We start from the raw sequence: 115,343 nt of genomic DNA, 5'->3' as shown, positions 1-115,343 counted from the left end.
GCGATCACCACCGCATCGCTGACACCTTCACAATTTGCCAGTTGGGCTTCAATTTCACCCAGTTCAATGCGGAAACCGCGGATCTTGACCTGAAAATCGTTGCGGCCCAGATATTCAATCATGCCATTGGGCAACCAGCGGCCCAAATCGCCGGTTTTATACAGACGGGCATCAGGTTTTTCGCTGAATGGATCGGCAACAAATTTCTCTGCGGTTAAATCAGGCTGGTTCAGGTAACCCCGCGCAACACCCGCGCCACCAATGTGAATCTCGCCGCTTACACCAGGGGGAACAGGTTGCCCGAGCGTATCCAGAATATAAATGCGGGTATTGGGCAACGGGTAGCCAATTGGTATGTTATCAACGATATCAGGCGATTGTTTGCCATCTGATTTCAGTGTCGTCGCAATAACGGTGGTTTCAGTCGGGCCATAGGAGTTTATCCAACGGCAGGACTGGGTTTCCGGCATAGATTGCCAGCTGATTAAATACCGCAGTTCTGCTTTCTCGCCGCCGACAATCACCGTGCGCAGAGATTGACCAAAGCCACAACGTCCTGCTGTGATTTCTTGTACCCACAGATGCCAGAAGGCCGTCGGTAGATCAATGACAGTGATTTTCTGGTCATTCAGCAGGGTGACAAATTCTTCATCCGGCACACGAATATGGGGCGGTCGCAGAACCAGCGTAGCACCGGAGGCCAGGGTCGGGAAAATATCCGATACCGAAGTATCAAACGCCACGGTGGCAAATTGCAGGATACGATCCCCCGGTTGGGGTTCACTGGTCTGGTGTTGCGCGTGGATAAAGTTCACCACATTGCGGTGTTCCAGCATCACCCCTTTAGGCTGACCGGTTGAACCGGAGGTATAAATAATATAGGCCAGATGGTGCGGCTGCAGCCCCAGTTGCCCGCTATCCGGGTTATGGTCGGGTTGCTTCGCCACACTATCACGGTAAGTTTCATCATCCAGCAACCAGACGGTCATGCCCTGCGTTGGCAGACGTTCCTGCAAATGTTGCTGAGTCAGCAATAACATCGGTTGGCTGTCTGATAACTGATAGGCCAACCGTTCAGCCGGGTAGTCCGGATCGAGCGGAATATAGCCGGCTCCCGCCTTGAGAATGCCATACATACCGATAATCATATCCAGACTGCGTTCAACACAAATCGCCACGCGATCATCAGGACGTACGCCCGCTGCAATCAGGTGATGTGCCAGTTGGTTGGCATGGCGGTTAAGTTCAACGTAACTCAGCTGGCTATCGCCAAATACCAGCGCGATGGCATCCGGCGTGCGTTCCACCTGCTGTTCGAACAATGGATGGATCAACATATCCTGCGGATAATCCAGATCGGTATCGTTAAAATCCTCCAATACCTGAATACGTTCTGCCGGCGGCAGAATGCTGATTGAGCGGATTGATTGTCCGGGGGAACGTTGCAGTGCCTCCACAAGGCCTTTCAGTGCTTCATTGACATAAGCATTGATGCGTACAGGGTTAACTTGCCGGTTGCACTGGGCTGTGATTTCGTAACCGTCATCAAAATCGTCCACATCCAGCGACAGCGGATAGTTACTGCGCTCTTCCACTTCCACGTGTTGAATGCCTTCCCAGGCGGTTGAACCGGATTGTTCATCATCACGCGGACTGTGGCGGAAATTGAGCAGGTTGTTAAACAGTGGCAAAGATGCCTGAACACCGCTGCAACGCTGGGCGATTGCCAGCGGTGTCTGTTCATGTTCCAGCAATTCACTTAAGTGTTGATAGGTTTCCTGTACCACTTGCACAACAGAGCGTCCCTGTAATTGAATACGGACAGGCAGGGTATTGATAAACATACCCAGAACCTGAGAAGCCCCCACGCCTCCTTGCAACCGTCCCAGTAAAACGGTACCGAAGACCACATCCTCACGGCCACAGCATTGCGCCAATACCTGCGCCCAGGCCACGTGGAACAGGACGGCTGAACTGATACCCTGGTGACGGGCACAATCACGGATTTGCTGTGCAAGTTCGCTGTCCAGCGTGAAGATATCTTCCACAATTTCATCACGCTCATCGCGGCTACCGCCCTGAACATCCAGTAATCCAAACGGCAGGGTCGGTTCTTCTACCTCCCCCAATAATTGCGCGAAATAGGCTTTATGGACTTCGATCGGCACCTTACGAATTTGGGCAATAAAATTGCGGTAAGGCAGGGGAGAGGGCAGTGTGTCTTCTTCGCCCAGGAGAATCGCTTGTATTTCACCAAAAATGATTTCCAGTGACAGATGGTCACAAACCAGATGGTGATGTAACAAACTCAGCCACCATTGTTCAGTGTCAGGATCTTTGGCGATATAAGCGGCCAATAGTGGCGCTTTGGTGATATCTAATCGTATCGTATCTGGGCTGGTCAGGCGCTGTAATTGCGTTGCAGCATTTTCACCTGATAGCAGCGTGAATTCAGTAACCGGCAGCGGAGCGTCACGGAGTACAACTTGCACGGGCATGGGCAGATTTTTCCAATGGAAAGCACTGCGCTGGATATCATGCCGATCAATAACCTGCTGAAGTGCGTGCAAGAAACTATCCAGCAGAGTCCGGCTGTTAAAGCCCATGAGAATGTTTTCGAGATAAGTATCGCCTTCTTCTTCCAGTAAATGGTGGAACAGAATACCTTCCTGCAATGGCCCGAGTGGATAGATATCCTGAACATTGGAGACACCATCCGGCACTTGGGCAATAATCTGGTCAATCTGTTCTGGTGTTAAATCCACTAAGGGCAGCATATCAGGTGTAATGATCTGGCTGTCTGCATGAATCAAATTAGGCGGAACAGCCAGAGCCAGTTCGTCAGTATCATGATCACTATTCTGGCTTAGGCGAGTGCTCATGGCAGCCAGGGTCGGGGCAGCGAATACGGCACTGACATCAATCGACAGCCCCTGTTGACGCAGCTGTTCAATCAGGCTGACCACCAGAAGGGAATGCCCGCCTAATTCAAAGAAGTTGTCATGGCGTCCGACCTGTTCTAATTCCAGCAGAAACTGCCAGACCGCCGCCAGTGTTTGCTCGGTTTCGCCTTGCGGTGCTTCAAATTCACGACTGACGGTTGCTGCACTGTCAGGGGCGGGCAGTGCCTTGCGATCCAGTTTTCCGTTGGCGGACAGCGGGAATGCCTCCAGCATCACAAATGCACTGGGCAGCATATAATCCATCAGGCGGGTACTGAGTTGTTCACGCAGATTTGCCGGTGTCAGCGTGATGCCGGTTTGTGGAATGACATAAGCTACCAGACGTTTGTCCCCCCTTTCTTCTTCGCGGGCGATCACCACCGCATCGCTGACACCTTCACAATTTGCCAGTTGGGCTTCAATTTCACCCAGTTCAATGCGGAAACCGCGGATCTTGACCTGAAAATCGTTGCGGCCCAGATATTCAATCATGCCATTGGGCAACCAGCGGCCCAAATCGCCGGTTTTATACAGACGGGCATCAGGTTTTTCGCTGAATGGATCGGCAACAAATTTCTCTGCGGTTAAATCAGGCTGGTTCAGGTAACCCCGCGCAACACCCGCGCCACCAATGTGAATCTCGCCGCTTACACCAGGGGGAACAGGTTGCCCGAGCGTATCCAGAATATAAATGCGGGTATTGGGCAACGGGTAGCCAATTGGTATGTTATCAACGATATCAGGCGATTGTTTGCCATCTGATTTCAGTGTCGTCGCAATAACGGTGGTTTCAGTCGGGCCATAGGAGTTTATCCAACGGCAGGACTGGGTTTCCGGCATAGATTGCCAGCTGATTAAATACCGCAGTTCTGCTTTCTCGCCGCCGACAATCACCGTGCGCAGAGATTGACCAAAGCCACAACGTCCTGCTGTGATTTCTTGTACCCACAGATGCCAGAAGGCCGTCGGTAGATCAATGACAGTGATTTTCTGGTCATTCAGCAGGGTGACAAATTCTTCATCCGGCACACGAATATGGGGCGGTCGCAGAACCAGCGTAGCACCGGAGGCCAGGGTCGGGAAAATATCCGATACCGAAGTATCAAACGCCACGGTGGCAAATTGCAGGATACGATCCCCCGGTTGGGGTTCACTGGTCTGGTGTTGCGCGTGGATAAAGTTCACCACATTGCGGTGTTCCAGCATCACCCCTTTAGGCTGACCGGTTGAACCGGAGGTATAAATAATATAGGCCAGATGGTGCGGCTGCAGCCCCAGTTGCCCGCTATCCGGGTTATGGTCGGGTTGCTTCGCCACACTATCACGGTAAGTTTCATCATCCAGCAACCAGACGGTCATGCCCTGCGTTGGCAGACGTTCCTGCAAATGTTGCTGAGTCAGCAATAACATCGGTTGGCTGTCTGATAACTGATAGGCCAACCGTTCAGCCGGGTAGTCCGGATCGAGCGGAATATAGCCGGCTCCCGCCTTGAGAATGCCATACATACCGATAATCATATCCAGACTGCGTTCAACACAAATCGCCACGCGATCATCAGGACGTACGCCCGCTGCAATCAGGTGATGTGCCAGTTGGTTGGCATGGCGGTTAAGTTCAACGTAACTCAGCTGGCTATCGCCAAATACCAGCGCGATGGCATCCGGCGTACGTTCCACCTGCTGTTCGAACAGTTGATGAATAAAGCTATTTTGCGGGAGAGCAACCGCCGTATCATTGAAGTTTTCCAGTAATTGACGGCGTTCTGCCTGTGACAGAATATCAATCGCTTCGATCGCGTGCTCAGGCGTATATTGCAGTGCGGCCACAATCCCTTTCATGGCAGCATTCATATAAGCATTGATACGAGCCGGGTTAATCTGCTGGCTGCATTGTGCGGTAAGGGCGAATCCGTCATCAAAATCATCCACATCCAGTGACAGTGGGTAGTTACTGCGTTCTTCACTTTTCAGCTCCTGAACCCCCTCCCATGCCTGTGATGCCAGTGCTTGATTTTCACGCGGGCTATGACGGAAGTTGAGCAGGCTGTTAAATAGCGGTAATGGCGCCTGAATACCACTGCAACGCTGGGCAACCGCCAGTGGCGCTTGTTCATGTTCCAAGAGTGAACTGAGTTGCTGATAAGTTTCCTGAACGGTTTGCCTGACGGAACGTGCCTGTAACTTAACGCGGATAGGCAAGGTATTGATAAACATACCAAGCACTTCGGAAGCACCGATCCCACCTTGTAAGCGTCCCAGAAGCACCGTACCGAATATCACATCATTCTGTCCGCTGCATCGGGCCAGTACCTGCGCCCATGCCACATGGAACAGCACCGCAGAACTCATGCCCAATTGTCGTGCGCACTCGCGCAGATTGTGAGCCAGTTCGTTATCCAGAGTGAAAATATCTTCCCCGATTGTATTGAGACTGCCGCCCTGAACATCCAGTAATCCAAAGGGTAAAGTGGGTTCTTCCACATCACCCAACAATTCGCGGAAATAAGTCTGGTGAGTTTCCAGCGGTACTTTGCTGATCTGGGCGATAAAATTGCGATAAGGCAAAGGCTGCGGCAGCTTTTCACGCTCTCCCAATAGCAGCGATTGTATTTCACTGAATATCATATCCAGCGAGATATGGTCACACACTAAATGGTGATATAGCAAAGCAAGCATCCATTGTCCGGATGCGGGATCTTGAGCAATATGCGCCGCCAGTAATGGCGCTTTGGTGATATCTACCCGTACAGCACGGGAATCGGTGAGACGGCGCAACTGCGCTTCGGCACTTTCTTCTGCTGATAGTGTGTGTTCAATAATCGGCAGTGGTGCATGACGATAGACAATCTGCACGGGTTTAAGCAGTTCTTTCCAGTGGACAGCACTGCGCAATATATCATGCCGGTCAATGACGAACTGGAGCGCTTGTAAGAAGCGATCCAAGCGTGCCCGACTGTCAAAAATCACCAAATGGTTATCCAGATAGAGGTCACCCTCCGTTTCCAGTAAATGCTGGAACAAAATACCTTCCTGCAATGGCCCGAGTGGATAGATATCCTGAATATTTGGAATGCCCCCGGTAACATGGGCAACAATCCGGTCAATCTGGCCTTGTTCTAATGCGACCAATGGCAGCATATCCGGGGTAATGACCTGACTTTCTTCAAGGATCAGATTAGGCGGAACATCCAGAGCGCTGGCAATCTGGTCGGTGTTCTGACGGATGAAAGCGCTCATGGCAACCAGCGTTGGTGCGGAAAATACGGCGCTGACATCAAGAGACAGGCCTTGCTGGCGTAACTGTTCGATCAGATTCACAACCAGCAATGAATGTCCGCCCAGTTCAAAGAAGTTATCCTGACGTCCTACTTGTTCTAAATTCAGCAGGGATTGCCAGATTGCCGCCAGTTTTTGCTCGGTTTCACCTTGCGGAGCTTCATATTCGCGGCTGACAATGGCAGTGCGATCAGGTGCCGGCAATGCCTTGCGATCCAGTTTTCCGTTGGCGGACAGCGGGAAAGCCTCCAGCATTACAAATGCGCTGGGAAGCATATGGTCCATCAATCGGGTACTCAATTGTTCACGCAGGTAATAGGGGCTGAGTACTGCACCAGACTGCGGGATCAGGTAAGCGACAAGGCGTTTATCTCCCGCTTCTTCTTCACGGGCAATGACGACCACATCTTTGACACCCTCACAGTGTGCCAGTTGAGTTTCAATTTCCCCTAGTTCAATGCGGAAACCGCGTATTTTGACCTGAAAGTCGTTGCGGCCCATATATTCAATCATGCCATTGGGCAGCCAGCGCCCCAAATCGCCGGTTTTATACAGACGGGCATCAGGTTTTTCGCTGAATGGATCGGCAACAAATTTCTCCGTGGTCAAATCGGGTCGGTTCAGATAACCACGGGCAACCCCTGTCCCGCCAATGTGGATTTCTCCGCTTACACCGACAGGAACAGGCTGACCGTGCGTATCCAGAATGTAAATGCGGGTATTGGGCAGTGGGTAACCAATCGGAATATCGTGAGCGATATACGGGGTATTTCTGTCTTCCAGTGTTAATGCTGTGGCAATAACGGTTGTTTCAGTCGGGCCATAGGAATTAATCCAGCGGCAGGATTGGGTTTCAGGACTGGATAACCAATTCATTAAATAACGGTGTTCCGCTTTTTCACCCCCAACAATCACGGTACGCAGGTGAGGACTGAAATGACTGCGACCAGCCACCATCTCCTGTACCCAGTGATGCCAGAATGCGGTCGGCATATCGATGAGAGTGATTTGCTGCTCGCACAAGAAATTCACAAAAGTGTTATCCGGTATTCTGATATGAGGCGGGCGCAAAACCAGCGTGGCACCGGAGGCCAGCGTCGGGAAAATATCAGATACCGAAGTATCAAACGCAATGGTGGCAAATTGCAGAATACGATCACCAGACCGGGGCTGACTGAGCTGAAGCTGAGCATGAATAAAGCTCACCACATTGCGGTGTTCCAGCATCACCCCTTTCGGCATTCCGGTGGAGCCGGAGGTATAAATGATATACGCCAGATGATGTGGCTGGAGTTCCAGTTGGCGGGCATCAGGATTGTGGTTTGGCTGTTGCGCCACGTTCTTCCGGTGGTTTTTATCATCCAGCAGCCAGACGTTCATGTTCTCTATAGGCAAACGGGTCTGCAAATGTTGCTGAGTCAGCAATAACACGGGTTGGCTGTCTGATAATTGATAGGCCAGCCGCTCAGCCGGGTATTCCGGATCGAGCGGAATATAACCCGCACCTGCTTTGAGGATCGCGTATATGCCAACGATCAGATCCGGACTGCGGTCGGCGCAGATAGCGATTCGATCATCAGGGCGAACACCAGAAGCTATCAGATGATGAGCCAATTGGTTGGCGTGTCGGTTCAGTTCCGCATAGCTCAGTTGGCTTTCACCAAAGACCAGCGCGGTAGCATCGGGTGTCCGTTCCACTTGTTGCTCAAACATTTGGTGGATTAGCAGGGTTTCTGGATATGGCAGGACGAAATTATTGAAATCCAGTAACACTTGTGCACGTTGTTGCGGTTGCAAGAGGGGTAAATCTTCTACTCGCAGTGAATCATCCTTGACCATCGCAGTCAGCAACGTTTGCAGGTAGCTGGCGATGCGCTCAACACTGGCGCCATCAAATAAGTCGCTTGAATATTCTAAATCCCCGACTAAACCCTCTTCGGTGTCGTTCATAGAGAGTGACAGGGCAAACTGCGAAATATTTTCTGTCGGATTGATGACACTGATGGTGGTTCCCGGTAATTCGATATCTTGCTGTCCCGGTGTATTGTCCACAGACATCATGACTTGGAAAATCGGGCTGTAGCTGAGACTGCGGGGTGGTTTCAGTGCTTCAACCAATTGCTCAAATGGCAGATCCTGATGAGCATAGGCTTCTAGGGCATGGCTTCTGACCTGTGCCAGCAACTCGCTGATAGTTGGATTGCCATCCAACTTAACCCGTAATGCTAATGTATTGACAAAGAAACCAATCAACGGCTCCAATTCGCGGTGCTGGCGATTGGCAACGGGGGTGCCTATTACAACATCTGTTTGTCCACTGAGTCGGGAAAGCAATGCGGCCCATCCTGCCAGCAGAGTCATAAATAAGGTTGTGCCGTGGCGCTGGCTGAGGGCTTTTAATCCGGTGCTTAATTCTGGTGACAGGGTGATATCAATATGCCCCCCTGCGTAACTGTGTTTTTCCGGTCGTGGCCTGTCAGTTGGTAATTCCAGAAGTGCAGGGGCATCCTGTAACGCATCACGCCAGAAATTCACCTGTTTTTCCAGAATTTCTCCCTGTAGCCATTGCCGTTGCCACAGGGCATAGTCAGCATACTGAAGAGTCAGAGGAGGCAGGGGATCATCCCGCCCTTCTCTGAATGCGTGATAAAGGGTGGAAAGCTCATTTAACAGAATATTCAGTGACCAGCCATCGGAAATAATATGATGCTGAGTTAACAGCAGGATATGATCTTCTTCAGCCAGTCGCAGTAACCGCCCCCTAATCAGGGGGCCTTGTACGAAGTCAAAAGGTTGGCTGGTTTCATGCTCAGATATTGCTTCAACAGCGGTGTGCTGTTCTGTTACTGGCAGATGGCTGATATCTTCGATAGTTAAAAAGAAACCGGAATCGGGTTCGCCGATGATTTGCCGGGCCTGGCCTTCCACCATATTGATGATAGTGCGCAAAATTTCATGACGGGCGACAACGCTGTCCAACGCGGCTTGCAGGGCATTCACATCCAAATGGCCTTGCAGACGCAGACCGCCGGGAATGTGATATGCCGTCTGTGCTGCCGGATCTAACTGTGCCAAGAGCCACAAGCGCTGCTGTGCCCAAGAAAGAGGGAGGATCTGTTGATCCGCACTTCTTGGCATAATCTGGTTTTTTTCCGCAACCTGACTATTCTGGATGCGTGCTTTAATTTTTTTCTGGAGTACTGCTTGTCTTAATTTAAGCAGGGTCTGTTCGTTGTTACTCATTTAATTAATTATCTCCGTTTAACAGGGCGCGCAGTTCATCTTCAGACAAGTTCTCCAATTCTTTTTGCAGCGATTCGATATCTTCTGGTGCGAAAAAGGTCTCAATTTGTCTTGATGCGATAAGTTCAGCGAGTTCAGAAAGGGTTGGGTGCGCAAAGATGTCCGGTATTGATATTTCGAGGTGAAATTCATCACGTAGTCTTGCCATTAACTGAATAATGGATAAGGAGTTTCCACCCAGATCAAAGAAGCTGTCATGGCGTCCCACCTGTTCTAATTTCAATAAGGTCTGGAGGATAACGGCAACCTGCTGCTCAATTTCCCCTTCTGGCGCTTCGTATGCATGACTGGCGATGGCGGTACGATCAGGTGCCGGCAGTGCTTTGCGATTGACTTTTCCACTTGCAGTCAGCGGGAAAGCGTCCAGAATGACAAATGCGTTGGGCATCATGTAGGCAACCAGATGGGTGTTAAGCTGTTCACGCAGGCTATTGACATCTGGTGTAACATCGGGTTGCGGAATAACATAGGCCACCAGTCGCTTATCACCGTTATCTTCTTCACGAGCCACAACCAGCGCTTCCCTAACACCGGGGCAGGCCAGCAATTGCGTTTCAATCTCTCCCAGTTCAATGCGAAAGCCACGGATTTTGACCTGAAAATCATTGCGTCCCAGATATTCAATGGTGCCATCAGGCAGCCAGCGCCCCAAATCACCCGTTTTATACATGCGGGCATCGGGATATTTGCTGAATGGATTGGAAACAAACTTCTCCGCAGTTAAATCTGGTTGGTTCAGATAACCACGGGCAACACCCGTACCGGCAATATAGATCTCTCCGCTCACACCGAAAGGAGCCGGATGACCAAGGGTGTCCAGAATATAGATTTGAGTATTGGCGTTTGGATAGCCAATCGGAATAACGTCGTTGATTAGATTGGAGCGGTTATCGATCAGGTGAGTGGCTATCACCGTTGTCTCAGTTGGGCCATAAGTATTTATCCAGCGGCAGTTCTGAACCTCTGGAAGCGACTGCCAATCCATCAAATGGTGGTATTCCGCCTTCTCTCCACCAACAATAAGTGCCCGTAAATGGGGGCTGAAACCAACACGACCCGCTTTCATTTCCTGTACCCAGTGATGCCAGAAAGCCGTCGGCAGATCGATAATTGTGATTTTTTGTTGATTCAGATAATCAACAAATGCCGTATCCGGTACACGAATATGCGCAGGACGCAGGACAAGTGTTACCCCTGCTGCCAGTGTCGGGAAAATATCCGAAACTGAAGTATCGAACGCCACAGTGGCAAATTGCAGGATGCGATCCCCGACCTGAGGCTGGCTGATATGATATTGAGCATGGATAAAGCCCACCACATTGCGGTGTTCAATCATCACGCCTTTTGGCTGCCCTGTTGAGCCGGAGGTATAAATGATATAGGCCAGATGGTGTGGTTTAATCCCCAATTGTTCGGCATCAGGATTATGCACCGGCTGTTGTGTCATGCTGTTCCGGTGGGTGGCTCCATCCAGTAACCAGAAGGACACGTTCTGTAGCGGTAAGCGAGCCTGCAAATGTTGCTGGGTCAGCAGTAATACCGGTTTGCTGTCAGATAACTGATAGGCCAGTCGATCAATCGGATATTCTGGATCGAGCGGAACATAGTTCGCACCGGCCTTGAGAATCCCCAGCATGGCAATGATCATATCCGGACTGCGTTCAACACACAGCGCCACGTGATCATCAGGGCGCACGCCGAAGGCAATCAGGCTATGTGCCAGTTGGTTGGCGTGGTAATTCAGCTCTGAGTAACTCAGTTCGGCATCACCAGACACCAGCGCAATAGTATCAGGTGTCCGAGCCGCTTGTTGCTCAACTAATTGGTGAATCAGCATATCCTGTGGATAGGTTTGCTCAGTGTCGTTAAAATCCGCCAATAGTTGATTGCGCTCTGCCAAAGGCAGAATTTCGATGGCTTCAATTGACTGACCCGGCGCATGTTGCAATGCGGATACAATCTCTTTCAGCGCAATTTCCATATAAGCATTCAGACGAGCCGGATCGATCTGCTGACTGCATTGTGCGGTGAGAGCGAATCCATCATCAAAATCATCCACGTCCAGCGACAGCGGATAGTTACTGCGCTCTTCCCCACTGAGAATTTCCATGCCTTCCCAGACCTGTGATGTTAATTCCGTTTCGTCACGCGGGCTATGGCGGAAATTGAGCAGGCTGTTAAATAATGGCAATGGTGCCTGAATACCGCTGCAACGCTGGGCAACTGCCAGTGGCGCTTGTTCGTGATCCAGTAATTCACTCAGTTGCTGATAGGTTTCCTGGACAACTTGCTGAACCGAACGCGCCTGTAAACGAACCCGGACAGGCAGGGTATTGATAAACATGCCGAGCACTTGTGAAGCACCGATCCCGCCTTGTAAACGTCCCAGCAGAACGGTCCCGAATACCACGTCATCCCGTCCACTGCATTTCGCCAGTACTTGTGCCCATGCAACATGGAACAATACCGCCACACTCATGCCCTGTTGCTGGGCGCACTCCCGCAGATTGTGAGCCAAGTCGTTATCAAGCGTGATGATCTCTTCCACTATTTCGTTATGTTGGCTTTCATCATGGTTGCTACTTTCATGACCACCATTTTGTACATCCAGCAATCCGAATGGCAGAGTGGGTTCGTCTACATCTCCCAGCAATTTTCGGAAATAGTCCTGATGTACTTCCGGCGGTACACTGCGGGTTTGGGCGATGAAATTACGATAAGGCAGCGGAGTCGGTAAGCTGTTTTCTTTTCCCAAAAACAGGGCTTTCATTTCATTGAAAATCATATCCAGTGAGACGTGATCGCAAACTAAATGGTGATGCAGTAAGGAGAGTAACCATTGTCCCGATTCAGGATCGTGAGCGATATGTGCTTTCAGAAGCGGCGCTTTGGTGATATCCATCCGTACTGTGCGCGGATCGGTGAGTCGGCGTAATTGTGTTTCAGCGCTTTCTTCGGTGGATAATGTGAGTTCTGTCATTGGCAGCGGCGCACGGCGATAGACCACTTGTACGGGTTCCGGCAACTCCTGCCAATGGACAGCACTGCGCAGGATATCGTGCCGGTCAATCACTTGCTGGAATACGTGTAAGAAATTATCCAGGCGTGTCCGGCTGTCAAAAGCCATAAGCTGGCTGTCCAGATAGATATCACCTTCTGTTTCCAGCAAATGGTGGAACAGGATGCCTGCCTGCAATGGTCCCAGAGGATAAATATCCTGAATATTTGTGATACCCTCCGGCACGAGGTTAACTAGGCTGTCAATCTGGTCTTGCTTCAATTCCACCAGTGGCAGCATGTCGGGTGTAATGGCCTGATTATTTTCGCGGATCAGATTCGGCGGAACAGTCAGTGAGGTGACACCTTGAACGATATTCTGATTTAAACGGGCACTCATGGCTGCCAGTGTTGGCGCAGAGAAGACTGCGCTGACTTCAAGGGACAGGTTAAGCTGACGCAGTTCTTCGATAAGATTGACTACTAGCAGCGAATGTCCGCCCAGCTCAAAGAAATTGTCATGACGTCCCACCTGTTCCAGCCCCAGCAGGGATTGCCAGACCACAGCCAGTTGTTGTTCGGTTTCACCTTGTGGCGCTTCATATTCACGGCTGACGATGGCTGAGTGATCCGGTGCCGGCAGTGCTTTGCGATCCAGTTTTCCGTTGGCGGACAGCGGGAAAGCATCCAGCATGACAAACGCACTGGGCAGCATATGTTCCATCAGGCTGGTGCTCAATTGCTCACGTAATTGAAATGGGCTAAGGGTCACGCCTGACTGTGGGATCAGGTAAGCAACCAGACGCTTATCTCCTGGGCCTTCTTCGCGGGCAATCACGACGGCGTCACTGACACCTTCACACGCTGCCAGTTGTGTTTCAATTTCGCCGAGTTCAATCCTGAAACCGCGTATCTTGACCTGAAAGTCATTGCGGCCCAGATATTCAATCGTGCCATTGGGCAGCCAGCGTCCCAGATCGCCGGTTTTGTACATGCGGGCATCAGGCTGTTTGCTGAATGGATCGGAAACGAATTTCTCTTCTGTTAAATCTGGTCGGTTCAGATAGCCACGGGCAACCCCTGCGCCGCCGATATGAATTTCTCCGCTGGTGCCAATAGGAACGGGCTGACCGTGTGTATCCAAAATATAAATACAGCTATTGGGCAACGGATAACCAATCGGAATGGAGTTTTCGAAAGCAACAGCGTCTTTGTTATCCAGTTTCAGTGTGGTGGCAATCACCGTGGTTTCGGTTGGGCCATAAGAGTTAATCCAGCGGCAGGATTGTGTTTCAGAACTGGACAACCAATTTATTAAATGGCGGTATTCTGCTTTCTCACCACCCACAATAATGGTGCGTAAGTCAGGGCTGAAACCACTGCGACCTGCCATCATCTCTTGTACCCAGTGATGCCAGAACGCGGTTGGCATATCTATGATAGTGATTTTCTGCTCGCGCAAGAATGAGACAAATGTCATATCCGGTATTCTGATATGCGCAGGACGCAGCACCAACGTGGCGCCGGATGCGAGAGTCGGGAAAATATCAGAGACTGATGTATCAAATGCCACGGTGGCAAATTGCAGGATACGATCCCCCGCTTTGGGTTCGCTGGTTTTGTGTTGCGCGTGGATAAAGTTCACCACATTGCGGTGTTCCAGCATTACCCCTTTGGGTTGTCCGGTTGAACCGGAGGTGTAAATAATATAAGCCAGATGATGCGGCTGAAGCCCCATTTGGCGGGCATCAGGGTTATGGCTGGGTTGTTGTGCGACTGCATTGCGGTGGTTTGCATCATCCAGCAGCAGGACGGGGATGTCTTGTACTGGTAAGTGGACCTGCAAATGTTGCTGAGTCAGCAATAATGCAGGTTTACTGTCTGACAACTGATAGGCCAGTCGTTCGCTCGGGTATTCCGGATCGAGAGGAATATAGCCCGCACCCGCCTTGAGTATACCGTACATGCCAATGATCATCTCCGCACTGCGGTCAACACAGATAGCAATACGGTCATCAGGGCGTACACCAGAAGCGATCAGATAATGTGCCAGTTGGTTGGCATGGTGGTTGAGTTCGGCATAACTCAGTTGGCTATCGCCAAATATCAGCGCAGTTGCATCGGGAGTCCGCGCTACTTGTTGTTCGAACAGTTGATGAATCAACTTATCTTGTGGATAACTCAGCACAGTATCGTTGAATTCCACCAACAATTGGTTGCGCTGTTGCGGTTGTAACAGCGGCAGATCTTCCACTCGCTGTGAATCATCCTCAACCATTGCCGCCAGCAGGGTTTGCAGATAACTGGCAAGGCGCTCAATGCTGGTACGATCAAACAGATCACTGGCATATTCCAGTTCGCCGACTAACCCATTTTCGGTATCATTCATGGAAAGTGACAGATCAAAATGGGTACTTTGGCGGGTAGAAGGTAGTTCATCCAGCGTTAAATCCGATAACTCAAGCGATTGCTGTATTGGCGTGTTATCCAGCGCGAGCATGACCTGAAAAATCGGACTATGGCTCAGGCTGCGTGGTGGTTGCAGGGTTTCAACCAGTTGCTCGAATGGCAGATCCTGATGGATATAGGCTTCCAGTGCATGGGCTTTCACTTGTGCCAGTAACGAGCTGACTGTGGGGTTATCTTCCAGTTTAACCCTGAGTGCCAGCGTATTGGCGAAGAAACCGATCAAGGGTTCTAATTCATTGTGCTGCCGGTTGGCGACGGGTGTCCCAATAACAATATCCTGTTGTCCGCTGATGCGGGAAAGCAGAATTGACCAGGCGGTCAGTAATGTCATAAATAGGGTGGAGCTATGGCGTTGGCTGAGTGCTTTCAGGCCTTCACTCAACACAGGGGAGAGGGTAAATGTCACATGATCCCCGCGATAGCTCTGCACCGCAGGGCGTGCTTTGTCTGTGGGCAGTTCCAATAACGCCGGCGCACCTTGTAGGGCATCACGCCAGAAATTCAGTTGTCTTTCCAGTACTTCGCCCTGTAGCCACTGACGTTGCCAAAGGGCGTAGTCTGCATATTGCACCATCAGTTCTGGCAGAGGATCGGGCTGTCCCTGATGAAAAGCACGGTAAAGGGTAGTCAGTTCATACATCAGGACATTCAGTGACCAGCCATCTGAAATCATATGGTGCTGAGTCAATAACACGACATGTTCGTCGTTTGCGAGTTTCAGCAGTTGACCACGTATCAATGGATCTGTTTCAAAGTCAAACGGGTGATGGCTTTCAAATTGGGCCGCTTCGTTAATAGCAGCGTGCTTTTCTGTTTCAGCTAACTGGCTGAGATCGCTGAATCTTAAATTAAAGCCACAGTCAGCATCGGCAATCACTTGTTGAGCGACCCCATCCACCATTTTGATCGTCGTGCGCAAAATCTCATGGCGGGCAATAATTCTGTCCAGCGTCGCTTGCAGCGCACTCTGACTCAGGTTGCCTTTCAGACGCAATCCGCCGGAAATGTGATAGGCGGTCTGAGCGGCAGAATCTAACTGAGCCAGAAACCACAGACGTTGTTGCGCCCAGGATAGTGGCAGCGCTTGCTGTCGGCTGGCAGGTAATATTGTTAATTGCTGTGCTGATTGTTGTGCTGTCTTATTGGCTGAGTGTAACGATTGCGCTAAATCGGCCAGAATGGGATGAGTGAACAGATCCTGCAAATCTAGCTGAATATTCAGTGACTGACGTAAACGCGAAGCCATTTGCACGGTCAGTAAAGAGTGCCCGCCCAATTCAAAGAAGTTGTCATGACGTCCTACCTGCTCCAGCCTCAGCAGAGATTGCCAGACTTCTGCTATTTTCTGTTCGGTTTCACCTTGGGGGGCTTCATATTCACGGCTGGCAATGGCAGTGCGATCAGGTTCAGGCAGGGCTTTGCGATCCAATTTACCGCTTCCGGTCAGCGGGAAAGCCTCCAGCATCACAAATGCGCTGGGGATCATGTACTCCGCCAAGTAGGTACTTAGTTGTTCACGTAGCTGCGCGGGTTTCAGTGTCACATCAGGCTGTGGTATCAGATAAGCCACCAGACGTTTATCGCCGCTTGTTTCTTCGCGGGCAACGACGACCGCATCCTTGACACCTGCGCAGGCGGCCAGTTGTGCTTCTATTTCGCCCAGTTCGATGCGGAAGCCGCGGATCTTGACCTGAAAATCATTGCGTCCCAGATATTCAATATTGCCGTCTGGCAGCCAACGCCCCAGATCGCCGGTTTTATACATGCGGGTCTCAGCGAGTTTGCTGAATGGATCGTGTACGAAACGTTCTGCGGTGAGTTCTGGCCGATTCAGATAACCCCGGGCAACACCGTCACCGCCAATGTGAATCTCTCCGCTGATGCCGACAGGGACAGGCTGACCAGAGGTGTCCAGAATATAAACTTTACTGTTGGCATTGGGATGACCAATCGGGATCATGCCTGTGGTGTGATAGAACTCCCCGCCATTCAGAATCAGGTGTGTTGCCGTAACGGTGGCTTCAGTCGGGCCATAGGTGTTGATCCAACGGCAGGCCTGAGTATCCGGTAAAGATTGCCAATCCGCCAAGTGGCGGTATTCTGCTTTCTCCCCGCCAACAATCACGGTATTCAGATAGAGGCTGAAACCAGTCCGGCCCGCTTTCATCTCTTGTACCCATTGATGCCAGAAAGCGGTCGGCACATCCATGATGGTAATTTTATGTTGATTCAATAAATCGATAAATTCTGCATCCGGTACACGAATATGAGCAGGGCGCAGAACCAAGGTTGCTCCTGCTGCCAGTGTCGGGAAAATATCCGAGACTGAAGTATCAAATGCCACAGTGGCAAATTGCAGGATGCGATCTTCTGGCCGGGGCTGGCTGATTTGATGTTGGGTATGGATGTAGCTGACGACATTGCGGTGTTCCAGCATCACTCCTTTAGGCAAACCGGTTGAGCCTGAGGTATAGATGATATAGGCCAGATGGTGTGGCAAAAGACCCAATTGGCGGACATCAGGATTGTGGTCTGGCTGTTGTGTCAGAGTAGCATGATGATTTTTATCGTCCAATAACCAGACCGGAACGTCCGCAACCGGTAAATTAGCTTGTAAGTGTTGTTGGGTCAGCAGTAACTTCGGTTTGCTGTCTGATAACTGATAAGCCAGTCGTTCGGCGGGGTATTCTGGATCTAATGGAACATAACCCGCTCCGGCTTTAAGAATGCCGAACATGCCAATTATCATATCCGGACTGCGATCAACACACAGGGCTATGCGATCGTCTGGTTGTATGCCAGATGCTATCAGGCTGTGAGCCAGTTGGTTGGCGTGTTGGTTCAGTTCCGAATAAGTCAGTTGGGTATCTTGATACACCAGTGCGATAGCGTCAGGTCTTGATTCTGCCTGTTGTTCAAACAGCTGGTGGATCAGTTTATCCTGAGCATAAACCAGTTCCGTGTTGTTAAAATCCACCAGTAATTGTTTGCGCTGTTGTGGTTCCATCAACGGTAGTTCAGCGACTCGTTGAGTGTCATTTTCTACCATTGCCGCCAGTAAGGTGTATAAGTGACCCGCCATGCGCTCAATCGTAGCATGGTCAAACAAATCACTGGCATATTCCAGATCACCCACTAAACCTTCTTCAGTCTCATCAAGGCTCAATGTCAGGTCAAAATAAGAGCTGTCCCTGATTAACGGCCGTTCATCCAGTACCAATCCGGGTAACTCAAAATGCCGTTGTCCCGGCGTATTATTTGTTGCCAACATAACCTGAAAGATTGGACTATGGCTCAAACTGCGTGATGGTTGCAGGGTTTCGACCAGTTGCTCGAAAGGCAGGTCTTGATGGGCATAAGCATTGATTGCCTGTTCTTTCACTTGTGCCAGCAGTTCACTGACGGTGGGGTTATTATGCAACTGCACCCGCAGGGCCAACGTATTGACAAACAAGCCGATTAAAGAGGCTAATTCCGGTTGCTGGCGATTGGCGACAGGAGTACCTATCACGATGTCGTCTTGACCGCTGATGCGAGATAACAAAGTGGCCCAGCCTGCCAATAACGTCATGAATAAAGTCGTACCGTGGCGTTGGCTGAGATCTTTTAATCCCGCCTGTAATGTGGGTGGCAGAGTCAGGTTTACTCGTCCGCCGATATAACTTTGTTTCGCCGGACGCGGCCGATCGGTCGGCAATTCCAAAAGAGTGGGAGCATCCTGTAAAGTGTTACGCCAGAAATCGACCTGTTTTTCCAGCTCTTTCCCTTGTGACCTGTCTTTTTGCCAAATAACATAATCTGCATATTGAATCGGCAGTGCAGGCAGGGGATCTGGCAATCCCTGACTGAATGCGTGATATAACGTGGACAGTTCCTGCATAAGCAGGTTGACTGACCAGCCATCAGATATGATGTGGTGCTGGGTTAACAGCAGTATATGCTGATCTTCTGCCAGTTTTAGCAACCGGCCTCTTGCCAACGGGCCATTGATAAAATCAAAGGGGCGGGTTGCCTCAAGATAGGCGGCTTTTTCAACCGCCGCTTGCCATGCTTCTGAAGCACCATTTTGTTCTGAAAATAATTGGCTGAGATCTTCTTGGATCAGAGAAAAACGGCAATCTGCACCATCAATGGATTGCTGTGCTTCATCTTCTACTATTGTGATAGTGGTACGCATAATTTCATGGCGCGCCACAATGCGATCCAACGCTGCCTGCAAGGCATCCAGATTTAGCTGGCCTTGTAGGTTCAAACCGGCTGACATATGGTATGCGGTCTGTGCTGCCGGATCTAACTGAGCGAGGAACCATAAGCGTTGCTGTGCCCAGGATAAGGGCACGCCATTACCACGAGCCTGAGTCATGATTTCTGTTTTTTGAACAGGCTGGCGGCTCAGTTTTGCTAATTTGGCTAACTCAAGCAGTCTTCTGCGTTCAGCTAATGGTAGAGATGAAAGCTCGTTATTATTCATTTGATTATCACCACTTAAAACAAAGTAAATTAAATGCTAATTAATTGATTTATAAATATCTTGCAGAGACTCTGGATCAAATTGCAGCAATAGAGAGTCGATGATACATTCTTCAAGTTGACAGAGAGTGGAGTGGTAAAACAGTTGATGGAGGGATAATTCAACATCAAATGTTTTTTTGATTTCTGATTGTAGCTGTAGCAGCAACAGAGAATGCCCGCCCAATTCGAAGAAGTTGTCATAGCGGCTTATCCGGTCTAGTCCCAGTAATGACTGCCAAATAGCTGCCAATTGCTCCTCGGTTTCGCCTTCCGGTGCCACATATTCCTGGGTTGACATGGCTGAATGATCAGGGGCAGGCAATGCCTTGCGATCGAGTTTGCCATTTGGCGTGAGAGGAAACGCTTCCATCATCACAAACGCACTTGGGATCATGTAATCGGCAAGTGTTTTGCTTAATTGCTCACGCAGTTGATTAATGCCCGGCAAACAATCTTGATGCGGGATGACATAGGCAACCAGACGTTTATCTCCGCTCCCGCTTTCACGGGCGACAACAACGGCTTCACGAATATCAGCACATTGGATCAGTCGGGCTTCAATCTCTCCCAGTTCAATGCGTAATCCGCGAATTTTTACCTGAAAATCATTGCGTCCCAGATAGGTGAGACTGCCATCCGGTAGCCAGCGTCCCAAATCCCCGGTTTTATACATACGGGCATCAGGGGACTGACTGAATGGATCAGAAATAAAGCGCTCTGTGGTCAGTTCCGGGCGATTGAAATAACCCCGGGCAACGCCGGCTCCGCCGATGTGAATTTCTCCGGTTCCCCCGATGGGAACAGGTTGGTTGTGTTTATCCAGTATGTAAATTTGGGTATTGGCTATCGGTCGGCCGATGGTTATCTGAGATTGAGGGTGCCCGTCCTGCTGGTTTATCAGAAGATTGGCGGATGCGGTTGACCAGATTGTGGTTTCTGTCGGCCCGTACAGATTCCACAGGCTACGGGTTTTTTCTTTTAAACGTTGGGCAAGTTCGTCAGGCAAGGCTTCTCCGCCACTGATTGCCTTAATGTTTGCGCCGGCCCAGCCGGAATCGAGTAACATTCGCCAGGCCGAGGGGGTTGCCTGCACGATGTTGATATTCTGGGTTGTGATTAACGTGGCGAGTTTCTGAGGGTCTCTGGCCGCCATTGGCGGTGCTAAAACGATGCGGTTGCCGCTGATCAAGGGCAGATAGAGTTCCAGACCGGCAATATCAAAGCCGATGGTTGTCGAGGCGAGCATCGTATCATCGGCAGTGATATGCAGTATGTCCTGCATTGAGAGAAGCAGATTCACTACATTGATATGTTCCACCATCACGCCTTTCGGCAGGCCTGTAGAGCCGGATGTATAGAGGACATAGGCTAAATGGCGGGAGGTGAGTCCCAAAAGTGCAGGCACAGGGTTTTCGCTGGACTGACGGTTTATATTGTCTTGTTCCGTTGAATTATCCAGAACCCAGACAGGAATGTCGGTGACAGGCAACTGATCCTGTAAACCGTGTTGAGTCAGCAGAACCACCGGACTGCTGTCTGAAAGAATATGGGCGAGTCTGTCTGTGGGATATTCAGGATCGAGTGGTACGTAGGCGGCACCGGCTTTCAGAATACCCAGCAGACTAATGACCATATCCGGGCTGCGCTCCATGCAGATGGCAACACGGTTATCGGGACGAACCCCAGCGTTGACAAGGGCATGGGCGAGTTGATTGGCACGTTGGTTCAATGCAGAGTAATTGAGTTGCTCATCGCCAAAACTCAGGGCAACTGCATCAGGCGTGCGTTCTGCCTGCTGCTCAATGTATTGGTGGATCAAAGCGTGTTGCGGGAAAGATTTACCGGTGTCATTGAAATCATAAAGCACTTGCCGGCGTTCTTGTTCATTCATCAATGGCAAACGATTAACCGACTGTTGTTCGTCATCCGCCATGTTTTCCAGCACAGTGGCAAGATTTTGCATGAGTCGGGAGATGAATTCATCGTCAAATACTGCGGTATCATAATAAAAGGCATAACCAACCTGATCACCGACTTCCAGAATATTGACCATTAACGGAACAGGTATATCGGCATAGAAAAGATAAGGAAAAGGCCGTAGTTCCGCATCACCCCACTGTACTGTGGCATCATGGTTTTCTGCCATCCAGAGAGCGGTAAGATCACCGACATATCTGGCTTTTTGGAAGATCATGACGGTTTGGAAAACAGGGTGGACTGCCGTATTGCGTTGTAATTGCAGTTGTTCCAGTACCTTAGTGAAGGGATATTTTTGATTCTCAATACCCTGACGGATAGTTTTTGCCGCTTGTAAGATATGCTGTTGTACTGTCATATCGCCGTCTATCTGGCTGCGTAAAGCGATTGGGTTGATAAACTCTCCGACCAGTTTTCCCCAGCGGGCACGGCCCCTGCCCGGCATAATAGAACCAATGATGATGTCGTCCTGTTCGGTGTAGTGGCTCAGGAGGATTTGGTATGCAGCAAGCAGGATAGCAAACAGGCTGTTATCATACTTAAGTGCCATCGTTTGCAGTTTATGTGACAGTGAGGGGTGCAGGATTTTGTTTAAAGCGATTTTCCCTGTGGCTGGCCGGACGTGGTTTTTAGGCGGCCATTGTGATACAGCTAAATTACCCGCTAATTTATCTTGCCAAAATTGTTGTTGTTTTTTAGCACTGGCGCTTGTTAGCCATTTTTGTTGCCATTCCACATAATCGTTAAAGTTATTTTCTGATTCAGGCTCCAGAGGTTTACCAGAAAGCAGTGCATCGAGTTCATCCAGTAGTATCCAATAAGACCAGCCATCAACGGCCATATGGTCAAAGGTCAGTACCATCACGCTTTCTTGTTGATTGCACTGGTACCAACTGGCATAAACCCGAAGGGGATGTTCTAAATTGAACAGATGCCAACAATCGTCCTGAACTCGTTGTTGAAGCGATTTTTCACTGAGATGTTGAGCATTATGTACGGTAAGTGTGATTTTACAATTATCGGCTATGCAATAACCCAGTTTGCCGTTATATAGACCAAAACTTGCTCGCAGTAGTGGGTGTCTTTGCACTAATTTATTGAGAGCTTCTTCTAATCGTTTGGCTGTTAGGCCTTTAATGCGAGCACAAAATGCACTATTATTTTGACCGCGTTTGTCAGGGTCAATTTGATATTGAAACCAGCGGCTACTTTGCGCTTCCGATAAAGGAAATGATTTCAATTTTTCAGGGTAATTCATTCTATAGCTCCCTTTTTATGGGTATATTAAAAATGAAAACATGAGAACTGATAAAACAAAAAATCACACTTGAAGTTAAACTAATAAAAATAACTCTCCGAAATAGATTGATAATCTATTTCTGTTAGTAAGAAGTTTTGGCACACCCAGAACAAACGACATAAAAATACCTGACCATTCTAATAAAAAAGAACAGTCTTATTTTAAATGTGTCACCTAATTCCTTTTCAGTTCCGAAAGGGATTAGGTTCTGTACGATATTAGATGATTCTACATTAAATTATTTTATTCCACATTTATAATAATGTTTTTCTAACGCATCTAATTTTATTATGGGTGTTATACACTTCGTCTTTCAAACTGCCTCTTTGTTGGCTGTGCTCGCTCACCCCGGTCACATAGTTATCTATGCTCCAGGGGATTCGTTCCTTGCCGTCGCGCTGCATCTTGAAATCCAATGGGTATATATGTATTAAGTTTTATTAGATTTGGTGATTTTTCCTTCATATTTTAACTCAAAATACATTGGATATAGAAAGTGAAATAAGAGCCTATATTATTAGGCTCTTTGTGATGAGCTTCACTTAATTTTGTTTTTAAATGGATTAATGGATTTTATTGCTTATTTCTTTAATATTACCATCTTCTAATTTTATAATACGGTCGGCAACATCAAAGTAAGCATCATCATGACTGATAATGATGACAGTTTTACCATTAGTTTTTAATTCAGGCAATAATTCAGTATAGAATAAACGTTTAAATACGGGATCTTGGTCTGCGGCCCATTCATCAAACAGATAAACAGGACGATCTTCCAAATAAGCCGAGACTAAAGCCAGCCGTTTCCGTTGACCTGCCGAAAGATTGGTTGTGGAAAAACCACCATCAACGATTTTAACTTTGTGCGCCATGTTTAATGCTTCAATATAATGTGTCGCTTTTTCGGTAACGTCCGAATCACTATTGAGCAATTGCTCGAATAAATGATAATCAGAAAAGACAGCGGAAAAGAATTGGCGGTAATGTTCATTATTGGCGGGTGTGACTTTTACCCCATTGAGTGAAATAGAGCCGGACTCTTGTTCAAACAAACCGATAAGTAACATCGCGAGTGTTGTTTTACCGCTACCATTACCACCGACAATAAAAACAATTTCACCTTGTGATATTTTCAGACTCAATGGGCCGAGTGCGAACTGTCGATCCTCTTTATCCGTCGTGTAATGGTGGACGACATCTTTCAGCTCAAGTTCCATTGAGTGTTGATTATAGAATGGATTAGAACCTTCAGCTTGCACGGACATAGCTTCTTCTAACTCATCGTCAAGACGGCGCATTTTATTCAATGAAACTTCTGCTTCTCTTAATTCAGGGATTGCCCCAATCACTTCGCTGATAGGACCTGATAAGAAGAGAACAAGTAATGAGACAGTAAATAGCGTTGATGGCTCTTGAGGAAGCCAAATAGGAACGACAAAAACGATGATGCCAATAGTGACATAGAAGGTGACGGAACTGGCATTTATGACCCATGCATAGTTGGAATTCGCTTTGATACAGATCTCTTGGAATACCTTGGCTGCTGGTGCGATAACTTTATCGATAAAAAGATTGCCTTTTTGTTTATTGAGTTGTAGTTCTTTGCTGCCATCAATCAGGCTTTGGAAATTAAGGTATATCTTATCCACTTGATCACGCATTAATGTCATCAGGTGTAATGGATATTTTTCCCATATATAAAACAGATACATTGAAATAAGGCTTAATATAGCCAAAATGACAAACAATTCCCAGGATATCCAGGCTAAATAACTAAAGCAGGCCAAGATTAAGGTGACATTACCAAAAACGCTGGGTGCCAGCATAAAGGAGTGTACAAATACATCGACATCTTTAGTTAAAACTGCCAATAAGCCGTGTCGCCCAAGTTTATGCAGTTTTTTTAGTGGAGCACGTAGAATTTTATTACTCAAACTCAGACGCAATGAATAAATTGTAGCTTGTGCTAAATGAGATAATGTGATTTCTGATACAGTTTTAGTAATAAAAAATATAAAGCATATACCAAAAAAGCCTAAAAGAAACATAGTCAGGTTGATCTGTTCTGTAACACCCTGGCTGATCATGCCAACTATAGAAGCACCGGCAAACCCACTAATTAATGCGCTTATTGTCGATACCAGCAGTAACACCCAAGATTGACGATATAAATAAGCTATCAGAGTCATAAAAAACAAGCCATTGTCAAAGGTTATAATTAATATGAAAATTCATATATCTGTTTACACAATCCACTATGGTTGTTTTTTTCTGATCAAACTGCAAGCGTGATTTATAGCATGGCAATATTAATAAATATAATTTAAATTAAAAATATTTTCTAATGTAAATGGTAACCTAATTTAATTAAGTAGATAAATTATCTTAGGTATATTTTTACACGTAAATAAAAATACTATCATAATCACAATGCTATATCATCAATTAGCTGTTTTTGTTCAATAAAGTGGCTTGGTAGCCACTTTATGTTTTAGTGTAAGATAATAAATATACACTTCGTCTTTTAGTTTCAACTTGAAATCCAATGGGTATACATTGGGTTTAATTAAATTGAATGACAGGAAGTACCCAATGAAAAAATTAAGTAATCAGTAATTGCAACCTGCCATAAAATAATATTTTTCATTACGAAACCCCCATTTTTCATTTTGATCAGGTTCTAATAACATATGGCCTTCTTTAAAACTAAAACCATATTCACGGTAAACATCTCTGGCATTAGGTGCTGGTGTCAATTTGATATTTCCATTTTTACCTAGTTCGTTTGATTTATTTACTGCATGCTCTATCAGTAATATACCACAGCGTCTTATACCGATATGCATAATGAAATCCTGAATTTTAGCCGGCTCTGTGATTCTTAGAAAATCATTGGTGAGCATCAATATACCAATTGGTGTTTCTTGATAAAACATAACATAAAAATAATGGTTTATTGTATTTGAAATGCCGTCAAAGTTACTGTATATAATATCATTCATATCACAAAGTAATCTGTAGGTCATTTTACCTCGTGAATACCAATTTTTCTGGTCTTTATTTAACTCTTCTGTTTGTTTCGGCTCTATAAGCCAATCACCATTAATGATATTCGTTCTTATTTTATTAACAAAATATATAGCATCTTGATGTCCAACTTCTCTGATAGTGATGTAATCTTTAACATTAAATGTGCCTGACGCTACCTCTGGGCTTGATCCATAGCAAGCGAGCCGGGTCAATGGCTCTTCTATTCTTGAGTCTAATATACTGAAAAATTTTGATTTAAGTATCATTATGAACCTTCCAATAATAATGTAAACTACATTAATGTAATTTTTTTAAATAAAATTTAATAAGTTTAATTCATCTATTTTTTCCACTCTCTACTATTATTTTGCGGGTTGCGAAAAAACTGTATTCAATAATGTTTCAACAAATAAATAAGCATTCAGAATGTTAGGGCACTTACTTACTCCTCTCAGTAAAAGGAATACAGAAATGCCATAATTGTTCAATTTTATTTAATCAACGTGTTGACTGAGGGAAATGAACGTAGCCAACAAAACTGCACTTGAAAGACGATGTGTATATTACCGTACAGTTAATCCACTGACTTAACACACCAGATAATATTATTGAAGTACTTTTCACTGAAGTACTTTTCACGAACAATGTGATACCTGACATGTGTGTAAAAAATATCGCTGATAAGATCGCCTGCCTGAAGCCAGCACATCTTTTAACAGTTACTGTATCCGGTAAGAAAAAACAGTTCTCTGATAGTTATTCTTGGTATTATTTTATTTAATACTTTGATTTTAAATAATATTATAGACATGTAGAGTAAAATTTGTTAATTGCAAACATATTTTTTAGACCATCACCATAAGTTATGGTCATGATTTATGAATAACTATTGAACAAAATTACTTCATTTAGGTTGGATTCTGTTCTGCATCTGCTTATATTTATCTTTTTATGCATAAACGATGCATAAATTGAAAATAGAGTCATTTTTATAAATTGTGAAAAACATCATAAAGTAAATTCATTGTGATTTTATTGTGTTGACTTTGTTAAAACCCAAAGAGATTATGGGATTAATTATCAATCAAAAAAGATAAAAAAGATATTGCAAGAGAGTATATTGTAAAAGCATCATTGAAAACTAATCAAAACATTGAATAGATAATCTAAATGAATCCATTAATAAAAAATTATATTTAATAATATAGAATTTAATTTTTTATCCTAATTATTTGAGGAAAAACTAATGACGAATACGATTCAAAGAAATTGGTTTGACCAGTACATGGTTCCCTGTTTTTCACCCGCGAAATTTATTCCAGTCAAGGCAAAAGGCTCTCGTGTATGGGATCAGGCTGGGAAGGAATACGTTGATTTTGCAGGCGGAATCGCCGTTAATTCATTAGGTCATGCTAATGATGAATTAAAAAATACATTAATATTTCAAATGGAAAATATATGGCATATTGGTAACGGTTACACCAATGAACCTATTTTAAAATTAGCAAAATACCTGGTTGAAAATACATTCGCAGATAAGGTTTTTTTCTGTAACTCCGGTGCGGAGGCAAATGAAGCTGCATTAAAAATTGCCAGAAAACATGCTTTAGATAAATATGGCAGTCATAAAAGCGAAATTATTTCATTCGAAAATTCGTTCCACGGTAGAACATTATTTACTGTAACGGTCGGAGGCCAGCCAAAATACTCTCAGGACTTTGCTCCTCTGCCACAACAAATTACCCACCTTCCATACAACGATATTGATGCTATCAAAGCGCATATTTCAGAAAACACCTGTGCTGTCATTGTTGAGCCTATTATTGGTGAAGGTGGTGTGATCCCTGCTGAACCTGCATTTCTGAAAGCATTGCGTGAATTGTGCGATCAACACCAGGCAGTGCTGATTTTTGATGAAATTCAAACAGGCATCGGACGTACCGGTTACTTATATGCCTATGAGGAAACTGATGTAGAACCCGATATTTTGACTACGGCTAAAGGGCTTGGTGGCGGCTTCCCGGTTGGCGCGATGTTGGTCAGGCAGTTTATCGCAGAAGCATTCCAGCCGGGTTCTCACGGTACAACATTCGGCGGAAACCCGCTGGCAGCAGCCGTTGCCAATAAAGTGATTGAAGTGGTGAATCAGCCGGCATTTCTGGCTGGCGTGCAAGAGCGTCACCATGAATTTATCCGTCGGATGTCCGAGCTTAATCAACGTTATCAAATCTTCAGTGAACTCCGCGGTAAAGGGTTATTGCTGGGGGCTGAGCTAAATGAAAAATATCAGGGCAAGGCGAAAACCCTGACCAATATAGCTGCGGAGGAGGGATTAATTGCCCTGATTGCCGGCCCTGATGTGTTGCGTTTTGCTCCTGCGTTAAACATTGAACCGCAGGATATCAATGACGGTTTCATCCGCCTTGAAAACGCCCTCAAGCGATTTGTTCAGGAATAAAGCCGATTTGAGGTGATACCATGATGCTATTTAGATCCGTTCAACATGAAGATTTAGGGGATATCCTCAATCTTTCGTCCCGTGCTGGCGTCGGCCTGACGACGTTACCGAATAATCAGGAATATCTGGCGGCACGGATTTCACGCAGCATTGATTCTTTTAACGATGCAAAGGGGCGAGCACAACAAGGTTTTTTATTTACCTTGGAAGACACGGAAAAGCATCGCGTTGTTGGTGTTAGTGCGCTGGAAGTTGCGGTCGGGCTGGAAGAGCCTTTCTACAATTTCCGCGTACAAAGATCAGTACGTTCCTCCCGTGAGTTAGGTATTTACAACACATTTGAAACGCTGATAGTGGGGCAAGATTATACTGGATGCAGTGAACTGTGTACGCTGTTCCTTGACCCTGATTATCATGGGGGGAGCAATGGTGTTTTTCTTTCCCGAAGTCGCTTTCTGTTTATTGCTGCGTTCAGGCACTTGTTCTCAAAACACATTTTTGCGGAAATGCGCGGAGTCGTGGATCAGCAAGGTGAATCTCCCTTCTGGAATGCACTGGGGCAGCACTTTTTTAATGTACCTTTCGCCGAAGCCGATTATTTGACGGTGCTTGGCTCCAAAACTTTTATTGCAGAACTGATGCCATTCCATCCAATTTATGTCCCGTTGTTGCCAGAAGAAGCGCGCCAAGCCATCGGACAAGTGCATGAAAATACTTTGCCTGCGCGCGCTATTCTGGAAAAAGAGGGGTTTGCTTACCACGAGGCGGTAGATATTTTTGATGCCGGTGCCATTCTGGACGCAGAGATAGATAACGTGCGTACAATCAAAGCCAGCCGGCTTGTACATGTTAAAAGAAGCGCCAATGTGTCCCGATCACAGGATGGACTACCGTACATTATTTCTAATCTGCATTTTCAGGATTTCAAGGCACTTCTCCTGCATATTTCTGCTCCTCAGGATAGTGATGAACTGGGGCTGACTTCCGAGGAAATGGAGGCACTCCATCTGGATGATGGCGATTCGGTACGTTTTGTTTCTCTGTTCTCCTAAACGCTTTCACAATTGAGGGTTTTCATAATGAATCATCAGGCAAATTACATTGGCGGTGAATGGATAGCAGGGCAAGGTCTGCCCGTTATTAAAAATTCTCCTGTTGACCAGCGAGTTTTATGGCAGGCAAATGGTGCTTCTGCTTCTCAGGTGGATGAAGCTTGCCAATCAGCCCGCAAGGCATTTCCTGCGTGGTCTGGGTTGGGGGTTGAACAACGTATTGCAATTATTCAGGCATTTGCTGATTTGCTGACACAGGAAAAAGAAAACATTGCCCGTGTGATCAGTGAGGAAACCAGCAAACCACTGTGGGAAACCCGGACAGAAGTCCAGTCGATGGTAGGTAAAATTGCTATCTCCGTTGAAGCATGGGAACAGCGGACAGGGTATTCCGAAACGACTATGCCCGATGGCAAAGCAATATTGCAGCATCGTCCCCACGGCGTGATGGCGGTTTTCGGTCCCTATAATTTCCCCGGTCATTTACCTAACGGGCATATTGTTCCGGCATTGATTGCCGGTAATACACTGGTATTTAAGCCCAGTGAGCTGACGCCGATAACGGCGGAGAAAACCGTTGAATTGTGGATAAAAGCGGGGTTACCTGCTGGGGTGTTGAATCTGGTTCAGGGAGGCAAGGAAACTGGCGGTGCATTGCTGGATAACCGGGAAATTGACGGCGTGTTGTTCACTGGCAGCGCGGCAACCGGATTCCACTTCCATCGTGTACTGGCGGGTCAACCAGGAAAAATGTTGGCGCTGGAGATGGGCGGTAACAATGCCTTGATTGTGGATGACTATGATTCACTTGATGCTGCCGTTTATACCATTATTCAATCTGCGTTTATTTCCGCAGGACAACGCTGTACTTGTGCCCGCAGGTTACTGGTAAAACAAGGGGCAAAAGGTGATGCGCTGATCCAACGGTTACTTGATGCTGCAAGTCAGATTATTCCAGCGCATTGGAATGCTGAACCACAGCCTTTTATGGGCGGGGTAATCTCGCTGGCTGCCGCAGAGAATCTGCTGGAAGCCCAGACTAAATTGTTGGCATTGGGCGGCGTTTCTCTGCTGACTCTGACACAGCCCGATCCTCATTCAACCTTTATGACACCGGGCATCATTGATCTGACAAATGCCAAAAGTGTTCCTGATGAAGAATATTTTGGCCCCTTACTGACATTAAGACGTTACGACACTTTCGACGAAGCCATTTCCATTGCGAATGATACGCAGTTTGGGCTGGCCACTGGCCTGATTTCTCCTGATGCCAGCCTGTTCAAGAAGTTGTTGCAGGAGGCGAGGGCCGGGATCGTGAATTGGAATAAACCGTTAACAGGGGCATCCAGCAAGGCACCTTTTGGTGGCATCGGTGCCTCGGGGAATCACCGTTCCAGTGCCTATTATGCGGCGGATTATTGTGCCTGGCCGATGGCTTCCCTGACGGCTGACAATGTAGTGTTACCTGAAACGCCGGTGCCGGGACTGAGTTTTTTAGGATGTCAGAGGTGATTATGTCGGGAATTGAAGCAAATTTTGATGGTCTGGTGGGGATGACTCACAATTACGCTGGGTTGTCGACAGGCAATGAGGCTGCCATGAATCATAAGGGGCAGGAATCTAACCCCCGCAAAGCCGCACTTCAGGGATTGATGAAAATGAAGGCGCTGTCTGATATGGGATTGGTGCAGGGGGTTTTGCCCCCACAACAGCGTCCCTGTCTTCCGGCATTGCGGCAATTAGGATTTACGGGGAGTGATGGGCAGATATTGAACAAAGCAGCACGATATTCACTCCCGTTACTGGCCAGCCTCAGCTCTGCATCTTCTATGTGGACAGCCAATGCAGCAACTGTATCACCTTCGGCTGATAGTGCTGACCAGCATGTTCACTTTACTGTGGCCAATTTGAATAACAAGCAGCACCGTTCGCTTGAAAGCACGACCACTGCACGGGCGCTGAAAGCCGTTTTTCCGGATCAGGATTGTTTTGTCCACCATGACCCTTTGCCGCAACATGCAGATTGGGGCGATGAGGGAGCAGCGAATCACAACCGTTTTTGCGCTGAATATGGTGAAGCGGGTGTGCAGTTATTTGTTTATGGCCGCAAAGCCTTGCAGGACGGCATTGGGCCTAAACATTATCCCGCCAGGCAGACGTTGGAAGCCAGCCAGGCTGTTGCTCGTTTACATCAACTTGAAGAAGCGAGAACCGTATTTGCCCAGCAAAACCCGGTTGCCATTGATGGTGGTGTCTTTCATAACGATGTGATTTCTGTCAGTAACCGCAATGTGTTTTTTTATCACCAGCAGGCTTTTCTGAATCAACAGTCGGTATTAACTGAACTCAGGGAAAAAATGGCCCGGTTGGGGCAGACATTAATAACGGTTGAAGTCCCGACAGAACAAGTCTCCATTCAGGATGCTGTGGAGTCCTATCTTTTTAACAGCCAGTTACTGAGCCAACCCGACGGCAACATGATGCTGATTCTGCCGGAAGAGTGCCGTCAAAATCATCATGTTTCAGCCTATTTGCAAAAGTTGATTGCAGGGGGAAACGCGCCTATCAATAAACTTCATTTCTTTGATTTGCGGGAAAGCATGCACAACGGGGGAGGGCCTGCTTGTCTGCGGCTTCGGGTCGTCTTGAACGAAAAAGAGCTGGCAGCAGTGAATCAGGCGGTTCTGATGACACCAGAACGGTATCAGCGTCTGACTTCATGGATTGAACGCCATTATCGTGATTCTCTGTATGCGGCTGATCTGGCTGATCCACAATTATTGAATGAAGTTTACAGCGCACTTGATGAACTGACACAAATCCTCAGACTCGGTTCAATCTATGATTTTCAGCGCTAATCAGGAGATGAGATGGATTTACTGAATTTATTGCTTGAAAACAAAATTGAAAATACCTTGTATTTTCCGCCAAATATCAAGTCATCCTGGTTAGTGGAAGGCGTATTACAGTTATTTCCGGAAGAACAGCCGGTTCCAGAAAAACAATCACAAACGCTTTCACAGGAGAAAAATACCGATACGCTGATCATTTCAGCCGGAATACATGGTAATGAAACTGCGCCTGTGGAAATACTGCTTCAACTATTGTCACAATTGGCTCAGGGAAACCTGCCGTTACAACATAATCTCCTGTTGATCTTCGGTAACTTACCTGCCATGCGTGAGGGGCTGCGGTATCTCGATAATGATCTTAATCGCATGTTTGGCGGTCGCTATAAAAATTTTCCGGCAGGGAATGAGACACGCCGTGCGATAGAGCTGGAAGCAGTTGTCCACCAATTCCTTAGCCAGCCCGCAATCATGGCATCAGAGAGACGCAGGCACCTCGATCTCCATACAGCGATTCGGGGTTCCTGTCATGAGCAATTTGCTCTGTTGCCGTACCAAACACGTGAATATGCTGCTGATTTTTTACAATGGCTGGAAGCTAGTGATATTGATGCCGTGGTATTTCATAATGCAGTGGGAGGAACGTTCAGCCACTTTACCAGCGAATATTTCAATGCAGACAGTTGCACACTGGAGATAGGCAAGGCATTGCCTTTTGGGCAAAACGATCTGGCAAGATTCAGTAACATAACCGAAGCCTTACGGAATTTGGTCGCGGGTTCATTTATTGTTAAACGGAATAAACCCGCGCTCAAATGTTATCGTGTGGTTGATGCGATTATCAAACAACATGATAACTTCCGGCTGAATATCCCAGAGGATACGAAAAATTTTACCGTTTTGGCGGAGGGTTTCGAAATTGCCAGTCAGCATAATCACTCCTGGAAAATAGCCTCTCCTGCAAATTTTATTCTGTTCCCTAATGCCCATGTTGCTATTGGGTTGCGGGCGGGTCTATTGCTGGCGCAATTAACGTAATCAATCCAGATATACCTAATCGGTTTCGGGCCGTAGTTCATAAGACTGCGGTTTGAAAGACAAAAAATATAAAAATAAAATCATAGAGGTCCTTGATGACGAGATCACTAAAAACATCTGCGGAGCAATCCGCAGGTGCCCAAAAACTCCACCGTGGATTAGGTAGACGTCATATTCAATTGATCGCAATTGGTGGAGCCATTGGTACTGGTTTATTTATGGGGACGGGGAAAACTATAGCAGTATCAGGGACTTCAATTATTCTGACTTATCTGCTGATTGGTTTTTTTGCTTTCATGGTCATGCGGGCAATGGGAGAATTGTTGCTCACTAAATTGGATTACCGGACATTCGCTGATTTCGTAGCAGATTATCTGGGGAACAAAGCCAGCTATTTTTTGGGCTGGACCTATTGGATGAGTTGGATTGTCAGTTGCATAGCAGATGTTGTGGTTTGTGGCGGTTATATCCGGTATTGGTTCCCGGACAGCTATCTTTGGTTAACGGCACTGTTTGTTTTGGGACTGATGTGCTTTTGTAACTTTTTCTCTGTACGGTTATTTGGTGAAGCTGAATTCTGGTTTGCCATGATCAAAGTGGTGGCGATAGTTGCCTTAATTATCGTTGGCGTGGGCATGGTGTTTGTGGGATGGACTTCACCCAATGGCGTGACAGCTTCTGTACGTCATTTGACGGAACCTGAAGTATTTCTGCCAAATGGTCTATTTGGTTTTTTTGCCGGTTTTCAGATTGCCATTTTCTCTTTTACCGGTATTGAGCTGGTCGGTACTGTGACGGCTGAAACCAAAGAGCCGGAGAAAGTTTTACCGAAAGCCATCAACAGCATTCCCATCAGAGTCATTATTTTTTACGTACTTTCCATGATGTGTATTATTGCTGTCACTTCCTGGCCTCATATTTCACCGGAAATGAGTCCGTTTGTGACATTGTTTGCATTGGCTGGATTACCTGCTGCGGCTGCGGTGATTAACTTTGTGGCACTGACTTCGGCGATGTCTTCAGCAAACAGTGGCCTATACGCCTGCACTCGAATGCTTTATGGCCTGTCTACAGAGAAACTGGCTCATTATAAATTCGGGCAACTTTCGATAAGCAGTGCTGTTCCTATATTCAGCCTGATATTTTCTGTTATCTGCATGGCAAGCGGTGTATTTCTGCTGTTTATCATTCCCGATGTGATGAAATTATTCACTATTGTTACAACTGTCGCCGCTATCATGGTCATTTACAGTTGGTGCATGATATTGCTTGCTTATCTGGCTTATCGTAAGAAACGCCCTGATTTACATAAAAAATCCATTTATAAAATGCCAATGGGTATTCCCATGACATGGTGTACGTTGATATTTTTTGCCTTTACGGTAGTGATTATGGTATTTGATTATGAGACCCGTATTGCGTTATATGGCACACCTGTGTGGTTTGTGATATTAGAAGTCTTGTGGCGAATCAGAAAACGTCAAGAACAGCAAGCAGAATGGAAAGAAACAGAAAAATAAATTTAATAAATTCTCTAAACCTGATTATTGTTATACCCTCGTAAAATCTCACCTATACTCGAACCTCGAACGTATACTGCTAAAGCCATAACAAAAAAATACCTCCATGCTAAAAGCATGGAGGTATTTCGTGTGACTAATTTATTCTGTTAGAAAATCAAGCGATTTCTTGCTGAGTTGCCTGAATTGCAGTCAAGGCAACGGTATAAACGATGTCATCAACTAATGCACCACGAGACAGGTCATTAACAGGTTTGCGCATACCTTGCAGCATTGGCCCGATAGAAACCAGATCCGCAGAGCGTTGTACTGCTTTGTAAGTGGTGTTACCTGTGTTCAGGTCTGGGAAGATGAACACGGTCGCCTGACCAGCAACCGGTGAGTTTGGCGCTTTGGATTTTGCCACGTCTGCCATGATAGCGGCATCGTACTGCAATGGTCCGTCAATGATCAGATCCGGGCGTTTTTCTTGTGCCAGACGGGTTGCTTCACGAACTTTTTCAACATCGCTGCCCGCACCAGAGTTACCGGTGGAATAGGAGATCATGGCAACGCGTGGTTCAATACCAAATGCTTTTGCAGAGTCAGCTGACTGGATAGCGATTTCAGACAGTTGTTCTGCGGTTGGATCTGGGTTGATTGCACAGTCTCCGTAAACCAGTACTTGTTCCGGTAGCAGCATAAAGAAGACTGAAGAAACCAGTGAACTGTTTGGCGCGGTTTTGATCAGCTGCAATGGCGGACGAATGGTGTTAGCGGTAGTATGAACTGCGCCGGAGACCAGACCGTCAACTTCGTTTTGTTCCAGCATCAGGGTGCCCAGAACAACGTTGTCTTCCAGTTGTTCACGAGCAGCAACTTCGGTCATGCCTTTGTTCTTGCGCAATTCAACCAGACGCGGAACATAATGCTCACGTACTGCTGCCGGGTTAACGATTTCAATACCAGCACCCAGTTCAACGCCCTGAGCGGCCGCCACACGGCGAATTTCTTCTGGATCACCCAACAGGATACATTCAGCAATGCCCCGCTCAGCACAGATAGCCGCTGCTTTGACGGTACGTGGTTCGTCGCCTTCTGGCAGAACGATACGCTTGCCGGCCTGACGAGCCAGTTCGGTCAGTTCATAACGGAATGCTGGTGGAGACAGGCGGTTTGGACGCTCTGAAGCCGCAGCCAGAGAATCTATCCACTCGCTGCTGATGTGTTGTGCAACGTAGTTTTGTACTTTTTCGATACGTTCGTGGTCATCTGCTGGAACTTCCAGACTGAAACTTTGCAGGTTCAGAGAAGTCTGCCATGTATTGGTGTTCACGGTGAAAACTGGCAGGCCGGTGCTGAATGCACGTTCACACAGTTCACGGATAGAATCATCAATTGAGTAACCACCAGTCAGTAAGACTGCGCCAACTTCGACACCATTCATGGCAGCCAGACATGCAGTGATCAGGACATCAGGGCGGTCAGCGGAAGTTACCAGCAAAGAACCCGGACGGAAGTACTCCAGCATATTAGGAATACTGCGGGCACAGAAAGTCACGGACTTAATGCGGCGGCTTTCAATAGCACCTTCATTGATGATGTCTGCTTTCAGGTGCTTAGCCATATCAATTGCACGGGTGGCGATCAGGTCGAAACTCCATGGAATGCAGCCGAGAATGGGCAGTGGGCTATTTTTGAAAATGGTTTTCGGATCGACATAAGCAACAGTTGCTTTAGTCGATTCGTCAAAAATTTCGGACAAATCTGGACGAGTGCGGCCTTGGTCATCAACAGGTGCATTCAGTTTGTTAACAATAACACCGATGATATTTTGGTTCTTGATACCACCATATTCTGCACGGCTCAGCTCAATACGCTCTTTCAGCTGTTCCGGGGAATTAGTGCCCAACGCAGTAACAAATACGATTTCAGCGTTCAGTGTTTTGGCGATTTCATAGTTCAGGGATTGAGCAAACGGATGTTTGCGAGTCGGAACCAGGCCTTCAATCAGAACAACTTCTGCATTTTTGGTATTTTCGTGGTAACGCGCCACGATCTCTTCCATCAGCACGTCTTTTTTGTTGGTGGTCAGCAGAGATTCCACGTGTGCCATATCCATAGGTTCCGCAGCATAAATGCTGGAGTGTGAACGGATAATGGAAGTAGTCTGATCCTGAGAACCAGTCTGACGTGGTTGTGCGATAGGTTTGAAAACGCTCAGACGAACGCCTTTTTGCTCCATGGAGCGAATAACGCCCAAACTGACACTGGTTAAACCAACGCTAGTGCCGGTAGGGATTAGCATAATTGTACGGGACACGGAAACCTCTTTAACGGTTGCTCGTCAGTCAATAAAGATGACTCAATGCGATATGGTATATTATGCGGTCAGGCGTGCTGAATCCTGAGCGATTACCAACTCTTCATTGGTTGGGATAACCAAAGCAGGGCAGCTGTTATCAGTAGTGATAACGCCTGATTTGCCAAAGCGCGCAACAAGGTTACGCTCGTGATCATATTCGAAGCCCAGCAGAGCAATTTTCTTAATGGTCAGTTCACGTACCAGTGCGGAGTTTTCGCCAATACCGCCGGTGAAGATGATTGCATCCAGACGGCCTTCCATCAGTGCGCTGTAAGCACCGATGTACTTAGCGAGACGGTGGCAGTAAACGTTCATGGCACGTTTAGCTTCAGCTTTGGTTTCGTAGTTATCTTCCACGTAACGGCAGTCACTGGTCACTTCGGTCAGACCCTGGAAGCCAGACTCTTTGGTCAGCAGAGTATTGATCTGAGCCACAGTCATGCCCATCGCATCGTGCAGGTGGAATATGATAGCTGGATCGATGTCACCACTACGGGTACCCATAACCAGACCTTCCAGTGGCGTCAGACCCATAGAAGTATCAACACACTGGCCGTTAACAATCGCAGAAACAGAACCACCATTGCCCAGATGGCAGGTGATGATGTTCAGCTCTTCAACTGGTTTGTTCAGAGCCTTGGCTGCTTCACGGGAAACGTAGAAGTGGCTGGTACCGTGTGCGCCGTAACGACGGATTCCATGCTCTTTGTACAGGTTATAAGGCAGTGCATACAGGTAGGCTTCTTCAGGCATAGTCTGATGGAATGCGGTGTCAAATACAGCAATATTTCTCTCAACCAGATGAGGGAATGCTTTTTTCGCTTCTGCAATACCGATCAGGTGAGCAGGGTTGTGCAGTGGTGCGAATGGGATCGCTGCTTCAATGCCTTCGATAACTTCATAGGTGATAATCACGGATGAAGTGAATTTCTCGCCACCATGCACGATACGGTGACCGATGGCTGAAATTTGTGCGGAAAGTTCTGGCTTTTCATCCAAGATAGTATTAACAATGAAGTTCAGCGCTTCGCTGTGTGCTGCGCCGGCACCTAAAGCAGCTTCATTTTTCGCGCCATCCATTTTCCATTTAATACGGGCTTCAGGCAGGTTAAAGCACTCTGCTAAACCAGAAAGATATTCTTCACCATTGGAAGGATCGATGATAGCGAATTTCAGGGAGGAGCTACCGCAATTAAGAACCAGTACCAGCTTACTTGACATGGAAATACCTATTATCTTGTTGTGATCTAATCTTAAATAAGAACAATGTTAAAAAAATAATTTATTAACAAACGAACCTGATTGTTGCTAAAAAGGCCAAAATTTCTGTTTTGCTGCTGTAACAACATAAAAGTCTGTGTAGGATACCGTTTGCTAGCAATAAAGACAAAATATACTTAATAGTATTAATACTACAAAAAAGATTTTATCTTTTGTAGGGATTTTTTAAAAACTATACCTTTAATTGATTGAGGTCATGATGAATACGACTCCCCCTGTCAACCAAGGTTGGTTTAAGCGAATGCAGTCAGGGCAGCGATATCTGAAAACATGGCCACTGGAAAAGCAGCTTGCACCTGTGTTTCCAGAAAACCGTGTGATTAAGGCAACTCGCTTTGGCATTCGTTTTATGCCGCCATTGGCAATTTTTACGCTGACATGGCAAATTGCACTGAGTGGGCAGTTAGGCCCATCGGTTGCAACGGCATTGTTTGCTTGTAGTTTACCGCTGCAAGGATTGTGGTGGCTGGGAAAACGAGCAGCAACACCTTTGCCGGAAGGATTGCTGAAATGGTTTTATGAAATCCGGGAAAAGTTTGCGGAAGCAGGAATAGCAATGGCACCTGTGGAAAATGTTCCCACTTATTTCTCGTTGGCTGAATTGCTTAAACGTGCATTCAAGCAGTTGGACAACTCTTTTCTTTACGCTGATTGATTCACTATCTATTGGGTGCCCAGAAGCTGGGATTGCTGCCAGAAGAATGTAAAGATAACGCAAGGGCATATACCAAAAATCAGGGAGTTTATTGATCGCAACGTGGGATTTTCCTTGATAAAAATGGTCTACTTACTCTATTAACGTTTGTATCGTTCAAAGGTATCGTTGATAGGGGCCAGATTGAATAGCGAACTGTTGTGGGTATTAACCCTGTTATTAATAGCCATTGTGCTTTTCACCACCAATAAAGTCAGAATGGATGTTGTGGCTTTATTGGTGATCATCGCATTTGTCTTGAGTGGCACTCTGACATTAAGTGAAGCCACTGTCGGTTTCAGTGATCCCAATGTGTTGTTGATTGCCGCTCTGTTCATTATTGGCGAAGGGCTGGTGAGGACAGGTGTTGCCTATCAGATGGGGGACTGGCTGGTTCGTGTTGCTGGCAACAGTGAAACCAAGATGCTGGTTTGGTTAATGCTCTCGGTTGCTGGACTGGGAGCTTTCATGAGTTCAACCGGGGTTGTGGCAATCTTCATTCCTGTTGTTTTAAGCGTGGCAACCAGAATGAAAACTTCTCCGGGACGGCTGATGATGCCATTGGGGTTTGCAGGTTTAATCAGTGGCATGATGACATTGGTTGCTACGCCGCCCAATATGGTTGTCAATAGTGAACTGGTGCGTGAAGGTCTGCGGGGCTTTGATTTTTTCTCCATTACACCGATAGGTATTTTAGTGTTGCTGGCAGGTGTGGTTTATATGTTGCTCGCCCGTCGCTGGCTGGGAGGAGAAACTCAGCAGACAGTAGACGAACGCTATCATCGCACATTTCGTGATTTGATCCGTGACTATAAATTATCGGGTCGCGCCCGTCGTCTTGCCATTCGTCAAAATTCACCCTTGATTGGTCACTCACTGGATGAACTGAAATTACGTGCCCGTTATGGTGCTAACGTTATTGGTATTGAACGCTGGCGTAAGTTCCGCAGAGTGATTATTGCAGCCACCGGGAATATTGAGTTTCAGCGGCAAGATGTTCTGCTGGTGGATATGTCTGAAAGTGATATCGATTTACGGGAATTTTGTAGTGAGCAGAAGCTAGAACCGATGGTATTACGCGGGGAATATTTTTCATCGCAATCCCGCGATGTTGGTATGGCTGAAATTTCTGTGATACCTGAATCGGATTTATTGGGGCAATCCTTGCGTAGCATGAAATTCCGTACACGCTATAGCCTTAATGTGGTAGGTATCCGCCGTGGTGGCAAGGCGCTGGAAGGGAAATTAGTCGATGAACCTTTGTTGCTTGGTGATATGTTGCTGGTAATTGGCGACTGGAGGCTGGTTCGTGCATTGAAAACGAAAACACCGGATTTTATTGTCCTGAATTTACCTGCCGAGGTAGAAAGCGCCGCTCCCGCTGCATCACAGGCACCTCATGCGCTGTTTTGCCTTGCCTTGATGGTTGCCATGATGCTGACCAATGAAATTCCAAACTTTATTGCTGCGCTGATTGCTTGTCTGCTGATGGGCAAATTTCGCTGTATTGATATGGAGAGCGCTTATCGGGCAATCCACTGGCCGAGTATTATTTTGATTGTCGGCATGATGCCTTTTGCGCTGGCATTGCAGAAAACGGGAGGCATTGAGCTAATCGTCCGTGGATTAATGGATATTGCAGGCGATATGGGACCGAAGGTGATGCTGATGTGTCTGTTTGTGCTTTGTGCTGTCATCGGGTTGTTTATTTCCAATACCGCGACGGCGGTATTAATGGCACCGATTGCCATTGCAGCAGCAAACCAGATGTCTGTTTCCCCACTGCCTTTTGCGATGATTATTGGTGTAGCAGCATCGGCGGCATTTATGACACCTGTTTCATCTCCCGTTAATACATTGATACTGGGGCCCGGGGGATATCGATTTGCAGATTTTCTGAAGATTGGTATACCTTTCACATTTATTGTCATGGGAATTAGCATCGCGATTATTCCGGTACTTTTTCCATTTTAATGCTTCGGTATCTGATAGTTTTTAGCACAACCGAGCAAATTGTTAGCTGAACGAAACTAGGTTCATAGGCTGATTTCATCAAGAGAGAGGCTGAAACTGGGTACAAATATATCCATAAAATAATCCATTTCTTCGCTGTGGCGTTTTGTTAACGTTTTTTCCAGACGGGTTTTGGCTTGATTGAACTCGCTATTGCCTGCCGAAAGTTCTTCAAGACATTTTAAGTAAGCACATAACGCATCTGCCTGCTTGATAATACTGTTTTCTTCTTCGGTATGATGGTGTGCATCCAGAATAGGGCGAAAATCATCCTGCAATTCAACCGGTAACATATCCAGTAATTTTTTCTGAGCGATTTTTTCTATTTGCTTGTATTCATGAGCAATTTGCGGATTGTAATACTTAATTGGAGTGGGTAAATCCCCTGTAATTACTTCACTGGCATCGTGATACATTGCGAGCAGAGCTATTCGTTCTGCATTGACATTGCCGTTGAATTTACGATTTTTGATTACTGCCAGTGCGTGTGCGACAAAAGCAACCTGCAAACTGTGCTCTGAAACATTTTCTGTACGCACATTTCGCATAAGCGGCCAACGGTTGATTAATTTTAGGCGGGATATCTGGGCGAAAAAATGGCTCATAATATTCTCTTACAGCGGGATCATGTGATTAATTGTGGGCGGACGGAGAAGGGAAGTAAACCTATTTTAGTATTAAATTTGTATTAAATTTCTCCGAAATATCCCTTTTATCTTTTAATCTGTAATTTGAAAAATAGCGAAAATATTCATTTCTGAAAAATTAGTTTACGAAAAAATAGAGATCAGTAAGAAATAAGAGCCTATTTCATTATAGTATTAATATTTATTGAAATAGGCATCTGAATGATTAATGTTCTGGTTATTGGCGATAGTTACCAATAAAACGAGCAAACTTCTCAATGGCCATTTGCAAGTCAGTTACATGCGGCAGTGTAACGATGCGGAAATGATCGGGTTCCGGCCAGTTAAATGCAGTACCCTGAACCAGTAAAACCTTTTCCTGTAGTAAGAGGTCTAATACCATTTTCTGGTCATCATGAATATTAAAACGTTTGGTGTCTATTTTCGGGAACATATAGAGTGCACCCATTGGTTTTACGCAGGAAACACCGGGGATTTGGTTAATCAATTCCCATGCGCGGTTGCGTTGCTCATAGAGTCGGCCACCTGGAAAAATAAATTCACTGATACTTTGATAGCCACCCAACGCTGTTTGAATAGCGTGTTGCATCGGTACGTTGGCACACAGGCGCATTGATGCCAGCATTTCCAACCCTTCAATATAATCTTTGGCCTGTTTTTTCGGGCCATTCAATATCATCCAGCCCTGACGAAAACCGGCAACACGATAAGTCTTTGACAGACCATTAAAGGTCACAGTAAAGAGGTCAGGCGCTAGTGTTGCAATAGAGTGATGCTGGGCATCATCGTAAAGAATTTTGTCGTAAATCTCATCGGCAAAAATAATCAGATTATGCTGGCGGGCTATTTCCACTATTTCAAGCAGTAATTCCTTACTATATACCGCACCGGTTGGATTGTTCGGGTTAATAATAACAATGCCACGAGTACGCGGAGTAATTTTACGGCGGATATCATCTAAATCAGGAAACCAGCCTCGCTGTTCATCACACAGGTAATGGACGGCATTACCGCTGGAAAGTGACACCGCCGCAGTCCAAAGAGGATAATCAGGCGCAGGAACCAGCATTTCGTCACCTGTATTCAACAGGGCTTGCATGGATTGAACAATAAGTTCAGAAACACCATTGCCAATAAATATATCTTCAACGGTAACATCCAGCATATTTCTGGCTTGATAATGCTGCATGATTGCCTTGCGCGCAGAATATAGCCCTTTTGAATCTGAGTAACCTTGGGCTGTCGGCAGGTTGCGGATAACATCGACTAAAATTTCATCTGGTGCTTCGAAGCCAAATGGAGCCGGATTACCAATGTTTAATTTCAGAACCTTATTGCCTTCTTCTTCAAGTCGTTTGGCTTCTTTGAGGGTATTCCCCCGGATGTCGTAACAGACATTATCTAATTTGCTGGATTTATTAATTGAAAACATAAGGTGCCTTAACCTCTCGGCAAAATGGATGATACCCGGCATAAAAATTGTAATGATTAATGTACTCTTCTCGTTCTGTCTTTTGAAGAGACTTTGATATCTTTGGTTAAAACGGTTGTTTTAAGAATAAATGCATTAGTTTGCTCTCTGAAATAATGTTATATATTAGTATATTACTCTTTTTGTTTATATTATGCAGGGATCTTATTCTTTATAATGGCGGGTTTTTAGTTTGCACAAAGTAAGCAGGATGACATTTTGACGGTGGTGTTTTCGTGAACTTGTTCAATAAATCTCGAATTGTCAATAAAAGTAAGAAGGTTTGTATAATGTATTCTTATAATTTATCTTTGTTGACGTAAAATTAATTTAGGTTTTATAACATGATACTTCGATAATCTTTTTGAGTTTTTATCCATAACATTTTGAGGCTTATTCAATGAGAATGCTGAATTATTAATAATTCTAATATTATTTTATTGTTTTAAGTTTTCCTAATTCAGGTTACGTTGTTCTTTGAAGCAAGCCAGAAAAAGGATATTTGTACTGGAATTTAGTGATTATGTGATGTAAATAGGGTTTTATATCTAATTTATTTTTGGATTGCATAAATTTTGTTAAGCAAAGGAGAAAATAAAACCCCATGATGATCTAAATAGTAAAAAAGTTCAGTAAACCTTTGCCCTATTTAATAGAGTAGAGTAATGTCACAATCGGTATTATTTTATTTGATACTGCTGAAGTAAAAACACCAGGTTAGTTAGTAATTAAAATCAAAAAAAGTGATGAATAAACAATGATAAATGCAAATCGTCAGATAATAAACCTCGATCTCGATCTGCTAAGAACTTTTGTTGCCGTTGCTGACTTAAATACTTTTGCAGCAGCAGCAGCAGCTGTTTCTAGAACGCAATCGGCTGTGAGTCAGCAAATGCAGCGGTTAGAGCATCTTGTGGGGAGAGAATTATTTGCTCGCCACGGGCGTAATAAGCTTCTGACTGAGCATGGGCTTCAACTTCTTGGTTATGCACGTCAGATCCTCCGTGCCAATGACGATGCAACAGCATCATTAACTTACAATGATGCAGACGGTGAATTAAGAATAGGTGTATCAGATGACGCCGTTGATACGCTTCTTCCTTTCTTATTGAACCGTATTGCCTCCGTCTATCCACGTGTCGCTGTTGATGTGCGGATTAAACGCGCTCAATTTATTGAAAGCATGCTGGATAACCATGAGATTGATTTGGCATTAACCACAACGAAAATTAACCAACATCCTAAAACAATTCTACGTTCTTCCCCTGTTTTATGGCACTGTGCGCCAGATTTCCAATTGCAAACTAACGAACCCGTGCCGTTGGTTGTAATGGATGAAACTAACCCATTCCGTCAGATAGCTCTGGATACACTGGATATGGCAGGCATTTCATGGCGCATTGCATATGAAGCAGCCTCCCTGTCTGCTGTTCGTGCGGCTGTGAATGCAGAAGTAGGCATTACTGCCCGCCCTCTGGAAATGCATAATGCAGATCTAAGAATTCTGGGTGAAAGTGAAGGATTACCGCGCTTGCCGGAAATTCAATTTTTCTTATACCGTAACAGTAATGAACAAAATGAATCGGTTCTGACTGTTTTCGATGCAATAGAAAACAAGAAAACATCTTATATCGTAACGTCTGTTGAAGCTGATGAATCCGACGAAATGGATGAATCTATTGACTCCATTGATCTTGTAAAATCAGCTGAATCAGTTGATGAAACCTCCGTCGAAAATGTTGAAGATATAGACGAATAAGCACCATGTGTTTTATAGGCTAATATTTCCATTTTATGTGGAGATATTAGCCTGTTGTTCATTATTTATTAAATAGTCTTCCTCCTCCTGAGTTTTCATTTCCATTTTTTATATTTCCAATCAGAAATAAGCCCTATTAATTTTCCTATCACTTTCGAATTTTAGTTAAAAGAATGTTGTTGTGTTAACAAATTTTATTTTCCTAAATTGATAAAATAAATTTATTTTCAGAAATAACAGCTTTATTGCAGTTAGATAGTTCTTTTTAGAAGCAATTTATTAAGAGTTGAATGATATTCATTCAAGTATTGAATGTTTTTCAGTGAAACTGTGCGTTTGATCATAAAAATACTCTCAGTCTCACAGTGGAAAGACAGGTTTTTCCTGCGATAATGGTATAGTAAAGTCGAGTTATCGGTTAGACTAGTTATGTCAGGTTGTTGTTTTATTACTCTACTGACACGTTTTAGCGGTATATCAGCACAATATGTTAATTAATGGTTTTTCGTTTGTAAATAAATGTGTAAGCGCTTTTGCCGCAGCGGCAAAATATTGTTGAGAGGAATAAAAACCAAGACGATTCAAGCGATGGAAGATATTGATTAGCGCTGTTTCAGATTTGGTTGTTGTCCCTTCCCATGAATCGATGTGGTGCAATACTGCCAGAAAAAAGAGCAGAGACCTTGACGCCACTTTTGATGAGTAAGCAACGAGTATGTCTACATCCACTGGAATTTTAGCCCATAACTGGGCGTTTGCGGTTTTCCTGATAGGTGCCCTTGGTTTGTGTGCGCTCATGTTACTGGGCGGATACTTCATGGGAGGCCGAGCGAAAGCCAGAGCAAAACACGTACCTTATGAATCAGGTATCGATTCTGTCGGTAGTGCTCGTCTCCGCCTGTCGGCGAAGTTTTATCTGGTCGCCATGTTCTTTGTCATCTTCGACGTTGAAGTCCTTTACTTGTATGCATGGGCCGTCTCTATCAAAGAGAGTGGCTGGCTGGGCTTTGCCGAGGCAAGCATTTTCATTTTGGTGCTATTGGCAGGCTTGGTTTATCTGGCGCGCATTGGTGCGTTGGACTGGACGCCAGCACGTTCAAAACGCCAAGTCAGTAAACCTAGTGCTGACACTTATACCAACAACAGTCACATGCAGTAATAGCGAGGCATAAAGATGGATTATACGCTCACCCGCATAGATCCGAACGGTGAGAATGACCGTTATCCCCTGCAAAAACAGGAAATTGTCAGTGATCCCCTGGAGCAGCACGTTCACCGCAGTGTCTATATGGGTAAATTAGAAAATGCGCTACATGACATGGTGAACTGGGGAAGAAAAAACTCTCTGTGGCCTTATAACTTCGGTCTTTCTTGCTGTTATGTGGAAATGGTGACATCGTTTACAGCTGTTCACGATGTTGCTCGCTTTGGGGCAGAAGTGCTGCGGGCATCTCCCCGTCAGGCTGATTTCATGGTGGTTTCCGGAACTTGTTTCGTCAAAATGGCACCGGTCATCCAGCGTCTGTACGACCAAATGCTGGAACCTAAGTGGGTGATCTCAATGGGAGCCTGTGCAAACTCCGGTGGTATGTACGATATTTACTCCGTAGTTCAAGGGGTCGATAAATTTATTCCTGTCGATGTTTATATTCCTGGCTGTCCTCCCCGCCCAGAAGCCTATATGCAGGCTCTGTTGCTGTTGCAGGAGTCTATAGGCAAAGAACGCCGTCCACTGTCATGGGTTGTAGGCGATCAGGGAGTTTACCGCGCAAATATGCAATCAGAAAGAGAACGGAAGCGCGGTGAACGTATTGCAGTGAAAAATCTGCGTACTCCAGACGAAATTTAAGGCTTTTAGCCATATAGCGTAACCAGAGCAATGTGTTGCGATCACAAAAACCTGATCAAGCGTTGTGGTGAAAAATGATGACAGATCAGATAGCGCAAGAAAGCGCACGACCAGCTTGGGAGACACGGGATCACCTTGATGATCCTGTTGTGAGCGAGCTTAATCGTCAATTTGACCCGGATGCCTTTATTGTCCAGTCTACCCGTATCGGTATACCCGTTGTTTGGGTTAAGCGAGGGCAATTACTGGAAGTAATAACGTTTCTGAAAAAGCTGCCCAAACCTTATGTCATGTTGTTTGACTTACATGGTGTTGATGAACGTCAGCGTTCTCATCGGCAAGGGCTGCCAGCTGCCGACTTTTCAGTATTTTATCACTTGATTTCCATTGAGCGTAACCGTGACATTATGTTGAAAGTCGCGCTCGCTGAACAAGACTTGAATATCCCGACCATCACGTCACTTTTCCCGAATGCCAATTGGTATGAGCGTGAAACATGGGAAATGTTCGGCATTACATTCAATGGTCATCCTAATTTACGTCGCATCTTGATGCCACCAACATGGGAAGGTCATCCGCTGCGCAAAGAGTATGCCGCGCGTGCGACGGAATTCGATCCTTTCATTCTGACTAAGCAGAAAGAAGATCTGGAAATGGAAGCCCTGACTTTTAAACCAGAAGAGTGGGGAATGAAGCGTGGCACTGACAATGAGGATTTCATGTTCCTCAATCTCGGCCCGAACCATCCTTCTGCTCACGGTGCATTCCGTATTGTTCTGCAACTTGATGGCGAAGAAATCGTTGATTGCGTACCTGACATTGGCTACCACCACCGTGGCGCCGAAAAAATGGGTGAACGTCAGTCATGGCACAGTTATATACCTTATACCGACCGTATCGAATATCTGGGCGGTTGTGTCAACGAAATGCCTTATGTACTGGCCGTCGAGAAACTGGCTGGCATTGAGGTGCCGGATCGCGTGAAAACTATCCGTGTCATGCTGTCTGAGCTGTTCCGCATCAATAGCCACTTGCTTTATATCAGTACATTCATCCAAGACGTTGGTGCAATGTCCCCCGTCTTCTTTGCCTTTACTGACCGACAGAAAGTTTACGATGTGGTTGAGGCAATTACTGGGTTCCGTATGCATCCGGCGTGGTTCCGTATCGGTGGTGTCGCTCATGACTTACCTCGGGGCTGGGAAAAACTTCTGCGTGAATTGTTGGACTGGCTGCCGAAACGTCTGAATTCCTATGTCAAAACAGCGCTGAAAAACAGCGTCCTGAAAGGACGTTCTGTTGGCGTGGCTGCTTATAATTCTAAACAGGCTCTGGATTGGGGGGTTACCGGAGCGGGGCTGCGTGCAACCGGTATTGGTTTTGACGTGCGTAAATGGCGTCCGTATTCCGGTTATGAAAATTTCGATTTTGAAGTCCCGACAGGCTACAACGGCGATTGCTATGACCGTGTGATGCTGAAAGTGGAAGAAATCCGCCAGAGTATGCGCATCCTTGAACAGTGCCTCAAAAATATGCCGGCAGGGCCATTCAAGGCTGATCACCCGCTGACTACACCGCCGCCGAGAGAGCGTACATTGCAGCATATCGAAACCATGATTAACCACTTCCTGCAAGTGTCATGGGGGCCGGTTATGCCTGCCAATGAATCATTCCAGATGATCGAAGCAACTAAAGGTATCAACAGTTATTACCTGACCAGTGATGGTAGCACCATGAGTTACCGCACCCGCATCCGTACACCAAGTTTTGCGCACTTGCAGCAAATTCCATCGGTGATCCGCGGCAGTCTGGTTTCTGACCTTATCGTCTATCTGGGCAGTATCGATTTTGTTATGTCTGATGTGGATCGCTAACGATGCAAAGTGAATTTAACGCAAACAAGCAAGCACGCCTTGATGTGGTTAACGTAACGGACGCTCAGACACCGGATGAGTTTGTATTGAGTGCTGAAGAACGTGATGCCATTGAGCAGGAAAAACACCACTACGAAGATCCGCGGGCTGCGTCAATTGAGGCGCTGAAAATTGTGCAGAAACAGCGTGGTTGGGTGCCTGATGGCGCCATTTATGCTATTGCTGGGGTGTTGGGTATTCCGGCCAGTGATGTGGAAGGTGTGGCAACATTTTACAGCCAGATTTACCGCCAGCCAGTAGGGCGCCACATTATCCGTTACTGCGACAGCGTTGTGTGTCACATCACGGGTTATGAGGGCATTCAGGCGGCGATAGAATCGCATTTGAACATTCGTCCGGGGCAAACTACGGCAGATGGGCGTTTCACATTGTTGCCAACCTGCTGCCTGGGTAATTGTGACAAAGGACCGACCATGATGGTTGATGAGGACACTCACAGTTACTTAAAACCCGAAGAAATTGAAAAATTACTGGAGCAGTATCCATGACAACGCATTCAGGAGTGAAAGAAATTATCCGCGCAGCGGAAACTCATCCCCTGACATGGCGGTTGCGTGATGACCAGCAACCTGTTTGGTTGGATGAATACCGAAGCAAAAATGGCTACAAGGGCGCTGAAAAAGCACTGAAGGGCATGGCTCCTGATGAAATTACCTCACTGGTGAAAGATGCGGGCTTAAAAGGCCGCGGCGGTGCGGGTTTCTCTACAGGCTTGAAATGGAGCCTGATGCCAAAAGACGAAAGTATGAATATCCGCTATTTGCTGTGTAATGCAGATGAAATGGAACCGGGTACTTACAAAGATCGTCTGTTGATGGAACAACTGCCTCATCTGCTGGTGGAAGGGATGTTAATCAGTGCGTTTGCGCTGAAAGCCTATCGTGGCTACATCTTCCTGCGCGGTGAATATGTCGAATCAGCCGTTCATTTGCGCAGAGCCATTGAAGAAGCCAAGGCTGCGGGATTGCTCGGCAAGAATATTTTAGGGAGTGGCTTTGATTTTGAACTGTTTGTTCATACCGGCGCGGGACGTTATATCTGTGGTGAAGAGACCGCATTGATTAACTCCCTTGAAGGGCGTCGCGCGAATCCCCGTTCAAAACCGCCATTCCCTGCGACATCGGGCGTCTGGGGTAAACCAACTTGTGTCAACAACGTTGAAACCCTGTGCAATGTGCCCGCCATTCTCGAATATGGTAAAGATTGGTATATCGGTTTGAGCGAAGGCAAAAGTAAAGATGCCGGAACTAAATTGATGGGCTTCTCTGGCCGGGTCAGGAATCCGGGTCTTTGGGAACTCCCTTTCGGTACAACAGCCCGTGAAATTCTGGAAGATTACGCAGGTGGTATGCGTGACGGCCTGAAATTCAAAGCATGGCAGCCGGGTGGTGCGGGAACCGATTTTCTGACAGAAGATCACCTTGATCTGCCAATGGATTTCGAAAGTATCGCCAACGCGGGCAGTCGTCTGGGAACTGCACTGGCGATGGCGGTGGATCACGAGATCAATATGGTTTCCTTGACTCGCAACCTTGAAGAGTTTTTTGCTCGTGAATCCTGTGGTTGGTGTACACCATGCCGCGATGGTTTGCCGTGGAGCGTCAAAATTCTCCGGGCCATTGAAAGTGGCAAAGGTCAGCAGGGTGATATCGAAACATTAGAGCAACTCTGCCGTTTCCTCGGTCCAGGAAAAACATTCTGTGCCCATGCGCCAGGTGCCGTAGAGCCTTTGCAGAGTGCCATCAAATATTTCCGTGAAGAATTCGAAGCCGGCATTGTCACTAAAGATTATGGCAATACCAGCCTGATTGCGGGTATTCAACCGAATCTGCTTAAGCAGCGTTGGTAGGATTGATTTTATTTTTTGACTAACGCCTGCTTGCGGCGGGCTACTGGGAAGCATGCTGACTATGGCTACGATACATGTAGACGGCAAAGATTATGATGTAAACGGGGCTGATAACCTGTTACAAGCCTGTCTCTCATTGGGGCTTGATATACCTTATTTTTGCTGGCATCCGGCGCTGGGAAGCGTTGGCGCTTGCCGCCAGTGTGCGGTAAAGCAATATCAGAACGCAGAAGATACGCGCGGTTGTCTGGTGATGTCTTGTATGACACCTGCGACAGATGGCACGTATATTTCCATTGATGATGAAGAAGCAAAGCAGTTCCGCGCAAGTGTTGTGGAATGGCTGATGACTAATCATCCCCACGACTGTCCTGTTTGTGAGGAGGGAGGAAACTGCCATTTGCAGGATATGACGGTAATGACCGGGCACTCGTTCCGTAAGTACCGTTTTACCAAGCGTACTCACAAAAATCAGGAATTGGGTCCATTTATTGCCCATGAAATGAACCGTTGCATTGCCTGTTATCGTTGTGTTCGTTACTACAACGATTATGCGGACGGAACGGATTTAGGCGTTTACGGTGCTCATGACAACATCTATTTTGGTCGCACTGAAAGTGGCACGCTGGAAAGTGAATTTTCCGGTAACCTTGTCGAAATTTGCCCGACAGGGGTGTTTACCGATAAAACCCATTCAGAACGCTACAACCGTAAATGGGACATGCAGTTTGCGCCAAGCATCTGCCAGCAGTGCAGCATCGGCTGTAATACGAGTCCCGGAGAACGCTATGGTGAATTGCGCCGCATAGAGAACCGCTACAACGGTACGGTTAACCATTACTTTATGTGTGACCGTGGGCGCTTTGGTTATGGCTATGTCAATCGTGACGACCGTCCTCGCCAGCCACAACAATTACGTGGTGATCAGTGGATTTCGCTGAATGCGGATCAAGTTATGCAAGGGGGCGCAGATATATTGCGTCAGGCGAAAAAAACCATTGGCATCGGCTCGCCACGTGCCAGCATTGAAAGTAATTTTGCTTTGCGTGAATTAGTTGGCGCAGAAAACTTCTATAGTGGTATTTCAGCAGAAGAGCAACACCGTCTTGACATGATGCTGGAGATCCTCCAACAAGGTGGCGTGTATACACCATCCCTACGTGAAATTGAAGATTATGATGCGGTGCTGGTGTTAGGTGAAGACTTAACTCAAACTGCGGCTCGCATGGCGTTATCAGTGCGTCAGGCAGTGAAGGGCAAGGCCCGTGAGATGGCAGAGGCCCAAAAAGTGGCAGACTGGCAAATCGCGGCGGTCATGAATATCGGCCAGCATGCCAAATATCCTCTGTTCCTGACCAGTGTTGATGATACTCGATTGGATGATGTTGCCGCGTGGGGTTATCGCGCACCTGTTGATGATCAGGCTCGTTTTGGTTTTGCAGTGGCACATGCCCTGAACAATATTGCGCCCGCTGTCAATGACTTGCCGGATGAGCTGCAATCGAAAGTGGAAATCATCGCTCAGGCATTGAGTGACGCGAAAAAGCCATTGATTATCAGTGGCAGCAACACAGGTAGCGATGCCCTGATTCAGGCAGCAGCTAATATTGCATGGGCACTGAAAGATAAAGGTGCAAATGTTGGTCTTTCTTATGTAGCAGCGTATGCCAATAGTTTTGGTCTGGCGATGATGGAAGCACAGCCATTGGATGCTGCTTTACAACGTATCGCCAAAGGGGATTCAGATACTGCGATTGTGGTGGAAAACGATCTCTATCGTCATGCGCCAGCAGATAAAATTAATAATGCACTGAATAGCCTGAAAAACTTGATTGTTGTTGACCATCAGCGTACCGCCATTATGGATAAAGCGCATTTAATCCTGTCAGCATCCAGTTTTGCAGAAAGTGATGGTACGCTGGTGAATCAGGAAGGTCGCGCACAGCGCTATTTCCAAGTTTATGAACCTGCATTCTATGACAAGTCCATCGTTATGCTGGAAAGCTGGCGCTGGATGCACTCCCTGTATACTACTTACACACAATGTCAGACTGACTGGACGCAACTTGACCACGTTATTGAAGCCTGTGTCAAAGCGATGCCGCAATTCAAAGGCATCGTTAATGCAGCACCAGATGCCACATTCCGTGTCCGTGGGCAAAAATTAGCACGTTCACCTCATCGTTATAGTGGTCGTACCGCCATGTTGGCTGATATCAGCGTTCATGAGCAACGCCAGCCACAAGATATCGACACCGCATTTGCTTTCTCAATGGAAGGAAACAACAGCCCATTTGCGCCACGTCAGCAAATTCCGTTTGCCTGGGCACCCGGCTGGAACTCACCACAGGCGTGGAATAAATTTCAGGCTGAAGTGGGTGGAAAATTGCGCTTTGGTGATCCGGGTGTTCGTTTGATTGAAGCCGTTGATGGTGGGCTGAATTATTTCGACAGTATTCCAACCGCATTCAGCGCACAAAAAAATCAATGGCATGTTGCGCCTTATTTCCATTTGTTCGGCAGTGATGAACTGTCACAGCGTTCTGATGTGATACAGGATCGTATGCCTGATCCATATGTGATGATTAATCATAAAGATGCAGAACATTTGAATGTAACAGAAGGAGCCGTGATGGAGTTTGATTGTGAAGGGCAACAACTGCGTTTAGCAGTGCGCTTGAGCGACAATCTGGCTCAGGGGCAAGTTGGTCTGCCGCTGGGAATGCCGGGAATTCCACCGGTTCTGGCAGGAAAATCAGTCAATAATTTACGGGAGGTTGCATAATGCGTTGGCTTACTCCCGATGTGACTGAAATCCTGATTGCTGTTCTGAAAGCGGCTGTGATTCTTCTGATCGTGGTTGTCTGCGGAGCATTCATGAGCTTCTTTGAACGCCGCATTCTTGGCCTGTTCCAGAATCGTTACGGGCCAAACCGTGTCGGCTGGGGCGGTTCATTGCAGCTAGTTGCAGACATGATCAAAATGTTCTTTAAAGAAGACTGGGCACCTCGCTTCGCTGATCGGGCCATTTTCACTCTGGCTCCTGTCATTGCTTTCTGCTCATTGCTTCTGGCCTTTGCTATCGTGCCAGTCAGCCCGACGTGGATGGTGGCAGACCTGGATATCGGTGTCCTGTTCTTCATGATGATGGCGGGTCTGGCAATTTATTCAGTGTTGTTCGCAGGCTGGGCAAGTAACAACAAATATTCCTTGTTGGGTGCGATGCGGGCATCAGCACAAACACTGAGCTATGAAGTTTTCATCGGTCTGTCCATGATGGGGGTTGTGGCACAAGCAGGCTCCTTCAACATGGTCGATATCGTCAACTCACAGCAACATATGTGGAATATCATCCCTCAGTTCTTTGGTTTCCTGACCTTTGCCATTGCTGGTGTGGCGGTGTGTCACCGTCATCCCTTTGACCAGCCGGAAGCAGAACAGGAATTGGCTGATGGTTATCATGTCGAATATTCCGGCATGAAGTTCGGCCTGTTCTTTGTGGGGGAATATATCGCTATCGTGACGGTATCCGCCTTGATCGTCACCTTGTTTTTCGGTGGCTGGAACGGGCCTCTCTTGCCTCCATTCATCTGGTTTGCGCTGAAAACGGCATTTTTCATGATGATGTTTATCTTGATCCGTGCTGCATTGCCGCGCCCGCGTTATGACCAGGTGATGTCGTTTGGCTGGAAAATTTGTTTGCCATTAACGTTACTCAACATGCTGGCAACTGCCGCAGTTATTCTATACAACGCTTAATAAAGGGGTGATTGAACCATGACATTGAAAGAGTTAGTGGTCGGTTTCGCCACCCAGGTACGCAGTATTTGGATGATAGGGCTTCATGCCTTCCATAAACGCGAAACAAAAATGTATCCGGAAGAGCCGGTTTATCTGCCACCCCGTTACCGTGGGCGTATCGTTCTGACTCGTGATCCTGACGGTGAAGAGCGTTGTGTCGCCTGTAACTTGTGTGCGGCAGTATGTCCGGTGGGATGTATCTCACTGCAAAAAGCCGAGCATAAAGATGGTCGTTGGTATCCAGAATTTTTCCGCGTCAACTTTTCGCGTTGTATTTTCTGCGGCCTGTGTGAAGAAGCTTGTCCGACTACCGCTATTCAGTTGACGCCGGATTTTGAACTGGGTGAATTCAAGCGTCAGGATTTAGTCTACGAAAAAGAAGATCTGCTGATTTCAGGGCCGGGCAAGTATCCTGACTATAACTTTTACCGCAAGACAGGCATGGCAATTGACGGCAAGGATAAAGGTGAAGCTGATAATGAGGCCAAACCTATCGACGTTAAAAGCCTGTTGCCGTAAGGAGCGATATTTATGGAATTTACATTTTATGTCGCAGGGCTGGTTGCCATCCTCGCAACACTCAGGGTGATAACCCATACTAATCCGGTACATGCCTTGCTGTATCTGATTATCTCCTTGCTGGCATTGTCCGTCGTATTTTTCTCACTGGGTGCTTATTTCGCCGGTGCTTTGGAGATCATTGTTTACGCAGGGGCGATCATGGTGTTATTCGTCTTTGTTGTGATGATGCTGAACTTAGGAAAATCGGTCGTTGAACAAGAACGGTTGTGGTTGCAGCCCCGTACTTGGATAGGACCGTCCATCTTGTCTATTGCTCTGCTGATCGTGCTGGTTTATGCCATCAGTACTCTGCCATCTGTAGCAATCACAGGTGAAGTAGTCAGTGCCAAAGAGGTGGGCATTAGTTTGTTTGGCCCTTATGTACTGGCAGTCGAACTGGCATCCTTGTTGCTGTTGGCCGGAATGGTGGTGGCTTACCATATTGGTCGTGAAAACCGGCAAGGTGACGTAATTAGCAATCGTGCGGAGGAGCAATAATGATAGCCTTAGACCACGGTCTTATTCTGGCGGCCATTCTGTTTACATTGGGCTTCACCTGTCTGATTATCCGCCGCAATCTGCTATTCATGCTGATTGGTCTGGAAATTATGATCAATGCTTCAGCACTGGCATTTGTCGTTGCCGGTAGCTATTGGCTCCAGCCTGATGGTCAGGTGATGTACATTCTGGCCATTACTCTGGCAGCCGCTGAGGCGAGCATCGGTTTGGCACTGTTACTACAGTTGCACCGACGTCGCCAAAACCTGAATATTGATAATGTCAGTGAGATGCGCGGATGAACTTACTCTATTTAACAATTCTGCTGCCACTGCTGGGATTTTTGCTACTGGCATTTTCCCGTGGCCGCTGGTCTGAAAATCTGTCAGCCGCCATTGGGATTGGTTCTGTTGGGTTGGCAGCGTTGGTCACACTTTGGGCCGGCATAGATTTCCTTTCCCAAAATGGGGAAGGGGGGCTGGTTTACAGCCAGACATTATGGAACTGGATGGCGGTGGATAATTTCAGTATTCCCGTTAATTTAGTACTGGACGGTTTGTCACTGACCATGCTGAGTGTAGTGACTGGCATCGGTTTCCTGATCCATATTTATGCCTCATGGTATATGCGTGGTGAAGAGGGTTATTCCCGCTTCTTTGCTTATACCAACTTGTTTATCGCCAGCATGGTGGTATTGGTGCTGGCTGATAACATGCTGCTGATGTACCTCGGTTGGGAAGGTGTGGGGCTGTGCAGTTATCTGTTGATTGGTTTCTACTACAAAACCCCGGCCAATGGCGCAGCGGCAATGAAAGCTTTCATCGTGACCCGTGTGGGTGACGTGTTCCTCGCCATCGGTATGTTTATTCTTTATGACCAGCTCGGCACGCTGAGTTTCCGTGAGCTGGCGGTATTGGCTCCACAACATATCGAAGCAGGTTCGACTGCGATCACTTGGGCAACCCTGATGATTCTGGGTGGTGCAGTGGGTAAATCTGCTCAGTTGCCATTGCAAACATGGTTGGCGGATGCGATGGCAGGCCCAACTCCGGTTTCGGCCCTGATCCACGCCGCAACAATGGTTACCGCCGGTGTTTACCTGATTGCACGCAGCCATGCTTTGTTCCTGATGACACCGGATATTCTGCATCTGGTGGGCATCATTGGTGCGGTGACTTTACTGTTGGCGGGTTTTGCTGCGCTGGTACAAACTGATATCAAACGCGTTCTGGCCTATTCCACCATGAGCCAGATTGGTTACATGTTTCTGGCATTGGGTGTGCAAGCGTGGGATGCAGCCATTTTCCATCTGATGACTCATGCGTTCTTCAAAGCATTACTGTTCCTTGCCTCTGGGTCAGTGATTCTGGCCTGCCATCATGAACAGAACATCTTCAAAATGGGTGGCCTGAGCAAGCGTATTCCGTTTGTTTATCTCTGCTTCCTCGTGGGTGGTTCTGCGCTTTCGGCTCTGCCTTTATTGACCGCAGGTTTCTACAGTAAAGACGAAATCCTGTGGGGCGCACTGGCAAATGGTCATATGAACCTGATGCTGGCGGGGCTGATTGGGGCTTTGATGACATCCCTGTACACCTTCCGCATGATCTTCATTGTGTTCCACGGTGAAGAAAATACCCATGCTCATCCGGTCAAGGGCATTACCCATACCTTGCCACTGTCAGTACTGCTGGTATTGTCCACCTTTATTGGTGGTACGCTGATTAAGCTTCCATTGGCGGGTGTTCTGCCAGAAAGCAATGCAGGGCACGACGGCAAAATGCTGCTGGAAATTGTTTCTGGTGTGGTTGCCGTTATCGGTATCTTATTGGCGGCAGCGCTGTATCTTGGCAAACGCAGTGTGGTTAATGCCACAGCAAACAGTGCACCGGGTCGTTTCTTCTCTGCATGGTGGTTTCATGCATGGGGATTTGATGCGCTGTATGACTGGGTATTCGTGAAACCATTCAAAGGCCTTACCAACTTATTGCAAAGTGATCCTTTGAACTCACTGATGAACATTCCTGTCGTATTGTCACGTTGGGGCAATAAAGGTCTTCGTTGGAGTGAGAACGGACAAGTCCGTTGGTACGCTACCTCTATGGGGTTGGGTGCAGTGCTGGTTTTAGCTCTGCTGCTTTTGGTTTAATTAAGGGACACATTGCGCCATGCTACTACCTTGGCTAATTCTTCTGCCCTTCATCGGAGGCCTGCTGTGCTGGCAGGCAGAGCGCTTCGGCACCCGTATGCCGCGTTGGATAGCGCTTCTGGCGATGGGACTGACACTGTTACTCTCCCTGCACTTGTGGTTGCAGGGCGGCTATACACTCACCAACCCGCAGGGTATTCCACAGTGGCAAACAGAATTCCTGCTGCCGTGGATACCTCGCTTTGGCATTAGCATTCATCTGGCAATGGATGGGCTTTCCTTGCTGATGGTCGTGCTGACCGCATTGCTGGGTCTGATGGCAATCCTCTGTTCGTGGAATGAAAACCAGCCATACCAAGGCTTCTTCCATCTGAACCTGCTATGGATACTCGGTGGTGTAATGGGGGTTTTCCTTGCCATTGACCTGTTCTTGTTCTTCTTCTTCTGGGAAGTGATGCTGGTTCCGATGTATTTCCTGATCGCACTTTGGGGTCACAGGGGGTCGGAAGGTAAAACCCGTATCACAGCGGCAACGAAATTCTTCATTTATACCCAGGCCAGTGGTCTGGTGATGTTGATTTCGATTCTGGCGCTGGCTTTCATTTACCATGATGCAACGGGTGAATGGTCATTCAACTATGAAAAACTGTTGAATACGCCAATGTCATATACCATCCAATACTTGCTGATGCTGGGTTTCTTCATTGCGTTCGCCGTGAAAATGCCGGTAGTTCCTCTGCACGGTTGGTTGCCGGATGCACATAGCCAGGCACCCACGGCGGGTTCAGTTGACCTTGCAGGGATCTTATTGAAAACAGCGGCGTATGGTTTGCTGCGTTTCAGCTTGCCACTGTTCCCACAAGCTTCTGCGGACTTTGCCCCGATTGCGATGTGGTTCGGGGTTATCGGTATTTTCTACGGTGCATGGATGGCCTTTAGCCAGACTGACATCAAACGTCTGATTGCCTATACCAGTGTTTCCCACATGGGTTTTGTTCTTATCGCCATCTATACGGGTAGCCAATTGGCTTATCAGGGCGCGGTTATCCAAATGATCGCTCATGGCTTGTCTGCCGCTGGCCTGTTCATTCTTTGCGGTCAATTATATGAACGCCTGCATACCCGTGATATGCGTCAAATGGGCGGTTTGTGGTCAAGAGTTCAACTGCTGCCAGCGATATCCCTGTTTTTCGCGGTAGCCACATTAGGTATGCCGGGAACCGGTAACTTTGTTGGTGAATTCATGATCCTGTTCGGTAGCTTCAGTAAATTCACCCTGATTACCACGGTATCCGTATTCGGTTTGGTTTTTGCGTCTGTTTATGCACTATATTTAATGCAAAAGGCTTATTACGGCACGCCAAAAACAGATAAACCGCTACCGCAAATGGATGCCCGCGAAATCTCCATTCTGCTGTTACTGGTCGTCTTGCTGGTGATCTTGGGAGTTTATCCACAACCAATCCTTGATACTTCAGCCACAGCGATGAGCAACATCCAGAATTGGTATTCAGCTTCACTTTTAACTACAAGGCCGTAATTCGCCATGACAATAACTTCTGAACAATTGATCGCACTGTTGCCGCTATTGATCGTCGGATTAATAGTGGTGGTTGTGATGCTGTCCATTGCGTGGCGACGCGATCATTTCACCAATGTCACCCTGACGGTGATTGGCCTTAATCTGGCTCTGTTTTCTCTCTATTTTGTGGGACAACAAGAGCCGATGGATGTCACGCCACTGATTCATGTGGATCGTTTTGCAATGTTCTATACAGCCCTTGTGCTGATTGCAAGCCTTGCAACGACGACATTTGCTTATTCATGGTTGGAGAATTATCCCGATAACAAAGAAGAATTTTATCTTTTGGTGTTGATTGCGGCTGTTGGGGGAATTCTGCTCTCTTCTGCCAACCATATGGCATCGCTGTTTATCGGGATTGAACTGATCACTCTGCCACTATTTGGATTGATTGGTTATGCATATCGCCAGAAACGTTCACTGGAAGCCAGTATCAAATATATGTTGCTGTCCGCAACGGCATCTTCATTCCTGCTGTTTGGTATTGCGCTGTTGTATGCTGAATCCGGTGACTTGTCCTTCGCATCACTGGGTAAAAGCTTAAGTGACAGTAAACTGCATGAACCTCTGGTCCTGGCAGGATTGGCTATGATGATCGTGGGACTGGGCTTTAAACTCTCCCTCGTGCCTTTCCAACTGTGGACACCGGATGTTTATCAAGGTGCACCAGCACCAGTATCGACCTTTCTGGCGACAGCAAGTAAAGTGGCTATCTTTGCTGTGGTTATGCGCTTGTTCCTTGAAGCGCCTGTCACCGAAAGCGAAACCCTGCGCATTGTGCTGACTGTCATTGCCATTGCATCTATCCTGTTTGGTAACTTATTGGCGTTGACACAAAGCAATATTAAACGTCTATTGGGTTACTCATCCATTTCTCATCTGGGCTATTTGCTGGTGGTGTTGGTTGCCATCAAAGATCACACACTGGCAGAAGAGACGGCGGGTATCTATCTGGTGGGTTATCTGCTTGCCAGTATCGGGGCATTTGGCGTAGTCAGTTTGATGTCCAGCCCGTACAGAGGGCCGGATGCAGATTCACTGTTCTCATATCGCGGCTTGTTCTGGCATAAACCGATCCTGTCAGCCGTTATGACCATTATGATGCTGTCATTGGCGGGGATTCCGTTAACCTTCGGCTTCATTGGTAAATTCTACGTTATCGCAACCGGTGTTGAAGCGAGATTGTGGTGGCTGACTGGCGCGGTAGTTCTGGGTAGTGCCATTGGCCTTTACTACTATCTGCGTGTGATGGTGAGTTTATACTTGCCAGCACCGAAGGCGCTGAACCGTGATACACCACACAATTGGGCATTCACTGCTGGCGGGATTGTTGTATTGCTTACAGGGTTGTTGGTGTTAATCCTCGGTGTTTGGCCACAACCGTTGATTGATATTGTTCAACAGGCGAAAAGCGCTTTATAAGACAATAACCTCAATAACCTCAATAACCTCAATAACCTCAATAACCTGAATAACAGAATAAAAAACCCAGTCATTGTTGGCTGGGTTTTTTATTCTGGGCTGGAATTTGGCAAGGTTGACTTGCAAAACACGTTCTTTTTCAAAATCCATTGAAATGCATGATAAAGTTATTGGGCATTATTTCCACCACCGCCGTTCGACATACCCCTCTGTAAGTACAGTTGATTCCATTTTTATGTTAAGGTGACTTTTAGCGTAGGCTGAGTGAATAATAATCACAATAGAGCCGCTAGGTATATAACGCTTTGTTAAGTTTATATTTATTTATTGGCATCTCTGCAAAATTGCTTATTGGGGTAAATAGGAGATAGTGTCGAACACTAATTTTGAAGGATAATTATGAGTCAAGATAATACTGGTCAGGTAAAGACTAAAACTTCCATTAACCCACCAGTTTTTTTCTTCTCGGCGTTTTTAGTCATTGCTCTGGTGACATTCGCTGGTTTGAAACCCGAACTTGCCGATCGATGGTTTAAGGCTTTACAGCAGGACATTTTTGTTAATGCCAGTTGGTTTTATATTCTTGCAGTTGCCTTGATTTTGCTTTCGGTTACCTATCTGGGATTGTCCAGATACGGCAATATAAAACTGGGTCCCGACCATGCTGAACCAGATTTCAGTTATTTTTCCTGGTTTGCCATGCTCTTTTCTGCGGGGATGGGGATCGGGCTTATGTTTTTTGGTGTGGCTGAACCCGTCATGCACTACCTATCTCCTCCGGTAGGGACACCTGAAAGCATCGAAGCTGCAAAACAAGCGATAAAACTGACTTTCTTCCATTGGGGGCTTCATGCCTGGGCAATTTATGCCATTGTAGCGTTAATTCTGGCATTTTTTAGTTACCGACACGGTTTGCCTCTGACATTGCGCTCTGCGCTGTATCCGATTATTGGCGATAAAATTTATGGACCAATGGGGCATGCCGTTGATGTTTTTGCTGTTATTGGCACAGTATTTGGTGTCGCGACCTCTTTGGGCTATGGCGTCCTTCAGGTTAATGCCGGCCTTAACCATCTTTTTGGTTTGCCTATCAATGAAACAGTACAGGTTATACTGATTATTGCTATTACCGCTCTGGCAACCCTGTCTGTTGTTTCCGGTCTGAATAAAGGCATTCGTATTTTGTCTGAATTGAATCTGGGTCTGGCGGTTTTATTGTTGCTTTTGGTGGTGGCTCTGGGACCTACCGTACTGCTGCTGAAATCCTTTGTGGAAAATACAGGCGGCTACTTTTCAGAAATTGTCAGCAAAACATTTAACCTGTATGCCTATGAACCTAAATCCAGCAACTGGTTGGGGGGATGGACATTACTGTATTGGGGATGGTGGTTATCGTGGTCTCCATTTGTTGGCATGTTTATCGCGAGAGTCTCGCGGGGACGCACAATCAGAGAATTTGTAACAGGCGTCTTGTTTGTACCCAGTGGTTTTACCCTGATGTGGATGACGGCATTTGGTAACAGCTCCATTGATTTGATTGCCAATAAAGGAGCAACAGAATTAGCCGATGTAGTACAGTCAGATGTTTCTCTGGCACTGTTTAATTTTCTGGAGCATTTCCCGTTTCCTTCCGTACTTTCGTTTATCGCTATAGTCATGGTTGTGATGTTTTTCGTGACTTCAGCAGATTCTGGTGCAATGGTGGTTGATACACTGGTTTCTGGTGGTGCTGACCATACACCTGTCTGGCAACGGATCTTCTGGGCAGGTTTGATGGGTGTCGTGGCTATTTCATTATTGATTGCAGGTGGTTTATCCGCCTTGCAAACGGTAACGATTGCTAGTGCGCTTCCTTTCTCCGTCATTCTGCTGATATCAATCTATGGCTTGCTTAAGGCATTACGGATTGATGCATACAAAAAAGACAGCCAACAAATGACTACGATTGCGCCTCCGGCCAGTCGAAATCCTATTCCGTGGCAACGAAGATTAAGAAATATCGTTTATTATCCTAAGAGTTCACAAGTGAAGCGTTTTATGATCGAGGTTATCCAAAGTTCAATGGAGCTGGTGGCCGAGGAATTGGGGAAACAGAACAAAGTTGCTGTTATTAATAATGAAATGGATGGCCGAATTCATCTGGAGGTGGATTTTGGCGAAAATCTTAACTTTGTCTATGAAGTTCGTCTGAGAAGTTATATTCAACCTACATTTGCTATTGCAGGTTTGGAAGATGATGAAAAAAGTGAGGAACAAAAATATTATCGCGCTGAAGTTTACCTTAAAGAAGGTGGGCAGGATTATGATCTGATGGGGTGGACGCAAGAGCAGATTATCCATGATATTTTGGATCAATACGAAAAGCACATTCACTTTTTGCATTTGGTTCGTTAATAAAAAGCCAATCCCCAGATTGTTAATCTGGGGATTCTTTTGTTTGTCGGCTGATGGCACGATTAAGCAGAATTATGTTGATACAATGTCAGTTATTTTTTATGACCCACCAACCACATTCCGACGATCATCGCCAGTACAAAGGCGAACCCTTTTGCATAGCCCGCTCCCAGTAGTACTAACCCGGGTCCCGGACAAATCCCGGCAATGCCCCATCCCAGCCCAAAAAGCGCGGCTCCCCCTACCAAACGCCAGTCTATTTGACGCTGGTCAGGTAATATCATTGGTGTACCACAAAGTGCATACTGACGACGTTTAGCCAGTGCGAAACCGAACAAACCGACAATAATAGCTCCCATCATCACAAATGCCAGAGACGGATCCCACGGATGTGCTAGATCCAGAAAGCCCAAAACTTTTTCCGGGTTTGCCATCCCACTGATAATCAACCCTAAACCAAAAATGACACCAGACAGAAGAGAAAGTATCACCATCATTTTTTCATCCTCCTAAGGACCAAGCACCCAGCACCGTTGCCGTAAAAAATCCCACGGCCATAAAGATCAGTGTGGCGACCAATGAACGCAAAGAGAGACGAGAAAGTCCACATACGCCATGTCCGCTGGTACAGCCGGAGCCAATACGTGTTCCCATTCCCACCAAAAGACCCGCGATAATAATGGTAGGCCAAGATGCTGTAACTGTGATTTCCGGTAATGGATACAGCAGGCCATAGAGTACAGGTGCAATAATTATGCCTGTGAGAAATGCCACCCGCCATGAGCGATCTTTCGTTTCACGTTGCAGCAATCCGCCGAGAATACCGCTGATACCGGCAATTCGACCACAAAACAATATCAGCACAATTGCAGCCAGACCAATCAATATTCCCCCACCAAAGCTCAGCGCCGGTGTGAACTGGGCAAAATTAATGCTCATCCTAGTCTCCTGTTATTTCCGGTTTCGGGCAATACAAGGTATAAAGAGTATGAAGTAATGTCAGAATGCGTTCATCTTCAATACGATAGAAGATCTGTTTTCCTTCCCGACGTGTCTTCACCAGATTCAACCGCCGCATTACACCAAGTTGCTGTGACAGAGTCGGCTGATGGATACCCACAGCTTCTTCAAGTTGTCCAACAGAGGCTTCTCCCTGACTCAGCTGGCACATTAATAGTAAGCGGTCATCATTGGAAAGAGCGTGTAATACATCTGCCACTCCTTCAGCAGCCTCACGCATTGCTTGTTGCAAAGAACGATCCATCTTCATCATCACATTCTCACTTTAACAATTTATTTTTTTATATAATATAATTTTGTAAGTTAAATGCAAATAAAGGATAATTAATCGTTGTAACTCACTTCTCCATAGTTGTCAGTATGGCCGTCGAGGTGTGCGTGATGAATGCCAACTTTGGTCAAAACGTTTGACAGTTCTTTGAGTTTATCTTCACCTTCTGGGTGCCAGTGAAATTGGTTATTACCAAACAGTACTTTTTCTGACATGCCAACCGCCACCTCGTTGTTTGATGTGGTACATGGCTGCATCGGCTTCAGACAATAATTGCTCGGCTGTTAACTCTCTGTTGGATAAGGCGATGCCAATACTCAGTGTGATTCGCAGGTGCTGGCCGTTGGGAAGGGGAATGGGAGCGTCCATAGCGTGAATGATATTTTTTGCGACGCATTCGGCATCTTCCAGATTGGCCGAAGGTAATAAGATGGCAAATTCATCCCCGCCAAGCCGGGCAACGGTGTCTGTTTTCCTGACCCTTCTTTTTAAAGTGGCAGCGATAGTGACAAGAACGTGATCGCCGGCAGCATGCCCATAGATATCGTTGACGTATTTCAGTCGGTTGCTATCGATAAATAATATGGCTGCACTTTCACGCATGAACTTATCATTCATTACCGTTGAAAGAACACGTTCAAATGTTGCACGATTCGGTAAACCGGTCAGTGAGTCATGCTGCGCCTGCCAGGTTAAAACGGCCTTTTCTGTCTGTAGGTGATGCTGCCATTCTTCCAGTTCTTCAAGAAGATGATTAAAGACCTGACTTAATTCATGTAATTCAGCAATATAGGCTGAGGGTACACGCCGTGAAAATGCGCATCGTTGCCGGACATCATGGGCAACAACGGTAATATTTTGCAATGCCCGGACAATACCATCATGCATACGCAGGGAGAGATAAAGTGAGATCACGGCGCTGAATAGCAGGCAAGCAAATAAAAGCAGCAAAGCCTGATAAATAAACTGGATGATGTGATCGCTGTTGCCAATTAGCCAGACTGAGCCGACTTTTTGGTGATGATAGTAAATGGGAAGGGTAAATGGTTCAGGAAAAAGCCAGCGTTCGACCAACTTTTTGAAGTTACCCAAGCGGGCTTCTTGATTGGATTGCCAGCTTGCTAACACTTGTTGTTTGGCATCAAAGATCTCGGCTTTTGTAAAATCATTATGAACCGCGATCATCTCCAGTATTTCGATCGCGGCGGTTTTATCCTGAAAAACTACGGCAGCTTGTGCTGTATGGGCGATGGTTGTGGCAATCAGTTTTAGGTTATTTTTGGCATAATCTTGCATAGCAAGTAATGACAATAAAGATAGAAATAATCCCACGACGGATAACGTGATAAATGTGATAACTAAATGGATCCGGTGAAAAACCTGGCGCAAAGTAGGACGCGATGACATTAGTGAATAACGTTTTTTCATACAGATTATTCCACCTTACGCGCTAATTGTAAGACATTCGGATGCACGCGTACGCCACTGCGCGTCAGAATATTGAGGTTTAGGCTAAATGTTACTTGCGTGTTACTAATGTTGAGGCAAAATGCACTGCCTATTTCGCAGTGTGGGTTGTTTTCAGCAATAGTGAGCAGTGGTTTATTATTTTTCTGGCTAATGACTTGGTGCAGGAGCAAGGGGTTGACTTGACCGTAGTAAATCACATCACACTTTTCTATTAATTGTTTTACGTTGAAATTCAGGGTTTCTATGTGCAATTTTGTTTGATCAGAAATCATATTAATGTGGGTTAAGGCGCTAATGTAATTGGATGGGGGAACCAGACACAAGCGCAGAGCAGCACGTGTAGTAGGCCAGTGTGTATAACTGATGATCCCAGAAATTACCCTGGCAACATTTTCATTGAGTTTTAGCTTTTCATTAGTGTCAGGCATGGCCATTACCACTGAATTACCCATCACGATGATTAAGAATAAGGTTGTCAATAACCGTAAAAATACTCTGGAAATAAACTGATTAGAAACAATATGTCTACAAAGATGATGAGTCCGTTCAATCAATTGCATAACGAATTCCAAGATTTGTCTTTGATATCAGGTAAATAATAGTATTGAAATTATTGATAAAGTATGTTCTCAGCTAAAATCTATCTCATTGTGGTATTACTGATACCGACTGAGATAGGTTATAAAACCCATTAATAACTTGATGGAATTATTTATACCCCTAAATATAATTCACACTGAAATAAATAAATTACTATCTATCTGTCGATGAGTTTTTATTGATTCCTATTATATGTCCATGATTGTCATAAGTGATACTGGAAACTTTGCTTTGCCTTCGTAACTCTCCTATACCCATTGGATTTCAAGATGCAGCGCGACGGCAAGGAACGAATCCCCTGGAGCATAGATAACTATGTGACCGGGGTGAGTGAGCGCAGCCAACAAAGCTGCATCTTGAAAGACGACAGGTATATATCTCTGACCAGCCATAACCCATTTTTGGCTGGTTGTATCTTTTCTGTCATGCAAGTTCACTTTTTGATGTCTAAAATTACCCGCTTTATTGCTGATTGGATTTATAATCCCCATTTATAGTGGAAGTATTACCAATTAAATGGTAATTCCTTGAAGTAAGATAAGGAAATCGCTTTTACAAGTACTATGGCAAGTAATGCTTTATATAATACTTCTTATTCTTTGAGCACCATTTTTTTATAAGTTTCTTTGAGCATCATATGTCAAATTGCGCACTGAACCGCCGTTGGGCGGAACTCTTATTGGAAGCACTGACCCGCCACGGATTGCGTCATGTTTGTATTGCCCCTGGTTCCCGTTCAACCCCCTTGATATTGGCTGCCGCAGAAAACCAAAAACTTACTTGTCATACTCATTTTGATGAACGGGGTTTGGGACATTTGGCTTTAGGGCTGGCAAAAGTGAGCAGAAAGCCTGTGGCAGTTATTGTGACATCAGGAACGGCAGTCGCCAATTTGTACCCTTCTTTGATTGAAGCAGGATTGACGGGGGAAAAGCTGGTCTTTCTCACTGCCGACAGACCACCAGAACTAATTGATTGTGGTGCAAATCAGGCTATTCGCCAGATAGGTATTTTTGCTTCCTATCCTTCCCAGACTTTGGCATTACCATGCCCAACCACAGATATTCCTGCCAGTTGGCTGGTTTCCTCTCTTGATAATGGGATGTCAAACCTGAAACAAGGATCGCTGCATATTAATTGTCCGTTTGCTGAGCCTTTATATGGCAATGATATGACGGCGCATCAGGATTGGCAGCAAACATTGGGGGAATGGTGGCAGGGAAGTGAGCCGTGGTTGAGTCAGCCTGAAATCCGTACTATGACCAAGGTTGAGGATTGGGAATTCTGGCGGCAAAAACGAGGCATTGTTCTGGCAGGGAGAATGGACGCTGAAGAGGGAGAACTCGTTGCCCGATGGGCAAAAGAAATGGGCTGGCCGTTGATCGGTGACGTGTTATCTCAAACCGGACAGCCTTTGCCACATGCTGATTTATGGCTGAATCATTCCCGTACTCAGGATATTTTGTCGCAAGGACAATTGGTTATCCAGTTTGGTGCCAGCCTGACAGGAAAACGGCTGTTGCAATGGCAGGAAAAATGTCAGCCAGAACAGTATTGGATTGTTGATCCGATCTCTGGCAGGCTTGATCCCGCAAATCATCAAGGACGCAAATTTACTTGCCGTGTGGCGGATTGGTTACGTGAGCATCCTGCCCATCTTACACGCCATCCTACCCATGTTTCATATTCGCAATTCTCTTGGGCAGATGAACTGGAAATATGGTCAAGAAAAGCTTTCGAATGCACTCAAACAAAATTAGCCGAAAGATTCAGTGAAGCGGCAGTAGCACATCAATTGCACCAGTTATTGCCAGAACAAGGGCAGTTGTTTATCGGTAACAGCTTGATTGTGCGCTTGGTTGATGCCTTAGGGCAGCTTCCCGCCGGTTACCCGGTTTACAGTAATCGTGGTGCCAGTGGCATTGACGGATTGATCGCAACCGCAGTGGGTGTGCAGCGAGCAGCCAATAAGCCGACATTGGCGATTATCGGTGATATTTCAGCTCTCTATGATCTGAACAGCCTGGCTCTGTTACGTAATCTTTCCACACCGTTACTGTTAATTGTTGTCAATAATAATGGCGGCCAGATTTTTTCATTGTTACCAACACCGCAGGAAGAGCGGCAACGTTTCTACTGTATGCCACAAGATGTCAATTTTGATCACGCTGCCGCTATGTTTGGTCTGAATTATGCCGCTCCAGCAAATTGGACAGAATTAAAACAATACGTCAGACAAGTGTGGGAACATAAGGTGACAACATTAATTGAATTAAAGGTTGCTGACAGCGAAGGTGCGACATGTCTGCAAGAGTTACTGAAACAGGTAGCCAAGTTGTGATACTGAGTTGTCAGACATTTCATTCTCCTAATATTTCTTATTACTTTTTGGTTAAGGAAATTCAGTAATGCGTTACCCAAGCGAAGAAAAATTGTATTCCCTCATTGAATGGCAAAATTGTTCTCAAGGGTTTGAAGATATTCTCTACCATAAGTCCTCAGATGGTATTGCTAAAATTACGATTAATCGTCCTCAGGTACGCAATGCGTTTCGTCCTCTGACTGTTAAAGAGATGATTCAGGCATTGGCAGATGCACGTTATGATGAGGAAATTGGCACAATTATTCTGACTGGTATGGGAGAAAAGGCATTTTGTGCCGGAGGAGATCAAAAAATCCGTGGTGACTATGGTGGCTATAAAGATGATGGTGGAATGCATCACCTGAATGTCCTGGATTTTCAACGCCAGATCCGCACCTGTCCGAAACCTGTTGTTGCTATGGTTGCAGGATATGCTATTGGTGGTGGGCATGTGTTGCATCTGATGTGTGATCTGACCATTGCAGCGGATAATGCTATTTTCGGTCAGACAGGCCCTAAAGTTGGTTCCTTTGACGGTGGATGGGGCGCATCTTATATGGCGCGGATAGTAGGACAGAAAAAAGCCCGGGAAATTTGGTTCCTTTGTCGCCAGTATAACGCCGAAGAAGCTCTGAATATGGGGTTGATCAATCAGATTGTGCCTTACGCTGAATTGGAAAAAGAGACTGTGCGCTGGTGCCGCGAAATGCTGGAAAACAGCCCAATGGCGTTGCGTTGCCTGAAAGCCGCATTGAATGCAGATTGTGATGGTCAGGCGGGTTTGCAGGAGTTGGCGGGGAATGCCACCATGTTGTTTTATATGACGGAAGAAGGGCAGGAAGGGCGCAATGCGTTCAATGAAAAACGTCACCCTGATTTCAGTAAATTCAAGCGTAATCCGTAATGCGTAAAGCGACCTTATATCAATTCAGCCTGCCAATGGAGGCAGGCGTTATTCTCCGTTACCAACGCCTGAAAACCCGTGATGGTTTTCTGGTTCATTTACAGGAAAATCGGCGGAATGGCTGGGGCGAAATTTCTCCATTGCCGGAATTTAGCCGTGAAACGCTTGAACAGGCAAAAACAGCGACAGTGGAATGGCTGCAACAATGGTGCCAGAACAAAGTCGGACTAAATAATCAATTAAAAGACAGTAAATTGCCTTCCGTTGCTTTTGGACTCAGTTGTGCATTGGCTGAATTGCAGGAAGAACTGCCTGAAGAAGCCAATTATCGTAAAGCATCGCTATGCACCGGTGATCCTGATGATGTGATTCTGCGTTTGGGAAATATGGCGGGCCAGAAAATTGCAAAAGTCAAAGTGGGATTATACGAAGCTGTGCGGGATGGCATGATAGTAAATGTTATGTTGGAAGCTGTTCCCGATCTCCGGCTAAGATTAGATGCTAACCGCAGCTGGACACGCTTAAAAGCAGATGGTTTTGCTAAATACGTCAACCCGGATTATCGTCAGAGAATTGCTTTTGTCGAAGAACCTTGTAAAACCCGTGAAGAATCGCTGGCATTTGCCCGTGAGACAGGTATTTCCATTGCATGGGATGAAAGTGTGCGTGAAGCGGGTTTCACCGTGGAAGTACAAGAGGGAGTTTCTGCCATCATCATTAAGCCGACATTGGTAGGCAGTATTGTCCGTTGCCGTCAATTGATCACAGAGGCGCATCAGTTAGGGCTGGAAGCAATCATTAGCTCTAGCATTGAATCCAGCTTTGGATTGACGCAATTGGCTCGCCTGGCTCATTGGTTGACACCCGGCTCTCTGCCAGGTTTGGATACACTGGATCTTATTCAGTCCCAGCTTATCCGTCGCTGGCCAGATAGTGACATTCCGTGTATTACGTTAGATCAGCTGGTAACGGTATGGAGCCATGAATGCCAGTAACTGAGTGGATACAATGGCCGTGGCAGCATTGGGCGACGGTCTATCCTCACAAGCAGGCTATTCAGTTATATGATGAGCCGCTAAGCTGGCAGCAATTAACGCAAAAAGTCAGCGCCATTGCTGCCAGCTTTTATCAACAAGGGCTTTCTGAAGGTAGTGGTATCGTTCTCAGAGGCAAGAATAGCGCTGAATTCCTGCTGTGTTATCTGGCAGCGTTGCGATGTGGTGCAAGAGTCTTGCCCCTGAATCCCCAATTACCTGAACCATTATTGGCGAAACTATTACCCCATCTTAATCTGGATTATGGTGTGGATTTTACTGATTCACCTTCACCAGCCATTCAAGTCAGGGAACTAAACTGGCAACAAATATTGCCAGAAACATCTGAACAACATATGGCACTGTGGAAATGTCAACGCCCTGCCAGCATGATCTTGACCTCTGGTTCATCTGGATTACCTAAGGCTGCGGTGCATTCCATCGGGGCACATCTTGCCAGTGCGCAAGGTATTTTGTCTTGCATGGATTTTCAGCCAAATGATAGTTGGCTTCTTTCATTACCGTTGTTTCATGTTTCCGGTCAGGGCATTCTCTGGCGCTGGTTGCAAACAGGTGCAAAATTGGTATTGCGGAATTTACATCCATTGAATCAAGCACTATCTGGTTGTACCCATGCATCGCTTGTCCCTACTCAGCTTTGGCGTTTACTGAGTCAGCCGCCGGAACCTCAATTGATGTTAAAAGAGGTGTTACTGGGTGGTGCGATGATCCCAACGGAATTGACTCAACAGGCAGAACAGTCGGGAATTGATTGTTGGTGTGGCTATGGGCTGACAGAAATAGCATCAACTGTTTGCGCAAAAAGGGCTGATGGATTACCGGGTGTAGGCCATTCACTTCCCGGAAAATCCATTCGATTAGTGAATGAAGAAATTCAGATCCGAGCTGACAGTATCGCCAGTGGCTATTGGTTTGATGGAGAATTAAAACCGCTTACGGATGATGAAGGATGGTTTTCGACACGTGATCGGGGTGTGTTCGAATACGGGGAATTACGGATTTTAGGCCGCCTTGATAATCAGTTTTTCAGTGGCGGTGAAGGTATTCAGCCGGAAGATATTGAACGAATCATTAACCAACATCCTCAAATAGAACAAAGTGTTGTTGTTCCCATACCTGATATTGAATTTGGTCATCGGCCAGTGGCCGTTATTGATACACAATATCCTCTACTGCCAGAGATACTTATTGATTGGCTCTCGGATAAACTCGCCGCTTTTCAGCGCCCTGTAGCTTGCTATCTATTACCTGCACCATTGAAAGATGGTGGAGTAAAAATCTCACGACAACAGGTTAAACAGTGGGTGATGGAAAGGATAGTCCAAGCATAAATAGTATACTAATGAATAGTACGACCTACTTAATAGTTATGTTATTTACATATCTTGATAAATCTAGATGTTACATTGCTTCTGCTATCTATGTCGTGACGAGGATTCTAGTAAAATGTCTCAGGTTATATTGGCATTCACTAATTAAGAAAGGACAAAAATATGAAAGGTTTTATTGCTGTCAGCGCAGCAGCCAGTTTACTTTTTGTAACTGGTTCAGCAAATGCAATTTCCGCAGATATACAGGTAGGTAAGCACAATACGAGCACATCTGTGGGAATTGGTGATAAAAATGCGGGGTTATCTCTAAATGGTAATTGGACTCGCAGTGATCATAATGGTCAATTGGGTAGTTTAGGTTTGGCTTTTGGTTTGCCTTTTGGACCATTAACGGCAAAAGTTGGTGGTAAGGCACTTTACTTATCTCCCAAAGATGGAAAAGATGGAGCAGCGTTGGCAGGAGGTATTGGTTTCAGTTGGGCTGTAACATCTTCGCTTTCTCTGTATGGTGAAGCTTACGGTTCGCCATCAGGATTAATGTCAGGAATGGATTCTTATACTGAAGCTGCCGGGGGGCTTCGGTACACTCTTTTCAAACCTCTCAGTATAGATGGCGGTTACCGTGTTATTAATATAAAAGGAAAGAATGGTAACCGCAGTAACAAAGTTTCTGATGGTTTTTATATCGGTGCTGGTGTCAGTTTCTAATGAATTTATAAAAATATCCGCATCAATATTGATGCGAATATTTTTAAATGCGGAAATTAACCAACTTTCGGCAGCATACCTGTCACGATGCCAATTTGAATTGCGATAACTCCAATCCCGCACAGGAAGATAAATACTAAGGCAGGTTTACCTCCTTTGACACGATATCCTCCCTCGTTTTCCTCTCGGCTATGCCAAACCAGCAGACAAGGTAATAATAATGCCAGAATGGAAAGAGCGACAGCGGCAAATGTCAGTGCCATAACAAAGTCAGGGTAATAGAGAGCACAAAGTAATGGAGGGGCAAATGTCGTCAATCCAGTTTGTAAACGTCCTTTGACATGATTACGACGTTTTAGCAGGTCAGCAAGATAATCAAACAATCCAAGAGAAACGCCAAGGAATGAAGTTGCTAATGCGAGATCAGCAAACAGATGGACAGCAAGCTCTACTCTCGGTGAAGCGATAATTTCTCTGACTGCTTGTAAGAAACCATTCAGACCGGATTGTTGTGCGAGAATACCGACAAAAGTATTTGAAGAAATGGCCCCGAGCGTTACCAATTGCCACAAGATGTAAGCGACAAGTGGAATAGCACTGCCGATAATAAAAATCTTTCGTAGTTTGTTGGTGTCTCCTCCCATATAGGAAACGATGCTTGGCACACTGCCATGAAATCCGAATGAAGTAAAAATTACCGGAATAGCGGATAGCACTAATCCTTGCTCAATGGGCATGGATACTAAGTTAATTTTATCAACATGTGGCATCATTACAGCGAGTACGATCACCAAAAAAATGATTTTGGCAGTAAACAGCAAGCGGTTAATCAAGTCAACAGAGTGGGTGCCGATACAGACAACACCGCCAGCAATAATAGTAAAAGTAATAATCCCGACAGAGACAGAAATGGGTTTATCTAACCAGGAAGATAAGCTTGCTGACAGTAATGCTCCTGCACCACTGATATAAGCCGTTGTCAGAGCATACATCAGGAAAAGCATACTGAAACCGGTCAAAACTTGCCCACCGAATCCAAGATAGCGTTTTGCAATCGTTCCCAGCCCTGTGTCAAATTTACTATGTTGATAAACTTCCACAAGCAGGAGTGCTGTATAACTCATCAATGCCCATAGGGCGACTAATATAGCAAATGTAGTTCCAAAACCTACACCCGCCGCTGCCAATGGCATTGCTAGCATTCCCGCACCAATCGTCGTTCCAGCGACAATAAAAATACTGCCAATAGTGCGATCCTTCACGCGATCCTCGTCTTATGATTATGTTGAAAAATAGTTATAAAACTGGCAGGTTAAATGATTGATTTGTGGCTGTCAAATTTATGATACATAAGGTGTAAATAAATAATTACGAAATTAATAGCCTTGGTATAGAGGAAGATAAAAATGACAAGTATAGATAATTTGCAATCATAGACTATATGATTAGGGAATGAGCAGCAAATAATAAAGGATTAATTTAAAGGATATGAGATGTCAAAATGTTCAGATCCGGGGAGACATATGCTGATAAAGTAAAAACCCGCTATCTCACCGGATGATTACGGGAAATAGCGGGTTCTTGAAACTTTCATGTCCCAAATGCGTCCTCTGAGTGGGGTCGTTGGGTTATGGAATTAGTTGTTCTGGAGTACAGTTGTATAGTGCAGCCAGTTTTTCTCGTGTGCGTTTTTGTGGTCGATCTGACGCCTCCCACTGAGACACGGTTGATTGAGCTGTGTTGAGCTTTTCAGCTACTTCGTACTGAGATAGCCCACGATAGATGCGCCAGGCTGCTAGGATAGAAACATCTTGGTCAACCATGATAGACACGACTCCGTTAGGCACGGTCACATCATCGTATTTTGATGGGGTGTATGGCACATCCTCCCAATTTTCCTTTGTGCTGATAAGTTTTTCGTATTCAGCTACTGGCAGGACAACATATTGCGGTTTTCCTGTTTCATCATTTATGTATTGCATTTTCATGTATTCATCCGGGGGGCTAAGAGTCGCGGTGAATTTAATAATGAGGAAATGGCGGATTACCCCGCCTGGTACGTTGTCGATGTTCTCCGTTTGATTGCCATTATCGAGCAGATAACCGGTTTGCCATCAGTGATTTCGAAGATTATCCTGTATTCGCCAACCCGTAGTCTGTACTGGTTATCAAGATCATGAAGCTTCTTGATATCCAGTGTCACTGCGGGAAAGGTTTCAAGTTGGTTAACCTTCTCACTGATAGTTTTCCGATATTTGGTATCTTCGGTTTGGGTGTCATAGCCCATAACACGCAAGGCGTTATTCACGGTATTTTCACTCATGACTTTCATTGAATCATGGTTATGGGGGAACATCACCTCACAATCGCCACTGAGTCCATGCAGGGTTTTGATAAGAGCGACAGCCTGACGGCTCAACGGCACAGTGTGCTCGGTTTTCATTTTCATGCCACGTTCAGAGAATTTGACGCCTTTAATGGGCTTCCTTGTGGCGGGAATTTTCCAGACAGCCCTTGTAAGGTCGATTTCTTCCCAGCGCGCAAACCGCAACTCACTGGAGCGGACAAACGTGAGTAGCGTCAGTTCCACCGCGATCCGGGTCATTACACGGCCACGATAACGAGAAAGGCGGGTGAGAAAATCAGGTAAATATTCATGGGGCAGGGCGGGGTGATGACGGGATTTTACGGTAGTAAGTGCACCCGCCATATCATTGGCGGGGTTGGACTCAAGAACGTCATTCTGGACAGCGTAACGCATGATGGCCGTCACACGTTGTTGCAATCGCTGGGCGGTGTCATGCTTGCCATCAGCATCAACGGCTTTGATTGGGGCTAATAGCTGGCTGGTTCTTAATGTGCCTACATCAAGAGAACCGACATGGGGAAAAATGTAATTCTCAAGGCTGTGTAACACCCGGTTACTGTGGTTTTTACTCCACTGTTTTTTACTGGCGTGCCACTCACGGGCGATGCGCTCGAAGGGGTATGCTCCCTTCGATTCAGATTGTGCTCTTTTTTTCTCTGCTTTGGGATCAATCCCTTGTACAATCAATTTCTTGGCTTCGTCTCGCTTGGCTCGTGCATCAGCCAGGGAAACAATCGGATAGACACCAAAAGCCAGCCGGTCTTCTTTTTTATCAGTCGGGCGGTAGTACTTCATGCGCCAATATTTAGCGCCGTGTGAAGTGACCTCCAGATACAGGCAGCCACCGTCAGTCAGTTTATAGGTTTTCTCTTTGGGTTTTGCAGTTTCGATTTGTCGTGCGTTTAGTTTCATTTTATGGGGCATACTTATAATCGAAGTGTAGGTGCCACTGATTATGCCCCTTGCTGCATATTGATTGCAATAGACTAAAAAATACGCCGAAATAACCTATGTGGTTAATTCGGCGTAATTTTATTTTAGGTGATTTACTTGACTGGACTTCAAGAAACCTTAAGTTGGTGCCGGCTACCGGAGTCGAACTGGTGACCTACTGATTACAAGTCAGTTGCTCTACCAACTGAGCTAAGCCGGCGAAATTTGGCGGAAGGATAGAGATTCGAACTCTAGGATGGTTTCCCATCGGCGGTTTTCAAGACCGCTGCCTTCGACCGCTCGGCCATCCTTCCATGGCGCGAAATTATGCCTATATCGTTTGGATGTGTCTAGTCCCTAAAGAAAAAAAACACGTTTTTTTGCTGTTTGCTTAATCTTCGATCTGTAATGGCCTTTTCGTTCATTAACCTGCTAGTATTAAGTTCAGTTTATTGGCTTATTTATATACAATTCATGTCCTGTTGATCAAAATATATTCATGCTAAAGGTAATTATCCAAAGAATGTATAAACAATCACCTATCAAGCCATCTGCTATTCCTCGTTTTTACGCGTTATTTGTTACTTTGCTTTTCATGTCTCTATTTTTATTCGGGTATAACTATTTTGATATTTGGCTGATGGAGAAAAAATATGCTATCAGTAGCGTAGTAGCGAAGATGAGGTTACAGATCGGAAATTATCGTTATCACGCAAATCATATCTTCGAGCAATCACAATCTAATATTCAGCCAATCTCCTCTCGGGAGACAACATCATTGTTAAAAATTCGTCCCAATGTCTATTGGTTAGAAAATCACAATCAGGCTGTTGATACAATTATTTTTGGCCCTTACAACGATTTGAGTATTCAATTCGCTCAGCGTCTTTCTACTTATCTGGAAATTCTCTGGGGTTCCCGTAGTGAATACTTGTCTATGTATTATCTCAATGGGCAGGACAATAATTTACTTCTGGTAACGACTCATTCGATTTTAAAACCAGAAATAAGATTAAAGGAGAGTTATCTGACTCTGACTCCTGAGACTAAACGGACAGAGATGTTGGAGCAATCTATTACACTGGAGGAAAAAGAAAGCATTTCTAATATCAATGTACTGCGTGGTGATAATATTTATTTCTATACCTATAAAGCCGCATTTAATGCAGCTGGGCAATTAACCACTATTATTGCTTTTGATTTGCCTATTAATAACCTCTTATCGGTTGATATGTCACCAGCAAATTTTCTCCTAAGCCCAATTGATCCAGATGAATCTGATAGCTCAAATAAAATGGGAGCTTCATTGACTGGTTTTTGGTTAGAGTTTTCTGAACCTCTTAATATAATGCCGTATAGATTGATCTATCAGGTTCCGCTGCAAACACTGATTGTGGATTTATTGTTCAGAAACGTCTGGCTTTTACTTTCAATATTGATTTTCTTTTTGTTCTCACTGAGTGGGTTGTTTTATATCCGTCGGCGCTATATTGCTCCGAATGCCTCTATGGATCATGAATTGAAAATTAAGGATGCTCTGAATAGTGATATTGTCTCCAATATCCCTATTGGATTACTAGTCTATGATTCTGAAGAAAATCAGATAGTAATGAGCAATAAAATCGCAGAGCGATTGATACCCCATCTAGATTTGAATAAAGTTATAATGATGGCACAACAACATCATGGAGTAATTCAAACTTCTATTGATGAGATGATTTATGAAGTGAAAATGTATAACAACAGATTATTGCCAGAGACCTATCTATTTTTGCTACAGGACAAGGATAAGGAAGTTATGGTTAATAAACAATTACAACTTGCTAACAGGGAATATGATAAAAGTATTCAAGTTAGGCGTTCAATGCTTTCAAATATTAATAATGAAATAAAACATCCAATTAAAGGAATGAATGATATTGCTATCCAATTGAAGCAGCTATCAAAAGATGAGAATGAACAGAAGCTGCTGGATAAGTTATTGAATAAATCTCAATATATTACTGAATGGATTGAAAATATTTCTTTACTCAATGGGTTGGAGTTAGGTGATTGGAAGCCGGAACATGAAATATTTCCTCTGTCTCCACTGTTGGAAAATATTTTTAAAGCCTCTTTACCGATCTTAAATGCTAAAGGTTTGAAATTTTATTATCATTTTAATATTCCTTATGAATCTTTATTCATTGGAGACACTTTTGCAGTACGTAAAATCATTATATTATTATTTTATTATTCAATGACAACGACCAGTTATGGTAAAATATCATTGACTGTTAATAGTTCTGGTAAATATGATAATCATATTCAGATTGAACTGATGGATAGTGGCTCTGGTTTGAATGAAATAGATTTGACCAGTTTGAATTATCCTTTCCTGAATGAGTTAGTAGAAGATAAGTATTCGACTAACTCAGGCATGACTTTTTATTTATGTAATCAACTATGCAAAAGAATGGATGGAAGTCTTGAGATTAAAAGTAAGTTGGGATTGGGTACACATTATGTTATCAGTCTGCCATTGTTGCAGCATGATAATGAAAATGGTGAGACACCTCAGCTTTTGGAAGGGATTACAGTTTTAATTGATATCAATAACCCTGAGGTCAACAAGATAATCCACTCTTACCTCAATAATTATGGTGCAGCATATTTTGATAAAAGCAAAGAGAATATTACTGAAGAATACGATATTATACTTACTGATAAGCAATACAACGAGGAAAAACCAGCTATATTATTAGTAGGTAACTTAGCAGGATTCAAGCAAGTGAGACCAGGCTTGGTTCAGTGCAATTACAATCTTGTTGATGCTGTTATCAATGCAATATCGTTTTTGATTGAAGAAAATTTTAGTTTAGATGAATCCAGAGAAATTACTGAAATCTCTCAGCCTGTATATGATTCTGCTGATAATGCCAATTTCTTAGAGAATATTGATTTATTTGATAATATTTATAGTAATATCGATAATGCTCTCAAGAGTTATCAGATTCAGTTAGCAAACAGTGACTATGGTAAATTATTTATAGAGACAGTACCTATGGATATTACTAAGCTGTATACTGATGTAGAACTACATGATTTGATATCACTTTCGCAAACGGTACACCGCCTTAAGGGTGCGTTTGCTATGTTAGATTTTAAGTTTCTTAGGTCATCATGTGAGGCATTGGAAAAACACATAGCAGACAATAATGAAGTAGAAATCAAAAATAGCATCAGCCTCATTGATTCCTTTGTCACAAAGCTGTTGCAACAAGGTAACCAATAATATGAATAACCTTAATGTCATTATTGCTGATGACCATCCTATTGTTTTGTTTGGCATCCGCAAGTCACTTGAACAAATTGAGTGGATTAATGTCGTCGGTGAATTTGAAAATTCAACAACGCTCATTAATAGTTTGCCACATATAGAAGCAGATGTTCTCATTACAGATTTGTCAATGCCTGGGGATAAATATGGTGATGGCATTACCTTGATAAAATATATTAAACGCCATTATCCAGCATTGTCTGTTATTGTTCTTACAATGAACAACAATCCAGCTATTTTAAGCGCTATACTTGAACTTGATATTGAGGGGATTGTGTTAAAGCAGGGGGCTCCGACTGATTTGCCTAAAGCACTTTCTGCTTTGCAGAAAGGAAAGCAATTTACACCGGAAAGTGTTTCTAAATTGCTGGAAAAAGTGAATGCTAATGGTTACGGGGATAAACGTTTATCTCCAAAAGAGAGTGAAGTTTTGCGTTTATTTGCTGAGGGACTTCTTGTCACTGATATCGCTAAGAAACTCAATCGCAGTATTAAAACGATTAGTAGTCAAAAGAAATCAGCTATGCTAAAACTGGGAGTTGATAACGATATTGCACTGCTTAACTATTTGTCCTCTGTGACTATTAACAAAGATATTGGTAAATAGTTAATGAGTTATCCTCCTAAATAGAAAATCGGTAGCAGGGGTTACCGATTTTCTGCTATTTTCATGATCAATACATCTTATTTTTAATATTAATATATTCTATTAGTACATTTTTCAATATTGCGAGTGAAACAGGTTTTGATAAACAATTATCCATCCCTACGTTGGTACAACGTTGTTTTTCTTCTGCAAGAGCATTGGCAGTAATACCGATAATTGGTTTAGTGTAACCTTTATCCCTCAAGTATTGTGTAAGTTCATATCCATCCATATTTGGCATGTTCACATCTGTTAAAATAATATCGGTTGAATTGTTTTTGAGATACTCAATGGCATCAATGCCATCATTCGCCATTGATGTATTGAATCCTATGGAATTCAATTGGTCGGTCAGCAAATGCCGATTAATAGGGTGATCATCAATAACCAGTACTTTCACTGTATTTAAACGAGTATCTGTTTGAATAGTTTTAGATGCAGCGGGAGAGGTTGATACAGCACTTATGGGAATGAGGTTATGCGTTGTCAGCAGGTTATCCAACATACTATCTAATTCACTCAGCTCATAAGTATTATACAACCAATAATTTTCTTGAATCTGTTTCGGTGGGCCAATATGTTTTTCTGATATTTCTATATAGCAATAGACAGAAATGTTGTTCTTGTTATATTGATCGCTGATGAATATCTCTGTACCATCTATTTTACTCCCATCGTATATAATGACTTGGAAATGATATTGTAAGAAAAAATCTTGTAAATATTTTTCCATAAAATCATTGCGAACAGCCAGTAAAATCTTTTTCTGAGCACGCTGTCCGGACATTTTTTTAGCATGATATTTAACCCCATATAGAGGGATACGGATGGAAAAAATGCTGCCAACATATTTTTGTGAAACAAACTCAATATCACCATCCATCAAATTGATGAGTTTTTCACAAATAGCTAACCCCAATCCTGTACCTTGTGAAGCATTTTCTTTATTGGCACTAATTTGGAAGAATGGCTCAAATAGTTGGAATTGTAATTTATCATCGATGCCAAGCCCAGTATCTTTGATACTGACATACAGATAGCTATGCTTTGAAGTAATTTCAATGACAACACAACCTGATGCGGTAAATTTAATTGCGTTGTTCAGTAAGTTAGAGATGATTTGTTGTAATCTTACTGGATCATTGCGGATAACATCGGGAACATTTGGCTCAATATAGCAGTATAATCCTAGTCCTTTTTTTGTGATCAGGGGAAGATAGTTTGAAATTACATGTGATATAACTTCTCTGCAATTGAAATCCCTAGGGTCAATTTTCAACTGCTTTGATTCTATTTTAGAGAAGTCGAGAATATCGCTAATGATTTTCAGTAATAGTGATGATGAATTATTCATTGTTGTCAGCAATCGTATAGATTCTGATGGCAATGAATGAGATTGTATTAACTCCAGATTACCAATAATTCCATATAGAGGTGTTCTTAATTCATGGCTGACGGTTGCAAGGAACATTGATTTTGCCTGATTGGCTTGTTCTGCGGCAGAAGCCATTTCTTGTAATGATTTTTCCATTTTTACACGAGTACTAACATCTATTAGTACACAGATTGCAACTTCTTCATTACGATAGCGTGAATGAACAAAACTAATTTGCAAATGATTATTACTACTAGTGACAATATCAATATAACTGCTTTTTTTATCACAAATAATATCGACAATGCGTTTTTGATCTTTATATGTCAGCATTCGGATATAATTATGCGCAAGCTCATTACTTAAAATATTAACGCCGTCACTGACTCTTAAAATACTTATTCCTACAGGAGCAGATGCGACTATTTTATGATTAAATTGTTCGTTTTCTTCAAGACGGATAGCATTATCTTCTGCTGGAGAAAACATTTTTCTCTCAAATAACCAGACAAAAAAGATAATTGAGATTGCAGAAATAATATTTAATATAATGCTATTAATTGCTTTGGCTCTAAGTTCATTGTAGATATATTTTAGTGATAACGTATAGGCTACATGTAATGCGGACGGTGATAAACGCCGTATTAATATTAAAGAAGTAAGATTTTCATTATATCCAAAATAATTAGACAACATGTTGAATTTCATAGCAGGTTGGCTACTATCAGTAGTTTGGACTGGATATTGTAATTCGACATCTCCAGTATTATTTAGTATATGTATAGTTACAGGTCTTTCCCTTTTTTGCAGAAATAGTTTTAGCTTGATTGATTTTTCGAAACCAATTACACCTGCGATTTGTCCATTGGCATAAACTGGTGTAATGACATAAAGAGTACCAGTATCTATTCTTGAATACGGCATGATCCAAAAGATAGACTGCTCTTTTGCTTGATCTTTCTGTATGGTGAGTTTGCGGGTATTCTCGTATAGTTCTTTTTTTAGTGGGTCGGATATTATTATGCTGCTACGGGCACTTAAATTCACCATGCACATACTCTGTGTTTCAATGAAAAAAATCTCATTCACCCCACGCATAGCAGAAATATTTTGGGTCCAAAATGAAATCAAGTTATTTAATGAGCTTAACTGTTCATGTGATTTTTTCTGTAAGAGATCACAATTAGAATTTGCATTCAGGGAAGTGTATGAGACAGTATTGTTATTATGTGGAGGGGTAATAATTACTATATCTTTCCCATTTGATTGTGATAAATGTTTCTCAGTCGTATATTGTATATCATGTAAGATATTAGTGATGCCTCGCATAAAAGTAAATGCTATATCGTAGTTTGAATTGTAGTCTTGACGAATATCTGATTTGACCTCATTAAAAAAATTTACCAAATAAAAAGTGGTTAGTAAGGCACCGAGTGCCCATAGCATAAATCCGAGCACCCGAAAAAGATAACGGGATATTTTTAATGACGTCCGAAAAGAAGATAAATATCTCAAGAGATCGCCTGACGAAGATTATGATTAATAATAACTATTCACAGCATATACTAGTGTAGCAGGGAATACAAAGTAGCATTTAACTCTTGCTAATTCATCGTCAAAAATTGTGCAAAAAAAGCAGGCATTTATGTGCCTGCTTTATTGTTATGGATTAACAGAATTAGATTAAGGTAAATTAATTATTCTTGTTCTTCTGATCTGTTATGTTCTTCATCAGAGGAACTTGCTGTATTGCCATCCTCATCTTCGTCATCAGGTTCAGCAACACGCTGCAAGCCAACAACTTTTTCGTCTTCAGAAGTACGGATGAGAGTAACTCCTTGCGTATTACGACCAACAACACTAACCTCAGAAACTCGGGTTCTCACTAATGTACCCGCATCAGTAATCATCATGATCTGATTAGTCGGTTCTACTTGAATTGCTCCGATCACGTTACCATTGCGTTCGCTGACTTTGATGGAAATAACCCCTTGAGTTGCACGGGATTTGGTTGGATATTCACCTTCAGCAGTACGTTTTCCGTAACCATTCTCGGTGACAGTCAGGATTTCACTTTTCCCACGAGGAATGATCAGAGAAACAACTTTATCGCCTTGGCTGAGTTTGATACCGCGAACTCCGGTTGCGGTACGTCCCATTGCACGAACACCTTTCACACGAATAGTGCCGTCTTCCAGTGTTTCTTCTTCTTCTTCAAGGAAACGAACGACTTTACCTTGCGCAGAGAAGAGCATGACTTCATTGTTGCCATCAGTCAGGTCAACACCGATCAGTTCATCTCCTTCATTTAGATTCACTGCGATGATACCAGCACTGCGTGGACGACTGAATTCACTGAGTTTGGTTTTCTTAACGATACCGCTTGCCGTTGCCATGAAGATATTTAACCCATCTTCATATTCACGCACTGGCAAAATAGCTGTAATGCGTTCATTCTGATCCAATGGCAACAGATTGACAATCGGACGACCACGGGCACCACGGCTGGCTTCTGGCAATTGATATACCTTCATCCAGTACATCTTGCCATTATTTGAGAAGCAGAGAATGGTATCGTGGGTATTAGCCACCAGCAGGCGCTCAATAAAGTCTTCTTCCTTGGTGCGCGCAGCTGATTTACCCTTACCACCACGACGTTGGGCTTCGTAGTCAGATAATGGCTGATATTTCACGTATCCCTGATGAGATAGAGTGACAACAACATCTTCCTGATTAATCAGGTCTTCGATATTGATATCTGCGGAATTTTCCGTCAGTTCAGTTCGGCGGGCATCGTTATACTGCTCTTTGATAGCCAGCAACTCTTCACGAATAACTTCCATCAAGCGTTCTGGATTTTCCAAAATGAACAACAGTTCAGCAATGGCTTTCAGCAGTTCACGATATTCATCGAGTAGTTTTTCATGTTCCAGACCGGTCAATTTTTGCAGACGCAGATCCAAAATTGCCTGCGCCTGTTGTTCAGTCAGATAATATTTACTGTCATGAATACCATACTCCGGTTCCAGCCATTCCGGACGCGCTGCGTCATCCCCGGCTTGTTCCAGCATGGCGGCAACATTACCCAATTCCCAGGGCTGAGAAACCAGGCTTGCTTTAGCTTCTGTCGGAGTAGAAGCACGGCGGATCAGTTCGATAACAGGGTCAATATTCGCCAGTGCGATAGCAAGTGCTTCAAGAATATGAGCACGTTCACGGGCTTTGCGCAGTTCAAAAATCGTTCTGCGGGTGACAACTTCACGACGATGGCAAACAAACGCAGAAAGTATATCTTTCAGGTTAAGTAATTTTGGCTGCCCTTGATGCAGGGCAACCATGTTAATACCAAATGAAACTTGTAATTGGGTCAGTGAATAGAGATTGTTCAGAACAACTTCACCAACGGCATCGCGTTTTACTTCAATAACAATGCGCATCCCATCTTTATCAGATTCGTCACGCAGTGCACTGATCCCTTCAATACGCTTCTCTTTTACCAGTTCAGCGATTTTTTCGATCAGTCGGGCTTTGTTAACTTGATAGGGGATCTCATTGACGATAATGGTTTCGCGGCCAGTTTTTCCGTCAGCTTCAACTTCTGCGCGGGCGCGGATATAAATTTTACCGCGACCAGTACGATAGGCTTCCTGAATGCCACGACGACCATTGATAATGGCAGCCGTAGGGAAGTCAGGGCCAGGAATATATCCCATCAGGCCTTCAATGCTGATGTTTTCATCATCAATATAAGCCAGACAGCCGTCAATCACCTCAGATAAGTTATGAGGCGGGATATTGGTTGCCATACCTACCGCAATCCCTGATGAGCCATTTACCAACAGATTGGGGATACGGGTTGGCATCACCTCTGGGATTTGTTCTGTGCCATCATAGTTAGGCACAAAGTCGACAGTTTCTTTTTCCAAATCCGCCAGCAATTCATGGGCAATTTTTGCCATGCGTACTTCGGTATAACGCATCGCTGCCGCAGAATCGCCATCTACTGACCCAAAGTTCCCCTGACCGTCAACCAGCATGTAACGCATAGAGAATGGTTGTGCCAGACGAACAATCGTGTCATAAACAGCGCTGTCACCGTGTGGATGATATTTACCGATAACATCTCCAACAACGCGGGCAGATTTCTTATAAGGTTTATTCCAATCATTTCCTAATACATTCATCGCGAAAAGTACGCGGCGGTGTACTGGCTTCAGTCCATCCCGAACATCTGGAAGTGCGCGTCCAACAATAACGGACATCGCATAATCCAGATATGAGCTTTTCAGCTCTTCTTCGATGTTGACCGGTGTGATTTCTCTGGCAATGTCGCTCATGGAGCCACTGTCCCTCATACTCCGAATTCAAAGGGTTAGAATTATACCACAAATTGGCAGTTTTATAAAAACCAGATGCGGGTATTTCAAGATTAAGGCATGTATAATAGTTTTTCTGTCACACATCCCCATAATACTGTTACATTTTCTGTGAAGCAGTTTTCTGTGAAGCAGTTCCCAGGAGCGATATCGCTGATGAATATCAAAACTACCAATTCACATATTCGGACCCATGCTAATGTGGATCAACAGGAAATCGAAAAATTTGAAGCCGTTGCTTACCGTTGGTGGGATCTTGAAGGTGAATTCAAGCCACTGCACCGAATAAATCCACTGCGTTTAAACTATATCCTGCAACATGCTGATGGCCTTTTTGGCAAGAAAGTGCTGGATGTTGGTTGCGGCGGTGGCATCCTGTCAGAAAGCATGGCTCGTGAAGGCGCGGAAGTGACAGGGTTGGATATGGGATTTGAGCCTTTGCAAGTTGCTCGTTTACATGCTCTGGAATCAGGTATTTCCATCTCTTATGTGCAGGAAACGGTAGAAAATCACGCCGAGCAGCACCCGTATGATTATGATGTCGTGACATGCATGGAAATGCTTGAGCATGTACCAGACCCTGAATCAGTGGTTCATGCTTGCGCCAAATTAGTAAAACCGGGCGGTCATGTGTTCTTTTCAACGATTAACCGTAACCGGAAAGCATGGCTTATGGCCGTTATCGGTGCTGAGTATATTTTGAATATGGTGCCGAAAGGCACACATGATGCGAAAAAATTTATTCGTCCTTCTGAATTAATTCATTGGGTTGATAAAACTACGTTGAAAGATCAACATATCATTGGATTACATTACAACCCATTGACAGATAAATTTCGTCTTGGACACAATGTAGACGTGAACTACATCCTGCATACTCAATCAGTTAAAAGCCACAATTAAGGGATCAATAAAACAACAACTAGATATTTTTTTAAGATTTTATTTTTCCTGTTTCGCCGATAGCCTTATGAAAGTAACATCAAGTAACTACGCAGGTTATCGGCTCTTTGGCAAAATTAATCCTCAAGTTATCCACAAAACTGTCCGATTTTGTGCACTTGATAAAATGCGAATTTAACATTATCTTGTTATTACCGTTTTAATTACCCACTATATATTGTGTTTCTTGTCATCCTATAGTAACGAACAGTAACGAAACAAGTAGTAGCGAACGAAATAGTAACTTACAGTTGCCAAAGCCCCAATTGGCCCTCGGCCATTCTGGGTGTATCGTGCTGTCAATAGGTCAAGAAAGACGGTATAGGTGAGATACGAAAAGAGAGAAGGTGTATTTCCCTATGAACCAGAGTCTGCTAGTTACCAAACGTGATGGACATAAAGAACAAATTGATCTTGATAAAATTCACCGGGTTGTTGCCTGGGCTGCCGAAGGTCTGAAAAATGTCTCAGTATCACAAGTAGAACTGCGTTCCCAGATTCAATTTTACGATGGCATCAAAACATCCGATATCCATGAAACCATGATCAAAGCTGCGGCTGACCTGATCTCTGGCGATGCGCCTGATTATCAGTATTTGGCGGCGCGTCTGGCTATCTTTAACCTGCGTAAAAAAGCGTATGGTCAGTTTGAACCACCTGCGCTATACAACCATGTTATACGTATGGTTGATTTGGGTAAATACGACAAACATTTGCTGGAAGACTATTCCAAAGAAGAATTCGAGCAAATGGACAGTTTCATTGACCATTTGCGTGATATGAATTTCTCCTATGCAGCTGTTAAACAGCTGGAAGGAAAATATCTGGTACAAAACCGTGTAACTGGTGAAATTTACGAAAGTGCTCAGTTCCTCTTCATTTTGGTTGCTGCGTGCCTATTTTCTTCTTATCCGAAAGAAACGCGTCTGGACTATATCCGTCGCTTCTATGATGCGGTTTCCACCTTTAAAATCTCGTTGCCAACGCCGATTATGGCGGGGGTTCGTACACCGACTCGTCAGTTTAGTTCCTGTGTCCTGATTGAATGTGGTGATAGTCTGGATTCTATCAATGCGACATCCAGCGCAATTGTAAAATATGTATCCCAGCGTGCTGGCATTGGTGTGAACGCGGGTCGTATCCGTGCATTGGGCAGCCCAATTCGTGGCGGTGAAGCCTTCCACACAGGCTGTATTCCATTCTACAAACATTTCCAGACAGCGGTAAAATCCTGTTCTCAGGGTGGGGTTCGTGGCGGTGCAGCAACGTTGTTCTACCCTATATGGCATTTAGAAGTTGAGAGCCTGCTGGTACTGAAAAACAACCGTGGTGTTGAAGGCAACCGCGTCCGCCACATGGATTACGGTGTACAAATTAATAAACTGATGTATGAGCGCCTGATAAAAGGAGAAGACATTTCTCTGTTCAGTCCGTCTGATGTTCCGGGACTATATGATGCTTTCTTTGCGGATCAGGATGAGTTTGAGCGTTTGTATACCCAATATGAGAGCGACAGCAATATCCGCAAAGAGCGCATTAAAGCGGTTGAGCTGTTTTCATTGATGATGCAAGAACGTGCTTCAACGGGGCGCATTTATATCCAGAACGTTGACCACTGTAATACTCATAGTCCATTTGATCCGGCCATTGCGCCTGTTCGTCAATCGAATCTGTGTTTAGAAATTGCACTGCCAACCAAGCCATTGAACAATATTAACGATGAAAATGGCGAAATTGCGTTGTGTACATTGTCTGCTTTCAATTTAGGCGTTATCGAAAATTTGACTGAATTGGAAGAACTGGCAGAGTTGGCAGTCCGTGCGTTGGATTCTCTGTTGGATTATCAAGATTATCCAATTGTTGCAGCGAAACAAGGCTCAATGGGGCGCCGTACTCTGGGTATCGGTGTGATTAACTTCGCTTATTATCTGGCGAAAAATGGCGTGCGTTATTCCGATAGCAGCGCTAATAATCTGACCCACAAAACATTTGAAGCTATTCAGTATTATCTGTTGAAAGCTTCAAATGAGTTGGCGAAAGAGAGGGGATCTTGTCCGTGGTTTAGTGAAACTACATATTCACAAGGCATTCTGCCGATCGATACTTACAAAAATACATTAGATACGCTGACCAGTGAACCTCTGCACATGGATTGGGAAGCTCTGCGCAGTAATATTAAACAGTATGGTCTGCGTAACTCAACATTATCTGCATTGATGCCATCAGAGACATCTTCACAGATCTCTAACGCAACGAATGGCATTGAGCCACCGCGTGGCTATATCAGTGTGAAGGCATCAAAAGACGGTATTCTGCGCCAAGTTGTACCGGATTATGAGCTTCTGAAGGGGGCTTATGAATTGTTGTGGCAGATGCCGAGCAATGATGGCTACCTGCAACTGGTAGGAATAATGCAGAAATTTATCGATCAATCAATTTCTGCCAATACTAACTATGATCCGGCTCGTTTCCCTAATGGCAAGGTTCCGATGAACCAATTGCTGAAAGATTTATTGCTCGCTTACAAATATGGTGTAAAAACACTGTATTACCACAATACCCGTGATGGGGCAGAAGATGTTCAAGGTGATCTGGAAGAAGTAGTTGAGTTTGCTGATTCCGATTGTGAAGGCGGCGCGTGTAAGATTTAATTTGAGGAAGCTATGTCCTATACTACTTTTTCGCAAGTAAAAAATGATCAGTTACAGGAACCGATGTTTTTCGGTCAGTCTGTGAACGTGGCACGTTTCGATCAACAAAAATATCCTATTTTTGAAAAGCTGATCGAAAAACAACTCTCTTTCTTCTGGCGTCCAGAAGAAGTAGACGTTTCCCGTGATCGTATTGACTATAACTCGCTGCCAGATCACGAGAAACACATTTTCATTAGCAACCTGAAATATCAAACGCTGCTGGACTCCATTCAGGGTCGTAGCCCGAATGTGGCTTTCCTGCCGCTGATTTCCATTCCAGAACTGGAAACATGGATTGAAACGTGGTCGTTCTCAGAAACGATTCACTCGCGTTCTTATACGCACATTATCCGTAATATCGTCAACGATCCTTCTATCGTGTTTGACGATATCGTGGAAAACGACCAGATTTTAAAACGCGCTAAGGATATTTCTGCGTTTTATGACGATCTGATCAAAATGACTAACTACTATCATCAGTTGGGTGAAGGAACACACAGTGTTGCGGGTAAAACAGTCATTGTTGACCTTCGTGCATTGAAAAAGCAGCTTTATTTATGCCTGATGAGCGTTAATGCCTTGGAAGCTATCCGCTTCTACGTCAGCTTTGCCTGTTCATTTGCTTTTGCCGAACGTGAATTGATGGAAGGTAACGCTAAGATTATCAAACTGATTGCTCGTGATGAAGCTCTGCATTTAACCGGAACTCAGCATATGCTGAACCTGCTGCGCTCTGGTCAGGATGATCCTGAAATGGCGGAGATTGCCAAAGAGTGTGAACAAGAATGTTACGATCTGTTTGTAGAAGCCGCGGAGCAGGAAAAAGAGTGGGCTGATTATCTGTTCAAAGATGGTTCCATGATTGGTCTGAACAAAGATATCCTGTGCCAATATGTCGAATATATCACCAATATTCGTATGCAGGCAGTTGGCCTGAAATTGCCGTTTGAAACACGCTCTAATCCAATCCCTTGGATCAATGCGTGGCTGGTTTCCGATAATGTTCAAGTGGCTCCACAGGAAGTCGAAGTCAGTTCTTACTTGGTTGGTCAGATTGATTCGGAAGTCAATACTGAAGATCTCAGCAGTTTCGAACTCTGATATGGCTGATTACAAAATTACCCTGCCGTCATGGCAGGGTTTATCCATCCGTTATTCTTCGGATCTCCACAGTAATTTACTGGAAGCATTAGAGGAAGCATTAGAACAGGAAAGAATGCAGATTGAATACCAGTGCCGTCAGGGGTATTGTGGTTCTTGCCGTGTTCGTTTGGTAAAAGGGAAAGTGGGATATCCTTGCAAACCATTGGCGTTTGTCAATGAAGGGGAAATTTTACCTTGTAGCTGTCACCCATTGACAGATATTGAAATTAAGTTGTAAATCTAATACAGGCTAATAAAGGAAAACAATGATGTATAAGATTGATTATAATTTGTATCGTTCGCTCAAAAGCTTTAACAGGCGTTCCCGCTTCTTAGTTATGCACTACACTGCTCTGAATTTTGAAAAATCCATTAAAGCATTGACGGGAAATTTTGTTAGTGCCCATTATTTAGTCCCAAATCCAGATGATCTGACCTATCGGGCTGCCGGATTTAATGAAGTTCATATATTCAGTTTAGTGGATGAACTCGAAAGGGCCTGGCATGCCGGAGCTAGCAGTTGGGCAGGGCGGTCAGGGTTAAATGATACATCTATTGGTATTGAAATTGTGAATGAAGCTAGTGATAATGGTGGCATTTTCACGTTTCCCCCTTATAATCCTGATCAAATTGACGCTGTTAAAGAATTAACCATTAATATTTTGCAACGTTATCCAGATATTACCCCTACTCATATCGTAGGGCATTCAGATATTTCTTGGAAAAGAAAATCCGATCCAGGCCCTTCATTCCCGTGGAAAGAGCTATATGATGCAGGAATTGGGGCATGGTATGACGAAGAGATTAAGCATAAATATATTGAACAATTCGATCACTGTCTGCCTGATCGTATTGAAATTTTAGAAAAATTGAAACGTTATGGATATGATGTTTCAGGAGCGAAAGAAGACAAAAACTTTCAATTATTAATCAGAGCATTCCAAATACACTTCCGTCCATCATTCTATGACGGTATAGCTGATATAGAAACTATTGCTATTCTCTATGCATTAATCGAAAAATACTTCGATCATAACTCATAATTTATTATTCAATCTATCTGAGTTGAACAAAATTTAAGTTGTGACATTGTTAATAATGCCACAACTTAAAAAATGAAGTGAAAATTTTGAAAAAATACCAATGCATATTACGGTACCGGCTTACAGTTTAACGTAACTTCAAATATCATTATTGATGTTTCATATGAATCTACAAAATTAAAGTATATTGGTTTCTTGGATTCGCATATTAACCTGACACGCAAATTAATAGCGGAGATGGAGATTAGTGAAAAGGTTATTGATAAGCTTACTTTTTTATCATAAATTATCTTTTGTTGGAGCCTTTCCAACATGAGTATTCTGATGATGAGTAAATTCTAGATGCCAGGAGTGATTAGGATAGCCTAACATGATGCCATCAAAATTATCGTGATTTTTAAATTCGATTAGTATAGTGAAATTTAAGCCTTTACAGTACATATACCCGTCGTCTTTCAAGTTGCAGCTTTGTTGGCTGCGCTCACTCACCCCAGTCACATAGTTAGCTATGCTCCTGGGGGGTCATTCCCTTGCCGTCGTGCTGCATCTTGAAATCCATTGGGTATAGCTGAAATTCCAACGAGATTGTCTGTTGGCCTGGCAATTCTAAGTATAGTTGATTTTTTCATTTTTTTATTAAGTAAGGTAAATTGGTAAGCGTATCCTATATAAAATTATTTTTGTTTTATTAGGAAAAAGTGCTGGCATTCTATCAGCACTTTTCATGTTTATTATTTTTAATGTGACTAATTAATTATGAATAAAAATATGAATGCAACTAAAAAACACTATTTAATATCAGCATCAATAACTTGATAGAAAGCATTATTAGTGTCTGCAATTGTCCATGTACCGAGAATGACATGGTATCCTGAACGTTCTGGTACATCACAAGTTAAAGAGACATTCTGAGATGGTTTTTTTCCATCATCAAAACGTTCACAGAAAGGATTTAAATCAAATTGTGCACGGGTGAGAGGTTTATTTGGGTCCCAATCCGGTTTGGTAATAAAAAATTGCCATGAAGTAGTGCTATGCAGGGCTGTTAATGTCCATGAAAAAGTGTTAGTGCCTTTATTAATTGCGACATGATGCCAGCGATCTGCACTCTGTTCGTTGAGTTGATTGAATTGACTAACTCCACCACTGGCAATGCTCCCATCAGGTGGCCCACTTTGTGGAAAACCTTTAGAGCCTTCAACAGATTGTGGCTCATACATAACAGGCCCACAATTTTTGTTAGTAAGTTTAGCGCATAAAAGTGCTCTGCTTGGTGGGGAATCGATATATCCGTGGAGAGTAGTTGCTTCAGCAGTACCAGATAATGAGATTGAACCAAAAGTAGTCAATCCCACTAAAAGTAATGACTTTTTAATGTTCATGATGAGTTTCCTATTTTTCATGCTTGACTGTAAAATAAGTAAAGTTACTTATTTTTATTATAGTAGTTGTTATATATGAAATTTAATTCATTTTTTATGGAAGTGCATAGGGATATTTATAACAAAATTAGTCAATTATAAATGCTTAATTTATGATAGAGGTATGCTAGGAAGATTTGCTTAAGTTAAGTGATTCTTGTTTAAGATAATTAATAAAAATAGATAAGTAAGATTTGATTCTTTTATATTATCTTAAGGTGTAAGTATTAGATGAGGTTTTAACTAAGCAAATTCCACCTATAAAAAAACCAACCGTAACAGGTTGGTTTTTCTGGGGAAATTTGGTCGGCATGATAGGATTTGAACCTACGACCCCCGACACCCCATGACGGTGCGCTACCAAGCTGCGCTACATGCCGATGACTTTTCCTATACTACCGTTTTTTATTTTCAAAGCAATCCCCTAACTTAATGAGTGCTTGATTTTTAAACGATTAATTCGCTAAAAAACGTTTCACTTCAGTTAATATCTGTAATAGTTGAGCTAGGTTTGGTTTGATAGGCTGAATTTCATTGCCATCCAAATCATATAGATGATATTCCCCATCTTTAGAAAGATAAATGGTGTTTGTAGCGGTTGTAACTATTAATGAGCCGTCATTACCAGTAATCAGCCATGGATTTTCTCTCTGAGCGTTGAAGAGATCTTCTCCTTGTGAATAATCTTCTGGAGAATTACTTACGTGCAGTAAGCGCTGCATTAACGTTGTCATGATATCCTGATGATTGGTTAGTTTATTTACTACTTGCGCTGGTGTATCTGGCCAGTGAATTATCAGGGGAACATGGATTTTTTCGCGGTTGAATTTATCCCCGGTAAACCATGATACTGAGCGGTTTGTCGCGTCTTTGCTCTGCTTGGCTGTAATCACGATGATAGTTTTATTCAGGATGCCTTTATTGGTCAAAGTTTCTAAAACAGTGTTGATTTCTGTATCCAGCGCTTTTTTATCAAAGTTACTTGATGGATATGTGAGACCATTAATATCCAGGAATGAGAACCACGGTGTTGAATTATTACGTAGATCCAACCAATGACGCCATTGGGACACAGTTAAGTTATCGTTCTGTTTATTGGTATTTGGCAATGAGTAATCGGTTAAAATAGCTTGACGGTAAAGTGGGGTTTCAAATCCATCTGAAGAAAAAAGACCAAATTGATACCTCTGATGCGCCAGTGCATCAATAAGTGCGGATGATTTTCTTGCATTGAGTATACCGTCCAGATAACCCGATGATATGCCATAGAATAAACCAAATAATGCAGTATCGTTCTTAACACCAGTACTGAAGTGTTGAGTAAACTGGATATTTTTCTTCGCAAAGTGTTGCAAGGTTGGCATATCCGTGAGGATATCTTGATTATCCAGCCCATCTACGACGAGCAAGAGCAAGTTATAGCCGCGTCCGGTATCATGGTAGGAGAGGTTATTCAGTGGATAATCGACGCTTAGTGCCGCCGGATTTCCTTGTTGATTAATACGGCGTTGATATTCTTGTTGATCCAGTAGTCCATGCTTTTCAAGGAATTTACGGGCAGTCATTGGATAAGAAAGCGGTAAGTTTGAGCGCTGCATGGTAATTGGACGATAGAAATTAGCATCTGCCCAAATATACATAAGATGGGAAGCTATAAAAGTGGTAATAAATACGGCTGCCAATGGCTTGCCAAATCGTTGTCGACTCAGGCTACGTAGTTTTTGCCAGCTCCATGTACCAAAGAGCATCTGTATCAGAAAAATAATAGGTATACAGATGAACATTAGTTGCCATTCCCTTGCCAATTCGCCTTGTTCTGGATTAATCACTAAATCCCAAACCAGTGGGGTTAAGTGTAAGTGAAAGCGAACATAGATGGAGGAATCGAAGATTAACAGCGTTAATCCTGCTGTTGCTAATGCAGCTGAAAGAAACCTTAATAACCGCTGAGACATAACAATAAATGTTAGCGGGAATAAGATAAGTAAGTAAATGGCAAAGACGATAAAGCTGAAGTGGCCGAGCCAACTGACCAGCGCATAGACGCGACCAAACAGTGAACCCGGCCAGTCAGATGCAAATAAATAGCGACTGCCCAGCACAAGACTGAACACGATGTTGAACAGTGCGAACCAGTGCCCCCAACTGATCATCTGAGAAACTTTTTCGCGGTAATGCTGACGGTTAGTCACCATATTTTCTTTACGTCAAGGTTTAAGTAAATTAATGCGCTTTATCTTCGTTAATTGAAGACTGTAACGCGCGTGCAAATGAGTCTGCGATGTGCTTGCGCTGCGCAGGAGCAATGCTCGTATTAATTAAATTCGTTACCATATTGCCCAAAACCATCAAGGTGAGGTCAGTTGGCGTATGGTTTTTCTCGAAAACATTTACTAATTCAGTTAATAAATGTTCAACTTTTTCATCGCTATAGCGAGATGACTGTGGCATAAATCAAATATCCTGAATGTACAAAGCCCCATATCTTACCGTATAGAAGGGGGATTTTCCGCTTTTTTATAACAAATTAATTCCTTATTGTGGAAGTTGTTGCCATTCTTGAATCTGTTGCATCCTTTTAGTCTTTGATATGTTGAATGTTGATAATTAATTTGTGAACGTTTTTCCATCATTTGGGTTTTTGATTGCAGCAGAAAGATAACGATGTTTGAATACGTCGCTAACCGCAAGAGCCTGTACGGTCAAAGCTGCAAAAGGAGTATAAATAATGAGTCTGGAAATTACCCAGATCGCGTTACATCGGTTGATTAAACGTGACGAACAAACGTTAGAAGTAATTTTGCGCGATTCTCTTCTGGATGCTAATCAAGTTGTCGAAGAGATGATGGCGGAATTACATCGTGTATATAGCGCGAAGAGCAAAGCTTACGGTTTGTTCAATGAAGAGAGTGAACTGGCAGAATCCCTTCGTCATTTGCGTAAAGGAGATGAGGATTTTCTTGGTTTTAGCCGAGCAGCAACCGTGCGTCTGAGAGATGAGTTGGCAAAGTATCCGTTTGCAGAAGGTGGAACGGTGTTGTTTTGTCAATATAGATACCTGACGGTGGAATATTTGCTCATAGCAACCCTTAATAGCTGTAACAGTATGTCTGTCAATGATGAACTTGATGTGAACACGACGCAATATCTTGATATTCCTCATGCTGACATTGTTGCGAGAATCGATTTGACTGAGTGGGAAACTAATCCTGAATCCAGCCGTTATTTGACTTTCCTCAAAGGGAGGATAGGGCGAAAAGTTTCTGATTTTTTTATGGACTTTCTGGCTGCCAGTGAAGGAATGAATGCGAAAGTACAGAATAAGGGGCTGTTGCAGGCTGTGGATGATTATTGTGAATCGGTACAGTTGGATAAAAATGAACGTCAGGCTTATCGCCAGCAAGTTTATGGTTACTGTAATGAGCAATTGCAGGCAGGCGAAGAGATTAAATTACAAGAACTATCCCAAGAATTACCAGCTCTGGGTGAGCAAAGTTTCCAGCAGTTTTCACAGAAACAGGGATATGAATTGGAAGAAAGTTTCCCTGCTGATCGTGGGACATTGCGCCAATTGACAAAATTCGCAGGTAGTGGCGGAGGGCTGACCATAAATTTTGATGCAATGTTAATGGGAGAAAGGATTTTTTGGGACCCAGTTACGGATACATTGACAATTAAAGGTACTCCACCGAATCTACGTGATCAATTACAACGTCGTGGTAGTGGTAATCGCTAATTTTGATAGTCAATATGAATAATTAAATATATTAAGCTGTAGAAATAAATAACGCCGCAAATGCGGCGTTATTTACTCGGCGTCCCGATAAAAGCTCGACTGTGGCTAATTAAGCACGCAGGAAATCGATGTGCGTCAGTTTAGGTTTAAACGGATGACGCTGTACTGCCTGCACTTTAACTTTAGTTTCTTTACCATCAACAACCAGAGTCATAACTTCGTAGAATTCTGGTTTGCTTTCGTGGTTGATAACTGCATCGTGATCCAGTTCGATAGAAACTGGCTCTTGGTTACCGCCATAGATGATCGCTGGAAACTTGTTAGCTCTACGCAGGCGGCGGCTCGCACCCTTACCCTGCTCTTGACGTACTTTCGCATTAATAGTTAACATCATTTTTTCTCTATAAAAGAAGAAAATAAATCCTGCTACAGGCGACCCAGCAGCAGGCTCGATACTTGGCTTAACATTATGTATTACGCTAAGCGGACGGCATTCTAACGAAAATCCGATATGGCAGCAAATAGAAATGTATTTTACGGTGGGTATTGGATGTCCTTAATACAGATCATCAGCTCGTCTAAATCGTCCTTTATAGTCAAAAATTTTTTCCCGAATTTGCCAAAACTGGCCTTTTTTGCGTGCGACAATAAAATCAGGATGACGTAATAAAGAGAGTTGATGAATGATATCTGTCACTGTTTTCCACAGAAATGTTGTACCGGGTGCGCGTTGATGCTGGCGGAGGAATTGGAGTTCAAATACCTTCTTTTGGGCTGGAGTGGATAAACGGAACAGTTCTGATACATCCGCACCATCTTCGTCGTAATACGTAATTTTCAGCCATTCTCCTTTATTATCGTGGCCTGGTGTCAATTGCATTCCACCACAGCGCAGAACCAGAGCATCTTTGAGTTTCAGGGCGGCTTTGAGCATATCATCAGGATCGACCAGTACTTCTTCGCAGCGGTGGCAACGTCGGGCCGCTATATCGTTTTCTTGGCCACAATGTGGACATGATTTGAAACGAAAACGGAAGTCACATTGCAGTCGTTTCCCATTTTCATCTTCTTCCCATCCTTGGCAGCGCCGTCCAAAGTGCTCAATGATCTTTCCCTCTACGGTGCAAGTTCCCCAAAAAGTATTGGCGAACTGACAGATGGGGCAAAAAACCTGCACCGGTTGACTTTGTGAGTTAGGCTTACTGCTGCCAACTTCTGGCGTGTAAAGATCATGGGGATTACCTGCGTAGTCCAGAATTAAACACTCTTTTTTATCAGGAGACAGACGTAATCCACGCCCGATGATCTGTTGGTAGAGGCTGACAGATTCTGTTGGCCGTAATATTGCAATTAAGTCTACATGGGGAGCATCAAACCCTGTTGTGAGTACGGCAACATTGACCATGTAGAACAGTCGTTGTTCCTTGAATGCAGTAATTAAAAGATCTCGTTCTGATGCAGGAGTATCTGCGCTCACAAAAGCGGCTTGATCGGCAGGTAATAATTGTGAAATTTCTTTGGCGTGTTCGACCGTAGCAGCAAAAATCATCACTCCTTTCCGGTCTTGGGCATATTCAATGATCTGTTTGATGATATGCGGTGTAATACGTTTTTGGCGTTTTAACTCACGGTTTAGCTCAACTTCGTTGAAAATACCTTGTTGACTGGTACGAACCTGACTGAAGTCATATTGTATTACTGGTATATCTAGTCTTTCTGGAGGAACCAGAAAGTGGTGTTTAATCATATAGCGCAGGGGAAGTTCATAAATACAATCACGGAAAAAACATCGTTCATCACCGCGCATCATACCATGATAATGGTATTGGTATATCCAGCCAGAACCCAGACGATAAGGTGTTGCAGTTAAACCTAAGATACGTATTTGAGGATTGTTTTTTTGTAGCTGCTGAATAATTTGTTGATATTGGCTATTTTCATCGCCACTAATGCGATGGCATTCATCAATGATTAGTAATGAAAAGTGGTAGTCAAAGTGACCCAGGTTGCGGACAATGGACTGAATACTGCCAAAAACCACTTTTCCTTCGCTTTGTTTTTGATTGAGTCCGGCTGAAAAAATATCTGCATTTAATCCATAAGTACAATATTTACTGTGATTCTGGGCCACAAGCTCTTTGACATGTGCCAGTACTAAAACACGGCCGTGAGCTAGTTTTGCCAATTCAGCGATAACAAGGCTTTTACCTGCTCCTGTTGGCAAAACAATAACAGCAGGATCTCCATGTTGGCGGAAATAACGGATGGTAGCATCTATCGCTTCTTGTTGATAAGGGCGTAAAGTAAAAGCCATTTTGTGTTACTGTCATGGTATCAGGTGAAAGATTATTGATGCAGATAATAACATTTTTCATTTATACACTTCGTCTTTCAAACTACCTCTTTGTTGGCTGCGCTCGCTCACCCCGGTCACATAGTTATCTATGCTCCCGGGGATTTGCTCTCTTGCCGTCGCGATGCAACTTGAAATCCATTGTGTATAGCCTTGCTGACGAGAAAGCATTTGTTACTTTGTTTTCGTAGGGAATTAGACGAGTGATAACAATTGATTTACTATTGTTATAATTTTCTGTGTTATGATTATTCTAAAAATTATCTATGTAATCTAATATCCTAATAGTAGCCTTGAGGTTATTTGTATCATCAAAGGCGTGTTCATGTTTTTATCAGGTAGATCTATTTCATGCGATTGGATAAATTTTTATCACAACAGTTAGGTATTAGCCGTAATGATGTGGGACGTGAGTTACGGGCAGAATTAGTTACAGTTGATAATGAAGTTATCAAGACAGGTGCCTATAAATTGAAGCCCGATCAGCAAGTTGCTTATGATGGAACGATATTGCAACAATTAAATGGCCCTCGTTATTTTATGTTGAATAAACCTCAGGGATATGTGTGTTCAACAGATGATCCCTCAAACCCGACTATTTTATATTTTATTGATGAACCCGTTGCACATAAATTACATTCCGCAGGGCGATTAGATATTGATACCACAGGGTTAGTTCTGCTGACTGATGATGGCCAGTGGTCACACCGTATTACATCTCCCAAGCATCATTGTGAAAAAACGTACCTTGTTACATTGGAACACCCGATATCGGGAGATATTGAGGAGAAATTCCTTGCCGGAATCCAGTTGAATGGTGAAAAAACACTAACAAAACCAGCACAATTGGAAATTATTGAACCTCAAATTGTACGTTTAACTATCAGTGAAGGGCGCTACCACCAAGTAAAACGCATGTTTGCGGCAGTAGGTAATTATGTTGTTGAACTCCATAGGGAACGAATTGGGGAAATTAATCTCGATCCAGCATTGGGAGCGGGGGAATACCGAGCGCTGGCTGATAGTGAAATAAATAGCATACAGATGCCAAGATTATAATTTTTTAACCTTCAATTTTTAGGAGTACCTACGTGCAACAACAGAGATTATCCTATTTGGGATTAGTCTTGATCCTTGGCTTGCTCTCTATGTTAATGCCATTGGCAATTGATATGTATCTACCGAGTATGCCAACGATCGCTGAAGATTTTGGTGTTAGTGATGGTTTGGTGCAAATGACGCAGAATAGCTATATTCTGGGGTTCGCCATTGGGCAAATAATATATGGGCCAATGTCAGATAGCTTAGGACGCAAACCTGTTATTTTAGGCGGTGTCATTGTCTTTGCCATATCTTCTGCAGCATGTGCTTTGGCACAAGATATTCATACTTTTATCTCCATGCGTTTCTTGCATGGTTTTTCTGCTGCTGCGGCTGGTGTTGTAATTAACGCATTGATGCGTGATATGTTCACGAAAGAGGAATTTTCCCGCAGTATGTCTTTTGTGACATTAGTGATGGTTATCGCACCACTATTGGCTCCCATGTTGGGTGGAATAGTGATGATATGGTTTAATTGGCATGCTATTTTCTGGTCAATCGCTATTGTTGCGGTAATTGCTGTAGCTTTGGTCGCTTTTTTCATCAGGGAAACGTTACCAAAAGAGAAAAGGCAGAGATTCCACTTAAGAACCACATTGAAACAGTTTATTATGCTGTTTAGGCAGCGTCAGGTATTGTGCTATATATTAGCCAGCGGTTTTTCCTTTGCAGGAATGTTTTCTTTCCTTACAGTCGGCGCATTTGTTTACATTAAATTAAATGGCGTGTCTGCGCAGGATTTTGGTCACTATTTTGGATTGAACATTATTTTCCTATCCATCATGGCGACTATTAATAGCCAGTGTGTTCACAAATATGGCCCATTGAAAATGCTGCATGTGGGGCTATTTGTCCAATTCATTATGGGATTATGGTTATTTTTTAGCACAATGTTCGATTTAGGGTTTATTTCGCTGGTAATTGGTGTTGCCATTTATATCAGCGGGATCTCCATGATCACATCGAATACTATGGCTGTTGTATTGGATGATTATCCCCATATGGCGGGAACTGTTTCTTCATTAGCTGGAACTATCCGCTTTAGTATTGCTGCGTTAGTGGGAGCTATTTTGTCTTTATTGCCAGAGGAAAATGCTTGGCCAATGGTAGGATCAATGGTGTTATGTGTGATATTAGCGGTATCACTTATTATCTATGCACGTAAGGTGCAAAAATAAAATTTCTCTGAGGCTATCCTTTAATATTGGACAGCCTTGTTGTTTGCTCTATATCCTCCGTTGTTTTTGGGATTCGTTCCCTTTGCCACCCCACTGCATATTGAAATCCATTGAGTATAGTTTTTAAAGATCCTCTTCTCAGCCCGATAGTGGTTAAGTGAGTATTGTTTCCTAAAGTATCTTGAATACGCAAAAAAGCGATTAATTGCCTTAATAGACAGGAAATAGCGAATGATCATTGGACAAATGTGGAGATTTATTAACTTCTTTGTACTGGCAAGTACCGTTCTGTTTGTTTTTTTGTTAACTTTTTGTTGCGCCTTAAGTGAGTGTAGATAATAATGGAACCATTATTAATTAATTGGTTGTAAATAAAGAATATTATTCTTTTATTTGTATGTGATAAAGTTTGAAGAAAGCATACATGTAAATAAATATTTAATGAAAGGTTATTACCTTGCATAAAAATAAGTTGAATTTTCTACCTAAACAGTATAAATATATATAAAATGCGATAGACCTCGCATTTTTTTAAGGTGGAAAATGAAAGAAGGGCGATAGTTTTATTTTTATTTTAACTTTTTATTTACTTTTTTATTGGGTGGTTATTCGGTTTTGACGAATCGAGAACCTACAGCTGGTGGTTAGATGTATTAATGTTATTTCTAATAGGAATGATATGTGGATAATATCCAACTTTCGGTAGTACACAGACTGCCGCAAAGTTATCGGTGGTCATCTGGTTTTGTTGGTACGAAAGTTGAAATTTTGCCAACAGAAGATGCAGATATGAAAAATAGCCTGGCAGGGCTGAAATTATTAAGCCATGAAGGCGAAAGAGCACGGGATATACTGCATGTTATAAATCAGTCTATTGCTGATATGCAGATATTAAGTGCTGTGATTGAGTGGGAAGAAGAACCATGTTTATTCTTTGCGAAAGAAGATGAGAGCGCTGTGATGTGTCGCCTCAAGACATTAGGTGCTGCAATAGCCGAAAATATAACTGCTTTGTACCCGCTATAATTTTTACTCATCAATAAAAAACGCTTACTGGATGGAAGCGTTTTTTATTGTCTGCAAGGGAGTTTCCTGAGTCATGAGTGACTGTGTTCGCTGGTATTGGCTATATTGAGGTTTTCGTATTTTTTGCTAGTACTCGCCTTGCTCCATAGTAACGTTTACTCCAATAAGCATTTGTCAGCTTGGATACGATTACTCCACTACTGGTTGAAGCATGCACAAACTGATTATTACCAAGGTAAATGCCGACATGACGCATCCTAATCCCTGTTTTGAACAGTACCAAGTCACCTACGCGTAATTTAGAACGGCTAACGGTTTGACCAATATTTTGTTGTTCTAACGTGGAACGAGGCAATGCCATGCCAAACTGATCATGAAATGTACGCTGGACAAAAGCTGAACAGTCAATGCCGCGCTTTGTGTTTCCACCAAGACGATAGGAAACACCTTTCCAGTCTGCATATTGGTTAAGTAGCTTAGATTTAGTATCTAAATTATTAACCAAAGTTTCAAATTCATCCTGAGATGATTGCAGTAAGAAATGCTTCTGAGAGTTTACTGCATGCATCTCAGTTTGTTTATTACGGAGCTTGGAATCTGGTGAACTACATGCAGTTAGCACTACTGCCGCTAGAATTGCGGGAATTAGCCGCAATATGTATCTCAGTATTGATTGAGACTTGACCATCGTATTGATTTTCCCCTGCAACTCTTAACGTGACTTATCGTCATCATAAAAAGCCAAACATTCTAAAGCCTAGTCATAATATGGTGAATAAACAACTTTTATGTTCCTAAAGTGTGTGAAACAACACATTTTATTATTACCTTTACAAAACGAATTATTTTAATAAAAAGGACGCAGAAAAGAGTACTGAAATCATTAATAAAAAGCGAGATATGAATAAGGTTATTTACAAAAAATTAGATTAGTAACTAAGGAGTTAGAGAGGCTTATTATGTTTTTATACTGATTTGATAAATACCTTATAATATTGGGCAGATATCTGCTATCTACCCAATAATTGCAGTATCAACTAGGTCGTCTAATATGCGGTAATTTCTTATCTAGCCATTTTGCGATAATGTCACTTAATGGAGTTAATAATACCCAGCTCATGCCAATCAGTGTCAGGGATAAGGAGCCGACAGCAATGTCTGTAAACCAGTGAGCACCGGCCATAATGCGGGGAAGGGCGAAAACAACCATAATCAACAGAGCAACAAAGAATGCGCCGCGAGAGATATAACGAAGGATAAAGCTACTGAAAATTAAAAGCATTAACCCATGATCGCCAGGGAAGCTATCTTTGGAGGCATCTTTAGTATGCCAACTTGTCGTTTCCCCTATGCGATTAACATCTTCAAATGTCAATGTTGGACTAGGGCGGTTGACAGGAATTTGGTGACCAATTTGGTTAATGATTACAGCTGAGATTAGCATCACTAGGCCAAGCATGAAAAGCCCACGCTTACCCGCATAATCCTGTTTGCGAAACGCGCTGTAATAAAGCAGTCCCATACATAAAAGTGAGATAACATCAAATGTTCTTACATTAGTGATAGCTACAAATAGGGAGAATTTTGAATTTGGCAGCAGTTTCTCATTAAAAAAATAAAAAATGCTGGAATCAATATGAAACCAAAAACCGTGGTTCTCTGGTAGGTACCATGAGAGAAACAAGGCGATACCAAGGATATTAAGCAAAAGTATGGCTAGTGGGTGACTGCGAGTCATGGAATACCTATTTAACGCGAAAATGGACTTTAGTAGTCAAATTAACAGGAATGGCACTATAACAAAATTTATAGGAAAGCGTAATAACTAAGGGGAGCATCGTTAAGGTGTGATTATATCAGTATATTTGGACATTTCATCGATGAATTATTCTATTGTTAATATAAAAGATGATTTCCTGATATTAGAAAAATAGCTCAATCCACATTTCAGTACCGAAAATATATATTTAGCGCAACATTGATGTCTGACTATTATCAAATAACTACATATGAATAACTTTATATCCAAATTTATTGAGATATTATGTTGATTTGTGGTCGAGATAAATAAAAAGTATTGCGCTTAATTGTTCTGTTTGTTTTATTTAATATACATAAATTATTTAATAAAAATATTGTCATTATTTTTAGAAAAAAGTTTATATTTGATATTTATCAATAAAAAGTGTTGATGTCGTATTTTTTTACATGAAATAGTTATTATGGAAATGAAGGATATAAAGGTAACTGAGTTTTAGTTAATGGAAAAACGAAAGTGAGGTAGCCATGCAAAATTATCTTAAATTATTCATTGGCGGTTTATTGATTTCATGGCTTTCTTATGGATATGCCGAATCAACAGGAGGAATAATTCGGTTCTCAGGTGCTATTGTTGACCCAGGATGTCAGGTTATCATATCAAAAACTCAGGCCAATATTTCTTGCTATCGGTTGGGAAAAAATCTCACAATTAGGCAAATCATTTCAACTCACAAAACAACAGGTAGAGTCATACTTCCTGGTAACATAGGTGTTTCCAGTGTGAAGTGGACAGATAACCAGAAACGTGTGGCAATTGTTAATGTGGATTATTTTTGACTGAATGCGGATTTTTTCGCCGGAGCTGAGATATTCGGGAACTTGAATAGTTAATCCTGTACTCATTTTAGCTGGTTTAGTGCGCGCGCTTGCAGAGGCTCCTTTAATGCCCGGTGATGTTTCGTCAATGACCATATCAACAGTCTGTGGCAATTCAATAGCCAGTAATTGACCATCTATTATCAGAACCTGCATTCCTGATAAACCTTCTTCTGGAATAAACAGCAGTTTCTCTTCAATTTGATCTTTTTTGAAATGATAAGGGGTGAAGTCTTCATCATCCATGAAAATATATTCATCTCCGTCAATATAAGAAAGATTTACACTTCAGCGAGTTAATGTGATGGTTTCGATAATATCATCACCTTTGAAACGCTCTTCCACCTTTTGGACAGTACGAATATCAGTAAAACGCATTTTGTACAGAGTACTGGCACCACAAGCGCTGAGTGACTGAATATCAATGTCTTTCACTAACAGTAATTTTCCATTATGGTTGATCGCAGCACCGCGTTTAATTTTATTGGTTTTAGCTATAGATACCTTCCGTTAGAACAAGAAAATAGTGGAATGAAGATTCAAGTGGCGACAAAATTACTCGCAGTCAACTTAGCAAGTCAACTTATTAGGCAAGAAATGAATGCCCCAGTTAAAAGACTGGGGCAAAGGGAAAACATTAACGATAAGTTGGTAACAAATCAAACAAGGAAAGGATATGGGCTATTGCATTTACCAAACCGAACAGGATAACAAAGGCTATCAAGAGATTCCCTCCCGGAGCACGGTAGTTAGATTCCGGATAACGCTGACGGCTGGCACGAACCATTAGTGCAGGAATAATAACTGCCCACATTGTTGCGGCAAGACCCGCAAAACCAATTGCATACAGGAAGCCGTTTGGAAAGAGCAATGCCAGTACAGTAGGTGGAGCAAACGTTATCAGTGCTGTTTTAAAACGTCCTTTTCCGCTGTCATCGAATTTAAAAAAGTCTGCCAGATAATCAAATAATCCCAGTGATACCCCTAAAAATGAACTTGATAATGCCATATATGAAAAGGCATTTAAAAAGCGGGCCACGGCTGGATTGTCGGATGTATTATCCATCTGTTGCAGTAAGTTACCAATATTACCCCCATCGGCAATAATTTGTTTGAAAGCTTCACGGGGAATATTTCCCTGAATTGCGTACTGCCACAAAATATAGATGACCAAGGTTATTAATACACCGTATAGCAAACTGCGAGTAACAGCTTTACTGTCTTTGTGATAATACTTAACCAGCCCGGGGACATTGCCGTGATAGCCAAATGATGTCAGCAGATAAGGTAAGGCACCCAAAGCGTAAGGTAAATAACTTGTGTCGGTGTTGTTCAAATTTAATAAAATGGTTGTTTTGACACCTGTAAACATGCCTCCGACAGACATGATAAAGGTGATTACCATCCCGCCGATTAATATTGTGCTTAAACGATCGACTGCTTTAGTGGATATCCAAACAATAAAGGCAACGATAAAGGCGAATATCAAGCCAGCTACTGACTGTTTTATCGGAAGAATATGCTCAATATTGTGGAGTATGATTGAGCTTCCCGCTGAGATATAAGCATAGGTCAGGATATACAAAACGAAGGTGATGGATAAACCGGTCAGAATGCTCCAGCTTTTACCTAGTAAGTCTTTGGTAACAGTATGGAAGCTGGAACCAATAGGATAATTCAGATTAGATTCAAGAATCATCAGACTGGAAAAATAAAGGCATACGCAGGTATACACCAGTAAAATAATTGATCCTGTAAACCATACGCCTGAGGTGACAATCGGAATAGAAAACATACCAGCACCGATAGCAGTACCGGCAATGATCATAGCGCCACCGAATATGGAGGGGCGTTTCAAATTCTGCGTTACCTCAATGGTCATATAGACTCCTGATGAATGGCATTACCTTGTACTAGCGCAACGATACAGTAATGAGCAATATGTGTAAATAAATATTTATGGAAGTTAAATAAGTCGTTTTTGCGGTATTTTTCATACAAAGGCAGGAGGAGGAAAATTCTTTCGTGGAATATTTTTTACTTTCAGATAGTGATAATACAATGATCAGTCTAGTAGTCATTTTAACTGAAACGATTCAATTTTGATGTTATAAATAACGGCGAAATCTTATATTTTACTTATGACTGTTTATTCAGGAGAAACTGGGCAAGATGAGCTGTCGAGTTGCCACAATTACTTTAAATCCAGCTTATGATTTAGTTGGCTTATGTCCAGATATTGTCAAGGGAACCGTTAACCGTGTACAGACAGCAGGGTTTCATGCTGCTGGTAAAGGGAATAATGTTGCGAAGGTTTTGTGTGACTTGGGTATCGATGTCACCGTCAGTGGTTTTCTGGGGCAAGATAATCAGGAAGGGTTTCAGCAATTTTTCAGCGAAAATAACATGGTGAATCGTTTCCATTTAGTCTCAGGACGAACGCGTATTAATGTGAAACTGACGGAAAAGTACGGTGAAGTGACGGATTTTAATTTTTCCGGTTTTTACGTGACAGAGGATGAATGGAACAAATTTGTCAGTGATTCTCTTATGTGGATGGACCAATTTAATATGGTTGTGGTCAGTGGCAGTTTGCCAGAGGGGATCTCGCCAGAATTATTTGCGGATTGGATGATTCAATTACGCCACCATTGTCCTTGTGTTATTTTTGATAGCAGCCGAGAAGCACTGGTTGCTGGCCTCAGGGCATCACCGTGGCTGGTAAAACCTAATCGTCATGAATTGGAAGTCTGGGCAGGTAAACCACTACCAGATTTAAACAGTGTTATCGATGTCGCCCATAAATTGCGCGATAGCGGGATTGCCCATGTAGTGATTTCACTGGGAGAACAAGGCGCATTATGGGTTAATGCTTCTGGGGCATGGTTGGCGAAACCGCCGCATTGTGAGGTTATCAGTACGGTTGGGGCGGGGGATTCTATGGTTGGTGGATTGGTTTATGGTTTGCTGATGCGTGAATCCAGCGAACATACATTACGTCTGGCAACCGCAGTTTCCGCACTTACGGTTAGCCAGCCGAATGTTGGGATTAGAAGCCGTACTGAACTTGCTGCAATGATGTCAAGGATCGAACTGACCGCGGTTAGATGATTAATTTTGCTGAGATTTCAGCCAAGCAATTTCTTGATCCCAAATATCTGGATTGATCGTTTCAAGAACCAAAGGAATACCATTGAAGCGATCATCTTTCATAATATAACTGAAAGGTGTTTTACCGATATTACCTTCACCAAGGCTATGGTGTCGGTCAACTCGACTCGAGAATTCACTTTTGGCATCGTTTAGGTGCATAGCTTTCAAATAATTGAATCCAATAATTTCATCGAAGACTTTGAAGGTTTTGTCGCAGTCTTTTTCAGTCCGTAAGTCGTAACCTGCTGCGAAAGCGTGGCAGGTATCAATACAGACACCAACGCGAGTTTTGTCTTCAACACCGTCAATAATCGCAGCCAGCTGTTCAAATTTAAAACCTAGGTTAGTTCCTTGTCCAGCCGTATTTTCGATGACTGCGATAACATTCTGTGTCTTGTCCAAAGTCATATTAATAGATTCTGCGATACGGGCTAGGCATTTATCAATATCAATTTTATTGAGATGACTTCCGGGATGAAAATTCAGTAAATCAATGCCTAACTGCTCACAACGCTGTATTTCATCAATAAACGCAGCGCGAGATTTTTCCAGGGCTTCTGTTTCAGGGTGACCAAGATTAATCAGATAGCTGTCATGGGGAAGAATTTGTCGACTGCCATAGCCGTAACGCTCACAATTTTCCTTAAATTTATCAATGACTTCTGTCGATAACGGAGGGGCATGCCACTGACGTTGATTTTTAGTGAACAGGGCAAATGCTGTTGCGTTTAATTCATGGGCACGGATCACCGCTTGATCGACACCACCCGCAGCGCTCACATGGGCTCCAACAAATTTCATATTTTTCTCCTGTTTTTTATCATTATGACATTCTTCGTCTTGCCGATAAAATTCAGCTAAAAACAGCAATTCAATTTAGCATTAACTTCTTCTATCTCAATAAATAATGAACACCTTGATTGATAATTAATCCTCCTGCCATCAACCAAATAAACACAATAAGTGCCAATAGTATCGGTTTAACACCAGCTTGGCGAATGGCACTAACGTGGGTGTTTAAACCTAAAGCAACCATTGCCATTGTTAGCATGACAGTATCAGTGGCAATGATAAAGTGAACAAAGGATTCCGGTAATAGGTGAAAGGAATTGAAGCCTGCTGTAATAATGAAAAATACAGCAAACCAGGGAATGGTTATCTGGGATTTTTCTTGGTTGTTACTGCTGTTTTTTGCTTCCATGCGGTTAACATAACCTGAAAGCAAGAGCAAAAATGGTGCCAGCATCATAACACGGAACATTTTGCTGATAACGGCTGCATTTTCCGCATCACTGCCTAATGTATGTCCAATGGCGACAACTTGAGCAACTTCATGAACGGTTGAACCAGAGAAAATACCAAATGTTTCTTGGGAGAAATTTAGCCATTGGTAATGGGTATTGAGTTGATAAAACCAAGGATAGATAAAAATTGAGATAGTGCCAAAAATCACCACCGTGGAAATAGCGATAGCAACCTTATTGGCTGGTGCTTTAACCACGGGTTCTGTTGCCATAACCGCAGCCGCTCCACAAATGCTGCTTCCTGCTCCGATTAAGATGACAGTTTGGCTATCTAGCTTAAAAAAAGTGCGCCCTACCCATAATGTAATAAAAAAAGTTGAAGAAAGCATAATGGCATCAATCAGCATCCCAGTAGCGCCAATATCTGTAATTTGCTGAAATGTTAGCCTAAATCCATAAAAAATGATGCCTGCTCTCAGCAAGTAGTGTTTGGAAAAATGGATACCTTTATCACAAATGGATTTAAAAAAGGGATACAGTGTGTTACCTACAATGATCCCTAATAGAATGGCCAATGTCAGAACGCCCAATCCCATATCAATAAACCACTGAATACTGCTGATATAAATAGCTAGTGTTGTCAGAAGAACGACTAAAATAAAACCAGGCACTAATTTTAAGGCGCTATTTATGGTGGTTTTTGTCAATTCTTCCAGTTGATTTTTAGACATCACGGCGACTCTACACTTATACACTTTAGGAATAAGTATATAGAAGATTTTAAAATCAATAAAATTGATAAAATAAATATATATAACCAGAAAAACAAATCAAAAAAGTGTGACTTTTGTTAAGTTGCATAATACTGTCTAGAATCAAGACTACCTTTCTCTTTTATTTTGCTTCCCGTGAGGCCATATGCGTATCACTCTGAGACAACTGGAGATTTTTGCAGAAGTTCTGAAAAGTGGTTCAACGACACAGGCTTCCCTACAGCTGGCGTTATCACAGTCCGCAGTAAGTGCTTCTCTGACAGACCTTGAAGGGCAATTAGGTGTACAGCTGTTCGATAGGGTCGGGAAACGACTCGTGACCAACGAACATGGGCGTTTGCTTTATCCCAAGGCATTGGCATTGCTTGAGCGGGCTGGTGAAGTCGAGCAACTTTTCAAACTTGAGTTAGGGGCATTGCGATTGGCAGCCAGCAGTACGATTGGCAATTATATGTTGCCTGAAATGTTATCTAAATATCGTCAGGATTATCCTGATACACCTTTAGAATTAAATATCAGCAACACTGAAGATGTAATAAAGGCAGTTGTGGAATTTCGCGTCGATTTGGGATTGATTGAAGGCTTGTGTCATGATCCCGAATTGATCACGCAACCATGGATGAAAGATGAATTGATTGTTTTTTCCTCTCCAGAAAGCACATTATTGCAGCGCCAGCTTACTGTAGAAGATTTGATTAATGGACCTTGGATATTAAGAGAAAAAGGTTCAGGAACAAGGGAAATACTGGATCATCTACTGTTTTCGCAAATACCACGATTCAATATTGCTATGGAATTAGGCAATTCGGAGGCGATCAAACATGCCGTTCAATATGGAATGGGAATCAGCTGCCTCTCACGGCGGGTTGTCCAAGAACAGTTGAATAATGGAACATTAACTGAATTGGTGCTGCCCGGATTGCATCTCAACCGAACTTTGTACCTGATTTATCATCGTCAGAAACATATGTCCAATGCATTAAAAAAATTACTGAGTTATTGTAACTAGTTATTAGTATTAAAAATATAATCGTATAGCTAATAATTGGCCGTAGATTATGAAGGTATCTTATAACCACGAATTCGCCGCTATTCTAGGGGCGAGGATTTGTTACAATTCCGTATTAAATTTATTTTCATAATATAGGAATAGAATGTCTCAAGAACAATGTACGCCACGGGATCAGGCCCCTAAAACGCTACGCCGGGAATTAAAAGCACGGCATATGGCAATGATTGCTATTGGTGGATCGATTGGTACGGGGTTATTTGTTGCTTCTGGTGCAACGATTTCCCAGGCGGGTCCCGGTGGAGCCTTACTTTCCTATGTATTAATTGGCTTAATGGTGTATTTCTTGATGACCAGTTTAGGCGAATTGGCGGCGTACATGCCGGTTTCGGGATCATTTTCAACCTATGGTTCTAAATATGTTGATGATGGCTTCGGTTTCGCATTGGGATGGAACTACTGGTATAACTGGGCTGTGACCATTGCCGTTGATCTCGTGGCTGCACAGTTAGTCATGGGGTATTGGTTTAATGATGTTCCAGGTTGGGTATGGAGTGCATTGTTTCTTAGTCTGATCTTTTTGCTGAATTTTATCTCAGTTAAAGGCTTTGGCGAAGCAGAATATTGGTTTTCTCTGATCAAGGTTTCTACGGTAATCGTCTTCATTATTATCGGTATTCTAATGATCGCCGGTATTATGAAAGGGGCTGAAAGCGCAGGCTGGCATAACTGGGAAGTCGATGATGCGCCATTTGCGGGTGGTTTCGCTGCAATGATTGGGGTGGCAATGATTGTCGGTTTCTCTTTTCAGGGAACAGAACTGATCGGTATTACTGCTGGGGAATCTAAAGATCCGGCAAAAAATATCCCTCGCGCCGTGCGTAAGGTGTTTTGGCGGATCCTGTTATTCTATGTGTTTGCAATTTTGATTATCAGCCTGATTATTCCGTATACTGATCCTAGCTTGTTGCGTAATGATGTGAAGGATATCAGTGTTAGCCCATTTACTTTGGTATTTGAAAATGCAGGGCTGTTGTCCGCGGCTGCGATAATGAATGCAGTGATATTGACCGCTGTGCTTTCAGCCGGAAATTCGGGAATGTATGCCTCTACTCGTATGCTATTCACCTTGGCAAGGGAAGGTAAAGCCCCAAAAATTTTTGGTCACTTGTCGAAAGGTGGCGTTCCACGCAATGCACTTTATGTGACAACTGTGGTAGCTGGATTGTGTTTCCTCAGTTCCATGTTTGGAAATCAAACCGTATATCTGTGGTTATTGAATACCTCTGGGATGACGGGTTTTATCGCATGGCTGGGAATTGCAATTAGCCACTATCGTTTCCGTAAGGGCTATATTGCGCAAGGCTTGGATCTGAATAATCTTCCATATCGTTCAGGTTTCTTCCCAATCGGGCCTATTTTTGCCTTTATTTTGTGTCTGGTGATTACATTGGGGCAAAATTATCAGGCCTTTTTACAAGATACAATCGACTGGTACGGCGTTATCGCAACTTATATTGGTATTCCGTTATTCCTAATTATCTGGTTTGGTTACAAAATGAAAAAGAAAACTCGTTTTGTTAAATACCATGAGATGGAATTTCCGGTATTCAAATACACTGACAAGGAATAACTTGTTAATAAATGTTCAATAAAATGATGCTTATTAATTAACGCATTATTACGTTTATATGACAAAAAAACTGCTCTTTTTGTGATGAAAGCGGCAGTTTTTATTTTTCATAAGGGCAGCGAAAAAATATAGCGGGCAAATTTCAGATATATCAGGTAAATCGCATTGATAATTATTCTTATTTGATTTATTGTTAGCGCCACAATTGTTGCATTGAGAGGCTAACTAAAGTGAAGTTTGTATTTCGAGCAGTCGTGAAAAGTATAAGTATCGGTCTAATGGCAGGCTCCGCCATGATGGTGAGTTTTTCGTCTTGGTCTGAAACAGTCACTGATGTTGCCGGACGTACTGTTGAAGTGCCTGAGAAAGTCAATCGTATTTTGTTAGGTGAAGGGCGTCTGTTCCACTCTATAGCATTATTGGAAGGGGACAAACCTCTGGCTCGTATCGCTGGCTGGCAGGGTGATTTCCGTAAACTGGATCCACAAACTTACTCTATCTATAAAGCCAAATTCCCTGAAATTGATGATATTCCCCTGATTGGCAACACAAGTGCTGATAGTGTCAGTTCTGAAAAAGTGCTTACACTAAATCCTGATGTCGCTATTTTTGGTCTGTCCGGACATGGTCCGGGAAAAAATAGTGAATTGGTAAAACAATTGGAAAAAGCGGGCGTGCCTGTTGTTTTTGTCGATTTTCGCAACGATCCTCTGAAAAATACATTACCTAGCATCCGCATGCTGGGTAAAGTCCTGCATCGTGAAGAGCAGGCTAATGCTTATGCTGATTTTTATGAAAAAAATCAGAAAGTAGTGACTGACATTACTGACCGTATACCAGATGCACAGAAACCTTCCGTGTTTATTGAGTTAAGAGCAGGTTCCAGCGAAGATTGCTGTGGTACTGCGGGTAACGGTAACATGGGTAATTTCATTGACCTGGCAGGCGGCAAAAACATCGCCAAAGATGTACTTTCTTCTCCGTTGGGAACAATGAATCTGGAAAAAGTGATTGCGGAAGATCCTTATATCTATATTGCAAGTGGTGCACAAGATCCGGGTGATAAAGGTATAGGGATTCAGATGGGTGCCCAAACTTCTGCTGATATTGCCCGTGCTGGTTTGAAAGCTATCACTGAGCGTAAAGGTATCAATAACTTAACCGCAGTGAAAGAAGGGCGCAGCCACGCTATTTGGCATCACTACTACAATTCGCCTTACAACGTTGTTGTTACGCAAGTTTTTGCTAAATGGTTCTACCCTGAAAAATTTGCTGATTTAGATCCGCAACAAACTTTGAAAGAGCTACACAATAAATTCTTGGCTGTTGGAACAGCAGGTACGTATTGGGTCAGTGAGAAATAAGCAGTAACGGGTAATAAGAATGAGTGTTACTACCGAGCCTATGCCAATGGCGAAACAACAATTGAATGAGTGCGATATAAAAGCACATTATCGTCAGATCCTGCGCCAACGTATTGCATGGATATTGTTCATCGTTTTGGTGATTGGCACCTCTGTTGTACTGGATTTTACAATGGGACCATCAGGGTTATCTTTGCATACCCTCTGGCAAACACTGATTTCACCGGAAAGTGTTGATGCAGGAACGCGGGTGATTGTTTGGGATATTCGATTGCCCTATGCCTTGATGGCGGTAGTGATCGGCCTGTCACTTGGGCTGGCCGGCGCTGAAATGCAGACAATCCTGAATAACCCGCTAGCCAGCCCATTTACTTTGGGTGTCTCCAATGCCGCTTCTTTTGGTGCGGCACTGGCGATTGTGCTGGGAATCGGTATTCCAGGAATCCCAGAACAATGGTTTATTTCGGCAAACGCTTTTCTTTTTGCATTTCTAGCCGCTTTGATGCTTGATGGCATCACCCGTTGGACAAGAGTGGCAACCTCTGGTGTTGTGTTGTTCGGTATTGCGATGGTGTTTACCTTCGATGCTCTGGTTTCTATAATGCAATTTATCGCCACGGAAGACACCTTACAGGGGCTGGTTTTCTGGACGATGGGTAGCCTCTCCAGAGCGACATGGGAAAAATTGGGCATTATGATGTCAGTTTTTTCCATTATTATGCCTATCTCAATGAGCAACTCCTGGAAACTGACCGCATTGCGTCTGGGAGAAGATCGTGCGGTTAGTTTTGGTATTAATATCAGCCGCCTTCGTTTAGGAACATTGCTGCGTATCAGTATTCTGACAGCATTAGCGGTTGCATTTGTTGGCCCCATTGCCTTTATTGGATTGGTGGCTCCTCATATCGCCAGAATGATTTTTGGTGAAGACCACCGTTTCTATTTACCAGCGAGTGCCTTAATTGGTGCTTTGGTGTTATCAATCGCTTCCATTGCCTCCAAAAACCTGATTCCGGGTGTCATCATCCCTGTGGGAATTGTAACTTCACTGGTTGGTGTACCTTTCTTCCTTAGCATAGTTTTACGCCATAGGGGAATGAGATGAACGCATCCCAACTATTTGCTCCGGAGCAGGACTGATGAAGGGAGAGGTGTGGAGTCTCTCAGATTTCCGGCATCATAGTGCCC

77 protein-coding genes, 3 tRNA genes and 2 pseudogenes (1 of these 82 running past the window's edge) are annotated in these 115,343 nt (G+C 43.9%); 45 read left to right on the top strand and 37 right to left on the bottom strand.

Features of this window, described 5'->3' with window-relative positions; genetic code table 11:
- The 5 genes from BM329_RS03450 to BM329_RS03430 form a co-directional block, all read right to left on the bottom strand.
- Positions 1–9,461, bottom strand: the 5' portion of a protein-coding gene (locus tag BM329_RS03450; RefSeq protein ID WP_092548944.1) for a non-ribosomal peptide synthetase. 1,348 nt of this gene lie to the left of the window's left edge; only the first 9,461 of its 10,809 coding nucleotides appear in the window; the start codon lies at positions 9,459–9,461; its stop codon lies off the left edge, out of view.
- Between the two features lie 4 nt (positions 9,462–9,465).
- Positions 9,466–19,458, bottom strand: a complete 9,993-nt coding sequence (locus tag BM329_RS03445; protein WP_092548941.1) for a non-ribosomal peptide synthetase — start codon at positions 19,456–19,458, stop codon at positions 9,466–9,468.
- 36 nt (positions 19,459–19,494) lie between these two features.
- Positions 19,495–22,734, bottom strand: coding sequence for a non-ribosomal peptide synthetase (locus BM329_RS03440; protein WP_092548938.1), 3,240 nt, complete (start codon positions 22,732–22,734; stop codon positions 19,495–19,497).
- Between the two features lie 605 nt (positions 22,735–23,339).
- Positions 23,340–24,965, bottom strand: coding sequence for a cyclic peptide export ABC transporter (locus tag BM329_RS03435; protein WP_092548935.1), 1,626 nt, complete (start codon positions 24,963–24,965; stop codon positions 23,340–23,342).
- Positions 24,966–25,385: 420 nt separating this feature from the next.
- Complete coding sequence (locus BM329_RS03430) at positions 25,386–26,072, bottom strand: hypothetical protein (protein WP_092548933.1); 687 nt, start codon at positions 26,070–26,072, stop codon at positions 25,386–25,388.
- A 980-nt stretch (positions 26,073–27,052) separates the two neighbouring features.
- Between BM329_RS03430 and BM329_RS03425 the strand changes: the two genes are divergently transcribed.
- The 6 genes from BM329_RS03425 (at position 27,053) to BM329_RS03400 (ending at position 34,723) form a co-directional block, all read left to right on the top strand.
- Entirely contained in the window at positions 27,053–28,264 is a 1,212-nt protein-coding gene (locus BM329_RS03425; protein WP_092548930.1) for an aspartate aminotransferase family protein, read from the top strand.
- Positions 28,265–28,284: 20 nt separating this feature from the next.
- Positions 28,285–29,316, top strand: coding sequence for an arginine N-succinyltransferase (astA, locus tag BM329_RS03420; protein ID WP_092548927.1), 1,032 nt, complete (start codon positions 28,285–28,287; stop codon positions 29,314–29,316).
- A 27-nt stretch (positions 29,317–29,343) separates the two neighbouring features.
- Entirely contained in the window at positions 29,344–30,828 is a 1,485-nt protein-coding gene (gene astD, locus BM329_RS03415; RefSeq protein ID WP_092548924.1) for a succinylglutamate-semialdehyde dehydrogenase, read from the top strand.
- Between the two features lie 2 nt (positions 30,829–30,830).
- Positions 30,831–32,174, top strand: a complete 1,344-nt coding sequence (gene astB, locus BM329_RS03410) for an N-succinylarginine dihydrolase (protein ID WP_092548921.1) — start codon at positions 30,831–30,833, stop codon at positions 32,172–32,174.
- A 12-nt stretch (positions 32,175–32,186) separates the two neighbouring features.
- Complete coding sequence (astE, locus tag BM329_RS03405; protein WP_092548918.1) at positions 32,187–33,203, top strand: succinylglutamate desuccinylase; 1,017 nt, start codon at positions 32,187–32,189, stop codon at positions 33,201–33,203.
- Positions 33,204–33,298: 95 nt separating this feature from the next.
- Positions 33,299–34,723, top strand: coding sequence for an amino acid permease (locus tag BM329_RS03400; RefSeq protein ID WP_092548915.1), 1,425 nt, complete (start codon positions 33,299–33,301; stop codon positions 34,721–34,723).
- 157 nt (positions 34,724–34,880) lie between these two features.
- On the opposite strand, the gene pta is transcribed toward BM329_RS03400, so the two are convergent.
- Positions 34,881–37,025 carry a phosphate acetyltransferase gene (gene pta / locus BM329_RS03395; RefSeq protein WP_092548911.1) on the bottom strand — a complete coding sequence of 715 codons (2,145 nt, stop codon included), beginning with the start codon at positions 37,023–37,025 and terminating at the stop codon, positions 34,881–34,883.
- Positions 37,026–37,085: 60 nt separating this feature from the next.
- Positions 37,086–38,288 (bottom strand): acetate kinase, encoded by a 1,203-nt coding sequence (gene ackA, locus BM329_RS03390; protein WP_092548908.1) that lies wholly within the window; start codon positions 38,286–38,288, stop codon positions 37,086–37,088.
- Positions 38,289–38,547: 259 nt separating this feature from the next.
- Between ackA and yfbV the strand changes: the two genes are divergently transcribed.
- Entirely contained in the window at positions 38,548–39,003 is a 456-nt protein-coding gene (yfbV, locus tag BM329_RS03385; protein ID WP_092548905.1) for a terminus macrodomain insulation protein YfbV, read from the top strand.
- Positions 39,004–39,186: 183 nt separating this feature from the next.
- Positions 39,187–41,016, top strand: a complete 1,830-nt coding sequence (locus tag BM329_RS03380) for an SLC13 family permease (protein ID WP_092548902.1) — start codon at positions 39,187–39,189, stop codon at positions 41,014–41,016.
- Between the two features lie 62 nt (positions 41,017–41,078).
- Here the strand turns inward: BM329_RS03380 and yfbR are convergent, their stop codons facing one another.
- Both yfbR and BM329_RS03370 read right to left on the bottom strand, forming a co-directional pair.
- Positions 41,079–41,660 (bottom strand): 5'-deoxynucleotidase, encoded by a 582-nt coding sequence (yfbR, locus tag BM329_RS03375; RefSeq protein ID WP_092548899.1) that lies wholly within the window; start codon positions 41,658–41,660, stop codon positions 41,079–41,081.
- 259 nt (positions 41,661–41,919) lie between these two features.
- Positions 41,920–43,134: a pyridoxal phosphate-dependent aminotransferase gene (locus BM329_RS03370; RefSeq protein WP_092548896.1), complete on the bottom strand. Its 1,215-nt coding sequence runs from the start codon at positions 43,132–43,134 to the stop codon at positions 41,920–41,922.
- A gap of 796 nt (positions 43,135–43,930) precedes the next feature.
- Here BM329_RS03370 and hexA point away from each other — a divergent pair.
- The 14 genes from hexA (at position 43,931) to nuoN (ending at position 60,574) form a co-directional block, all read left to right on the top strand.
- Positions 43,931–44,932, top strand: coding sequence for a transcriptional regulator HexA (hexA, locus tag BM329_RS03365; protein ID WP_092548892.1), 1,002 nt, complete (start codon positions 43,931–43,933; stop codon positions 44,930–44,932).
- A 715-nt stretch (positions 44,933–45,647) separates the two neighbouring features.
- Positions 45,648–46,091, top strand: a complete 444-nt coding sequence (locus BM329_RS03360) for an NADH-quinone oxidoreductase subunit A (protein ID WP_092548889.1) — start codon at positions 45,648–45,650, stop codon at positions 46,089–46,091.
- 15 nt (positions 46,092–46,106) lie between these two features.
- Entirely contained in the window at positions 46,107–46,781 is a 675-nt protein-coding gene (locus BM329_RS03355; RefSeq protein ID WP_092548886.1) for a NuoB/complex I 20 kDa subunit family protein, read from the top strand.
- Positions 46,782–46,855: 74 nt separating this feature from the next.
- Complete coding sequence (nuoC, locus tag BM329_RS03350; RefSeq protein ID WP_177216175.1) at positions 46,856–48,655, top strand: NADH-quinone oxidoreductase subunit C/D; 1,800 nt, start codon at positions 46,856–46,858, stop codon at positions 48,653–48,655.
- A 2-nt stretch (positions 48,656–48,657) separates the two neighbouring features.
- On the top strand, positions 48,658–49,203 hold the full coding sequence (gene nuoE / locus BM329_RS03345; RefSeq protein ID WP_092548879.1) for an NADH-quinone oxidoreductase subunit NuoE: 546 nt from the start codon (positions 48,658–48,660) through the stop codon (positions 49,201–49,203).
- Positions 49,200–50,564, top strand: a complete 1,365-nt coding sequence (gene nuoF, locus BM329_RS03340) for an NADH-quinone oxidoreductase subunit NuoF (protein ID WP_092548876.1) — start codon at positions 49,200–49,202, stop codon at positions 50,562–50,564. The genes nuoE and nuoF overlap by 4 nt, the downstream gene beginning before the upstream one ends.
- A 61-nt stretch (positions 50,565–50,625) precedes the next feature.
- Positions 50,626–53,349, top strand: a complete 2,724-nt coding sequence (gene nuoG, locus BM329_RS03335; RefSeq protein ID WP_092548950.1) for an NADH-quinone oxidoreductase subunit NuoG — start codon at positions 50,626–50,628, stop codon at positions 53,347–53,349.
- A complete protein-coding gene (gene nuoH / locus BM329_RS03330; protein ID WP_092548873.1) occupies positions 53,349–54,323 on the top strand; it encodes an NADH-quinone oxidoreductase subunit NuoH in 975 nt (324 codons plus the stop codon). The genes nuoG and nuoH overlap by 1 nt, the downstream gene beginning before the upstream one ends.
- Positions 54,324–54,341: 18 nt before the next feature.
- Positions 54,342–54,884 (top strand): NADH-quinone oxidoreductase subunit NuoI, encoded by a 543-nt coding sequence (nuoI, locus tag BM329_RS03325; RefSeq protein WP_045958195.1) that lies wholly within the window; start codon positions 54,342–54,344, stop codon positions 54,882–54,884.
- A gap of 12 nt (positions 54,885–54,896) precedes the next feature.
- Positions 54,897–55,424: an NADH-quinone oxidoreductase subunit J gene (gene nuoJ, locus BM329_RS03320; RefSeq protein ID WP_092548869.1), complete on the top strand. Its 528-nt coding sequence runs from the start codon at positions 54,897–54,899 to the stop codon at positions 55,422–55,424.
- Positions 55,424–55,726: an NADH-quinone oxidoreductase subunit NuoK gene (gene nuoK, locus BM329_RS03315; RefSeq protein WP_092548866.1), complete on the top strand. Its 303-nt coding sequence runs from the start codon at positions 55,424–55,426 to the stop codon at positions 55,724–55,726. The genes nuoJ and nuoK overlap by 1 nt, the downstream gene beginning before the upstream one ends.
- Positions 55,723–57,570: an NADH-quinone oxidoreductase subunit L gene (gene nuoL / locus BM329_RS03310; RefSeq protein WP_092548863.1), complete on the top strand. Its 1,848-nt coding sequence runs from the start codon at positions 55,723–55,725 to the stop codon at positions 57,568–57,570. Before nuoK ends, nuoL begins: the two co-directional genes overlap by 4 nt.
- 19 nt (positions 57,571–57,589) lie before the next feature.
- Positions 57,590–59,110 (top strand): NADH-quinone oxidoreductase subunit M, encoded by a 1,521-nt coding sequence (gene nuoM / locus BM329_RS03305; RefSeq protein WP_092548860.1) that lies wholly within the window; start codon positions 57,590–57,592, stop codon positions 59,108–59,110.
- A gap of 6 nt (positions 59,111–59,116) precedes the next feature.
- Positions 59,117–60,574, top strand: coding sequence for an NADH-quinone oxidoreductase subunit NuoN (gene nuoN / locus BM329_RS03300; protein WP_092548857.1), 1,458 nt, complete (start codon positions 59,117–59,119; stop codon positions 60,572–60,574).
- Here nuoN and BM329_RS14645 read toward each other — a convergent pair.
- Entirely contained in the window at positions 60,569–60,724 is a 156-nt protein-coding gene (locus tag BM329_RS14645; protein WP_177216170.1) for a hypothetical protein, read from the bottom strand. The genes nuoN and BM329_RS14645 overlap by 6 nt on opposite strands.
- On the opposite strand from BM329_RS14645, the pseudogene BM329_RS15275 reads away from it, so the two are divergent.
- Positions 60,678–60,821 (top strand): annotated as a pseudogene (locus BM329_RS15275) (IS1 family transposase); the annotation flags it as partial. The gene BM329_RS14645 and the pseudogene BM329_RS15275 overlap by 47 nt on opposite strands.
- Positions 60,822–60,973: 152 nt before the next feature.
- On the top strand, positions 60,974–62,968 hold the full coding sequence (locus BM329_RS03290) for a BCCT family transporter (protein ID WP_092548852.1): 1,995 nt from the start codon (positions 60,974–60,976) through the stop codon (positions 62,966–62,968).
- Positions 62,969–63,060: 92 nt separating this feature from the next.
- On the opposite strand, the gene BM329_RS03285 is transcribed toward BM329_RS03290, so the two are convergent.
- The 7 genes from BM329_RS03285 to BM329_RS14635 form a co-directional block, all read right to left on the bottom strand.
- On the bottom strand, positions 63,061–63,465 hold the full coding sequence (locus BM329_RS03285) for a DUF6691 family protein (protein WP_092548849.1): 405 nt from the start codon (positions 63,463–63,465) through the stop codon (positions 63,061–63,063).
- Positions 63,466–63,469: 4 nt separating this feature from the next.
- Positions 63,470–63,907: a YeeE/YedE family protein gene (locus tag BM329_RS03280; RefSeq protein WP_092548846.1), complete on the bottom strand. Its 438-nt coding sequence runs from the start codon at positions 63,905–63,907 to the stop codon at positions 63,470–63,472.
- A gap of 1 nt (position 63,908) precedes the next feature.
- Positions 63,909–64,241: an ArsR/SmtB family transcription factor gene (locus tag BM329_RS03275; RefSeq protein WP_177216173.1), complete on the bottom strand. Its 333-nt coding sequence runs from the start codon at positions 64,239–64,241 to the stop codon at positions 63,909–63,911.
- A gap of 71 nt (positions 64,242–64,312) precedes the next feature.
- A complete protein-coding gene (locus BM329_RS14640; RefSeq protein ID WP_177216169.1) occupies positions 64,313–64,474 on the bottom strand; it encodes a hypothetical protein in 162 nt (53 codons plus the stop codon).
- Positions 64,449–65,687 (bottom strand): diguanylate cyclase DgcN/YfiN, encoded by a 1,239-nt coding sequence (gene dgcN / locus BM329_RS03265; protein ID WP_092548840.1) that lies wholly within the window; start codon positions 65,685–65,687, stop codon positions 64,449–64,451. Before dgcN ends, BM329_RS14640 begins: the two co-directional genes overlap by 26 nt.
- A 5-nt stretch (positions 65,688–65,692) precedes the next feature.
- Positions 65,693–66,289: a regulatory sequestration protein YfiR gene (yfiR, locus tag BM329_RS03260; RefSeq protein ID WP_092548837.1), complete on the bottom strand. Its 597-nt coding sequence runs from the start codon at positions 66,287–66,289 to the stop codon at positions 65,693–65,695.
- A gap of 288 nt (positions 66,290–66,577) precedes the next feature.
- On the bottom strand, positions 66,578–66,820 hold the full coding sequence (locus tag BM329_RS14635; RefSeq protein ID WP_177216172.1) for a hypothetical protein: 243 nt from the start codon (positions 66,818–66,820) through the stop codon (positions 66,578–66,580).
- Between the two features lie 146 nt (positions 66,821–66,966).
- Between BM329_RS14635 and menD the strand changes: the two genes are divergently transcribed.
- The 5 genes from menD to BM329_RS03235 all read left to right on the top strand — a co-directional run bounded on the left by menD (position 66,967) and on the right by BM329_RS03235 (position 72,689).
- Positions 66,967–68,670: a 2-succinyl-5-enolpyruvyl-6-hydroxy-3-cyclohexene-1-carboxylic-acid synthase gene (menD, locus tag BM329_RS03255; protein WP_092548833.1), complete on the top strand. Its 1,704-nt coding sequence runs from the start codon at positions 66,967–66,969 to the stop codon at positions 68,668–68,670.
- A gap of 67 nt (positions 68,671–68,737) precedes the next feature.
- Entirely contained in the window at positions 68,738–69,595 is an 858-nt protein-coding gene (gene menB, locus BM329_RS03250; protein WP_092548830.1) for a 1,4-dihydroxy-2-naphthoyl-CoA synthase, read from the top strand.
- Positions 69,595–70,590: an o-succinylbenzoate synthase gene (gene menC, locus BM329_RS03245; protein WP_092548827.1), complete on the top strand. Its 996-nt coding sequence runs from the start codon at positions 69,595–69,597 to the stop codon at positions 70,588–70,590. Before menB ends, menC begins: the two co-directional genes overlap by 1 nt.
- Positions 70,581–71,981 (top strand): o-succinylbenzoate--CoA ligase, encoded by a 1,401-nt coding sequence (gene menE, locus BM329_RS03240; protein WP_092548825.1) that lies wholly within the window; start codon positions 70,581–70,583, stop codon positions 71,979–71,981. Before menC ends, menE begins: the two co-directional genes overlap by 10 nt.
- A 162-nt stretch (positions 71,982–72,143) precedes the next feature.
- Positions 72,144–72,689, top strand: a complete 546-nt coding sequence (locus BM329_RS03235; protein ID WP_092548822.1) for a YfaZ family outer membrane protein — start codon at positions 72,144–72,146, stop codon at positions 72,687–72,689.
- Between the two features lie 56 nt (positions 72,690–72,745).
- Here BM329_RS03235 and tyrP read toward each other — a convergent pair whose 3' ends face one another.
- The 5 genes from tyrP to BM329_RS03210 form a co-directional block, all read right to left on the bottom strand.
- Positions 72,746–73,891, bottom strand: coding sequence for a tyrosine transporter TyrP (gene tyrP, locus BM329_RS03230; protein ID WP_339351652.1), 1,146 nt, complete (start codon positions 73,889–73,891; stop codon positions 72,746–72,748).
- 426 nt (positions 73,892–74,317) lie between these two features.
- Complete coding sequence (locus BM329_RS03225) at positions 74,318–74,677, bottom strand: helix-turn-helix domain-containing protein (protein WP_092548816.1); 360 nt, start codon at positions 74,675–74,677, stop codon at positions 74,318–74,320.
- A 56-nt stretch (positions 74,678–74,733) separates the two neighbouring features.
- Complete coding sequence (locus BM329_RS03220; protein WP_143101201.1) at positions 74,734–75,969, bottom strand: phage integrase central domain-containing protein; 1,236 nt, start codon at positions 75,967–75,969, stop codon at positions 74,734–74,736.
- Between the two features lie 165 nt (positions 75,970–76,134).
- Positions 76,135–76,210, bottom strand: a tRNA-Thr gene (locus tag BM329_RS03215).
- Positions 76,211–76,216: 6 nt separating this feature from the next.
- A tRNA-Ser gene (locus tag BM329_RS03210) sits at positions 76,217–76,304 on the bottom strand.
- A gap of 209 nt (positions 76,305–76,513) precedes the next feature.
- Here BM329_RS03210 and rcsD point away from each other — a divergent pair.
- Together rcsD and rcsB are read left to right on the top strand one after the other, a co-directional pair.
- Positions 76,514–79,264, top strand: a complete 2,751-nt coding sequence (gene rcsD / locus BM329_RS03205) for a phosphotransferase RcsD (RefSeq protein WP_092548813.1) — start codon at positions 76,514–76,516, stop codon at positions 79,262–79,264.
- A 1-nt stretch (position 79,265) separates the two neighbouring features.
- Positions 79,266–79,916: a response regulator transcription factor RcsB gene (gene rcsB / locus BM329_RS03200; RefSeq protein WP_092548810.1), complete on the top strand. Its 651-nt coding sequence runs from the start codon at positions 79,266–79,268 to the stop codon at positions 79,914–79,916.
- A 67-nt stretch (positions 79,917–79,983) separates the two neighbouring features.
- On the opposite strand, the gene rcsC is transcribed toward rcsB, so the two are convergent.
- Together rcsC and gyrA are read right to left on the bottom strand one after the other, a co-directional pair.
- Positions 79,984–82,845, bottom strand: coding sequence for a two-component system sensor histidine kinase RcsC (gene rcsC, locus BM329_RS03195; RefSeq protein ID WP_092548807.1), 2,862 nt, complete (start codon positions 82,843–82,845; stop codon positions 79,984–79,986).
- A gap of 182 nt (positions 82,846–83,027) precedes the next feature.
- Positions 83,028–85,667, bottom strand: a complete 2,640-nt coding sequence (gene gyrA, locus BM329_RS03190) for a DNA topoisomerase (ATP-hydrolyzing) subunit A (protein ID WP_092548804.1) — start codon at positions 85,665–85,667, stop codon at positions 83,028–83,030.
- A 195-nt stretch (positions 85,668–85,862) separates the two neighbouring features.
- On the opposite strand from gyrA, the gene ubiG reads away from it, so the two are divergent.
- The 5 genes from ubiG to BM329_RS03165 all read left to right on the top strand — a co-directional run bounded on the left by ubiG (position 85,863) and on the right by BM329_RS03165 (position 91,527).
- Positions 85,863–86,609 (top strand): bifunctional 2-polyprenyl-6-hydroxyphenol methylase/3-demethylubiquinol 3-O-methyltransferase UbiG, encoded by a 747-nt coding sequence (gene ubiG / locus BM329_RS03185; protein WP_092548801.1) that lies wholly within the window; start codon positions 85,863–85,865, stop codon positions 86,607–86,609.
- Between the two features lie 398 nt (positions 86,610–87,007).
- Complete coding sequence (nrdA, locus tag BM329_RS03180) at positions 87,008–89,299, top strand: class 1a ribonucleoside-diphosphate reductase subunit alpha (RefSeq protein WP_092548798.1); 2,292 nt, start codon at positions 87,008–87,010, stop codon at positions 89,297–89,299.
- A 12-nt stretch (positions 89,300–89,311) separates the two neighbouring features.
- Complete coding sequence (nrdB, locus tag BM329_RS03175; RefSeq protein WP_092548795.1) at positions 89,312–90,442, top strand: class Ia ribonucleoside-diphosphate reductase subunit beta; 1,131 nt, start codon at positions 89,312–89,314, stop codon at positions 90,440–90,442.
- Between the two features lies 1 nt (position 90,443).
- Positions 90,444–90,722, top strand: a complete 279-nt coding sequence (gene yfaE, locus BM329_RS03170; RefSeq protein WP_092548792.1) for a class I ribonucleotide reductase maintenance protein YfaE — start codon at positions 90,444–90,446, stop codon at positions 90,720–90,722.
- Between the two features lie 31 nt (positions 90,723–90,753).
- Complete coding sequence (locus tag BM329_RS03165; RefSeq protein ID WP_092548789.1) at positions 90,754–91,527, top strand: N-acetylmuramoyl-L-alanine amidase; 774 nt, start codon at positions 90,754–90,756, stop codon at positions 91,525–91,527.
- Positions 91,528–91,806: 279 nt separating this feature from the next.
- On the opposite strand, the gene BM329_RS15270 is transcribed toward BM329_RS03165, so the two are convergent.
- The 5 genes from BM329_RS15270 to BM329_RS03140 all read right to left on the bottom strand — a co-directional run bounded on the left by BM329_RS15270 (position 91,807) and on the right by BM329_RS03140 (position 95,399).
- The gene (locus tag BM329_RS15270; RefSeq protein ID WP_422643805.1) at positions 91,807–91,968 is read right to left on the bottom strand and encodes a hypothetical protein; all 162 of its coding nucleotides are present in this window, start codon (positions 91,966–91,968) and stop codon (positions 91,807–91,809) included.
- Between the two features lie 347 nt (positions 91,969–92,315).
- Positions 92,316–92,909 carry a lytic polysaccharide monooxygenase gene (locus BM329_RS03155; RefSeq protein WP_092548785.1) on the bottom strand — a complete coding sequence of 198 codons (594 nt, stop codon included), beginning with the start codon at positions 92,907–92,909 and terminating at the stop codon, positions 92,316–92,318.
- A 342-nt stretch (positions 92,910–93,251) separates the two neighbouring features.
- Positions 93,252–93,328, bottom strand: a tRNA-Pro gene (locus BM329_RS03150).
- Between the two features lie 75 nt (positions 93,329–93,403).
- Positions 93,404–95,143 (bottom strand): LPS biosynthesis-modulating metalloenzyme YejM, encoded by a 1,740-nt coding sequence (yejM, locus tag BM329_RS03145; RefSeq protein WP_092548782.1) that lies wholly within the window; start codon positions 95,141–95,143, stop codon positions 93,404–93,406.
- Between the two features lie 28 nt (positions 95,144–95,171).
- Complete coding sequence (locus BM329_RS03140; RefSeq protein ID WP_092548779.1) at positions 95,172–95,399, bottom strand: YejL family protein; 228 nt, start codon at positions 95,397–95,399, stop codon at positions 95,172–95,174.
- Between the two features lie 277 nt (positions 95,400–95,676).
- Here BM329_RS03140 and yejK point away from each other — a divergent pair, with 277 nt between their 5' ends.
- Positions 95,677–96,684: a nucleoid-associated protein YejK gene (yejK, locus tag BM329_RS03135; protein WP_092548776.1), complete on the top strand. Its 1,008-nt coding sequence runs from the start codon at positions 95,677–95,679 to the stop codon at positions 96,682–96,684.
- A gap of 109 nt (positions 96,685–96,793) precedes the next feature.
- Here the strand turns inward: yejK and rplY are convergent, their stop codons facing one another.
- The gene (gene rplY, locus BM329_RS03130) at positions 96,794–97,075 is read right to left on the bottom strand and encodes a 50S ribosomal protein L25 (protein WP_092548947.1); all 282 of its coding nucleotides are present in this window, start codon (positions 97,073–97,075) and stop codon (positions 96,794–96,796) included.
- 165 nt (positions 97,076–97,240) lie between these two features.
- The gene (gene radD, locus BM329_RS03125) at positions 97,241–98,998 is read right to left on the bottom strand and encodes a DNA repair helicase RadD (protein ID WP_092548773.1); all 1,758 of its coding nucleotides are present in this window, start codon (positions 98,996–98,998) and stop codon (positions 97,241–97,243) included.
- A 390-nt stretch (positions 98,999–99,388) separates the two neighbouring features.
- Between radD and rsuA the strand changes: the two genes are divergently transcribed.
- The 3 genes from rsuA to BM329_RS03110 all read left to right on the top strand — a co-directional run bounded on the left by rsuA (position 99,389) and on the right by BM329_RS03110 (position 102,342).
- Positions 99,389–100,096 carry a 16S rRNA pseudouridine(516) synthase RsuA gene (gene rsuA / locus BM329_RS03120; protein ID WP_092548770.1) on the top strand — a complete coding sequence of 236 codons (708 nt, stop codon included), beginning with the start codon at positions 99,389–99,391 and terminating at the stop codon, positions 100,094–100,096.
- Positions 100,097–100,128: 32 nt separating this feature from the next.
- On the top strand, positions 100,129–101,316 hold the full coding sequence (locus BM329_RS03115; RefSeq protein ID WP_092548767.1) for a Bcr/CflA family multidrug efflux MFS transporter: 1,188 nt from the start codon (positions 100,129–100,131) through the stop codon (positions 101,314–101,316).
- Positions 101,317–101,997: 681 nt separating this feature from the next.
- Positions 101,998–102,342: a YejG family protein gene (locus BM329_RS03110; RefSeq protein ID WP_092548764.1), complete on the top strand. Its 345-nt coding sequence runs from the start codon at positions 101,998–102,000 to the stop codon at positions 102,340–102,342.
- Between the two features lie 100 nt (positions 102,343–102,442).
- Here the strand turns inward: BM329_RS03110 and mepS are convergent, their stop codons facing one another.
- From mepS to mtr, 4 genes and pseudogenes are all read right to left on the bottom strand, one after another.
- Positions 102,443–103,030: a bifunctional murein DD-endopeptidase/murein LD-carboxypeptidase gene (gene mepS, locus BM329_RS03105; protein WP_092548761.1), complete on the bottom strand. Its 588-nt coding sequence runs from the start codon at positions 103,028–103,030 to the stop codon at positions 102,443–102,445.
- Positions 103,031–103,375: 345 nt separating this feature from the next.
- Positions 103,376–104,080 carry a phosphatase PAP2 family protein gene (locus BM329_RS03100; protein WP_092548758.1) on the bottom strand — a complete coding sequence of 235 codons (705 nt, stop codon included), beginning with the start codon at positions 104,078–104,080 and terminating at the stop codon, positions 103,376–103,378.
- 863 nt (positions 104,081–104,943) lie between these two features.
- Positions 104,944–105,477 (bottom strand): annotated as a pseudogene (efpL, locus tag BM329_RS03090) (elongation factor P-like protein EfpL); the annotation flags it as partial.
- Between the two features lie 139 nt (positions 105,478–105,616).
- Positions 105,617–106,861 (bottom strand): tryptophan permease, encoded by a 1,245-nt coding sequence (gene mtr / locus BM329_RS03085; RefSeq protein WP_092548752.1) that lies wholly within the window; start codon positions 106,859–106,861, stop codon positions 105,617–105,619.
- Between the two features lie 290 nt (positions 106,862–107,151).
- On the opposite strand from mtr, the gene fruK reads away from it, so the two are divergent.
- Complete coding sequence (gene fruK / locus BM329_RS03080) at positions 107,152–108,090, top strand: 1-phosphofructokinase (protein ID WP_092548749.1); 939 nt, start codon at positions 107,152–107,154, stop codon at positions 108,088–108,090.
- On the opposite strand, the gene nfo is transcribed toward fruK, so the two are convergent.
- Both nfo and BM329_RS03070 read right to left on the bottom strand, forming a co-directional pair.
- Complete coding sequence (nfo, locus tag BM329_RS03075; RefSeq protein ID WP_092548745.1) at positions 108,091–108,933, bottom strand: deoxyribonuclease IV; 843 nt, start codon at positions 108,931–108,933, stop codon at positions 108,091–108,093.
- Positions 108,934–109,024: 91 nt separating this feature from the next.
- Positions 109,025–110,107 carry a YeiH family protein gene (locus BM329_RS03070; RefSeq protein ID WP_092548742.1) on the bottom strand — a complete coding sequence of 361 codons (1,083 nt, stop codon included), beginning with the start codon at positions 110,105–110,107 and terminating at the stop codon, positions 109,025–109,027.
- A gap of 187 nt (positions 110,108–110,294) precedes the next feature.
- Here BM329_RS03070 and yieE point away from each other — a divergent pair, with 187 nt between their 5' ends.
- From yieE to BM329_RS03050, 4 genes are all read left to right on the top strand, one after another.
- Complete coding sequence (gene yieE, locus BM329_RS03065) at positions 110,295–111,158, top strand: DNA-binding transcriptional regulator YeiE (RefSeq protein ID WP_092548739.1); 864 nt, start codon at positions 110,295–110,297, stop codon at positions 111,156–111,158.
- Between the two features lie 145 nt (positions 111,159–111,303).
- Positions 111,304–112,791, top strand: a complete 1,488-nt coding sequence (locus BM329_RS03060) for an amino acid permease (protein ID WP_092548736.1) — start codon at positions 111,304–111,306, stop codon at positions 112,789–112,791.
- Between the two features lie 230 nt (positions 112,792–113,021).
- Positions 113,022–114,155, top strand: coding sequence for an ABC transporter substrate-binding protein (locus BM329_RS03055; RefSeq protein WP_092548733.1), 1,134 nt, complete (start codon positions 113,022–113,024; stop codon positions 114,153–114,155).
- Positions 114,156–114,174: 19 nt separating this feature from the next.
- Complete coding sequence (locus BM329_RS03050; protein ID WP_092548730.1) at positions 114,175–115,260, top strand: FecCD family ABC transporter permease; 1,086 nt, start codon at positions 114,175–114,177, stop codon at positions 115,258–115,260.
- Positions 115,261–115,343: the final 83 nt, after the last annotated feature.

Source organism: Xenorhabdus koppenhoeferi (assembly GCF_900116635.1).
GTDB classification, from domain to species: domain Bacteria; phylum Pseudomonadota; class Gammaproteobacteria; order Enterobacterales; family Enterobacteriaceae; genus Xenorhabdus; species Xenorhabdus koppenhoeferi.
The sequence above is the reverse complement of the archived record's forward strand: the minus strand, read 5'-3'. Positions and strand labels throughout refer to the sequence as shown.

Coding starts and splice junctions, on each gene's coding strand:
- BM329_RS03445 (WP_092548941.1), bottom strand. CDS start 19,458: ATGAATAATAACGAGCTTTCATCTCTACCATTAGCTGAACGCAGAAGA.
- BM329_RS03440 (WP_092548938.1), bottom strand. CDS start 22,734: ATGAATTACCCTGAAAAATTGAAATCATTTCCTTTATCGGAAGCGCAA.
- BM329_RS03435 (WP_092548935.1), bottom strand. CDS start 24,965: ATGACTCTGATAGCTTATTTATATCGTCAATCTTGGGTGTTACTGCTG.
- BM329_RS03430 (WP_092548933.1), bottom strand. CDS start 26,072: ATGATACTTAAATCAAAATTTTTCAGTATATTAGACTCAAGAATAGAA.
- BM329_RS03425 (WP_092548930.1), top strand. CDS start 27,053: ATGACGAATACGATTCAAAGAAATTGGTTTGACCAGTACATGGTTCCC.
- astA (WP_092548927.1), top strand. CDS start 28,285: ATGATGCTATTTAGATCCGTTCAACATGAAGATTTAGGGGATATCCTC.
- astD (WP_092548924.1), top strand. CDS start 29,344: ATGAATCATCAGGCAAATTACATTGGCGGTGAATGGATAGCAGGGCAA.
- astB (WP_092548921.1), top strand. CDS start 30,831: ATGTCGGGAATTGAAGCAAATTTTGATGGTCTGGTGGGGATGACTCAC.
- astE (WP_092548918.1), top strand. CDS start 32,187: ATGGATTTACTGAATTTATTGCTTGAAAACAAAATTGAAAATACCTTG.
- BM329_RS03400 (WP_092548915.1), top strand. CDS start 33,299: ATGACGAGATCACTAAAAACATCTGCGGAGCAATCCGCAGGTGCCCAA.
- ackA (WP_092548908.1), bottom strand. CDS start 38,288: ATGTCAAGTAAGCTGGTACTGGTTCTTAATTGCGGTAGCTCCTCCCTG.
- yfbV (WP_092548905.1), top strand. CDS start 38,548: ATGAATACGACTCCCCCTGTCAACCAAGGTTGGTTTAAGCGAATGCAG.
- yfbR (WP_092548899.1), bottom strand. CDS start 41,660: ATGAGCCATTTTTTCGCCCAGATATCCCGCCTAAAATTAATCAACCGT.
- BM329_RS03370 (WP_092548896.1), bottom strand. CDS start 43,134: ATGTTTTCAATTAATAAATCCAGCAAATTAGATAATGTCTGTTACGAC.
- hexA (WP_092548892.1), top strand. CDS start 43,931: ATGATAAATGCAAATCGTCAGATAATAAACCTCGATCTCGATCTGCTA.
- BM329_RS03360 (WP_092548889.1), top strand. CDS start 45,648: ATGTCTACATCCACTGGAATTTTAGCCCATAACTGGGCGTTTGCGGTT.
- BM329_RS03355 (WP_092548886.1), top strand. CDS start 46,107: ATGGATTATACGCTCACCCGCATAGATCCGAACGGTGAGAATGACCGT.
- nuoC (WP_177216175.1), top strand. CDS start 46,856: ATGATGACAGATCAGATAGCGCAAGAAAGCGCACGACCAGCTTGGGAG.
- nuoE (WP_092548879.1), top strand. CDS start 48,658: ATGCAAAGTGAATTTAACGCAAACAAGCAAGCACGCCTTGATGTGGTT.
- nuoF (WP_092548876.1), top strand. CDS start 49,200: ATGACAACGCATTCAGGAGTGAAAGAAATTATCCGCGCAGCGGAAACT.
- nuoG (WP_092548950.1), top strand. CDS start 50,626: ATGGCTACGATACATGTAGACGGCAAAGATTATGATGTAAACGGGGCT.
- nuoH (WP_092548873.1), top strand. CDS start 53,349: ATGCGTTGGCTTACTCCCGATGTGACTGAAATCCTGATTGCTGTTCTG.
- nuoI (WP_045958195.1), top strand. CDS start 54,342: ATGACATTGAAAGAGTTAGTGGTCGGTTTCGCCACCCAGGTACGCAGT.
- nuoJ (WP_092548869.1), top strand. CDS start 54,897: ATGGAATTTACATTTTATGTCGCAGGGCTGGTTGCCATCCTCGCAACA.
- nuoK (WP_092548866.1), top strand. CDS start 55,424: ATGATAGCCTTAGACCACGGTCTTATTCTGGCGGCCATTCTGTTTACA.
- nuoL (WP_092548863.1), top strand. CDS start 55,723: ATGAACTTACTCTATTTAACAATTCTGCTGCCACTGCTGGGATTTTTG.
- nuoM (WP_092548860.1), top strand. CDS start 57,590: ATGCTACTACCTTGGCTAATTCTTCTGCCCTTCATCGGAGGCCTGCTG.
- nuoN (WP_092548857.1), top strand. CDS start 59,117: ATGACAATAACTTCTGAACAATTGATCGCACTGTTGCCGCTATTGATC.
- BM329_RS14645 (WP_177216170.1), bottom strand. CDS start 60,724: ATGGATTTTGAAAAAGAACGTGTTTTGCAAGTCAACCTTGCCAAATTC.
- BM329_RS03290 (WP_092548852.1), top strand. CDS start 60,974: ATGAGTCAAGATAATACTGGTCAGGTAAAGACTAAAACTTCCATTAAC.
- BM329_RS03285 (WP_092548849.1), bottom strand. CDS start 63,465: ATGATGGTGATACTTTCTCTTCTGTCTGGTGTCATTTTTGGTTTAGGG.
- BM329_RS03280 (WP_092548846.1), bottom strand. CDS start 63,907: ATGAGCATTAATTTTGCCCAGTTCACACCGGCGCTGAGCTTTGGTGGG.
- BM329_RS03275 (WP_177216173.1), bottom strand. CDS start 64,241: ATGATGAAGATGGATCGTTCTTTGCAACAAGCAATGCGTGAGGCTGCT.
- BM329_RS14640 (WP_177216169.1), bottom strand. CDS start 64,474: ATGTCAGAAAAAGTACTGTTTGGTAATAACCAATTTCACTGGCACCCA.
- dgcN (WP_092548840.1), bottom strand. CDS start 65,687: ATGAAAAAACGTTATTCACTAATGTCATCGCGTCCTACTTTGCGCCAG.
- yfiR (WP_092548837.1), bottom strand. CDS start 66,289: ATGCAATTGATTGAACGGACTCATCATCTTTGTAGACATATTGTTTCT.
- BM329_RS14635 (WP_177216172.1), bottom strand. CDS start 66,820: ATGGGGATTATAAATCCAATCAGCAATAAAGCGGGTAATTTTAGACAT.
- menD (WP_092548833.1), top strand. CDS start 66,967: ATGTCAAATTGCGCACTGAACCGCCGTTGGGCGGAACTCTTATTGGAA.
- menB (WP_092548830.1), top strand. CDS start 68,738: ATGCGTTACCCAAGCGAAGAAAAATTGTATTCCCTCATTGAATGGCAA.
- menC (WP_092548827.1), top strand. CDS start 69,595: ATGCGTAAAGCGACCTTATATCAATTCAGCCTGCCAATGGAGGCAGGC.
- menE (WP_092548825.1), top strand. CDS start 70,581: ATGCCAGTAACTGAGTGGATACAATGGCCGTGGCAGCATTGGGCGACG.
- BM329_RS03235 (WP_092548822.1), top strand. CDS start 72,144: ATGAAAGGTTTTATTGCTGTCAGCGCAGCAGCCAGTTTACTTTTTGTA.
- tyrP (WP_339351652.1), bottom strand. CDS start 73,891: ATGCTAGCAATGCCATTGGCAGCGGCGGGTGTAGGTTTTGGAACTACA.
- BM329_RS03225 (WP_092548816.1), bottom strand. CDS start 74,677: ATGAAAATGCAATACATAAATGATGAAACAGGAAAACCGCAATATGTT.
- BM329_RS03220 (WP_143101201.1), bottom strand. CDS start 75,969: ATGAAACTAAACGCACGACAAATCGAAACTGCAAAACCCAAAGAGAAA.
- rcsD (WP_092548813.1), top strand. CDS start 76,514: ATGTATAAACAATCACCTATCAAGCCATCTGCTATTCCTCGTTTTTAC.
- rcsB (WP_092548810.1), top strand. CDS start 79,266: ATGAATAACCTTAATGTCATTATTGCTGATGACCATCCTATTGTTTTG.
- gyrA (WP_092548804.1), bottom strand. CDS start 85,667: ATGAGCGACATTGCCAGAGAAATCACACCGGTCAACATCGAAGAAGAG.
- ubiG (WP_092548801.1), top strand. CDS start 85,863: ATGAATATCAAAACTACCAATTCACATATTCGGACCCATGCTAATGTG.
- nrdA (WP_092548798.1), top strand. CDS start 87,008: ATGAACCAGAGTCTGCTAGTTACCAAACGTGATGGACATAAAGAACAA.
- nrdB (WP_092548795.1), top strand. CDS start 89,312: ATGTCCTATACTACTTTTTCGCAAGTAAAAAATGATCAGTTACAGGAA.
- yfaE (WP_092548792.1), top strand. CDS start 90,444: ATGGCTGATTACAAAATTACCCTGCCGTCATGGCAGGGTTTATCCATC.
- BM329_RS03165 (WP_092548789.1), top strand. CDS start 90,754: ATGTATAAGATTGATTATAATTTGTATCGTTCGCTCAAAAGCTTTAAC.
- BM329_RS15270 (WP_422643805.1), bottom strand. CDS start 91,968: ATGTACTGTAAAGGCTTAAATTTCACTATACTAATCGAATTTAAAAAT.
- BM329_RS03155 (WP_092548785.1), bottom strand. CDS start 92,909: ATGAACATTAAAAAGTCATTACTTTTAGTGGGATTGACTACTTTTGGT.
- yejM (WP_092548782.1), bottom strand. CDS start 95,143: ATGGTGACTAACCGTCAGCATTACCGCGAAAAAGTTTCTCAGATGATC.
- BM329_RS03140 (WP_092548779.1), bottom strand. CDS start 95,399: ATGCCACAGTCATCTCGCTATAGCGATGAAAAAGTTGAACATTTATTA.
- yejK (WP_092548776.1), top strand. CDS start 95,677: ATGAGTCTGGAAATTACCCAGATCGCGTTACATCGGTTGATTAAACGT.
- rplY (WP_092548947.1), bottom strand. CDS start 97,075: ATGTTAACTATTAATGCGAAAGTACGTCAAGAGCAGGGTAAGGGTGCG.
- radD (WP_092548773.1), bottom strand. CDS start 98,998: ATGGCTTTTACTTTACGCCCTTATCAACAAGAAGCGATAGATGCTACC.
- rsuA (WP_092548770.1), top strand. CDS start 99,389: ATGCGATTGGATAAATTTTTATCACAACAGTTAGGTATTAGCCGTAAT.
- mepS (WP_092548761.1), bottom strand. CDS start 103,030: ATGGTCAAGTCTCAATCAATACTGAGATACATATTGCGGCTAATTCCC.
- BM329_RS03100 (WP_092548758.1), bottom strand. CDS start 104,080: ATGACTCGCAGTCACCCACTAGCCATACTTTTGCTTAATATCCTTGGT.
- mtr (WP_092548752.1), bottom strand. CDS start 106,861: ATGACCATTGAGGTAACGCAGAATTTGAAACGCCCCTCCATATTCGGT.
- fruK (WP_092548749.1), top strand. CDS start 107,152: ATGAGCTGTCGAGTTGCCACAATTACTTTAAATCCAGCTTATGATTTA.
- nfo (WP_092548745.1), bottom strand. CDS start 108,933: ATGAAATTTGTTGGAGCCCATGTGAGCGCTGCGGGTGGTGTCGATCAA.
- BM329_RS03070 (WP_092548742.1), bottom strand. CDS start 110,107: ATGTCTAAAAATCAACTGGAAGAATTGACAAAAACCACCATAAATAGC.
- yieE (WP_092548739.1), top strand. CDS start 110,295: ATGCGTATCACTCTGAGACAACTGGAGATTTTTGCAGAAGTTCTGAAA.
- BM329_RS03060 (WP_092548736.1), top strand. CDS start 111,304: ATGTCTCAAGAACAATGTACGCCACGGGATCAGGCCCCTAAAACGCTA.
- BM329_RS03050 (WP_092548730.1), top strand. CDS start 114,175: ATGAGTGTTACTACCGAGCCTATGCCAATGGCGAAACAACAATTGAAT.